The organism is Marinobacter piscis (assembly GCF_007671655.1).
Classification (GTDB): domain Bacteria; phylum Pseudomonadota; class Gammaproteobacteria; order Pseudomonadales; family Oleiphilaceae; genus Marinobacter; species Marinobacter piscensis.
Map to the genome: position 1 here is coordinate 173,015 of NZ_VCGX01000004.1, position 109,728 is coordinate 282,742.

Sequence of the window (109,728 nt, forward strand, 5' to 3'; positions counted from 1 at the left end):
AGCTCAGGTTTCAAAACGGTAATCCAGTTTATGAGATTCGCAAAACCCCGAAAAAGCGTCAACCTGATCCTCCGGTACCAGCACTCGTGCAGTAACACGCGCGCCATAGTCGATGGACTCCAGCTCGGCCGCATTGAGCTCACACCAGTGACGCAGTGGCTGTTCATCCGCAAAGCCCATGGACACATCAACCGCGGTGAGTGGCTTGTGATGAACCCTGCCGACCTCTGACAGCACACTCTCAGCAGCGCCGGCATACGCTCTTACCAGCCCGCCGGCACCCAGCTTAATGCCCCCAAAATAGCGGATGACCATCACCAGTACGTCACCCATGTCCTTGTGCTGAATCACATTGAGAATCGGCTTTCCGGCCGTTCCCGAGGGCTCACCGTCATCGTTCATTGCAGCTTCAGCGGCTGAGCCGGGGCGCCCGATCTGATACGCCCAGCAAATGTGCCGGGCATCCGGATGGTCCTGGTGCGCCTTTTCCAGCCAGGTTTTTACTTCATCCCGGTCATTTACAGGCGCAACCCGGGCAATAAACCGGCTCTTTTTGATTTCAGTTTCGCGCTCCAGGAAGCTTGCCGGTATCGGATAATCTTTTTTCATGATCGAATTTGTCATCTCCTCAGTTAACAGCAAAAACCGGCAACTGCACCACAAGCTCCAGGCCGCCCTGTTCTCGATTGCTCGCAGTTATACGCCCGTCGTGGGCCAGAACTATGTCTTTTGCAATTGCCAGGCCCAGCCCCCAGCCGCTACTTCCTCTGGATTCATCCGCCTGAAAAAACGGCTCAAAAAGATGCTCCAGGCTATCTTCTTTAACACCTGGCCCCTCATCGGCAACCGTCAGGTTCAGCCAGCCTGAAGACAGTGTCAGAGAAATACGAACCGCTTTCCCCGGTGGTGTATGATCCAGCGCATTCAACACAACATTCTCCATGGCCCGATGCAGCAGGCCTGCATCTCCCAGCACAGATACACCGGTTGTTTCAGGTGCTGAATGCAGCCTGCAGTCTACCCCTCTGTGTCTGGCATCAGACGCCCCATCCTGCAAAACCTGATTCAGCACCTCCAAAGGCCGGAGCGGCTCGCGGGCAATATCACCACCCTGTCCCGTAACCCGGTAGAGCGTCAGTATTTGCGCGGTCATGGCCTCAAGTCTTTCATTCTGGCGCAGGATACTCGCCATCAAATCAGCGTCCGCACCGTCGTCACTGGCCAGTTCAATGGCAATACGCTGGCGCGCCAGCGGCGTTCGTAAATCATGGGAGATATCCCGTAACAGCTGCTTTTGCCGGTCCAGCAGGGTGCAAAGCTGGTCCGTCATTGTATTAAACGCGGTTGCCAGGTGCCCTATCTCATCGCGCCGGGCGGCGATACGCTCATTTACCCGCAATTCTTTGTTACCCGCTGCAATAGCCTCTGCCGTTGCCTCCATATACCGCACAGGTCGCGATACAAAACGTGCAATCAACCAGCACGCGAGGGTGATCAGCACAAACGTTAATGCCATTTCCACAAGCCGGAAAACCCGGGGCTCCAGCCAGCCCTGTCCGTGCATTTTCGGCCAGGCAACCAGCCGGTATCCGTCGCTCAGTTCGATAATTGTGGGCTTTTGCCGATACCATCCGGAATTGAGCCGGGTGCGGATAGCCGCAGGCAGGCGGCTGTCGTCATCTGCATCTATCATGATCAGATGCAACCCCAGCTCATGGCCCTGCGTCTTCAAAAACCGATGGGCGGCGCTTCTGCCACGATCCTGTCGAATGGCCGTCACTTCAAAACCGAGACCGCGCAGCTCAAGCTGGCGTTCGATCGCTGCACGCTCTCGGTCCAGTAATAAAGCCGAGGCCAGCCCACTCAAAAGCATAGCGGCGGCCATGGCCAGCCAGATCAGTATAAAAATCCGCCAGAACAGCGGAATCATCAGCCGTCCCTTCATGCGGGCAACCTATAGCTGTAACCGAGGCCACGAACTGTCTCGATTCGTGGCGGGTCGTCGTTGCCCAGCTTTTTACGCAGATTACTGATGTGCATGTCCAGCGTCCGGTCGTAAGCTTCCAGGCGCCGCCCCAGTGCCCACTGCATCAGATCGGTTTTACGCACAACACTGCCCGCGCGGGCAAGCAGCACCTGTAAAATTTCATATTCCGTTGCCGTCAGGTCCAGCACCTTCTCATCCTGATACACCCGACGCTGCTCAGGCTCCAGGCGAAGGTCACCGTAGTTCTGGCCCGCATCCACATCCGTATGCTGCTCCCAGGCTATCCGGCGCAGTAAAGCCTGCAGCCGTGCAACCAGTTCCCGGGGGTTACAGGGCTTGGGAATATAATCATCCGCACCCACTTCAAAACCCACGATGCGATCGGTTTCATCGCCACGGGCTGTCAGCAGGATAACGGGCAGATGCGTACTGGCCCGTAACTGGCGAAGCACTTCCAGGCCGTTAATGTCAGGCAGCATGATATCCAGCACCACTATGTCGCAGTTCTGACCCAGTGCCAGAGCCAGACCATCTTCGCCGTTAGCTGCCTCACGCACCTGAAACCCCTGATTGCTGAGGTAACGGGCCAGCAGGACCCGCAGCTCTTCATCGTCCTCAATCAGTAATACCCGGTCTTGCATCCCCGCCTCCATAAGCCGATTCTGGGCTTTAACAAGTGCAAGTCTATCATGCTGCCATCACTGATATTTGCTAGCATGGCCGGGCTTTACAGAACCTTTACCAGCCATTGACGGCCTTTTACATTGCAGCAGGTATGATGGTCACATCGATTAAGGAGCCGCATCTGATGCAGGCTTAAACGCAAACGGACTTACCAGAGGTACTATTATGAAAACCCGAAAACCAGCCATTGTAACTGCCATGCTTGCTTCTGCCCTGTTAGTAGCCAGCCCTCTTACCCTGGCCCAGGGCCAGAACAACGAGGCCCGAAATCTCGACAGCCCCCGCCATCATATGCAAGGCCAGGGCCGGCACATGGAGGGCCAGCGGCAGCAAATGCGGGGACACGACCAGCACATGCAGGGCCGGCGCCAGCAAATGATGACAAAAGAGCAGCGAGCGCAACATCAGGCACAACGCCAGGCTCAGCACCAGCAGCAGTTGCTGGACCGCCAGGAGAGCCTGTTAAAGCGTCAGGAAGAGATCGCAGACCGTCTGAATCTGAACGACGAACAACGCAAGACCTGGAAGCAGATCCAGAAGGAGCAGGCCATGGAGCGCCAGAAGCGCATGATCGAAAGACAGTCTGAAATGCAGGAGCGCCGCATGCAGATGCAGAATTAAGTCTGCTGATGCGTTTGCCCTAACCATGTTCAAGGCACCTTCTGATGATTCACTGACCACGATCAGTGGCCCGGCTGACTGCCGGGTCACTGTGTGTCATTCAATCCAGGATATTTCCAGGGCCGACTGGCAACGGCTGGCCGGCCCGGATAACCCGTTTCTGCGCTATGAGTTTTTCCAGGCGCTGGAGCAGACAGGCTGCACGGCCCGGGAGACCGGTTGGCATCCCAGCCACCTGGTTCTCCACCAGCAGGATCGTATTACCGGAATCATTCCGGCTTTCCTGAAAAACCACTCCCGCGGCGAATATGTATTCGACTTTGCCTGGGCTCAGGCGTATGAACGCTACGGCCAGCCCTACTACCCCAAACTTGTAAGTGCCGTTCCTTTTACGCCTTCTCAGGGCCCGAGATTGCTGCTGGACGAACAACTGCGCAGAACTCTTGATGGGCCAGGCATCCAAGATCTTCTGGACCTGGTCATCAGGCAACTGGGCGCCCACTCCTGGCACCTGTTGTTTCCTGACGACCAGGACCAGCAGCTCCTGGAACATGAAAACCAGCTACACCGGCTGGGTTGCCAGTTCCACTGGCACAACCGGGGCTTCAACTGTTTCGATGATTTTCTGGGTGAACTTACCTCAAGGAAACGCAAATCCATTCGTAAGGAACGCCGGCAGGTAGCCGAACAGGGCATTACCTTCGCCCGGCTCCATGGGCATGAGATTCCGGACCATGTTCTTGCGGCGTTTTATGTGTTCTACCAGGCTACCTACCTGAAACACGGCCAACACCCTTACCTGAACCGGCGTTTCTTTGAGCAGTTACAGGCAACCATGCCGGAACACCTGCACTTGATCATGGCGGTAAAAGACGGGGAGATGATCGCTGGGGCATTGTTTCTGAGCAGTGACACGACTCTTTACGGTCGTTACTGGGGGTGCCTGGAGGAGTACAGCCACCTGCACTTTGAGACCTGTTACTACCAGGGCATTGAACTGGCGATCGAGCTGAACCTCCAGACTTTTGACGCAGGTGCACAGGGAGAGCACAAGCTGGTACGAGGCTTCGAGCCCGTGTTAACCCACTCCTGGCACGGAATCGACCATCCGGGATTCCATGACGCTATCGAAGCTTTCACATTTGAGGAGGCAGAACACGTCCGGCGCTATTACGCTGACGCCGTAAGCGTACTGCCCTTCCGGCAAGACAACGGAGCCGGGTAAGTTTTAGCCCGAGGCCCCGGCTCCGTATTAACCTATTCTAGCCTTCAATCCGGAAACCTATGTTCAGTGACACCTGATAGTGACCAACCTTGCCATCAACAATGTGTCCACGGGTTTCCGTTACTTCAAACCACTGCATGTTCTCAATACTTTTGGCTGACTCTGCGAGTGCGTTTTCTATAGCATTCTCGATACTCGTCTCAGAGGAACCTATGATCTCCACTTTTTTATAAACGTGATTATCAGACATTCGAAAGCTCCTGCACTTGATGACCTTCACCAAAAGCCTATAAGACAAATCCGGTTCCGGCAAATGACTCAGACAAGATAGCGCACCAGTGCTGCCGCGAGGATGCCGGCAGATATGGCAGGCAGAGGTTTCTTCAGAGCTAACATCACCACCGTCGTCACCGACAATGCCGCCAAAGCGCCTGCATCGCCAGCAAACGCCATAGGCACAACAATGGCGATAAGGACCGAACTGGCCATGGTATTGATAAAGCTTTCAACGCGCGGGCTTATCCGCACGAAGGACATGGCAAAGACGCCCCCGAGCCTGGTCACCAGAGTGACCAGCGTCATAATCACGATCAGTGCCAGAACACCGGCGGTCGTAGTCTCAATGGTCATGCCGCCTCCTCTTGTGCATCCGTCGGTTGTTTCTCAAGCCAGAAAAAGCCGACCACTCCACCAGCCAGGGCACCGGCAACCACATGGGTGTTGGCAGGCAACCACTTCCAGGCCGCAAGGGAAGCTGCTGCTGCCAGCCCCCAGGCAACCAGTACACGCAGGTTTTTCTTGCCGCCCAAAGCCATGGACAAAAGAAAACAGCCCAGCACCATATCCATCCCCAGACTCTTGGGGTTCTGAAAAAGACCACCAAAATAGACACCCAGCCAGGTACCTATAATCCACGCCAGCCAGAGCACCAGCCCACCGCCCAGAATGACCTCAAGATTATGCCTGCCACTCTGGTAATCCTGAGCCGCCACTGCCCAGTTAGCATCGGTAAGCAGGAGTATCAGCCCATAACGTTTTGCCGGAGAGACGTCTTTAAGCATGGGATAAAGAGAGGCGCCCATTAAAAGATGCCGGGAGTTAATGGCGAAAACCACAACCATTACCGGAATAACAGGTACCTCTGCGCCCCACATTTCAATCGCCGCAAACTGCGAAGCGCCGGCGAACATCAGGGTACTCATCAACAGGGTATCGAACGGGGCCAGACCTTTCTGCACAGCGGCAAGGCCAAAGGCTGCGCCGAATGCCACGACAAACAGAGAGATGGGGAGCATCCGCAGAAGTTCGGAACGAACCTTCGCGGGCTGGAATTGATAGGGATATGACGATTTTTTCATTTAGGCAAGCTAAGGAAGTTTCTCCGGCGCGCGTATCAGTAGTTTCCGCAATTCAGGCCAGGCTATGTGTCAGAGGTTCTGTCCGACTTATCCACCAGCCGAGCCCTGACACGAGGCGTACCAGCCCTGAAAATCGCAAGTGTTTATTCCCACCTGTTAAGATAGACGCTTTTCAGTTTCGCAACATAATGCCCGTTCAAGCCCAGGAAGAGATAACCCGATGACTGTATTCAGCCACCCCGAATTTGATGACCACGAACATCTGTCTTTTTTTTCTGATCCGGAAACCGGACTTAAGGCCATTGTTGCCATCCATAACTCCTCCCGCGGGCCGGCTCTTGGCGGTTGCCGGATGTTCCCCTATGCAGACGATGAGGCGGCGTTGCGCGATGTGTTGCGTCTGTCCCGGGGCATGACCTACAAATCCGCCCTCGCTAACCTGGACCTGGGCGGCGGCAAATCCGTGATTATCGGCGACCCGCACACGCAAAAAAGTGACGTTCTGCTGGAAGCCATGGGCAGACATGTGGAAGGGCTTGGCGGCCAGTACATTGCCGCGGAAGATTCCGGCACCAGTGTCGCCGATCTTAAAGTCATCGGCCGCCAGACCCGTCACGTTGCCGGCATAACCGAACATATTGCGTTCGACGGACAGCCAAGCAACGGCGACCCCTCGCCAACCACAGCCTATGGCGTGTTTGCGGGGCTGAAAGCGGCGGTAAAACATAAACTGGGCCGCGGGGACCTGACCGGGCTGAAGGTGGCTGTTCAGGGTGTCGGCAATGTGGGTTACCGACTCGCCCGGCACCTGAAAGAAGCCGGTGCAGAGCTGTGGGTTTATGATATTTATCGGGAAAATATGCAACGCGCAGTGGAAGAACTCGGCGCCCATCCAGCCTCAGCCGACGATATTCTGTTCTTGCCTGTCGACGTAATCGCGCCCTGCGCAATGGGCGCCGTGTTGAATGACACCAGCATTCCCCGGCTGCAGGCATCGGTCATTGCAGGCGCGGCCAATAACCTGCTGCAGCGTCCGGATCATGACCAGGCCCTGAAAGACCGGGGCATTCTGTATGCGCCGGACTTTGCGATTAACGCAGGTGGCATTATCGATGTATTCTACGAGAGCACCGGTGCGTCTCCGGAGGAGGTGCGCGCCCACGTGGAAGGTATTGGTGAAACTCTGACAGAGATTTTCACCCGCTCAGACAACACTGGCACACCCACGGGTGCGGTTGCCAACCTGCTTGCTGAAGAACGTTTCCGGAAGCACGATGAGGCCTCTGCACAGGCATACTGATTCTGCGGCCTTGCCCCATGATTGGCGGCGGGGAAAGGAGCTCGTTTAACGTGTCAATTCCACCGACCGAAAGCTGGAGTCTCCTGCAGGGGAGTCTGGTTTTTTTGGTGTGTGCAGCCATCATCGCAATTGCCGGAACCCGTATCACCCGGGTAGTCGATCAGCTGGCAGACCGCACCGGCATTGGCGAAGCGGCCGCGGGTGCTTTGCTGCTAGGCGCATCCACCTCCATGGGTGGTTCGGTTCTCTCAGTAACCGCGGCGTGGCATGGCAATGTGGAACTGGCTGTCAGTAACGCACTGGGGGGCATTGCCGTACAGACGTTTTTCCTGGCGGTTGCTGACATGGTTTACCGTCGCTCCAATCTGGAGCATGCCGCCGCGTCGGTTCCAAACATGATGCACAATGGGCTGCTCATCTGCCTGCTGGCTCTGATCCTCTTCGCACCCTACCTGCCAGACGTCACGGTTGGCGGAATACATCCGATCACGCCGGTTTTACTTGCTGTTTATTTTTACGGTATTTATCTGGTGCGCCAGGCCTCACAATCGCCCATGTGGCGCCCCTCCGTAACCCGGGAAACCCGTGAAGACACACCCGATGACGTGACGGAAATGCCGCCCCTGTCCCGCCTGTGGGTTGAGTTTCTGATACTGATGGCCATTCTGGGCATCGCCGGCTGGTCACTTGAGCCGGCAGCCACCGCAATCGCTGGCCAGACAAATCTGACACAGACGGTCGTCGGCGTGCTACTCACATCTGTCAGCACCTCAATTCCGGAACTGGTAACGTCCATTGCCGCTGTTCGCCGCGGAGCCCTCACTCTTGCGGTGGGTGGGATCATTGGCGGTAACGCCTTTGATACTTTGTTTACGGCGGCTTCAGATATTGCTTACAGGGAGGGGTCGATTTACCACGCCATGCCCGAGGACTCAAAGTTCTGGGTAGTACTTACATTGCTGATGTCAGGGATACTGATGATGGGGCTGATTCGCCGGGAGCGCGAGGGCATCGGGAAGATTGGCATGGAGAGTACAGTCATTATGGCGCTGTACGTTTTCGGGGTTGTGATGCTGCTCAGCGGCATCCAGGCCTCAGGTTAGCCAACCCCGGTTTGCGGCTGACTATAGCTGATCGAGTGAAGCCTTCAGAGTCCCTCCAATGCTCGCGTTCAACTTAAGGTCTGCCAGGCCCTCTGCCCGTGTCCGCCCCAGATTAAGGGTGGCGATCGGCTTCTCCAGGTCTTTGGCATAGCGACAGAAGCGGAACCCCGAGTACACCATCAGCGACGAGCCAATCACCAGCAGGCCATCGCTCTCTTTCAGTGCGTCCCGCGCTGACAGCACTCGTTGCCTGGGTACATAATCCCCGAAAAAGACCACGTCCGGTTTCAGGATACCGTCACACCGGGGGCAGTCTGCCAGGCGAAACCCGGAGAAATCCACCTCCAGATCCGCATCGCCATCCGGTGCGGTTCTGGCTCTGTAGTGCCCGAACCCGGGGTTCAGATCCGCGCAACGTTCATGCATGGCGTCCCGGGTGCAGCGGTACTCACAGCTCATGCACCGCACTTCATCCGCACGACCATGTAAGTCGCTGACCGCCTGTGTGCCGGCCTTCTGGTGCAGGCGATCGACATTCTGGGTGACCACCAGGCTGGCGTGGTTACGCTGTTCAAGGTCGGCGATGTGGTAATGGGCGGGGTTGGGTGTGGCATTGCGCATCACGGGCCAGCCTATCAGGCTTCGCCCCCAGTAGCGCTGACGGATGTGCCGGTTTTCCATAAAATCCTGGTGCTGAACCGGCTGTTTTCGTTTCCAGGCCCCCTCACCGTCACGGTAATCCGGAATGCCCGAGTCTGTACTGACACCTGCCCCGGTCAGAATCATCAGCCGTGGATGACGCTGAATAAAGTCAGCCAGCAGCTTTCCTGCCTGTTCCGGCTCATGCGAAACTGCAGGCTCGCGCAATTCCGGGAGACGCTGGTGCGCACTGAACGGTCGTGTACGGTGGGTGGTAACGGACATAAAACCTCCGACAGGCTCAGCCTGGCTTGCGGGCTACATAAACGGTATTGAACGACTCTCTGTTCTGGAACGGATTGTAGAAGCTTACGACATGGCAGACCACGTCGGTGAATACTTCCTTCAGTACGTCCATAAAGACGGGATCTTCGCCTTCATTGGACCACATAGCAAAGATACCACGGGGTTTAAGCTGTCTGGCCATGAGCGTGATATTGTCAGTGGTGTAAAAGCTGGCGCTCGAATCATTCAGCAGTGCCCGGGGCGAGTGATCAATGTCCAGCAAAATGGCATCAAACTGTTTGCCTGGGGCTTCGGGGTCAAAGCCGCCGCTCTCGGGGTCGGCAACGGCCAGGTCAAAGAAGCTGCCATGAACATAGCGGCTGCGGGCATCTGCGTTGAGGTCTTTTCCCAGGGGCACGTTCTCTTGCTGGTGCCAGCGGATCACCGGTTCCAGGTATTCGACGACCAGCAATTCCCCTACCCGTTCATGTCTGAGCGCAGCCACAGCGGTGTAGCCAAGGCCCAGGCCACCCACCACGACGCTCAGGTTGTCGCCTTCGGTTGCAGCCAGTCCGAGATCGGAGAGGGCCACTTCGGCGTCTACAAACATGCTGGACATGAGAAACTCTTCGCCGAGTTTCACTTCGTATATGTCCCGGTCGCCCAGTGCGGGAATGCGCCGGCGGCGGAGTGTGATTTCCCCGATTTCGGACGGTTGGCTATCAATTTGCTCGAATAGTCGTGCCACTCTGGTGCCTCGGTTTTTTTATGACTAGGTGTGTCCCGATCTTGTGCATTAACTTGGTAGCATGGTGCAGTCGCAGTTGGGTAACCTCTCCCCAAACACGCTCCTTGCGGCACATCCATGTGACGCTTGGGCTCCGCCATCCCTGGCTCCGCACAGTTTGGGGAGAGGTTACCCAACTGCTCGCCCGCTTACTCCCCTGTATTCGTGCTTCGCACATCTTTGGGCGTGATATCCATCAGTTCCTTAATTTATTTCTCAGCACCTTCAGTCGCTTTTAAACAGTTGCTCAGGATATCCCGCATTTTCTCCGCACCAAGCGTGTTCATCAGTTCAATATTCCGCTGCGGAATGCCATCCACATCCGGATGATTATCAATCGCGGTCTCCAGGCTGGCCTCACGCAACACATGAAGCATAGGGAACGGAGAGCGGTTGGTGTAGTTCTCCGCATCATCCGGCTTGGTGTCCGCAAACTGGTAGTTTGGATGGAAGCTGGCAATCTGATAAACACCTTCCATATCCAGATAAGCCAACAACCCATCTGCCGCGTCCAGAAACTCATTATAAGCCGCAAAATCCTGCAGTGCGTCGGGATGAATCAACAACGTCGTTTCCACATCCGGTTCGTCATCCAACCGCCGGAGCTCCGCTTGCAGCGCCTGGAGGAGTGATTCTTCGTTATCCGCTTCGGTTACCACAAAACGAACACGGCCCCGCACCAGTTCCCGTTTTGCGAAGGGGCAGAGGTTGTACCCAACAACGACATCTTCGACCCATTTCCGGGTTGTCTGAACTACTGTTCCTTCATTCACTCGCAAAACCCCTCGTTTTAAAGATCCAAACTCAGAAGTTCGAATCGGTCAGTCGGGCGGGACTGGCCAGCCCCGAAGTATGGCAAGACTTTAAAAGTAGCCTTGGCTTCGAAGATAATCATCATAGCTACCGCTAAAGTCAGTAATACCGTCAGGCGTCAACTCAATAACCCGGGTCGCCAATGAAGACACAAACTCCCGGTCATGGCTGACAAAAATCAGCGTCCCCGGGTAATTCTCAAGCGCCAGGTTCAGCGCCTCGATGGACTCCATATCCAGATGGTTCGTGGGCTCATCCATCAGCATCACATTCGGCTTTTGCAGAATCAGCTTGCCGAATAGCATGCGCCCCTGCTCACCACCGGAAATAACCCGCACCGATTTGCCGATGTCGTCGCCGGAGAACAGCATACGCCCGAGCGTGCCCCGCACCAACTGTTCCCCGCCTGTGGTCCACTGTGCCATCCAGTCGGTCAGGGTATCGTCTGAGGCAAAATCCGCCGTATGGTCCTGGGCGTAGTAGCCAACCTCTGCGCTGTCTGTCCACTTTATTTCGCCGCTGTCGGGCTGGTACGCACCGGCCAGGCACTGCAACAATGTGGTTTTGCCAATACCGTTGGGGCCAATGATCGCAACCCGCTCGCCGGCTTCAATTTGCAGGCTCAGTTCATTAAACAAAGTGTTGCCATCAAAGCCTTTGGTCAGGTCGCGAAGGGTGACGGCCTGGCGGTGCAGTTTCTTGCCTTGCTCAAACCGTATGAACGGGCTTACGCGACTGGAGGGTTTTACTTCTTCCAGCTGTATTTTATCAATCTGACGGGCACGGGAGGTGGCCTGTTTTGCTTTTGATGCGTTCGCGGAGAAACGGCTGACGAACTGCTGCAGCTCTGCAATCTGGGCCTTTTTCTTGGCGTTGTCGGCCTGCATACGCTCGCGGGCCTGGGTGGCTGCTGTCATGTATTCATCGTAATTGCCCGGGAACAGCTTCAGCTCGCCGTAATCCAGATCCGCCATGTGGGTACACACGCTGTTCAGAAAATGCCGGTCGTGGGAAATAATAATCATGGTGCTGCTACGTGCCACCAGGATGTTTTCCAGCCAACGGATAGTGTTTATATCCAGGTGGTTGGTGGGCTCGTCCAGCAACAACACATCCGGGTCTGAAAACAAGGCCTGTGCGAGTAAGACGCGGAGCTTCCAGCCGGGAGCCAGGTTGCTCATGGGGCCGTCATGCTGTTCCAGGGGAATATCCAGCCCCAGAAGCAACTCGCCTGCACGGGATTCCGCGGTATAACCGTCCATTTCGGCAAACTGGACTTCCAGATCGGCCACGGCCATGCCGTCTTCTTCACTCATCTCGGCCTGGGAGTAGATGCGGTCACGCTCGTTCTTAACGTGCCACAGTTCTTCATGACCCATAATCACCGTATCCATCACCGAGCAGTCTTCATAAGCAAACTGATCCTGTCTCAGTTTACCCAGGCGCACATTGGGCTCGAGCATGACCTGCCCTGCTGAGGGCTCCAGATCGCCGCCGAGAATTTTCATCAGGGTGGATTTGCCGGAACCGTTGGCGCCGATCAGCCCGTAACGATGGCCGTTGCCGAATTTTGCGGATACGTTTTCAAACAGGGGCTTAGCCCCGAACTGCATGGTAATGTTGGCGGTAGAAATCAAGAAACAAACCTATAGATGTGAGGGCCGGCGCTGAGCCGGCTGAAGAAAGCCGGCATTGTACAGGTTTGCCGCGGCAATCGTGAGGACGAACAAACACGGATAATAGGGGTTGCCACAGGCGTCAGGTACGGGCAGCATTCCCCTCCGGGTACCCATTCATTCTATGTAAGGAAGAGGATCATGACACAGGCAACCGCACGTCACATTCTGGTAGACAGCGAAGCAAAGTGTGAAGAGCTGAAGAGCGCTATTGAAGGCGGTCAGGATTTCGCAGAGGTCGCGAAGCAACATTCGTCTTGCCCCTCTGGCCGTAACGGCGGCGACCTGGGTTCGTTTGGCCCGGGGCAGATGGTTCCGGAATTCGACAAGGTCGTGTTCAGTGGCGAGGTTAATAAGGTTCTCGGTCCGGTGAAAACCCAGTTTGGTTATCACCTGCTGGAAGTGACCAGCCGCGACTAAGGCTGTTACACAGCGGCCTGCTGGCTGGTTCCTGACCACTCGGGAACCAGCCTTCAACCGTGCCCTGTGCTACGCCGGCTTTACTCTTCTGGTGAAAGGAATCGCGACATCTGCTTGCCAATGGATTCAACCGGGTCGGTAATTGCCTGCTGAATACTCTGGGTAACCGATTGCGAGAACGCAGACCCCGGCCCACTTTCCAGAAAATCCATATACAACCCCATTTCCTGGTCGCTGATTTTCTCATAGGTGTACAGATAGCTGTTATACACCTGCTGCTCAACCACGCCGCGAATCTGGCCCCGCTGACTTTCGATTTTCTGCCTGAGTGTATCGTAATTTTCCGAATCACTGCTGAACGCCGCCATGGCCGTTGCCAGGCCCAGTTGCACAGCAATGCTGGTATCCACAGCGCTCTCTGTGGCGCGGGCTGCACGATCAAACCTCTGGAACATCCGCGCGCGCTCTGAGCCTTTGTACTGTTTGTTCAGTTCCGGTGCCCGGGACTGAACCTCCTTCCAGACTGCCGGGTCCGAAGCCGCAATTTCAGCAGCGGAAATCTTCTGTGCCACAGGCGTCTGATACCAGCTCTCTACCGCCTCAAGCTGTTTATCTGAAAGATCCTCATCCAGCTTGTTTACAACCTGCTGCTCTATCCTGGCTGCACTGAAACTGTTATTCACGACAAACCCGATGGTGTCTGCAACCATGGGAGGTATTTGCTGCCTGCGCGTCAGCCCTTCGCGGATACCCTCGCTCATCATGTCGGGGTAACGTTTAACAATATCGTCTATGGGTGATGCACTCAGCGCCTGCTGAGCACTGGACGCAGCCACAACCGGGCCAGCGAATAACAGCCCGACGACTAAAACAGGTTTAACTAGGGTGCCAAGCTTCATTTTACTATCATCCTGTGTGGTGGATGCAGCGTTTATGACACGCCAGCCCACCCCTGAGCAAGTAATCCATGGGGTCCGGAGATGACAGTTTGGTAGGGAAATTCTGGAAACCGGCGCGCCAGAGCAACAGCAAGCGCAAGATCCGGCGTAACCGATGGCGTTCCCGCATGAAGTGGTACGGGCTGCCGGTCCTGGGCGTGGTCATCGGAACCTGGGCCACACTGCGTTTCAGCCTGCTTGCGCCGGACCCGCCGGTTAATCCGGACGATTTGTGCGATATCTTCCGGGAACATACCGCCTGGTATGACTACGCCTATGCCTCTCAGGAGCGCTGGGGAACACCCATTGCCACCCAGATGGCGTTTGTTTATTACGAGTCTTCGTTCCGGAGCCATGCCCGGCCACCGCGAACGCAACTGTGGGGGGTTATCCCCTGGTCACGCCCCACGACAGCGTACGGCTACGCGCAGGCTCTGGACCCTGCCTGGCGGGAGTATCTGGAAGCCAACGGTGATGGTTTATTTACCGTTCGCACGGATATGGAGTATGCACTGGATTTTGTTGGCTGGTATAACCATCTCACTCACCGTCAACTTGGTATTCCTTACCATAGCCCACGCCGGCTCTACCTGGCGTATCACGAAGGCCGTGCCGGCTATGCGCGCAAAACGTTTGCCCGCAAGCCGGCGGTGACAGCTTTGGCGGTACGTGTCCGGAACCGGGCCTTCCGTTACGACAACCAGCTCAAAACCTGTGAACAGGAATTTCAGTGCTGGCGCTGGTATCAGTTCTGGCCGGTGTGCCGCTGAACGCTGGCGAGGCGGCGTTCAGCTGGCCGGATTAAATTCGATGATGGGTGCCTGACTGCGCAGCCGCTCTACCAGAAACTCCATCACAATACGCACTCTTGCCATTTGCTGTGTGTCCTGGCTTACATGCAGCCACAGGTCAACACTTTCACCCTCAAGCGGGTCTGACAGCCGGCGCAGCTCTTTTGTGCCCTCTCCCAGAAAACACGGCAATACTGCAAGGCCGGCCCCGGAGCAAGCCAGTGCATGCATTGCATGCAAACTGTTACAGCGGATGTACGAAGTAATATTCTTCAGCTGCTTACGATACCAGCGCCCGGTTGCCAGGTGGCTGAATGTGTCGTCCGGTATAATCCAGAGGCAGTCCTCCGGATGGTTTTCGATGTCCATATTACGGTTACGCCGGCAGTACCCGGCTGAGCCATACACTGCCGATTCAATGGCGGCGATGCGCTCCCCTTCCAGCGTGGCCTGAGGCTTATTCTCCGGACGCAACGTGAGGTCTGCCTCCCGGTGCGAAAGGTTGGTAACGTCATTGTCGGTGAGCACCTCCAGTTCGATATCAGGAAACTCCCGCACCAGTTCAGCCAGAATCGGCCCCAGCAGCTCGCTCATCATTGTGTCTTCTACCGCCAGGCGCACTTTACCCACTGGCGCTGAGTCCTGCCCAACCAGCCTGCGCTCAAGGTCTTCCATCTCTCCCGACAGTTTCTCTGCATTACGGAAGGCGGTCTCCCCTACCGGAGTCAGTTGCAACCCGTCCCGGTTACGCTCAAAAAACTGTACCCCCAGAGTCTCTTCCATCTGGTCCAGCCGTCGTAAAACCGTGGTTTGATGCACCCCCAGTATTTCCCCGGCTTTTGCGAGGGTTCCACCTATTGCCAAAGCGTGTATATATCGAAGATAATCCCAGTCCATAGCCACTGCACATTTGCAACATGAGTACGGATTTTAACGTATTCACACTGCAAAAAAATACCCTTATAGTTAATGTAAATTTCGATAGATCCAAACAGTCACTCACAAATAGCAACTCACCAGAAAAGGAGGAAGTCGCTATGGCTCAAAAGCATATCGCAACCGTTCATCCGCTACCGTCCAGTGTCCTCCACAATGGTGGGGAAATGAGAAGCCAGCATACGCGTGCCGCCGCAAAGATGGCAGTACAGTTCCTGAGCCGCAAGCTGCGCTCATTTAATCGCAAGACTGTAGCAGTTACAGAAATGGCCCAGGTTCAGGGCGGCCACTGATACTCCTCAGGGCTATGTAAAGAGCTGCGCAATAAAGTGCAGCTCCCGCTACCGGCTCACCCCCCACCATTCAAAGCAGTTCCTGCTAAAACGCTGAATGACAGCCCGTGTGCAATCAGACAAGCTGAGTTAAACTGACCCTCTGTTGCCGAACAAGTCTATTTTGTTCAATGCTATGAGGAGTCGCGATGAAATCTGTTGCCACGCTTATTCTGGCCTGCCTGTTCCTACTGACGGGCTGTCAGTCGTTAACCGATACCAAGACAGCGAGCAGCCCGGGCAGCCAGACTCTGCCTGCAAGCACAGACGCATCTGACCGCAACTCTGTTCTCCTAAGCGCCCGGCATTGCCTGAGCGAATACCTCAGCGATCAGGGTAAGACGCACTACGGCCCCTGCCTCAAAATAATCAGTATTGATGGTAACGCACCCCGGGTCAGGGATGATGGCTTTATCGAAATACCCGCGGCAACATCCACCACCCTCAAAACCAGCTGTGTCTATCGCCATGCGGATGGCTCACCCATTCCGGCAACAATGGAAACCACGGATTTTCAGATCACTCCGGGCACCTTTACCAAACCGGGGCAGCGTTGGTATCTGCATGCGCACAAGCAGGCAAGACAGGTTGTCGGTTGTGAACCTACACTGTCACGGTCAAAAAGCCCAACTCGGGCAACGGACTGAAATGCCTGCAACGGACGCCATTAAACGTATAAGGGCCTACCGCTCATGACAACCGACGTCAGCATCGTCTGGCTTGGCGCACTGGCAAGTCTTTTAGCGGGCCTTGCAACCGGCATCGGCGCCCTGGCCGTCTTTTTCATCAGAGATCTGTCAGACCGGCTGCAGGATTGTATGCTGGCAGGTGCTGCAGGCGTGATGCTGGCAGCCTCGTTCTTTTCTCTACTGCTTCCGGGGCTGGAGTACGGCGAGACTCTTCTGGGCGCAACCTGGGCCGCTGCACTATTAGTGATCTTTGGCGTCCTCTCGGGTGCCGGCGCTCTGTACTATATCCACCAGAGGCTGCCCCATGAGCACTTCAACCTGGGTCCGGAAGGCCCGGATGCCTCCCATATTCGTCGTATATGGCTTTTTATTATTGCCATTACCCTGCACAACTTCCCCGAAGGCATGGCGGTAGGCGTGGGCTTTGCCGGAGGGGACGTGCGTAACGGTTTTGTTCTGGCCATGGGGATTGGCATTCAGAATATACCCGAAGGCCTTGCCGTTGCCCTCTCACTGATTGCAATTCAATACTCCCGCGCCAAGGCCTTTGCAATCGCTTTGCTTACCGGCCTGGCTGAACCCATTGGCGGTGTGTTCGGGGCTGCCCTGGTTTGGCTGGCGGAGCCGGTTATGCCCTGGACCCTGGGCTTTGCGGCTGGTGCCATGTTGTTTATTATCAGTAATGAAATTATCCCCGAAACCCACCGGAGCCGTGACAAAACCATGGCAACCTTCGCACTGCTGGTGGGCTTTGTGGTGATGATGTTCCTGGATGCCACCCTTGGCTGACCTTTCCGCCAGGGCGTCTACAAATGCCTGAGATATTGCAGTCCCGAAAGCTGATCCATCTGCCCCCGGATCCAGAACGCCCGATCCCGGACATACGGTGATGGCGCTGCTGCATTCAATACTTTCGGATTAGGCAATACGGCTGCAAGCCGGGCCGAGTGTTCAGCAGACAGCTGCCGCGCAGAAGCGCCAAAATAAGCTCGGCTTGCCGCCTCGACACCATAAATCCCCGGGCCGAACTCCGCGATATTCAAATAAACCTCCAGAATGCGGCGCTTTGACCAAAGCCCGTCGAGCGCCAGCGCCAATCCGGCCTCCAGAGTTTTACGAAGAAAACTGCGCCCGTTCCAGAGAAACAGGTTTTTGGCGGTTTGTTGGGTAATAGTGCTTGCGCCTCTCAGCCCTTCCCCCGCCTGATATTCAATTAATGCCTGGCGGATGGCTGCAAAATCAACGCCCCAGTGATCCGGAAATCGCTGATCTTCACTGGCCACCACTGCCAGCGGCATCCAGGGGGAGATGTCTTCGTAATCAACCCATTGCTGATGCACTTCTGTTTGAGGGTTGGCCATGCGATAGCCAAGGATAAATGCCGAAGTGGGAGGATTTACATACCGGAAAAGCAACAGCAAAGACGCAATGAACAGCACCACGGCCAAAAACGCCCAGACCATCCACCGGACAATGCGTCTTGCGATCGATTTACGAGCCATAAGTGCTTTACTTCAGTCCGGGCTGGCTGGTCGCAGCATCGCCTGTGCGCACCACAGACGTCCCGATTACCCGGAGACTGTGCCTGCGGCAGACAACGTGAAGAGGCGTTTTGCCGGCTTCATCACCATCGACGGCGACCGTTTTAGGTCGGGATGTGAGGATGTCGCAACGCTCACCCTTCAAATGTACCAGCGTGCTGGTGCGTTTGGGTGAATTTCCAGTGAGCTGAACAAGAAAAAAGGTAAAAAGTAACTGGAGCAGAGGGCGCGGTTTCACGGCGATCACATGCAGTAGCCCATCATTCGCTGTCGCCTGGGGTATTTCATTTCCGCCACCAAAAAACGCGCCGTTAGAGACGGCAACCGATAACCAACGACCACTCACAAACGCCTGGTCACAGCGTATTTTTGCGCGGAACCCACGTCTGGCATTTACCCGGCGCAGCGCCTGCACGCCGTAACTAAACCGCCCGAGCAGCTTCTTGGCAGCCCCACTGGATTCTTTGGCGGGAAGGGCCCCCAGGCCAATGTGAGCAACGTTCAGGAACATCCCCTCACCAAATTCAGCCACATCAACGTCCTGAGCAACGTTATCCCGAATCAGCTCACACAGAGCGGATGGGTCTTCGGGCAATGCCAGGTTGCGGGCAAAATCGTTGGCAGTACCGGACGGCAAAACCGCCAGTGTGGCATTACGCTCAAGGCATATGCCGGCTCCGGTATTCACCGAACCGTCCCCGCCGGCGACCATCACAATATCACCCGGAGCGACGCGATGCTTCCAGCTCTGATCCAGAAGATCGCATCGCTCAGGCTCCGTAATACCGGCTTCAGCCAGGTACTTTAGCCATTGCTCCCCGTTCTTCTGCCCATTACCGGCGTAAGGATTGGCAACCAACCAATAAGCCATAGGTTTCTATGTGGCTCCCGGACTTATGAGGTAAGGATTGATTGCAGTTTAAGGGTCAGCTCCACAGCCTCGCTACCCAAAGGTGTAAGGTAGCCGCCATCATCCCGGGTTATCAGGCCTTTGGCGAAAAGACGTTCTGCCGCCTGAACTGTCTCCTTTGGCGCATCGCCCTGGTGCACTTTGATTCCCGCCTGGCCCGATGAAGATTCAAACTGGGACAGAAGATTGAGTTCTGCAATATGTTCTGAAGAAATTGTCATGGTGCGCCCTTATATGGTCCTGATGATCAAATGCTTTCGGATTCCTTTCGCTGTTCAAGGCTCAGGCCTTTTTCGGTTTCATTCCATTGCTCGGAAAATGCTTCATAGGCCTCAGAGAAGCTTTTTTTCGCCCGCTCCCAGGCAGATGCGGAACTGGCCTTCAGCTCGTTGTACCATTTCTGCACCCGCTCACGCTGCTCCTGTAACGATGCCAGACTTTCTTGTGAGCGCTCTCGCGCGGTTTCACTCATATCATCCCAGTTTTCTGCAAGCTCTCTCTCAAGCTCTTCTATGCGCTCATCAAGTGCGGACAGAGTCCGGTTAATCGCATCTTCGGCCTGGCGTTTCTGGTCTGCCCCATAGTCCTGCAGTGTCTCGCCAAGCTCACGGGTTTCCTCTTTAAGCTCTTCCACATCGGAATCCTGTGATTCGGCATACACTGGTCCGGCAAGCGCACAGGAGGCTGCAAAGACCAGAGTTCCAATAACGTTTCTAAAAACCATACCGTGCTCCGGGGTTGTCATTTGAGGATAGCAGCAACATAACCATAACAGGATCCCGGCCGGAACCTTACCTTATAAAACTGTAATTTATTTGTGCATCCACGGTGCCTGTGCCACTTTAATAATGAAACCAAACAAGGAGGAGTAACCATGCTTTACTGGGCTGTCATCTGTCTCATTATCGCTATTATTGCCGGGATCCTTGGTTTTGGCGGGGTTGCAGGCACAGCAGCAGGCATTGCCAAAGTGTTGTTCTTTATCTTTCTGGTGCTGCTGGTCATCTCCCTTATCGCCAATGCGGTTCGCGGGAAAGGGCCTAAGATCTGACGTGTTTGTGGCCCGGGTGTACTACAGAGCCCGGGCCTCTCTCTGCCCGCAACAGTAATTCAGTACACACCTCATTTTGCTCGACAAAGTCATGGAATCACTGCGCTCCCTGCTATAACATCTCTCCGCACGGTTATTGATTGCGCCCTCCACGAGCAGCTCTAATGGTACATCTCCGCCACATAGCATTCCCCATCCTTACAGCGTTAATCTGGCACTGCACACCGGTTTCTGCCGACAGCATCAAGCGCATTGAGCACCCGGACGGTCGGGTTGAATTTACCAACGTAAGCAGTAACAACCCCGGAAGAGCGTCCACTAAAAACGAAACGGTTTTCCGGTATAAAGACGATAACGGCATTGTCGCCTACAGTGAAACACGGCCTTCAGTCACAGACTTCGACGTTATCAGCTTCCACTGCTATGCCTGCGATCCGGATTCAACCGTTAACTGGCGCACGACGCCTCTGTTTTCCGACCGTTACGAGACAGAAATCAAAGCAGCCGCCCATGAGCATGACGTAGACCCGGCCCTGGTGCGCGCGGTGATCCACGCGGAGTCTGCCTATAATGAAAAAGCACTGTCCCCGGTAGGGGCACAAGGGTTAATGCAGTTGATGCCGGAAACAGCTCTGGAGGTTGGCGTTCAGAACGCCATGGTCGCGGCGGACAACATTCGGGGAGGGGTTACGTATCTGGCAAAAATGCTGGAGCGCTTCGAAGGTGATACCCGGCTCGCAACCGCAGCCTACAACGCAGGTCCCGGTACCGTAAGCCGCTACAAAGGCGTTCCGCCGTATGCGGAAACCAGAGCCTACGTGGAACGGGTAAACATTCTTCGCGAGCGTTACGCCAGTAACTGACCGCTCCCCCGCAACCGCGTAGAGCGCTGCAGGGGAGTGGGTCATACAGTTACTTTATTCAGAGGCGGCAATCAGACTGGCGTTACCACCCGCCGCGGTTGTATCCACACACAGGTGGCGCTCAACCACAAAGCGCTGATCCAGCGCATGTTCGGTAATCAGGGGCAGAAGCGCTCCATCACGTTTTGCCAGAGCCAATCGGTACTCCCGCAAAACGGACTGCTCAGCACAGCTCACAACCCCATGAAAACCGCGGGCATCAGCCAGCGCATCCGCCTCCAGGTGTCCGTTTGTTCCGGCTATTGGCAGCCCGGCGCGGGCAGCCTGGTTCACGGTATCCTGAACATCCGGGGCGATAACCACTGCCTTGTTACCCTGCGATAACGCCATAGCCGCCTGGGCCAGTGCGGTTTCCTTGTCCGGCCCAAGGCATAACACAACACCCCGTGCATGATTCGACAGGCAGTTAAGCTCTCCAGTGGGCCCTGGCAGCTCCTCAGAACCGGCGTCCAGAGGCTCAGGCACCTGCGAAAATACAGACTCCATGGCTTTCACCCTGGCCTCCGGAGCCGGGGACTCCAGCTTGCTCAGGCTCCCGATCAGCTTCTCCAGTCTGGTTCCGTCAATCGCCTTACCTTCGGTTGGCGCAGTGCGGGTAACCGTCTCACCTTTCAGGAAACGACGCACATATTGCGGGCCGCCTGCCTTTGGCCCGGTTCCGGACAGCCCTTCACCGCCAAACGGCTGGGAGCCGACAATGGCTCCGATCTGATTACGGTTAACGTAAGTGTTGCCGACTTTGATGCGACTGGAAATGCGCTCAATGCGGTGATCAACCCGGCTGTGGATACCAAACGTCAGGCCATAGCCTTTGGCGTTAACTGAATCAACAACCTTGTCGATATCACTGGCTTCAAATGTCGCCACATGCAGCACCGGCCCGAAGATTTCTTCGTCCATTTCCTCAATACCGCTGACCTTCAGTACCGCAGGCGAGACATACAGTCCTTTATCCGGCACGGGAACCTTTTTAAGCAGGCGGCCTTCACGCTCAAATTTGTCGCAATGGTCGACAATCTTCTTGCGGGCGGCCTCGTCAATCACCGGGCCGACGTCTGTGGAAAGCGCCCAGGGATCGCCAATACCCAACTCTTCCATAGCCCCGTAGAGCATTTCCAGCAGGTTATCGGCGATGTCCTTCTGCACGTATAGCATGCGCAGTGCGGAACAACGCTGCCCCGCGCTCTGGAAGGACGAGGCCAGCACATCGCGAACCACCTGCTCCGGCAACGCTGTTGAATCCACAATCATGGCGTTCAGCCCCCCGGTTTCTGCTACCAGTGGTGCATCGGGTGCGAGATTTTCCGCCATTACTTTATTGATTCGCTGGGCGGTTGCCGTCGAACCGGTAAAGCAAACGCCGGCGATACGGGAGTCTGAGGTAAGGGCAGAACCTACTTTGGCCCCGGTCCCGGGCAGCAGTTGAATCGCATCCCTGGGGACTCCGGCTTCGTGCATCAGCTCAACTGCACGCACCGCAATCAGCGACGACTGCTCTGCCGGCTTAGCCACAACCACGTTACCCGCGGCCAGGTTTGCGGCTATCTGTCCGGTAAAAATGGCCAGCGGAAAGTTCCAGGGAGAAATACAGCAAATAACACCACGGGCCTCGCCATTGTCCTGGTTGCGCAAGCCTTCACTGGCATAAAACTGGGTAAAGTCTACCGCCTCCCGAATCTCGCCAACGGTATCCAGCAAAGATTTGCCCGCTTCCCGGGCTGTCAGTGCAAAGAGCTCGTCGGCGTTTTCTTCCAGAAGATCCCCTATCCTGCGCACACAGGCGGCACGATCTTCAGCCGACATAGTGGACCAACTGGAGAACCCTTCTTGTGCGGCCGTAATGGCAGCATCCACATCCGCTTCATTCGCCTGGGTTACCTCGCCCACCACATCGTCAGGGTTAGCCGGGTTTATAACTTTCACAACCTCGGTACCGGCGGTCTCCGCTGCAATCAACGGGCCGCCTTTCCAGTAGTGGTCGATATACGCTCCACGCCCTTCATCAATGCGCGCTACCGTAACCGGGTCGGTAATATCCCAGCCTTTCGAATTACGGCGCCCGGCACCGAAAAGGTTCTCTGGCCGCACAATTACCTGGCTGGAAACCTTCTCACCCAGCTCCTGAACCAGTTCAATCGGGTCCCTGGCAATTTCTTCAGGGGTAATGCTGGTATCCACTATCTGGTTCACAAACGAACTGTTGGCCCCATTCTCAAGCAAACGGCGTACAAGGTACGCGAGCAGATCACTGTGCTTGCCCACGGGGGCATAGATTCTGCAGGGCACGCCACTCTCTTTGAGGACCTGGTCATGCAAGGACTCCCCCATTCCATGCAGACGCTGAAACTCGTAGGTTTTCAGTCCGGCAGCCTTGGTCATTTCAAGAATGGCCGAGACAGAGTGCGCATTATGAGTCGCGAACTGGGGATAAATACGATCACTCATCCCCACCAGCTTCTTCGCACAGGAAAGAAACGCGACGTCACTGCAGGCCTTGCGGGTGAATACAGGGAAGTCGGTCAGCCCCATAACCTGGGCACGTTTGATCTCGGCATCCCAGTAAGCGCCTTTTACCAGGCGGACCATAATGTGACGATCAAGCTTTTCAGAAAGAGCGTACAGCCAGTCGAGCGTGTGTGCGGCGCGCCGGCCAAAGGCCTGTACAACAACGCCGAACCCATCCCAGCCGGCCAGTGCCGGGTCTGTCATTATGGCTTCGATCACATCCAGGGAGAGGTCAAGCCGATCCTGCTCCTCTGCGTCTATATTAAACCCCATGTTCGCGGCTGCAGCTTTTTTAGCCAGCTCCAGAGCCCGGGGCAGCAACTCGGTCATTACCCGCTCTTTCTGACCGTATTCGTAGCGCGCCAGCAGTGCGGAGAGTTTGACGGAAATACCTGGGTTTGTGCGCACATCTCCCTTGCAGTTCTGAGCAATACTATCGATCGCATTGGAGTAGGATTCATAGTAGCGACGAGCGTCCGCATCCGTTCGGGCGGCTTCACCAAGCATGTCGTAGGAGTAGGTGTAGCCTTTTGCCATGTAGGATCTGGCTTCCTTCTGGGCTTCTTCAATATCACGCCCCAGAACAAACTGGCGCCCCATTTCTTTCATGGCCTGACCCGCAACTGTACGAACCACCGGCTCACCCATGCGTTTGACGAGCTTGCGCAAGGTATCACCGACCGTTTGACGCTCAGAGTCTTTCAGTAAGTTGCTGGTCATCAGCAGGGCGATGGTTGTGGAGTTGATAAACGACGAGGATGCTTTGCCTACGTGCGCACTCCAGTTACCCGAGGTAATCTTGTCTTCAATCAGCGCATGGATTGTGGTGTTATCCGGCACGCGTAGTAGCGCCTCTGCCAGACACATGAGCGCAACGCCCTCTTTGGTTGTGAGGCCGTATTCCGCCAGAAACTTCTCCATGATCGTGGGCTTGGCATTGGAACGAACGCTTTGCACCAGTTCAGCAGCCCGGGCCGAAATTGCGTCGCGATCTTCCCGGGACAATTGAGCATCAGCAATCATCTCGTGAATCACTTTGTGCTCATCTACAAGATAATAATCGCGGATCGCCTGCCGGCTCTGATCAAGCTGGGGAGTCACTGACTGCTGTGAACTCATAATTGTACCCTCTCAGTTATATGTCTTTCCCGCATTCTACCGTTAACAGCAAAGACTATTTCACCATAAGATCGAAATAGACAAGCTTTCCGACTTTATTGACGAACTTCATCGCGCTATTTTCCTGCCGTGCTGTATAATTAAGGACAAAACACCTTATGCACCAGAAAAGGCCGTGCCGGAGTCTCTGCTGTACCTGATAGTAGCTACCTACAGCATAGCGCCCATGTCCGGAGTTTGCCCAGATGTGGCGGTTTTACGTTAACCAGAGGATTGAGAGTACCATGAGTGAACTGGACCGCATCGACCACTCCATTATCCGGGAGTTGCAGAAAAACGCGCGAATCACGATCACTGACCTTGCGTCCCGCGTTGGCCTGTCCAAAACACCCTGTCAGGTGCGTATGCGCCGGCTTGAGGAGCAGGGGTTTATCAGTGGCTATACGGTGTTGGTCAACCAGACAAAGCTGGGTCAGAACCACATTGCCTTCGCCCAGGTCACGCTGAGCGATACCAGCAGTGAGGCCTTACAGGCGTTCAACGAAGCGGTTAAACAGATTTCAGCTATTGAGCAATGCCACATGATTGCGGCGAACTTTGATTACCTGATGAAAGTTCGTACGCGCAACATGGCAGAATATCGGCAGGTACTGGGGGAGCAGATTTCCGCCCTGCCCCATGTATTACAAACCAGTACCTTTGTGGTTATGGAAAACGTTAAAGATACTGGTTTATAGGAAGGTGCAGTCGCTTCAGACCCGGCTCAGAAACTTCCGTTCCTCAACGTTGATCCGGATGCGGTCACCTGTGGAAATATGCTCCGGAACCTGAACAACCAGCCCGGTGGCCATGCGTGCAGGCTTGGTGCGCGCAGTGGCGGACCCACCCTTCACTGATGGGTCGGTGTCCTCAATGTCCAGTTCGACTGTAGGCGGCAGCGCCAGCGCAACCGGGGATTCGTCAACCAGGATAACCATAACACCCTGAGTATCTTCGCTGATAAACAGTAACTCATCGGCAATGGCTTCACGGTTCAGGCTGTACTGGGAAAAGTCTTCACTGTCCATGAACACATATTCCTCACCATCCGAGTAGGAAAATGTCGCCGGGCGGCGCACCAGGTCGGCCAGGTTCAGTACATCTGTGTCCTTGAACGTTTCATCAATCTTATGTCCGGTGACAACGTCGTACATGCGCATGCGGTACAGACTGCCACCGGCACGGCCCTGCGGGACCGAACGTTCGATATCCTTCACAAAATACACACTTCCCTGGTATTCAACAGCAGAGTTCTTCTTGATTTCACTGGCTCTAGGCATCTAGTAACGCTCCAAAACAATACCAAAACGCATCCACGCCGGGCGCTTCCCGGGCGCGGATATTTCAGGAGCGCCCTGCAAGGCGGCGCTCAACCCATGAATGATACAATCTGGCAAGGGCTGGCCGGATCAGGGGTAAGGATATCAGCCAGGCCAGTGGCTTCAGCACCAGTACCCGGGACATCAGCAGTATGTAGGCATCCATCTCACTATGAATTTCGCCCCGAGCATCCTTAACGTGCAATTCCCGGAGTGCTTTATCCGGGGCCACGCCCTGCCGGCGCAACTCCTCGTCCCTGCCAGTGATATCCAGCCACTCCACAGACTCGCCGGTTTTCCCGGCCAGTTTCTCGTACCAGCGACGGTCCCGGATACATACCGGGCAGGATCCATCATAATAAACAATCAGTTTTCCGGCCGTCATACTCATATCAGCCCTCCTGTAAACAGAAAGCCACAGGAGTACTGTACCACAGAGCGCGACTCTCAGCCGGCAGGCTCTGCCCGCTCTGCTACGGGTTCAGTTCCATCCCCGGATTCACTCCGGGCAACAATGGCGGTTCCTACCAGATCCCCGGTCACATTAAGCCCGGTTGCACCCATGCCAACCAGCGCATCAATGGACACCAGTAAAGCGACGGTTTCTATCGGTAACCCCACCTGGGCAAAAACCGTAGCGATCATGACGATGCCTGCACCTGGAACGCCTGCGGTACCAATCGACGTGAGTGTGCCCAGAAGCACAATTTCTGCCATGGTCACCAGATCCAGAGGTATGCCAACCACATTGGCTGCAAACACAGCCGAAATTGCAATACGAATCGCGGCACCATCCATGTTGATGGTGGCTCCCAGAGGCAGACTAAAACCGTATACACGCTTGGGCACACCCATGCGCCGGGCCGCATCCAGGGTCAGCGGCAGGGTGCCGGAACTGCTCTGGGTTGCAAAGGCGGTTGCCATCGGCGTGCGCGCCTCACGGAAAAACGCCCGTAACGGAACGCCGAAAAATCGCATCAATCCACAATAGACGACCAGGTGCACCGCCAGTGCAATGTATAACACCAGTACCATATCGCCCAGTGACAGGATGGTCGCCATACCTTGCTCACCCGCTGTCTTGGCCACAATAGCGAAGACCCCCACTGGCACGTACTGCAGGACGCCAGCCATCACTTTCAGGGTAACCTCGTTCAGGGCCTCGACTACCTTGTAAAGGCTCTCACCCAGCTCTGCGTGATCCTCAGACTCACGCAGCTTCAGCAAGGCGATACCAAAGACAATTGCTATAAAAATAATGCCCAGCAGGTTCAGCTCGGTGAAAGCTGTAAAGATATTCTCCGGCACAATACTCAGCAGCACACTCATAAAGCCCGGATTGTCCGGCACCTTTACTTCGGCGTTCTCATCCAGTGCCATTCCACTGCCTGGTTCGAGCAGACTCGCTACCACCAACCCGACAACAATGGCCAGAGCGGAGGTGATAACGTAATAGCCAAACAGCTTACGCCCGACCCGCCCCATGCTGCCGATGTTTGCCTGATTGATACCGACCATCAGGGTAAAGAGCACAATGGGCACGATAAGAAATCTGAGCAGACGCAGAAGCAAGTCACCGAAAGGGGCCAGCCAGTCGGCCGCTGTCTGGCCGCCAATCATGCCGACGGCAATCCCCAGTACCAGCGCAATGCTGACGCGCAAAATCAGCGAGGCGTTCAGATAGCTATGAAAAAGCGCCCTCATCAGACCGCCTCCAGTAAAATAAGTGTGCACAGTCGCATGGTTAGAGTTCCTGATTCTGAATGGCGGTGATTGTGGTGGATATTGCCGGGGAGGTAAACCGCTGGTCTGGTCCTGAGATTAAAGAAATTACTCAGGTTCGCTGCTGTTTTGCAATCGTGCGTGCGGTCCGTTCCAGCGTCAGAGCAATGCGCTCAAACATACCCTTTACGGTGACAGTCTGTAAGCTCGGCTCCCCCGCGGCATGAATTGCGGCCAGAAGCTCCGCACTTACCTCTCTGAACCGGGAATTCATATCGCCGCGTGAGCTCAGTAAATACGTATCGGCAAGCACTTGCTGCCACTGGGCCAGTATGCGGTCTACCTCGGCATTGCGATGGTTTTTGATGCGACGCCGCAGTCGGATAGACATATGGCCTATGTTGAGGCCGGTAAAGCCAAGGTCCGTCATATGCCGGTGGCCTGTATCCGAGCTCTGGTCATAGTTTGCAAGCCGTAACAAACGCTCTCCCATGCGCCCGTTGAACCAGTTCTCGGGCCGGTGCTGGTAATCAATGCTGACAAGGTCGCGGGCCGTTGCTCTCAGTAAGCGACGCTGCATGAACTCGCCGTCCAGGGGGGTAATCAGCTTGAATACCCAATAAAGGATACTGATACCCACAAACAGCCCCAGCGCATTTCCGGTCGCCAACCCCATATTGAACGTCATGTGATTACCCGGCTGAACAATCAGCGTAAACGGGATACAAAAGCCCAGGCCGTAGGGCAAAGTCGACCGGTCTGAAAGCGCCAACAGCCCCAGGAAATAAGGGCCGGCCAGAACCAGCACCAGAAGCTCAAAGTCGCCACTGCTGCGGGACAGAAGCCCTAACCCGAAAAACAGCGCGACCGGAACAGCCACAATCACGCCAACCAGCAATCGACGCAGAATACGTGTCAGTACTGCCAGGGAGAAACGGGCAAACATCACCGAATACACCACGGGCATAATCATCATCATGATGGCGGCTGTGCTGCCAGTACTTAGCCAGATGGCTCCGCCGATCATGAACACAACCGCGGTTCGAAAACCATTGACCGCTCCGACCAATGGATCACGATAGGTTTTCAGTCTGGAGGCTCGCAGCAGTGTCTGATCACGGTTCTCCAGCGCATTGTAAGCCCGTAGTACCATAACCAGATCTGCCACCAGCTCCACCGCCGTCTGGGTGAGGCGGATCACAATCGCCGACTCCCCCACATAAGCGGCTTTATGCTCAAGCAGTGCGCGCCTCAGTGCCTGGGCCTGACGATAGGATTGTTCGTAACTGTCAGCTTCAGCAATGCGGATAAAGTGCGCCCGCATATCCGCAATTAACTGACTGAGCGCCGGTGAAACAAGGTGCGGATGGTTTCTCGGGAAGCGCCCCATTATCTGGGTAACCGCCAGCAGCGACATTACCTTGTTGCAGAGCAGATGAGCTGCCCGGCTTCGCCCGGCTCCTTCCGGCCCTTCGTAGGCCACGGCACTGGAGTCATCATTCAGCACAACCAGAATCTCCAGAATCTGGTCCGCATGCTGGTGGCGCTGCTCATGGGTACTGTCCGGATCCAGCTCCAGTGACAGATACTCCATTGTTTTGTTAATCACATCACGAGAGTGCCTGCGCAGACTCGCTTTTACCGTTACCGGCCACAGTAGCCGACTGACCAGCATGGCACAGAGCGCACCTACGGTTATTTCGCTGATGCGGGATTGCGCAATGTCGAACACTGCACGACTGTCCACCATGGTAGCCTCTGCCATAACCAGAAGCACAACCAGGGCAGCTGTCATGCCCGACATTGCAAAGGCGTAGATAAAATTGGCGTTATGCACCAGAGAAGAAGCTGCTGAGTTAAGGCCAATCCAGAGTGTCAGACAGGCCAGTGCCAGCACAGGATAGGGCATAAACAGAGCGAGTATCAGAATACCTACGGCGCCACCCGCAACTGATCCCAGGATCTGGCACAGGGCTTTTTCAATCACCAGCCCGCTTTCGGGGCGAATCTGTAAAAAAACGGCGGAGACCAGCGCCCAGTATGGCCGATCAAGTTGCAGGTACATGGAGGCAAACAAGGCCAACGCCATGGACACTACCCCTTTCAGGGCAAATATCACCGCGGACCTGTTCGGCATCAAAAGCTGAGCCAGCAGCGGATGGAGCTTCATAAACGCAACTCCGCTAATCGGATTCCGGCTCTGTTTCCAGGTATATGGAAACTGTCATTCCCGCGCTGATATTGACATCTTCAGGAACCGGATCGAGCGCAATATCAACCGGAATACGCTGGGCAAGGCGGACCCAGTTAAAAGCCTGCTGTACCTCTGGAAGCATCTGGCTGTCACTGCGGGTATTCGGGTCGGCAATGCCGCGAGCAATACTGACAACCTCTCCGGTCAGCTTTTCACCTCCGGAGAGCAGGGTAACCCGGGCTTTCTGGCCTACCCGCACTTTTTGTAGCTTGGTTTCTTCAAAGTACCCGGTCACATAAAAGGAATCGCTTTTGATTAACGATACAATCGGAGTTCCCCGGGAGGCGTAGTTACCTTGTCGCAGGGTAAGGTTACTGACAATGCCGCTTTTCGGTGCCAGCACCCTGGTGCGCTCCAGGTCGATTCTGGCGGTCTCAAGTTTCGCTCGTGCGAGCCGGTAACTGGCCCTGGCCGAATCGGCCTGAATGCGGAAAGCTTCCAGACTTTCCTCGCTGATAGACTGACGCTCAGCCATGCGTTGCCGGCGCTCATACTGGTGCCGGGCAAGGTCCCACTCAGCCTGTGCCTGGGCAACACGGGCCTCCTGCTCCGCCAGCTCTGCCTTGTAGCGGGTGTCATCAATCGTGAACAACGGGTCGCCAGCACTGACCGTCTGGTTATTTATAACACTGAGCTGTGTCACCCAGCCGGACACATCCGGTGCAATCGTAATCACATCCGCGCGAACCCGGCCGTCCCGTGTCCAGGGCGAGTACAAATAGCGATCCCATACCCAGGTGCCCGCAAGCACCGCAGCCGCCACAATCACTAAGGTCAGTCCAATACGCAGCATTTTTCCCATAAAAGCCCTTTAGTCCCCGAACAGATAAACAATGGCAGCCAGATAGCAGACAAACACAGCCACATCGAACCAGGCCTCTCTCCAGATGTAACGGCGCAGATTGAGGTGATGCATAATCAGTCGCGTTGCTGCCGTAAGGATGAAAGCCAAGGGCACCAGCACCACAAAGGGGCTGAACAACATTCCACCAATACTCATCTCGTGAAGCATGTCATCCTTATTATCATGGTTTTACGCCAATTAATCATTGCTGCGAAAGTGTTTGATCATAGGTGCCGCTTGAATATTTAGCCAATCTGCATGTGCTAGAGTGGTCATTGTGTTTACGTAGCGAGTTTAAAAAAACATGTCGCCCGGAATTGTATTTGCAGCCTTCGCCACCGTCTTGATCGCAACGGCCGTGTTCTACCTGTTCTTCTACCGCACCTGGCGGCGTACGCGCGAGCTAAAACACCCCTTTCCGAAGATCTGGAGAAAGCACCTCCAGTCAACCGTCCCCCTGTATAGCCGACTGCCGGTGCAGCTCCAGCAAACGCTGGAAGGACAGGTTCAGCTGTTCGTCTCCGAGAAGAACTTCTACGGATGTGATGGGTTTAAGGTGACTGATCGTGTTCGGATCGCCATAGCAGGACACGCTTGCCTGCTGATTCTCAAGAGATCGTACACGGATTTCGACGACATTCGCAGTATTCTTGTGTACCCGGATGTCTACCGGGTGCAGGCATCGGAGCGGGATGGCATGGTTGTTGGTGTCAGCGATCAGGTTCGCGCAGGTGAAGCGTCAACTTTGGGGCAGGTGGTACTGGCCTGGTCAGAATGTGAAAGCGGGGCAATAAACCCCAAGAGCACGCACAACGTGATCCTCCACGAGTTTGCCCATCAACTTGATTACCTGGACGGAACCGCAGACGGCGCACCGCCACTGAGCGGAGAACAAGCCAAAGAGTGGCAGCAGACCATGACCATTGCCTACGATGACCTTCGGCATTCTTTGAGGCACCACCGCAAAAGCTGGCTCGACCCTTACGGTGCCACAAAGCCTGCTGAGTTCTTTGCGGTGCTAACGGAAACCTTTTACCAGCAACCACTGCACCTGAAAGAACAACAGCCGGCGGTGTATGATTTGCTTAGCGACTTCTACAGAATAGACCCTGGTGAATTAGCCCGGAGCTAACTCACCAAACATGCCTTTTAAGACGTAAGGCCCAGGCTCTGCGAATCCTTCTCTATGCTGCGATCCAGCAGCTCAAGGTACCCGGCTTTGGCTTTCAGCTTGGTCTGGGCGTGTGCTTTCAGGCTCAGCTTACGGAAACCTTGAGCCAACTCATTCGCACGACTCAGAAGTTGCTCTGGTGCAACCACTTCATCCAGGTAACCAGCTGTCACAGCGCCTTCGGGATTATAAATCTCAGCATTGATGACCGAGCGATAGAAATGCGCAGGTGCCAGCCGGTGCCGCGCGATTTCTATGCCCGCATGGTGCATGGTCATTCCGATAGCCACTTCATTAAGGCCCAACTTGAAGCTACCCTCAACACCTACCCGGTAATCCACAGACAGCATAATAAACGCACCTTTGGCAATCGCGTGACCACTGCATGCGCCAATGACCGGGAATGGAAAGGCTGCCAGGCGACGGGCAAATGTTGAGCCTGTGGCCACCAGGGCTGCGGCTTCCTTTATGCCTTTTTGCATCTCTTTAAGATCGTAACCGCCAGAAAAAATTCCCGGCTGACCTGTCAGAATAACGACGGCCTTGTCCTGCTCAGCCTGGTCAAGCGCCTTGTTCAGCGCCTCAAACACTTCGTGGCTAAGAGCGTTTGCTTTACCGTTATTAATCTCAATGGTCGCGACACCATCGTTCAGCGTGTAGTTTACTAAATCGGTCACCGGCGTTTCCTCTTGATGGAGATAAATCTGATTTCGTTGAACTTTGCCAGCTTATGCCCTCCGCCACAAATTATTCTTCCGGGCAGCCTGAGTTGATGAGCTCCTGCCGCAACGCTCAGAAAAAGAAATACCGAATCATTTGCACCACGATCAACGCTGCCATCAGCGGGAAAATAAACCGTGTGAGATTGCCATAATTACGCGCCTCGCCTTTCGGTGCGTATTTTTCCACCAGAGGCAGAACAACAACCAGAGCCAGGAATAACACAGCGAGAACAATCAGTAATGTTTTCATCCGGCAACTCCTTGAGTACAGGCGTCAGGCACATCCGACACCCTCCCGAAAACTTATCCCGGGAATCTGTGGATAACTTTGTGAAAAGGCGCGGGACAAGCCAACCCAGGCCAGTTAAGTCAGGGGTTGGACAAACATGGCCGCTAACTGACCAGTTCAGTTACTGATCAGATGTCCTTTGTTGCATCGCCAGGCGGTATGGTCGCTCCAGTGCTGCGCGCACATCGCCAATGGAGAATACTCTTGCGAATTCTGCGAAACGCTGACCCTCAAACCACAGATGTATCACCGGTAAAGAAAAAACTCCGCGCGCTGCGCACACAGACACTGATGCCTGGCAGTCGACATACGCCATGACCAGCTCGGGAAACTCGGCTCGTACCAGTTGCTCCAGCTGTGGCTTAACAGCCTGACAGACACCGCAACTCTCACCACCATATAGCACAAGAGCTGCGGGGCTGGTGCTGATCAGCTCTGTAAGCGCCTCTTCGCTGTTAACAACCCTCATGGCTCACCTCACAGCACTTTATATTGAACAACAATGCCAGCTAGAAGCTGGACAGCTCCGCCTGCAGATCTTTTTTCAGTTCGTCCGCTTCGGTTATCCACAAGGTTTGATCCGCGCCGGGAAACACCCCTACCTGCAACCCGTCCTTCGACAGGCCTGGCACCCACTTTCTGAAGAAGTCCGGCAGCGAGAGGCTTTTCGGGGTCAGGTCGTCTGAACCCTTGGCGTACTCAACGGCAAACTCCGAGCTGGGCCAGACTGGCAAGTGTGCCAATCCGTCGTCGTCCGACACAATTGAGAGAAAGCGGTTCTCTGAATTGATCAGTATCCAGACCTCCCGATCTTCCAGCACCTGGCTCAAAAAATAGTCATACCTTTCTTCGCCACTCATTTCGAGTACGCTGGTTAACTGCTCATTACTCATAATCGGAGTCTCTGTTTATTAAATTGAGCCAATAAAGAGCCGCTTAACGCGGCGTAGGCGGGCGCAAGGTGCGCCTATGGTATTGATGACAACTCACGCAGGTACTGAAATCAAGCCCCTGATGATATTCATCTTCCTCGACGAGCGTTGCGTGGCAGAGCATACAATGATCTATTGGCATGGCGCTGACAAAGTTATCGCCGGCACGAACGTGCCCGTTATGACAATCCAGACATCCATCCGGACGAATGTGCCAGGGAAAATCACGGCGACCCACGATGTCCAGATACGCTGTAGAATGTGCGCGGCGCTCACCGAGCACTTTTTCATGGCAGTCCCGGCAACCAGAATTCAACACTGTCTGACTGCTATTGATGCCACCATGACATTCGGCGCATTCAAGATTGGCATGACCTGGAGAAAGTGGTGCCGGGTTCGCTGTAGGCTGCCACTTACCAATCATCAACAGAAGCGCCCCGAAAAACAGGGCCAGCAACACAGTACAAAGCAGAATACGTCTGGTCGACATTATCAGACACGCCAGATAGTCAGTATTGATAAATAAACACTACATGCATCAATGTTGCAGTAAGTAATACGAGTGTGACAGCAAGGTGCCCAGAGCGCAGCCACATTAGCCGTCGACGCACAATTAACAGGGCCCCGCTCAAAGCAGCCAGCAGCATCAACCCGATCAGACCAGCGCTAAAACCCGAACCGCTTGCCAGGCCGCCCAAAGAGTGCAATGGCAATAACAACAGTGCCGTGCTCCCCAGGCAAACGTGCCACCAGTAACGTCGACGATCGCCGCGGATTGCCAGAGTCATCAGAACAACGACGGTCAGCAGATAGCCACTGATTTCCCGGGTACTGCTATCAGTCATCAGGCGATAGGCCGTGAAATCTGTGGCCAGCACGCTGTCAGGGACCGACCAGGCCGGCAGTAATCCGAGTAATGCAACAACCAGCAGAATTACCGCCACCGTTGACCAACGCGCCGCGCGATTCCACCAGGAACTGTTGCCACAAAGAGTGGTGATGTCATCAAGGCAGCTGCCGCAATAGTATCCCGCCCGGGTTGCCTGACAGACCATTGCCGGGTTGCTACCGTACTCGGCAATGGCGGCATGGATGGCTGAAAGGCGCACACTGGCGCAATGACAGACCAACGGATCAGGTTGACGACGCGGCGGCAGCCACACGAAGCGCTGCAGGCTACCCCATTCCCACCGGGATAGTTCAATACGACCTTGCCAGAGCTCCGTGAGTCGCCTCGCCTGGACATAAGGTAGCAATGCCTGAAAGGCCACAATAGACCGGTGTTGCCGGGTCACCGACACAACGCGACCCGCGTAGCGATAATGATGGCTGTGCAAGGCACCGGACTCGATCGATTGATGCGATGCTGCTACCACCAGCCGGAAACCATCATCCAGTCGACATTCCCGGTACTGCCCCTCAGGAGGCGAAGGAAGCGGCTCATTACGGATCGCGGCCACCGCCAGATCGGCCATATGCAGCACTTGAGCTATATTGCCCCGCATAACTGGCCAGGGTGGTTGCGCACAGTCGCCCACAGCGAAAACGCGCGCGTCGCTCAAACTGCGCATGCTTGAGTCCACCAGGACTCCCTGATCAACCCTCAGTCCCGCATCGCGCGCCAGAGTCGTATCAGGCAGGCTGCCACAGGCCAGCACCACTCGCCCCGCCGCCAGTTGCCGCCCATCCGCCAGCTCCGCACCAGTAACATCATGGCGGCCAAGCAGGCGTTTCGGGATGGCCTCCTCCAGTATCCGGATACCCAGTTTTTCGAGGCGCCCGGCAACCCTTTTGCCCAACTTCGGGTCCACATAACGCCGCAACAAACGGCTACGCACGATCAGAGTAACGACAGCGCGCTTTGCCATCAGAGTGGCAAGCTCAACAGCGATCAGCCCGCCGCCTACGATCAACAATTCGGTGTTGGGCACCAGGCTATTGAGCAGGTTATCAAGCTGGCGGCGAGTGTAGAGAGTCTGCACGCCGCCAAGCCAACTGCCGGGCAGTTCGGGGCGTATGGGCAAGGCACCCGGTGCCATAAACAGCTGAGAGTATTTGTGGACCTGGCCGCTGTCGTCTAAGACTCGACACCGTCTGCGATCAACATGAACCACTTTGCGTCCGGACAACAGACGAATACGGGGAGCCAGAGGTACGGCGAGCGAGGCATGAACGCCCGCCTGGGCGCGAGCATTCTGGAACTGAGTGAGTAACTGTGGGCGGGCTTCGGTTGCCCAGGGGCTTTCAGTGTCACCGTCAAGCACCAGCACGTTGCCGTAACGTGCAAGCTGGCGCGCAATACGCATGCCCGCAGGCCCGGCTCCGATTATGATTGGCATTGCCACAAGGGAGCTATCTGATAGTGGCATAGGCAAGGCCGGTCGTTTTCCAGCGCGTTAATTTCCCGCGCAGCGTTTTTTATAATCAGACGGCGTCATCCCGAAACGACCTTTAAACGCAGTCGAAAAATAGCTGGGACTACCAAAACCGTATCTGTAAACCACTTCGGTGAGATTTAAACGCCCTTTATTGGCTTTAATATAGTTGGCACACATTTCAAGGCGCTGAGTTTTCACATACTCGGACAGTGTGATCGTTTTACAGGCAAAGGCGCGGTGAAGACTTCGCACGGAGGTGCCAATAGCACTGGCAACCATCGTTGCATTCAGACCGGGCTCCCCGATGTTATTTTTCACAAACTCACTTGCTGACCTGAACACTTTATCGTAAGGATCACCATTGCGAATCCCTCTCAAAATGGACGGCTTGATGAGTGTTGCCAGCGAATCCAGAATTGCAGCGCCCTCTTCTGGCCCGAGGTTTTCATGCAGCGACGCTTCCAGAATCAGGTTAGTGGCGAAGCGTGCAATGTGCGACTCTGCAGGAATCTTGACACCCAGCTCAACCTTGCTGAGGTTCAGTATCCGCTCAATGATATGTCGCGGCAAAATAAGTGAAATCTGCTGCGAAAGATCCTGGTAGGAAAACCTGAAAGGCAGAGTGGAGTCCACAAGGACAATATCTCCCGGAGTCAGAGACGAGCGGTTACCTACCTGCTCTACCAACGAGCACCCCACGATCTGAAACACACAGAAAAAATCCGGCACACCGCTTTTCTGTATCTCTTTAGGGGTTCGATAAAGGTCGGCGCCCTGGATATTAACCCGGGACATATCAAGGGCCCCACCCACTTTCTCGACGGAACCGGAAAACCTGCCTGCCTTTGGGCTCGCCAGAAAGGGACCGCATATATCGTTGATATTGTGGATCCATTTATCGAAATCGTCTGTTCTGTCGGTGCATGACGACACGCCCATAACCTCTTACTTTTTTGTGGTTATCCATTTTAAATCTGGCTACAAAGCAATCAAAAGTCAAGAATCCTTTCAAGTGTAACCCCGGTACTGGCGCAGGAACGAAACCTTCTGGCACCAGCGAGAAAGCATGGCGCAGGAGGAGTTGATTAATATAGAAGTGATAGCGAGTGGCCCTCGATTCCCTGGCGGCAAGCAATATCCCGTAGTCAGCGTGGCAGCTACTCCAAACAAACAACAATAAAGGCCAAACAATGCATCAGAGCAAGCATGTACGACACGCCCTTTTATGCGCTTTTACAACCGCGATCGCGATACCTTCAGCTTCAGCAGTAGAACTGTCGAGCGGTACGGATTACCAGCTGAATGCAGACCTGGAGTTAGCGGCCGGCCTTTTCACCAGCGACAAAAGTTACCTCTACGACACGGATCAGGACGGCGCTCAATGGCAGGAAGGGTATATCAAGTATGGCCTGTCAGGACATTACTCCATGGCTAACGACACCTCCGTGTATGGGGGTGTAAATGCTATTTCCTCAGGTACATGGGGTGATGGTGACGCGGGTGGCTTCAGTACTGGAGATGAAAGCAACACAGATCTGGAAGATGCCTGGATTGGATTTAAGTCGGGCAGCTTGTTGCCATTTCTGGGGCAGGATGGTCTGGATATTTCCGTTGGCAGCCAGAACTTCGCCATTGGCGATGGGTTTCTGATCAACGGAGATGCTCTGAACCTGGGAGAAGGGCTGAATGGGGGAGGTCTCGATTTTAGTCGCGGCGGAGCATACTGGCTCGCGGCACGCAAAGCCTTTAATAAAACCGCTCTGGTACAGATTGGCGGCGACGAGGGGTTACGCTCAGATCTGTTCTGGATTGAGTCAGACAATAATGCTCAGGCAGACACAGAGCTAACGGGCATTAACCTGGAGTATGCAGCGCCTGGCGGAACCTTCGGACTGATGCACCTGAAAGGGCTGGACGTGAATGACCGTTATGCGCAGGCGCTTGGTCTGACAGCAAGAGACGGCCAGGACACCACCAGCCTCCGGTATCAGGGTAATGCCGGCGTAGAGCCTCTTTTTCTTTCTGCAGAGTTTGTAACCCAGGATCAGGGAGACGCCAGTCGTGAGGACGCTGACGCCTGGTACGCCGAAGCCGGATGGAGCTTTGATCAGCAGCTGTGGTCCCCCAGTGTCAATATTCGCTATTCCACGTTCGATAAAGATTTTGACCCCCTGTTTTTTGGCTTTAACCGCGGTTACGGCACCTGGTTTCAGGGTGAAGTTGCCGCCAACTATGCTGGCCCATTCAATAGCGACACAGATGTTCTTCACGTTGGCGTAAAGGCCTATCCGGCCCCTGCTGTCGCGGTTGGCGCCCTGTTTTTCGATTTCAGTGATACCGCCCGGGGAAGCGGCTCCCTGGACAGCCAGGAACTCGATCTCTACGCCGAATGGGGTGTTAATGACCACCTCTTCCTTAGTCCCCTGGTTGGCTTCTTCAAACCAGAAAAACGAGCAGCCGATGGCGGCAGCCAGTTCCGGGACAACGACCTGAACATCTACGCGCAGATCATAGCCGTTATTTCCTTTTAATAATCGCGACTGACCAGGCCGTGTACCTGGTGCTACCTATAACCGGAGACCAGAAAATGCAGATTTACCGGAATACCGTAAACGGATCACTTGCAGAGCCCGTCAGCAGTCACGAAGCTTACAATCCTGCCACCGAGCAACTCCTGGGAATGGCGCCGGAGAGTGACGAACAGGAGGTAGACCGTGCCGTGGAAGCAGCAGCTATTGCGCAAAAATCCTGGGCAGAACGCAGTGATCAGCAGCGGCGCGATAGCATTCATGAGGTTGCCCGGATTCTGGAAGAAAATGCCGGATATCTGTCGGAACTTATTACCCGGGAACAGGGCAAGCCCCTGTCCGGCCCCGGCTCGATATTTGAGATGCAGGCCTGTGTCGGGTGGACGCAGGTTCCGGCCAGCCTGGAGCTAGAGCCAGAGGTAGTGTACGAGGACGATGAGCGCAAAGACACGCTGCATCGCGTTCCACTGGGGGTTGTCGCAGCAATTGCACCGTGGAACTGGCCTCTGATGATTGCCATATGGCAGATCATACCGGCCATAAGAATGGGGAACACCGTTGTCCTGAAGCCTTCCGAATACACTCCCATTGCCACTCTGGAGATGGTGAGACTGATTAACCAGGCTCTTCCGGCCGGCGTTCTCAACACCGTCACCGGGGATGGTCGCATCGGCAGCAAGCTGACCCATCACCCGGACATCAGCAAAATCATGTTCACCGGTAGCGAAACCACGGGGCGCCGTATTATTGAGGCGTCTGCCAGCAGTCTGTCACCCATCACTCTGGAGCTTGGCGGTAACGATGCCGCCATCGTTATGCCCGGCACCAATATCAAAAACATTGCCACCGACTTGTTCTGGGGGGCATTCCTGAACATGGGGCAGACCTGTGCCTGCATCAAGCGTCTCTATGTGCACGAAGATGACTACGAAACCGTTATGACCGAGCTCAGCGCAATCGCCAGCGAGATGAAAGTGGGCGATGGCATGGACAAGTCTGTAACGATCGGCCCCCTCCAGAACAAAATGCAGTTTGAAAAAGTCCGGGAGCTCGTCTCTGACGCAAAAACCAGTGGTTGCGACATTCGTGAGTTTGGTGAACCGCCTGAGAAAGGCTACTTCATGCCCGTTACCTTGGTTGGTGACATCAGGGATGGCCAGAGACTGGTTGACGAGGAGCAGTTTGGCCCCGCTCTGCCGATCATCCGTTATCGCGATCCGGAGGATGCCATCGAGTCTGCAAACAGACTTGAAGCAGGCCTTGGCGCATCCCTTTGGGCAGATAATCCTGCCGAAGTGGCTGAGCTGGCCATGCAACTCGAGGCTGGAACTGTCTGGATCAACCAGCATGGCGCAATTCACCCGATGGTGCCCTTCGGTGGCAACAAAGCATCCGGCTACGGCGTGGAGTTTGGCCTTGAGGGGCTCAAGGCTGTCACTCAGAGCCGGGTGATCAGCATAAAGAAATAATAATGACGCACCCCCAATACCAGAAAAACAAACATTGAGGATTGTAATGATGCATTTACCCAAAAAACTGGCTTGCTGCCTTGTGGTAGCGTCCAGCCTTATTGCTGCAAGTGCAAACGCGCGCCTGCCGGATGAGTCCGTGGGCCACACTCAGTTGCCAATGCCCGATGACCACAGAAGCTACATAGTGGACTTTGAATTTAATAACATGGTGGCCACCCGGATTGTTGTAGTCGATCCTGACAAACAAGAGTACCTCGGAATGCTGCCTACGGGCCACGCAGCTCCCGCCGCACTCTCCCGGGACCGGGAAACAATCTACACCGCAGATTTCTTCTACACGCGCTATGTTCGTGGCGAGCGCACCGACGTCCTCACCGCGTGGGACAGCCAGACACTCGCCCCGAAATGGGAACTCGAGCTTTCAAGCCGGCGAGCATTCACACTTACAGAGCGTTTCTCTATTGCGACCAGTACCGATGACAAGTTTGTTTACATATACAACTTCACTCCATCTACCACTGTAACCGTTGTTGATACCACTACTCAGGAAATGGTTAACGAAATATCCATCAATGGGTGTGTCCTTAACTACCCCGTAGGTGAACGGCGATTTGCGTCTCTCTGCGGCGATGGCGCCCTTCAGATGATCACGCTGAACGATGACGGCGAGGAAGTAGAGCGCACCAAAACCAAGTTCTTTGATCCGGATGTGGTCAAGCTGGTCGAGAGGGCTACCGTTGTCGGGGAAACCTATTATTTTGTAACAACCCTGGGCGAAGTTGTGCCTCTGGACCTTTCCGGAGACAAGCCGGAGCTGCTGCCTCGCTGGTCGCTGGTTACGCGGGAAGAGATGGCCGATGGCTGGGCTCCGGGTGGCTGGCAGCTCATTGCAGCAGCGCCTGGCCTGAATCGCCTGTACGTTCTGATGCATCCGGACCACAAGGCCTATAACTGGGAAGACCCAAGCCAGATTATCTGGGAATTTGATCTGGAAACCGGCGAAAAGCTGGGCATGCTGGAATCCCCCAACCTTGTCTGGAGCCTGAGCGCAACTTCCGACGACAAGCCCCTTCTGCTTGGCGCTAACATTGAGGGTGGCCTGGAGATATTCGATCTCTCGACCGGTGAGCACAAAGGCACCATGGACAGTGTAACCAAAACACCAACACTCATTCTGAACCACTAAGGGGCAGCATGATGATAGACCCTATTATCAGTACATCGGCGGCGCTGGCACTGAGTGTTATTTTCGCCAGTGCTGCCAGCCACAAACTCAGGCACCCACACTGGTTCCGACGCCAGGTTCATGAGTATGAATTAATTCCGGGGCGGCTGGTGCCCGCCGCCGCTCGTGCCCTTCCGGCCACAGAGCTGCTGATTGCCGCCGGCCTGCTCTGGAGTACCAGCAGACCATACGCCGGCGTTATGGCCCTGCTACTCGTCAGTCTCTACGGTGTGGCCATTGCCATTAACCTTGCCCGGGGCCGGAAAGACATTGATTGTGGCTGTTCCGGACCCGCAATGCGCCAGCCGTTACAACCCGCACTGCTTGCGCGCAACCTGGCGCTGGCCATCGTTGCACTGGGCGCGCTCTTACCCCTGGTTGACCGACCTCTGGGCCTGCATGACAGCTTTATCATGATTGCTGCGGGAACCGTTCTGGTTCTGCTTTACACAGCCACAGACCTTTGGATCTCTAACAGACCGTTACTGCTTAAACTCTCGGGAGAACAATAAAATGCAAGCACTCATTGTCTCAAACATTTTGCTTTGGCTACTCTTAATCGCCACCTCTCTGGTACTTCTGGGCCTCATCCGGCAAATCGGCGTTTTGCATTCACGGATTGCCCCTGCCGGAGCATTGATGCTCGACAAGGGTGTTGAGGTTGGCAAGCCTGCCCCACAGGTGACAGCCGCAGACCGGTTCGGGCGTCCGGTGAATATCGGCTATGCCGGTGAACGTTCAACCTTGCTGTTTTTTCTTTCGCCGACCTGTCCGATCTGCAAATCACTGCTGCCGGCCATCAAATCCATGAATCGCTCCGCAAACAATCTCGATGTTATTTATGTGAGCGATGGCGAGGCGCTTGAGCATGACAAACTCATTTCTGAGGCTGGACTGGAAAAGTCCACTTATGTCGTCAGTCCTGATGTTGGCATGACCTACCAGATTGGCAAGCTGCCTTACGCGGTTCTGATTGGTCAGGATGGCACCCTAAAAGCCAAGGGCCTTGTCAACTCCAGGGAGCACCTGGACAGCCTGTTTGAAACCGAGCTGCTCGGATCATCAACCCTTCAGGATTACATCAAGGTTCAGACTGAATCCCCCGGTGTTCATACGCCATCCTGATTAAGGAGAATAAAAAATGAAGTTTCTTGATCGCTTTTTTGAACGCTCATCGCGCCATGTTGCCAATACAACGGGGCGACGCCAGTTCATTGCAAAGTTCGGCTCCTTTTTAGCAGTCGGAGTTGCGGCACCGGCTCTTCTTCCCATAGACAGAACCGGGAAGGCCCTGGCTGCGGATGCGCCATCAGCTGGCGACCCGGGGGATCCCACCAGTTGTGATTACTGGCGCTACTGTTCTGTCGACGGCTTTTTGTGCAGCTGTTGTGGCGGCTCGGCGACCACCTGCCCACCGGGAACTGAAGTGTCAACGGTCACCTGGGTCGGCACCTGCCGCAACCCGGCAGACGGCATTGATTACATCATTTCCTACAACGACTGTTGCGGCAAGCACAGCTGTTCACAGTGTGCCTGTACGCGCAATGACAGTGAAGAACCCATGTACCGGCCTTTCAACAACAATGATATTAACTGGTGCCTTGGTACCAGCAGCAGCGTTTACAACTGCACAGTCTCTGTTATCCGAGGTGTGGCGTCTTCAGGAGCTTGATAATGCGCTCGATGTTCTGTGCTATGGCTATAACGTTAATTGTTGCCTCCCCTTTGGGGGAGGCTCGGGTTATTCCAGACCCTAACCAAAAACCGGCTCCCGGCAATGAAACGCCGCAAACCCCTTTGTATCAGGCCAATTATTCACCTGCGGTGAATTACCAGCTGCAATGTCTCGGTTGTCACCTGACAAATGGCGAAGGCGCGCCTCGTAGCGATGTGCCGATGATGAAGGGTTTCGTAGGCCACTTCCTGAAGGTAGAAGGCGGCCGGGAGTTTCTCATCAGAGTTCCGGGCGCTTCCCAGTCTGCGCTCAGTGACGCCCAGCTGGCTGAGCTGCTTAACTGGATGCTGAAGGACGACGGAATTGCGGGTGGTAGCGCTCCCGCGAACTTCAAGCCTTATACGGGCAAGGAGGTCGAAACCTATCGGGGCAGGATGATAAAAGACCTGACCGGATTCAGGCTCAACCTCATTGAACAGATAAAAGAACTTAACATAGACATACCTGCGGATGTGATTCCCTAACCGGGATCACGCCCGCTATTCTGACCCTACCCAAACCCCGCACTTTACGTTAAGGTCAACGTATTCTGATATTGGAGCCATGATGCCGCCCGGGCAGGGTTGCACGAAGCGTTCTATACTCAGGCAAAAAGCCAACAAAAAGAACACGGCTCTATCAATAAAGAAGCCCTCACAAGGGGCATTCTGTTCCTCAAGCCACCACCCAGGACGAGGATTATGACAACAACAAAATCCAAAACGGTTTATACCCCGGGTTTTACCGATGGTACCGAATTCCGCATTCCCACCTTCAAACTCCTGAAGCAGGACGGCTCCCTCTACAAAGGCGGGAAAGCCCCGGATATCGATAAAGAAAAAGCCTTACGCATCTACCACGCCATGGTCACCACCCGCGTACTGGACGAGCGTATGCTCGCCGCGCAGCGCCAGGGCCGTCTCAGCTTCTACATGCAATGCACCGGAGAAGAAGCCGCCATTATTGGCAGCACTGCCGCCCTGGACGATGCCGACATGATCATGGCCCAGTACCGGGAACAGGGATCTCTGGCGTATCGCGGCTTCACCATTGATGAATTTATGAACCAGCTGTTCGGCAACGAAAAAGACTATGGCAAAGGCCGCCAGATGCCGGTTCACTATGGCTCAAGTAAGCTTAACTACATGACCATATCGTCGCCCCTGGCCACCCAGATTCCCCAGGCGACCGGCTATGCCTACGGCCAGAAAATGGCGGGGGATGGCCACTGTACCACCGTCTATTTTGGCGAAGGCGCTGCGTCAGAGGGTGATTTTCACGCCGGGCTGAATATGGCCGCGGTGCACCGCGTGCCCGCCATTTTCTTTTGCCGAAACAATGGCTATGCCATCTCCACCCCTGCAGTTGAGCAGTATGCGGCGGATGGCATTGCGCCCCGCGGGGTCGGCTACAAAATGGACACCATTCGCGTAGACGGCAACGATATTCTGGCGGTTTACCAGGCCACCGAAGCTGCCCGTAAACTGGCGGTGGAAGAAAACCGCCCGGTTCTGATCGAAGCCATGACTTATCGCCTGGCAGCACATTCTTCATCCGATGACCCGTCTGGATACCGCAGCAAAGATGAAGAGGCGGTGTGGCGCGAGAAGGACCCGATCCTGCGCATGTATAACTGGCTCGCTGCCAAAAAATGGTGGAGCGCGAGCGAGGAGAAAAAATTACAGGAGCGTCTGCGCCGCGAAGTTCTCGATACCATGAAACGGGCCCAGAAGCTCCCGCCGCCGCCCCTGGAAACTCTGGTAACCGATGTGTACGACGAGGTGCCGCCACTGTTGCAAGCACAGTTTGAAAAACTCAAGGCACACATCCGCAAGTATCCGGATGAGTACCCCAAGTCTGCGGCTCACGTTCAGGGAGGGGCATAACATGGCCAAAATGAATATGTTGCAGGCCATCAACGAAGCCCTTGATATGGCCATGGCAGCCAACGACAAGGTTCTGTGCTTTGGTGAGGATGTGGGTGTTTTTGGTGGCGTTTTCCGGGCCACAAGCAACCTGCAGCATAAGTACGGTGAAGATCGCTGTTTCAACACGCCGCTGGTTGAACAGGGCATCATCGGCTTTGCCAACGGTCTGGCGGCTCAGGGCTCGGTTCCGGTGGCCGAAATCCAGTTCGCGGATTACATATTCCCGGCCTTTGACCAGATTGTGAACGAGGCCGCCAAGTTCCGCTATCGCTCAGGCAATCTGTTCAATGTCGGCAACCTGACCATTCGTGCGCCCTATGGCGGAGGTATCGCCGGCGGCCTGTACCACTCGCAGTCGCCGGAAGCCTATTTTGCCCATACTCCCGGACTAAAAATTGTTGTGCCGCGCAACCCGCACCAGGCAAAAGGCCTGCTGCTGGCCTCAATCAACGACCCCAACCCGACGCTGTTCTTTGAACCCAAGCGTTTGTATCGCGCCTCGACAGGCGAGGTGCCAGAGGGTGAGTACCAGCTGCCCATAGGCGAAGCTGAGGTTCTCAAAGAAGGCACGGATGTAACCGTGCTGGGCTGGGGGGCACAGATGGAAGTGATCGACAAGGCCGTTGAGATGGCGGAAAAGGAAGGTTTCTCCTGCGAAGTTATTGATTTGCGAACCATTCTGCCCTGGGATGTGGAAACCATTGCCGAGTCCGTGCTTAAAACCGGCCGCCTGGTGATTACCCACGAAGCCCCCCTGACCGGCGGCTTTGCCGGGGAGATAGCGGCCACCATTCAGGAACGCTGCTTTCTCTATCTGGAATCACCGATTGCACGGGTAACCGGGATGGATACGCCCTTCCCTCTGGTGCTTGAGAAAGAGCACTTTCCGAATCATCTGAAGGTCTTTGAGGCCATTCGGGAAAGCGTCGAATTCTGAGCGGATATCCGGACAGGAGAACAACAATGAGCGATTTTATACTGCCCGATATCGGCGAAGGTATCGTGGAATGTGAACTGGTCAAATGGCTGGTGAGTGAAGGCGACCTGGTTGAAGAAGATCAGCCAGTGGCCGAAGTGATGACCGACAAGGCTCTGGTGGAAATTCCCGCTCCCTACAAAGGCCGGGTAACCCACCTGTACTGGAAAGAAGGCGATATCGCGAAAGTGCATGCGCCATTGTTTGAACTGGTTGATGAGAGCGGAGAGGCTACCGCCAAAGCTAGCGAAGAAAGCAAAAGCGATGAGCCGGAGGCAGCGCCGGAAAAATCTCAGACCAGCGCCAGCACCGCGCGCCATCCCGAGCCTGCAAAAGCGCCGGACGCCGCACCTGCCGAACGGCAGGACGGACACAGAACGCCTGCAAGCCCGGCCGTGCGCCGGCTGGTTCGGGAGAATAACCTGGCACTGGCGGATATTGAAGGTTCCGGCAAGGATGGCCGCGTGCTTAAAGCCGACGTACTGTCCCACCTTGAACAGGCTGGGTCAGGTAGCCCAGCCAGATCGGAGGGCAGTCCGAAGCGCCCCACAGCCCAAAGCCAGGACGTTCGCGTAGAACCCATTAAAGGCATGCAGGCGGTGATGGCCAAGCGCATGGTGGCATCAGCCTCCACCATTCCCCATTTCAACTTCAGCGAAGACATTGATGTCACCGAACTTCTGAGCCTGCGCCAGCAGCTGAAATCAGAAGCCGAAACCCGCGGGTCCCGCCTCACCCTCATGCCCTTCATTATGAAGGCCGTCGCACTGGCGGTGCGGGAATACCCCATACTCAACAGCCAGGTGAATGAGGACGTGACCGAAATCCACTACCAGCCAGGTTGTAACGTGGGGATGGCAGTGGACAGCAAAATCGGGCTGCTGGTGCCGAACGTGAAAAATGTGGAGCAACTGTCGTTGCTGGAGATTGCAGACGAGGTCACCCGTCTTACGGAGGCCGCCAGAGAAGGCCGGGTAAGCCAGGCTGACCTTCAGGGCGGCACCATCACCATTTCCAACATAGGCGTTCTGGGCGGCACCTATGCCTCGCCCATCATCAACGCCCCGGAAGTCGCCATTGTGGCATTGGGACGCACCCAGAAGCTGCCACGCTTCGATGCTGACGGGCAGGTAGTGGAGCGTTCAATCATGACCATCAGTTGGGCGGGCGATCATCGCATTATTGACGGCGGCACAATCGCCCGCTTCAACCACCTGTGGAAGGGCTATCTGGAGACACCACAATCCATGCTGCTGCACATGAGCTGACCGGTATGGCATCACTGAGCCCATCATTGCAGACACAGCAACAGGCGCAGATTCAGCAGTTCTACATCCCGGAAGAACAGTCGGTGTACCTGCTAAGCCACGACGATGCCGGGAAACTCAAAGACTGGGTGGAGCTGTGCACGACACAGCTCAGGCAGATGGGCTACGCCGACATAGAGATGATTGGTAAGGGTGCCTTCGGATTTGTGTTCTCCGGCCGGCTGCCACTTGAAGGTGCAAGAGACCTTGAGCATGTGTTCAAGTTCACCCGCATCACCCTGGCCCAGCATCTGCACGACCGGCTGGAGGATGAAGCCTACATGCTGGAGCAGGTTAAACACCCCCGGGTGCCCGGTCTGATTGCCTTTCATCGTGCGGGGAGCCAGCCAATTCTGGTCATGGAACGGGCCCCCGGTTTCAATCTGGAAGAGGTCTCATTAAGGGAAGGACGCCTGAGTCCGCGCCTGGTTATTCGCATTGCCGATCAACTGGCCGACATTCTGCGCAACCTGCGCCGTGAATCCGACAGTGAGCAACGCCCCATTGTTCACGGCGACATCAAGCCCTCCAACCTGGTGTTTGATGCCGAAACCGAAAACATCGCGCTGATCGACTGGGGCTCCTCGGTATTTGCGCAACTGGATGCCAACCAGCAGTTTCTCAGCCCCAGCGTCATGGAGCTGATGTCTGACAATCTGCAGCAAACCAATGCCCGCCTTGGCGATGTGTACTTTATTGGTGAAGAGCAACTCCGTGGTGGCCTGTCATCCCCACGGTTTGACGAGCAAGGCGCAGCCGCCACCCTTTATGCGCTTGCCTCCGGACAGTCCTGCCGTTTTGGCCACCTGGCGATACCCGCCACCTCCCTCGGCTTGCCCATGGAGTTTGCCCGTATGCTGGATGGCATGCTGGATCCCGACCCCGCGCTACGCATGCGCGCCGGTGACTACTACCTTAAGGAGATGCCGCGCATGGGGCGCACAGTCATGATCGACTTGCCTGAACCGCCACCCACGCAGCTGGTACCCATCTGGACACGGCTGTCGGACCGGGAGATAGATACGGTTGTATACAGCTCCCGAAAGTCCTTTTTACGTCAGGAAGGTGCCGATGAGTCTCTGAACGACGTCAACGATGTACAGCTGGATCGCTACTACAAGAACTTCATGCAGGGCATGGGCGAAACCGAAAAAGCCTTTCTGGCCGCCGTCAGCCGGCTGGGCCGTTACCCGGTGGAAGGTGGGCTGGCCGTACGCTGGGAACCAGACGGCGTGTATGTAGACACCTCCCTGAACCTGCATGACGCCGATCTGCGCACCGCCTTCGTTACCGCGGTAAACAACATGGTAAACCTGGCCCAGGCCATCTACCGCCAGGGCATTTTCAAAAGCTGCCTGTTCAACGCCCGGGATACACTGCACATTGAGCGGGACAGGCCAGACCAGCCTTTTGTAGCACCGCCCAAGATGCGCCTGCCTTACCAGGTCAGCCAGGCCCCTGAAATAGAGGACCGTTCGCGGGTGCACTCCTATTTTGAAGACGGCCCCGACCCGGAAGAGTTTCTGGTGCTGCCGCAAACCATCATACAATCCCTCGAAGCACTCAACAGCATCCACCATACTGGCATGATCATCTTCGAGGCCCTGCCCCTTCACCTGAAAATCCACAGCCAGTACCGACTGCTGGATCCTGACAAAGAAGACGAATTCCGCCAGCGGCTGGACGAAATTCTGGCCGCCCTCGACCAGATTACCGGCCTGGGGGTATCCGGATTTATGAAAATGCCCTACAAAGACGCTCGTTTTTTCCCCTATATCGAACGGACGCCCGAGCGGTACTATCCCAGGAACCCACGGCTGGAGACCTGAAAATCAGGCGTGCCTGCTTAACCGCTTCGCAAACACAGAGGATTAGTTTAGGATGCGCCGCCATGTCCTCCAATTACCTGTATACAGACTTATCCGCCTATTACGACCTGATGTGCGCAGATATTGATTACCCTGCGCAAAGCTACGGCGCTCTCAGGCTGCACCAGCTTTTTGGTAACGGAGGCAATAACCACCTGGACCTGGCCTGTGGAACCGGGCCCCACATACGCCACCTGATTAATTTCGGTTACCAAAGCCGTGGTCTTGATATAAATCCACCGATGCTGGAACAGGCGAAAACCCGGTGCCCGGAAGCGCATTTCTTCCTGGGGGACATGTGCAATTTCCAGGTGGATGAACCTCTGGATCTGATCACCTGTTTCCTGTACTCGATCCATTACAGCGCGGGTACAGAAAAACTGAAACAGTGCATAGAAAGCGCACACCGCGCCTTGAAGCCAGGCGGTGTGTTCTGCTTCAACTCCGTCGATAAAGACAAAATTGATAACACGCTGTTTGAGCGGCACACAGTGACCCGCGGGGATAGCCTGTTCACCTTCAGCTCTGCCTGGTATTACAGGGGCGAAGGAGAAAAACAGGCCCTCAAACTCAGCATTACAAAAACCACCGACGGCGTTACCCGATCCTGGGACGACGAACACCCTATGGTAGCGATAAATTTTGAAGAGCTGACCGGCCTCCTGCAGCCGTATTTTGACGTGCATATTCTCGAACACGACTACGAGAAGATCGTGCCCTGGGACAGGGCATCGGGGAATGCACTGTTTGTTTGTGTGAAAACATAGCCTGGTTACCGGGTTTTGAAGCCGGCGGCATCACCGAGGTATTCGAAGCGTAATGAATAAACCACCACATCAAACCGGCACACACAACGTATCCGCCTGCCTGGCTTTTCTCGGCGTTGCCTTTTCATTCAGCGTTGTGATGATTGGCACGACCATGCCAACGCCGCTCTACCCGATCTATCAGGAGGCGCTTGGCTTTTCCCAGTTGATGATCACTATCATCTTCGCAGCATACGCTTTCGGGGTCATCGCTGCGCTGGTTGTCACCGGGCGGTGGTCTGATCAGCTAGGTCGCCGGCCGTTACTGCTTGGCGGTTTAGTGTGCGCGATTATCAGTGATCTCATGTTCTGGCAAACCGAGGGGCTGGCCATGATTCTTGCAGGCCGTGTGCTTTCCGGCCTCTCCGCCGGCATTTTCACGGGCACCGCAACCGTGGCTGTGCTGGAACTGGCACCGCCACACTGGCGTGAGCGGGCCACGTTTATTGCCACTGCCGCGAACATGGGTGGGCTAGGCCTTGGGCCTATGCTTGCGGGTGCCCTCTCGCAATATCTGCCCTCGCCACTGGTGCTAACCTATTTGATACACATTGCGCTTGCCACGCTGGCAATCATCTGTGTCTGGTGGGCACCAGAAACCGTAAAAAAGCCAACGCATCCGAAACTGTCATTTCAGCGCCTGAATGTCCCCCCTGGCGTACGTGGTGTGTTTGTACCCGCCGCCATTGCAGGTTTCGCAGGGTTTGCGGTGTGTGGTTTTTTTACCTCGATTGCGCCAGCGATGATGGGCAATGTACTGGGTTATGATAACCGGCTGCTGATCGGCGTCGTCGCAGGCAGTATTTTTATTGCCTCAACGCTTGGCCAGCTTTTGCAGGACAAACTGCCACTGCAGCTGCGCTTACCCATCGGGTGCGCAACGCTTGTTGCAGGTGTTACACCGGTCGCACTCGGTATCCATATGCAGTCGCTCACTCTGTTCATGGCGGGCGCTGTTATCGCAGGCATGGGTCAGGGCATCGCCTTTCGCGCTGGCATGGGCGCTATTGCTGCGGCCAGCCCGCCAGCAGAGCGCGCGGCGGTTACCTCTACGTTTTTTATTGTGGCCTACATCGCCATTTCAGTACCGGTGATAGGCATCGGCCTCATGGCCAGCGTGCTTAGCCTTAAAACGACCGGCGTGATCTTCTCTGTCTTCGTCGGCCTTATGGCCGCACTGGCACTATTGATGCTGCTCAGGCGTGGCCGCCATACAAACTGATAAAAGATACACACCCGCCTTGTTCGTTATCTAGCAGGCGGCGTCCATACCGGGACATCCTCGGGCCTTGGCTCTTCCCAGTTCCGGTGCATGGTGCTGCTAAGGGCCTCTTCAAGCTTCATGAACAGCTCGCCGTACCTGGGGCTGAAGGTAATGCCCTGTTCTATTTCCTTCCACGCCTCAAATAATTCCTCCTCGTGAGCCTGCTCGTTCTCAACAAATGCCCAGGTCATCTGTTTCGCCCGCATAGGGTGCACTCCGACAGCCGTGAGCGCATGGCCACCCAGCTCCAGAGCAGAGTGGTAGGTCTCACTCATTACATCGTCAGCCCCGGCTTCCCGAAGCTGATAGCCATGGCCACGATCGAAGGCACGCGCCAGCACCCAGACATTCGGGAAGAAATGCTTTACATGTTTTACCATCTTTACCGCACGGTCCCGGTCATCAATCGCCACAACCAGCAAGCGCGCCTGCTTAATACCGGCTTTTTCCAGCAAATCGGGCCGGCTTGCATCCCCGAAGAAGCTCTTTATATGGATCTGACGAACATTTTCGATCTGCTCAAGCTCGTGGTCGAGCACCACAATGGGCACATTGTTAGCCCGCAGTAAACGACAAACAATCTGCCCGAACCGCCCTACCCCGGCAACAATGACCGGTGCCTGCTCATCGATGGCATCTGCTTCCTGCTCATCATTACCGGGGCCCCGATACCGTGGAAGCACTACCCGGTCGTATACAATAAACAGCACAGGCGTGAGAAACATCGACAGCGCAACAACCAATGAGAGAATCTGGGAGATCTCCACAGGAATCACATGGTTCTGCACACTGTAGGTGAGCAACACAAATCCGAACTCACCCGCTTGCGCCAGCCCCAATGTAAACAGCCAGCCATCGCTTCTGCGAACACTGAAAACTTGTGCAATAACAAGCAGAACCAGTGCTTTGACAGCAATGACAGCCACACCCAGAGAGACAACCGTACCCCACTCGTCTGCCAGTACCTGAAAGTTTATTCCTGCCCCTACGGTGATAAAAAACAAGCCAAGCAACAGGCCCTTGAATGGTTCGATGTTGGCTTCAAGCTCGTGGCGAAATTCACTGTTGGCCAGTACCACGCCGGCCAGGAACGCGCCCAGTGCCGGGGAAAGATTCACCACACTCATGAGCGCTGCAATGCCGATGACCAGCATCAACGCCGTGGCCGTAAAAACCTCCCGCAACCCGGACTTCACCACATAACGGAATAACGGCCGGCTCAGGTAAAAACCACCCACAATAACCGCTGCCATCGCGCCTACAACAACCAGGGCGTGCGCCCAGCCCGGCAGTCCTGAGACCAAATTTAGGCCAGACTCGAGATCAGATGAAGAGCCGGCGCTATCTTTCAGACCAGGTAACGCCAAGAGCGGAATCAGGGCCAGCATGGGTATAACTGCAATGTCCTGAAACAATAATACGGAAAACGCATTGCGCCCACCCGCCGTCTTTGACAAGCCTTTTTCATCGAGGGTTTGCAGCACAATAGCGGTGGAAGACAGCGCGAAAATAAGCCCGACCGTCAGCGCAGTCTGCCACTGCAACCCAAGCACCCAGGCTACCCCCATACCGGCAGCTGCAGTCAGAATTACCTGCAGCCCGCCCATCCCCAAAAGACGCACTTTCATAGCCCAAAGCGCCTTCGGATCTATCTCCATCCCAATCAGGAACAGCATCATAACAACACCGAACTCGGCGAAATGCTGAATAGTGTTGGTTTCCTGCCCGACAAGCCCCAAAACCGGACCAATCACCACCCCTGCAACCAGGTAGCCCAGCACTGAGCCGAGACCATAACGCTTGGCCAATGGCACTGCGATCACAGCAGCCAACAAGTAGATAAAAGCCTGGATGAAGTAAGAGGTCATTGGATAGTTACCCGAATTGTGTTGATGAAAAATTCAATTGAGCGAACAATACGGCTGCCAACGTGGATAATAACGGAAATATTCCCGAACACGGCTACAAGGTTACTGGATTTTAAAAGCCAGCGCTGATAAGTTTCCGCTTCGATCTATCTCCCGATACACATACCTTCAAGGATTGAAGATATGCCCCAGGCAAACGGATTGCAGTTCACCGCGTGCGTCGGTGAACTTCCCGAAGATGTTTTATCGGTTGTCAGCTTTGCACTGACCGAAGGCCTTTCGGAGCTCTTTCATGGCCGCCTGAACCTGGCCAGCACCGACCCGGGTATTCAGGCATCCGACGTACTGGAACAACCGGTAGAGCTGGTGGTCTGGCAAGACGGCCTGCCGCTACGTCGCTTTACCGGTGTGGTGAACGAGTTTGCCCGGGGCGACACCGGCCATCGCCGCACCTATTACGAGCTGATCATCCAGCCACCCCTGTGGCGCCTGGGGCTGATGCACAACAGCCGCATTTTCCAGAGGCAAACCACAGAGACTATTGTGCGAACCCTGCTGGAAGAGCGGGGCATTGTGGATTCCGTGTTTGCTCTCAAACGCCCGCCCCAGGAACGGGAGTACTGTGTACAGCACCGGGAAAGCGACCTGGCCTTTATAGAACGCCTGGCCGCAGAAGAAGGCTGGCACTACCGTTACCAGCACGGCAGCGTGGACGGCAAAGAACAGCCCGGTTTGATGATTGCCGACCACCACGGCGACGCACCCAGGCTGGAGCCTGTTGAGTACAACGGCAAAGCCGGCGGCAGCACCCAGCAACCTGCCGTATTCCGTTTCCGCTACGAAGAACGGGTTCGTGCTGCCTCGGTAGCCACCAAAGACTACACCTTCAAAAACCCGGCCTATGCGTTGATGCAAGAAAGCGCGGCCTCCGCTGATAACCAGCGGCAGGACTACCAGCACTTCGACTACCCGGGCCGGTTTAAAGCCGACGCCAGCGGCCAGCCCTTTACCGAAGCGAAGCTGGATGCCCTCAGGAATGATGCCAGCACCGCCACCGGCGAAAGCAATCGCCCGGATTTCACCTGCGGCGCCAAAGTGGAACTCACCCACCACGACAGCGCACGATTGAACCGCGACTGGCTGTTAACCGCCGTCACCCACGTGGGCGAGCAACCCCAGGCACTGGCGGAAGAAGGCGGCACCCGCCCGACCACCTACCACAACCTGTTCAGTGCCGTTCCCGCCAACAAAACCTGGCGGCCCTTGTGCAAACACCGCCCCCTGATGGACGGCCCACAAATCGCCATAGTCACCGGCCCCGAGGGCGAAGAAATCCACTGCGATGAATACGGCCGCGTAAAGGCACGTTTCCCCTGGGATCGCTACTCTGAGAACAACGAACACAGCAGCGCCTGGCTGCGCGTAAGCCAGGGCTGGGCCGGCGGACAGTATGGGTTTATGGCCCTGCCCAGAATCGGCAACGAAGTGATTGTGTCCTTCCTCGATGGCGACCCGGATCAACCCATCATCACGGGCAGAACACACCACGCCACCAATACACCGCCCTACCCGCTGCCCGAGCATAAAACCCGCACCACCCTGAAAACCCAAATCCACAAGGGCGAAGGCAGCAACGAACTACGGTTTGAAGACGAAGCCGATAAAGAACAGATCTACGTTCACGCGCAAAAAGACCTGGATCTGCTCACCGAAAATAACCGAACCGAAGTCATCAAAAACGACAGCCACCTGTCCGTGGAAAACGACCGCTTCATCCAGGTGAAAGCCAACGACCACTCAACCGTAGACGGCGAACACCGGGAAAAGATCGGTGGCGACTACAGTCTGACGGTTAAGGGCAGCCACCACAGCAAACTCGGCAAAGCCCAGCTTGTGGAGGCGGGAAATGAGATTCATCACAAAGCGGGTATGAAGATTGTGATTGAAGCAGGTGCCGAGATAACGCTCAAAGCCGGTGGCAGTTTTGTGAAGGTGGACCCCAGTGGCGTGACGATTTCCGGGCCGCTGGTGAGGATGAATTCCGGGGGTGGGCCGGGGAGTGGGAGCTCGATCTCTGCACAAGCACCGCAAACACCGATCATAGTTTCCACCGGTGAAACCGCTACCGGCAATGCCGATGCGCTGGCAATAGCCGAAACCCGGCCAGCAGCCACACCTCAGCCCAGCCCGATCTTTAAACTACGTGAAGCTGCTCGGACTGATGCTTTGTTAAGCAAACAATGTGGCAAACAACCTGATGGGCGGTGCGACTTCAGCCCGTGCCCTTGTGAGGCTGGGTAATGATAGCGAAGCTGACGGGAACCCCAGAGCGCACTGAGCGGAACGTCTACGTACTGATAGATGGCGCTCAAATGGACGCACTAAAGTTAATATACAGCCACGACGACAGTCCAGAATTCGACCAACTCTATCGGGGCATGCCTCACCAATCAGCTCTGGAAGTGAGCCCCTGCATTGTTAAGCCTTCTGACACGAGCCGATTGTGGGCGGCAGAGCCTGTTTGGCGTTCGGCGGGGCTTGTGGTCGAAAGCAATGCAGATATGCAGACCCTTGCAGATCACTTCAGAAGCCTGATCAGCGTACGGTTGCCCGACCAAACATTTGCTTATCTCCGATTCTATTCCCCCACCCGGGTCCACGGCCTGCTCTCTGCTTTTAATCCGAACGAGCGTGCTCAGTTCAGCGGCCCTGTGCTCAAATGGCGTTACTTTGACGCCACAACAGGCTGGAAATCAACGGCGATCCATAGCTCAGAACAGGCACAGGATTATGAAGCCAGAGAGGAAGGTTGGTTTCAGCTGACCGGAGAGCATATTGAAACGATCAGCGCCCACAAAGAGGCAAATTTTATCTGTGCTCTTGTTAATACTTGCGGACTGCCACTCACCCCGGAGAACGAGAGCCTGATGCGCACTTTGGTTGAGCGAGGGCGACACTTTGGTTTTCGCACAGAGGCAGAGCTTGCCAGCTATGCCGAAATCGCAGCCTATCACCCAAAAGCAATTGACCAGCCCGGCGCAATGGCGATTTTGTCTGATCAAAAAAGTCCAGCTTATGAGCGGCTGGCAGCACTGGATAACTTTATGGCACAAGGAGGTGCCTGATGCCGACTAACTACGAAGTCATATCCGGAGATACGTTAGGTGCTATTGCCGAACGACACGACGCAACTGTCACACGTCTGCTTCGCCTCAATCCCGCTATAGAAAATCCTGACCAAATTTATCCAGGACAAATCCTTGCTGTACCTGCCGCCAATGAGGTTATCACTTCCTCAACAGAACCTGACGACGTTATTTGCAAGGCATCCTGTGAAGATGAAATTGTAGAGATTGTTCACGAAACCGGCAGCAACGAAATCATCTTCCTGACACAGGCAGAAGCTGAGGAACTGGCCAGAGAAGAAAATACGATTTGTGGCCCCATCGAGGCGTTCTATAAAGATCTCGAAAACTTGTCTGGCGGAGAACCTGACTCAGAAGACCGGCCGAAAGAAGCAGAAGGAAGTCTGAAATCTGAAGTTCAGGAACGTAAACAGGCTCTGGTCGACGACCTGGTGGCCAAAGGCGCCATATCAAACGACATGCAATCTATCCCCAGATTAACGGAGATCAAACGGCTATCCGGCAAAAAGCACCGTAGCTACGTGCGTTCCGATAAAATGAAGAATCACCCGAGGCGGTACAGCATTGCATCCCGGGATAAAGCACGCAGCAAAGGCTGGCTAACGTCGGACGGTATCAATGGTAAAAAACTGGCTGAGGCGATAGAGAGCGAATTCAAGGTCCAGGTAAAGCTCGATCTGGGAAGCCCAGATCCTGAAGGCGCGATGATGCAGGTGCTTAATCAGTTTTACGATGAGGCCGAATGGTCGGTGTGGGGTAAAAGCCAAAAGCAAAAAGTTGCTGAGACAGGTTTTGATGCCTCTGCGGAGGCGCTGTTTATGCGTTTTGCAGCAGGGGCGAGTGGGTTTGCCGAATTTAATCCTAAAAATGGAAAGGTTCACGTCCAGGCAAAGGCTGAGGCTCAGTACACTCTGGCAGAAGGGAAGTTAACCGTTGAGCAGTCATTTCCCACAAGCAACAAGAGTGCAATTCGCATCTACTACCGGGTTGGTGGCTGGGATGGCGAACGCAAATATGCATCCCTCGGCCACTTCCAGGCAAACCTGGGCATTACAGCTTCAGGTTTTGCCGGGGCATCTGCGGTAATCGCTGCGAACGTTCACGTGGATAGTAGCGAAGGCCTTCCAAAATTAAATGGTATAGCTGCACGCAAAAAAGGGCAAAGTGCCAATTTTGAAGGTGGTGCTTTCGCTGGAGTTCGCGCCGGTTGCGAAGTGACCGGAGAGCTGCGCTGGAAAGATGTCCTGGCACCTGCGAAAGAATGGGACACGTTATGCAAGATTGGGAAGAAGGTGGAAGTTGCGGCAGGAGCAGCTGCGGAGTTTGAAGTTCGACTAATATTCAGTGATCAGACAGGCAAGTTTTATTTTAATTGTCATGCAGGTCTAGTTCTGGGAGTTGGCCCATCAGGTGGTTTTTTACTGGAAGTAGAGACCAACAAAATCATCAAAATGTTGCACTTTGTGTATAACGCTCTGCTGGATGTGGACTTCAGGTACCTGGAGCTGTTTGATAGGGATTCGGAAACCTTTGTATGGTACCAGCGTCTTAGTTTATTTGCCTTGAGCAAAGGCATCTCAAGTATTGCCGCTGCTCAGGAGTTTGCAAGCAGCTCAATAGACACACTCATCGGTTACGTCGACAGGTTCTTTGTTGGCCGCCAGCGCGAGCAACAAGGGACGGAGCTGGCTCAGAACGTAATTGAGGATCTTAAGCTGCAAGAAAACGCTGTACTCCTGCATTCACCGCCTGAAGTTAAAGGCACAGTGCTAGATAACATTCTCTATGATTGGTGGCTAACACCAGATATATGGAGCAGTAACGATATAAAAGTACAAGCCGTAAACCAGATACTCCAAACATTTCAGAGTTGGCGTGACTTTGAGGAAACTGTTCTTCGCATGAACCCTCATGGCACCTCAAGGCCTGAGGAGTTTCAGGAAAACCTTGACCGTTTGTTCGAGTTTATTGGTAAACGCAAAGCTGATCAGCGGCTGTTTATACACCAATTACAAGGCGTGGTTGCGATATCCGGCCGTCCTGTGAAACTTGACCCCTTTAAAGCCTGCAAGACCTGTGGAATCGCTTAACCGGAGTGTATTGATGTTAAAAGTTGTCCGAATCCGTGCCGTGTGGTTGTTTACAGTACCAGCGCTGACTGCAGGATGCGGTGGACTGTTAAACGGTAAGGTTGAGTCTGAGGCTGCGCAGAAAATAGCAACACAAGCCATTGAAAATCAGGTATTTGTCAAAGGCGGTAAATTTATACTTGGAGATGTGGGCCGCCCAAATGGTTCACCGTATGTGACGCTCACGGCCTTCAGCCGCCCAGCCGTTGAAGTCAGTATCGATAGTTATTCCATTTCTCGTTACGAGACTACATGGGAGGAAATGAGCGTCTACTATGAAGCGCTTGACCGCACCCATCTGTATGCAGACGACTTCATCTTTAAGAAGTATATAAAAGCAACGGACGATCCTTTATCACCCAATTACTATCGCAAGCCCGCTCGAGCCCCCAATTACGGAGAGGCGGAAGGCTATTGCGCCTGGTTGGCGGAGCAAACCGGGCTGCCGTTTGCACTCCCTACTGAAGCACAGTGGGAATATGCGGCCCGTAGTCGCGGAAAGAATGTTCCCTACGCGACTGACTCTGGCACTATTGAAAAAGATCCATATCTGCGTCGACCAAAGGAATATGTAGACCCATCAATCCCGCCGTCAGGTAATACCCTGATGCACTCATCGGTTAAGTTCGAGCGTCGCTCAGTAGGCAGTTATCCCCCCAACTCCATCGGCCTCTACGACATGACTGGGAACGTGGCCGAGTGGACGCGAGACTGGTTCCAGGAAGACTTCTACGAACACGCACCTGAAAATAACCCTAGTGGCCCAGCAAAGCCAAGCAATCAGGATAAACCCGAAAAAACCGTTAGAGACTGGGCAGGCCGTGGAGATCACATGGGCGGAGGCGGAACCGTATTTGCCAGAGCAGGCGCGCATATCGAAAGTTCGGGCAACGGCTTCCGCTGCGTTGTTAACAGCCCTGAACCGGTGAACTAACTTTGGTTATACGGAAGTTTGGTCGTTTCCGGAAAGCTATCTGCTTTTCGGCTCTAGTAATAGTCGCCTCAGGGTGCAATAGCTATGTTCTAGCTAGCGAAGGAATACCGACAGGATGGACGTAGTAAGGAGATACTGGAGTAGATCAAAGAAGCGCAAGCAAAATCTGAGGAATTGCTGGTCGACACTCCGATCCTTCACTACCCCCCCAATTTAGGGATAGAGCAAAAACTACACCAACCCTCATCTAAAACAAGTTTTCAAGGAGGAAAACATGCACACTTCAAACCTTAACCACTCCAGCCAAAAGAACCGCCTGATAACCCTGGTTCTGGCAATGTTCCTCGGAATCTTCGGTGTCGACCGCTTCTACCTCGGCAAGTGGAAATCCGGTATCGCCAAGGGCCTTACCATTGGAGGCCTTGGCTTCTGGTGGTTCATCGATGGCGTGTTGGTTTTGACTGACGCATTCCTGCACTCTCTCGGAAAAGACACCGGCTTTGTCAAAGATGCGCGCGGCCAGGATCTGCGTCTTGGGCTCTCAATGTATCGCTTCAAAAACGGCCGTATTCAGCGCGACTGGTTCTCCAACTGAATTATGGATTTATAACCGGGACCAGCAATAAAGCATAATCTCGATATCTTTTATTGCTGTTGGGTATAGGGCTTATTTATTCAGCTGTGGGAGGAGATGTTCTGTTCGCGCTAGACTGGTGAGTATGAACAGTCGAATGGCGCGGGTGATCCTTTGAAAAAGCTACTCCTGATTTGTGCAATGGCCGCGCTGATGGCAGTGATCATCAGTACTGTAGCCCAACCGGTTCCCATTGAGCATAAGCTGATTAACATTCATGCCGATGATGTGCTCGATGATTTTCCTGGCATAAAGCAGGAGCCTGTTGAGATCCAGGCGATACTGCTGGATATGTCCGATGATCCCCTTCTGCTGCTGAAGGCTCAGGCTGCATTCGTGCGTTATCCCGACATGGCCCGGTCCCTGTTTCCGCTTTATGCGTCCAGGCCGGAGTTTCGGGATGTTCTGAGGCGCTATGGTGAGGACATTCTGCCTCCCATCCAGCATTTTGTTCGCCAACCCATCAGTACCATTGAATGGATGAACAAGGCATCCCGTCAGTATCAGGCGGCCAAACGCCTCTTTACTGACACGCCGGAAGAGTCAGGCAGTGAAACTTCACCCTCGGATAAACGCGAAAAACTGTCACCTGAAGAACGCGGCTGGTACGCGGTCAACTTTATTCAGAGCGAAGGCCATGACTTTCTGGGCCAGTTCATTGTAGATGAACAAGGTGCTACGCAATGGATAGCGACCGAGCGGGTACTGGAAGGCGTGAACCAGTTCTTCGCCAGTGGCATTCGTAACCTGGAAACCCGTTACCGCTCCGGCGAGACCATCGGCGCAGGGGATGTGGGCTGGGCGTCGGTGGATGTGCTGATATTTGCGAGTGCTGCAAAGGTGCTCCGTGCTGGGCGTACCGCAGCAGTTGCCACCAAAGGAGCCAGCCGGGGCACTCGCTCGGCGGCTCTGGCCGCACGGGTTACACGCAGTGGGAAAATGGTTCTGCGCAGCGCCCGCTATGCGAAATGGCCGCTGGTAGTTGGAGCCGGCTACCTGGTGATCACACACCCGAGTATCATCAACGATGTGTTTGCAGGTGTCGCGGATGTTCTGGGTTACGCCCCGATTCTGGTGCAGTTCGTGGGCTGGCTGCTGTTGTTGATCCCTGCATTTTATATTGGGAGCTGGTTATTGTGGCTGCTGGCGCCCGTACTGCTGATGCTACTGCGCGCCATGAGCCATGGGATCGCTGTTGTGAGTGGTCGTAACCGCCTCCTCTTTCATCGTCACTAAAACGGCGTTAACTCCACCCCACTTCATCAAACCGTGTATCTGCCTGAAAACGTCCGAACAATTCCATATCACGTTCGTTTTTGTTGAGCCGCAGAACCAGCGTTGCCTGACAGCTTTCGGCTTTTGGCTGGCGAGAGACGCTGTGGTTCTTTATTTTTACCCCTTGCTCCTCAAGCATGCTGGTTATCTCTGCCAGCAGGTCAAAGCTGCCCGTCCATTTCAGCTCCAGTGACGCATACCGGTCGCCTCTGAAGGGCAGTCGGTGCAACACGTAAAGCGCAATCAGCACCAGAGACGTCACCGCAATCGCAATCACATACTCACCAAGCCCGACCGTTACCCCAATGGCAGCAACCGACCAGATAGAGGCAGCCGTGGTCAAGCCCCGAACGAAATCCTGGCTCTTAACAATCGTGCCAGCGCCCAGAAAACCAATCCCGGTAATAACACCCGCAGCCGCCCGCGCCGGGTCCAGGCGGATAACAGAGTCTGCATCAACACTGAATTCGGATGACAGCTTCTGGAAGGCCACAATCACGGCTGCAGAGCCGAGACAAACCAAGATATTGGTTCTCAGGCCAGCTTCCCGACCCCGCGACTGGCGTTCCATGCCAACCAGGCCGCCTAGGATCATGGCAACCAGCAGGCGCAGCAAAAAAACTCCATCCTGGGCAATCATTTCTAAAAAATGACCCACTAATCTCCCCCTAAAGCCATTCCCGGCGACTGACGTTTCGTGACTCAGGTATAATGCCCCATCCATCAACAGAACGGCAATCAAACGTCTGCCAACAGACCGCCAAATCGCAACAGCGTGGACTCATGAAACTTCCGTATTATCTTGGCTGCCCCCAGTGGCAACACCCTGCATGGAACCGTGGGCTTCCAAATGGCAGAACTCCTCTGGAGCGCTACAGCCAGGTGTTTAACTGTGTTGAAGGCAACACAACCTTTTACGCCACGCCCAGCCGGGAGCAATGCCAGCAGTGGCGTCTGCAGGTACCAGACCATTTTCGCTTCCTGCTCAAGTTCCCCCGGGCTATTACCCATGACCGGCTATTATCCGGGGTCGATGGGGCGACACGGGATTTCCTGAATGTTATTGAGCCGTTAGAAGATGTACTGGGCCCCTTCCTGTTACAGCTCCCCGCCGCATTCGGGCCTGAGCACCTGACCAACCTGTGGCAATTCATTGATGCCCTGCCAGCACCTCTCACTTGCACTGTTGAAGTGCGCAATGCTGCGTTCTTCAGTAAAGGCGATGCAGAAAGAGCTCTGAACCGGGGGCTTCGGGAACGTGGTGTCGCCCGGGTGTGCATGGATACACGGGCCCTATTTGCGGCGGCGCCGGAGGATACAATCACCACTGAAGCCCAGCGTAAAAAACCCAGGGTGCCTGTACACCTGCTCCCGGGTGATGCACCTCCGGTTATCCGGTACATTGGTCATCCCGATCTGCAAGTCAACCGGCATTACCTGGCGCCTTGGGTCGAACGGGTTGGTTCGTGGATCGAACAGGGACAACCACCGTATTTTTTCCTGCACATGCCCGATATTGGCGATGCTCTGAGCCTCACAGAAATCTGGACTGATCTTTTGAGCCACCGTGTAAGTGGCGCAGAAGCGCTGCAGTTTAACGAAGAGCAGCCCCAGATAGGTCTGTTTTGAAAGCAGCTGTGACAAATCACCTTGCAACGATTATCATTCGCCACCTATCTATGCACACTGAACTTTTACGCCTCCCTTTGTGACCGGAGTTTTTAAATGGCTATTTCCCGCAGGGATTTTTTGAACGGCGTAGCGCTTACCATCGCCGCCGGAATGACCCCCTTGAGCTTACTTCGTGCCGATCCCCAGGCACAAAATCAATACCCGCCCTTGCGCACGGGTATGAGGGGCAACCACCCCGGATCATTTGAAGCCGCTCACAAAATGTCCCGTGAAGGCCACAGGTTTGCATTGGGTGGCCTCAAGGTGACAGAACACTACGATATGGTTGTGGTGGGTGCTGGCATCAGCGGCCTTGCCGCCGCCTGGTTTTACCGGCAGCAAAACCCGGATGCAAAAATCCTGATTCTGGACAATCACGATGATTTCGGCGGGCACGCCAAACGTAATGAGTTTAACGTGAATGGCAACACCGTTCTCACATACGGCGGCAGTGAGTCATTCCAGTCACCGGACTCTCTGTTTAGCGACCAGGTGAACAAGTTGCTTGAAGGCCTGGGGGTGGACATATCACGCTTTAAACAATACTTCGATCGTGATTACTATTACCAACAAGGAATGAGTCGAGGGGCTTTCTTCGATGCAGATCACTTTGGTGTTAACAAAGTGGTGGGAGGCAGCCCTGAAATGGGTGTGGCCGATGAGCTTCGCCCGGATCTGCTGAACTCCCGCTCATTGGAAGAGTATATTCGTGATTTCCCGCTGCCACCGGACGACATTGACGCTCTGGTGACGCTCCATATCAATCCTCCCGCTTATCTGTCAGACATGTCGGTAGATGAAAAGGTGGAGTATTTAAGCACCATCAGCTACCAGGATTTCCTCAAAGATATCGCAGGATTGAGTGACAGCGCCTTGTTGTACTTCCGCGCGACCAGCACGGAGTTCTTTGGTTACGGGATAGATTCAATTGCAGCCATAGATGCGCATGAGTACGGCTACCCCGGATTGAGTGCCATGGGGCTACCGGAGCCCGGGGAAGCCGTAAAGGCAGAAATCAACGATCCCTATATCTACCATTTCCCGGATGGCAATGCCTCGGTCGCACGCTTGCTGGTAAGAGACATGATTCCTGGCGTCGCATCAGGTAACACGATGGAAGACATCGTGATGGCAAAGTTTGACTACAGCAAACTCGACAACCCTTCAAATAACATCCGGCTACGCCTGAATAGTACGGTTGTCAGAGTAGACAACCCCAATGGCCCCGTTGATGTTGGCTACCTGCATGATGGCAAACTGCACCGTGTCCAGGGCCGTCAAAGCATTCTTGCCTGTTACAACATGATGATACCTTCCATGGTGCCTTCTTTGCCGGCAACGCAGAAAGAAGCTCTGCACCAAAACGTCAAAGCACCGCTCGTTTATAGCAAAGTGCTGCTGAAGAACTGGCATGCATTCAAGAAGCTTGGCGTTCACACTCTGTATTCGCCCACAGCACCGTACAGTTTGGTAAAGCTGGATTACCCGGTAAACATGGGTGGCTACACCCACGCTTCCGGACCTGATGAGCCGATTGTTGTTCACATGGTACAAGTACCAACTGCTGCCAATACTGGCCTCGATGTACGTCAGCAAATGCGGATGGGCAGAGCCGAACTTCTGGGACGTTCATTCGCCGAAATGGAGCAGGAAATCCGTAGTCAGTTAAGTGCAATTCTTGGTATCTCCGACACAGAGCTGGAACCACTTATTGAAGCCATTACGGTTAATCGCTGGTCTCATGGCTACAGCTATGAAGAAACCAGCCTGTTTGACACAGAAGCATCAGCGGAACGCACTATTAATCAGGCACGCAAGCGACATGGTCAAATTGCCATCGCCAACTCCGACGCGGCATGGAGTCCATATATGCACGCCGCAATCGACGAAGCATGGCGCGCCGTAAATGAACTGACCGGCCAGGAGGGGTAAGCCGTGATTAAAACAAATGCTCTGGTACTGACAACCTGCCTGTTCGCAAGCTCAGCAATTGCGGCCGACGCAGAGCTGATACAGCAAGGGGAATATCTTGCCAAGGCAAGCGACTGTGTCGCCTGCCATACAGCCCCGGGCGGCAAAGCGTTTGCCGGCGGCCTGGCGATGCCAACGCCTGTAGGGGACATTTACACAACAAACATTACGCCGGACCCGGAAACGGGCATTGGTAATTACAGCCTGGAACAATTCGCTGCTGCTGTGCGTCAGGGAGAGTCTCCCGATGGCCCGCTGTACCCTGCTATGCCTTTTACAAGCTATACGAAGCTGACCGATCCGGATATCGAAGCGTTATACGCGTACTTCATGGACGCTGTTGATCCGGTGAACCAGGAAAATAAAGAGTCTGACATCCCGTGGCCACTGAGCATGCGCTGGCCTTTGAACATCTGGAAAAGCCTGTTTCTGGAAGAAGGTGTCTATGAAGCCGACGCATCACAAACCGAGCAGTGGAACCGCGGTGCCTACCTGGTTCAGGGCCCCGGGCATTGTAGCTCTTGCCACACTCCCCGAGGCCTGGCCTTTCAGGAGAAAGGTCTGAGTGAAAAGGACGAGGACTTCCTGGCGGGCGCCCAGCTTGACGGCTGGTGGGCCACCAGCCTTCATGGTGACTGGCAGACGGGCATTGGTGCTCTCTCCGCCGACGAGATAGCGACGCTGCTCAAAACCGGCATGGGCGGGCAGGTCAGCGTATCCGGTTCTATGGGTGAAGTGGTCCGCCACAGCACACAACATCTCACAGATGAAGACCTGCTGGCTATTGGTGTCTACCTGAAAAGCTTATCGCCATCACCGGATAGTATTGCGACCAACGTTGATGAGCCCACGCTCAACGGCGCTGAGTTATATAATGAGTACTGTTCAACGTGTCACACGAGCAACGGTTCGGGCTACCCGGATGTCACACCAACGCTTGCCGGGAACCCTACGGTAAATGCAACAGACCCGAGTTCTGTCATCCGGGTTGTTCTTGATGGTGTGGAAAGCCCGGTGAGCGGCCCCGGCCACACTCAGCGATTGATGCCCGGATACGCCTGGCAACTGAGCAATGAACAAGTTGCGAACTTATTGACGTTCATGCGCAGTCGCTGGGGCAATGACGCCGGGCCCGTCTCTGCTACCGAGGTTGAGGCGCACCGATAACATAGCCGGGGCCGCCAACTGGCGTGCCCCGATAACCAAACTGAGAGATCAATTATGACACTTCACCTGGAACTCGCCCCTTTAATCAGCCTGGGAGCCGGCGTTGCTATTCTGGCCTTCCCCCGTTTGCTCAACTTCATTGTTGCGGGATACCTGATCGCTCTTGGCGTTTTAGGATTATTGGGGCACTCGCTATAAGTCATCGCTTTTTCTTATAAGCCAAGTGCTTACGCAAACTGTAGGAAATATCTCACACGCCTTCGGGACAATCTCCCATATACCCGGATTCTCTATTCGCTAGAATAAGCAGTGTCAGGGATGACAAGCCATCAAGGAATGTTGGCTCAGGGATGAAGCGCTCAGGATGAGCCACAGCCTGAAGGATCGGGCGGGGGTCAGCCACGGTTGCAAGAGTCACACGGATGTTGGCTCTTGCCCCGTGCACTGCTTTTCTAATACTTGCCTGATTCCGAACACCTTACTTCTGGTGCCTTGCGCTCTGACTCATAACCATAACGACGTATTTGAGCCTCAGGAGTCATGTATACATGAAGCGCACACCTTTCTTTGCAACTCTCGTTCTGTTATTCAGCCTGGTAAGCGGTTTTGCCTATGCAGAACAGCCCGCTATAAATATCAATAGTGCCGACGCAGCTACCCTGTCCAGCCTTGATGGTATAGGGGCGAGCAAAGCCGAAGCCATCATCACCTATCGCGAAGAGAATGGCCCCTTCAAAGCACCGGAAGACCTTTCCAATGTTAAAGGCATTGGCGCCCGTACGATTGAAAAAAATGCGGACCGTCTTGCGGTAAAATAACGCACACAAGCGTTATCCGTTTTCCGGGCGGCGGCTTTCAGTCGCCGCTTCCAGCTCTCATGGTCTCTACACTCGTTTTGTTTTCACTATGGCGGCCCTGTGGCATGCCTATACATGCTCTGTTAACCTCAGGACTCTCTCAAACTGACCTTCTTGGTTACTGAATGATTCGAGGCGCCCTGCTCATTGCCCTGGCAGCCCTGCTCTGGGCAACCACCGGAATCGTTGCCAAATTCCTGTTTACCGGGACTGAGCTGCAAGCCATCACGCTGGCCTTTCTCAGACTGGCCATTGCGCTGCCGTTTTTCTGGATACTGATGCGCCGAGAGCAGCAGCAGGTTCAGAAACTCAGCGCCACTCCGAACCCACCTGACAGCTCCCTTCGACAGCTGAGCCTCAAATCACTGGCCCCTCTGGCAGCACTCGGGTTGTTCCAGGCCGTTTACCAGGGCAGTTACCTCATAGCTGTCGACCTGACGGGCGCGGGCATCGCAACTCTGATCGCGCTCTGCCTGCCTCCGGTAATGGTCGCGCTTCTGGCTGCCCCTTTGTTGGGCGAGAAACCGGGTCTGCTAACCGTTATTGCACTGATCGCTGCAATTGCCGGTACCGCCATGCTGGTTATCAGTGACATGGACACAAGTGGCAGGCTGCGTCTTGCGGGCATTCTCATGGCACTCCTGGCGGCTTCTGTGTACACGGGTTTTACCCTGACAAGTCGGTACAGTTCGGCAGGCACCCCTGTATTCACCACCGCCTTCATTTGCTTCTTTACCGCAGCCCTCATCCTGCTTCCGGTTGTATTGCTGAGCGGGGGCTTTGACGGTATTGGCAAACTTGAGGTGCGGCACTGGGCAATGATTGCTGTTATCGGCATTGTACCTACCTGCATTGGCTATCTGAGTTTCTTTGCAGGCATGAAGACCACGCCAGCTACGCTTTCCAGTATTATTGTCACACTGGAGCCGTTATTTGTTGCGTTGCTGGCGTGGCTTTTATTAGAGGAGACGCTGGGGCCTGTTGGAATTACAGGCGCGATAATTCTGACCACGGCGGTTGTTGTAGCGTCGCGTTATGGTGAGCGTTCGGGGTGAAATATAACCCATAGATCTCAGACCAGATTATAAAGAAACACGACCGCGATGCCTGCCGGCGTTACGAACTTCAGTACAACCATGAATGCCTTGTACGCACCACCCTGCAAACCAATATCTTCTGCAAGTCCTTCACGGCGGATGGCCCAGCCTGCAAACAGGGCGATTGCCAGTCCACCCAGGGGCATCATCAGGTTGGAAACAAGAAAATCGAGCAGATCAAACACCGTTTTTTCTTCAAACATGCTGATAAAGCCCAGCGGGTGAATATCGCTCCACAGGTTGAAGGACAACACGGTGCCTATACCGATAAGCCAGACAGCAACACCACCCCCCACGGCGCTTTTAACCCGGCTTGCACCCTTGTGCTCCTCAAGCCATTCAACAACCGGCTCAAGCATGGAAATCCCTGACGTTATGGCGGCCACCAGCAACAGCGCAAAGAAGATAGCCCCAAACACTACGCCGCCGCCCATTTGCCCAAAGGCCAGTGGCAGAGTCACAAAGATCAGCCCTGGCCCCGCACCGGCTTCAAGGCCGTTGGCGAATACCAGTGGAAATATCGCCAGACCGGCAAGCAAAGCCACACTGGTATCCAGCACGGCAATGGTCATGGCCGTTCGTGCGATATTGATGTTTTTAGGCAGGTAGGAACCATAAGCCATCAAAACGCCTATGCCGATACTGAGAGTAAAGGCTGCGTGCCCCAGAGCGGTTAAAACGCCTTCGGTGGTCAGGCGGCTGAAATCGGGTGAAAACATGAAGCTGACCGCGCGGTCAAAGCTGCCGCTGTTCATGGCGTAGAACACCATCACAATGAGCAGAACGAATAACAGGGGCATCAGCATGTTAACGGCTTTTTCAAGGCCGGAGCGGATACCCTTGCCAACAATAAAGACAACAATGCCCATGAAGACTGTGTGCCAGAACAGCAATTCCCACGGATTCGCCAGCAGGTTATTGAACTGCCCGCCTATGGCTTCAGCATCCGCACCAACGAACATACCGACCGCAGCTTTACCTATGTAAACCAGCGCCCAACCACCGATAACGGCGTAAAAAGAGAGAACCAGAAACGAGGCCAATACACCGTTCCAGCCGATGATGCGCCAGCCTTTGGATGTTCCCTCGGTCCGGGTCAGGGTGCGCATACTTGCAACCGGGCTTTGCCCGCCCCGGCGACCAATCATGATTTCTGCAATCAGAACCGGTACCCCGATAAGGAATATGCAGGCAAGATAAACCAGTACAAAGGCACCACCGCCATTTTCACCGGTGATGTAGGGAAACTTCCAGATATTGCCAAGCCCGACGGCAGAGCCTGCAGCCGCCAGAATGAACGCCATTTTTGAGGTCCAGAGATTACTGGCCTGTTGGTGGGGATGTACTGCCTCGCTCATTGCGTTCTCCGAATAGTTGTTTTTGTCGGATGATGAAATATTAAAGCCCCCTGTATAAGGGGCTTTAATCAGGGTTTATCAGGGGGTTGGTAGGTGCCTACAGAACGCTGTTGATAGCCTGAGCCACACCCGGTAACACTTGCGCATTCAGCCCGGCCACGTTCACCCGGCTGCTCTCCAGCATGTAGATGCCATGCTCTTCACGCAGCTGACGAACCTGGTCCGGTGTTATTCCCAGAAACGAGAACATGCCCCGTTGCCGCGCAATAAAGCCAAAATCACCGGCGGGTGCCAGGGCATCCGCAAAAGCATGACGCAAACCAAGAATGCGCTCACACATGCTGCCAAGTTCGTGTTGCCAGCCCGCGCGCAAGGCGTCGTCATCCAGAATGGTTTCCACAATAGCGGCTCCGTGCGCCGGAGGCATGGAGTAGTGTGAACGCACCACACTCAGCAACTGGCTGGTTGCCGCCGTATTGATGGCCCGGGTTTCCGAGATCAGCATCAGCGCACCCGTCCGTTCCCGGTAGAGACCAAAGTTCTTGGAGCAGGACGCGGCAACAACCATTTCCGGTACCTGGCTGGCGAGGTAACGCAAGCCGGCAGCATCCGGGTCAAGCCCCTCACCCAGACCCTGGTACGCCATATCCACGAAAGGCAGCAAACCTTTGCGTTGAATCAATTGCGTAACGGCCTGCCACTGATCTGCAGTCAGATCAGCGCCGGAGGGGTTGTGACAGCACCCATGAAGCAGGACAACATCGCCGGCCCTGGCGGATTCCAGGGACTCGAGCATGGCCGGGAAATCAACCGTCAAGGTTTCGCGGTCAAGATAGGCATACTCACGAATGTTCAGGCCCGCACCGCCCAGCAACGGCATATGATTCGCCCAGGTGGGTGTGCTTACCCAAACCGTGGTATCCGGCTGACACAAGTGAAAAAACTCTGCCGCCATACGCAGAGCGCCGCAACCACCCGGTGTCTGGATAACCGAGGTGCGGCCATCACGAATCAGGCTGTTGTTGTCGCCCAGTATCAACCGCGCCATGGCTTCGTTAAAACCGGCAGATCCGGCCGGGCCGACATAGCTTTTGGTGGTTTCACCTTCAAGCAACCGCCGCTCGGCCTCGTGTACTGAGGCCATAATGGGTGTGTTGCCCGCGTCATCTTTATAAACACCAATGCCGAGGTCGACTTTGCCGGGCCGGCTATCGTCACGATACATCTGCATAAGCTGCAGAATGGGATCCTGGGGTAACTGTTCCAGCCCCTCAAACATGATCTGCCTCCTTTTCTTCTGCCTGTGCGGTTCTGATCAGTGTCGGGCGCCCTGTATCCAGAGCTTTGGTCAGCTGCGACTGTTTTTCCTGAACGGCTTCTGCAGCCTGTTCACGTACCGGCCCATAGCCCCGTATCTCACCAGCCAGCTCTGCCAACTGCAGGAAGGTGTCGTAATTGCTGGCATCCAGTTCGTGGACAATGCGCTCCACCAGCTTTTGATAATCCTGCAGCTGGGCCCGGTCCATCCTGCGGTCGGGGGAATAGCTGAATGGGTCAATGGCAGTGCCACGCAGCACACGGAACTTCGCCAGCACTTTGAATACACGGAACATCCAGGGACCAAACTGGCGCTTTTTCGGCCGACCCTGGGCATCGGTGCCGCGATTCATAAGGGGCGGCGCCAGATGGAAGTGAACCTTGAAGTCCCCCTCAAAGGTGTTATTCACTTCTTTCATGAAGTCTGTTTCGGCAAACAGGCGAGCCACTTCGTACTCATCCTTGTAGGCCATAAACCGGTATAACTGCTTTGCAACCGCATGGGTCAGCAAATAGTTGCTCTCACCTAACCGTTCCTCAGCCTTCCGCACCTGTTCTACCTGTGCGGTGTATTTGTTTGCCCAGCGGCGGCTCTGATAGTTCACAAGGTGCTGATGGCGACTCGCAATCAGCGAGTCCAGGCCAGGCTCAGCTTTCACTTCCACAGGTTTTGCTTCACCCGTATCCAGAAGATCCGTCAGAACCTTCACATCCACTGCTGCAATACGTCCCCAGCCAAAGGCTTCCTTGTTGCGCTCAACCGCTACACCATTGAGTTCAATGGCCCTGATTAACGCTTCCTGCGACAGAGGCAAAAGCCCACGCTGCCAGGCAAACCCCAGCATCATCACGTTGGAAAACACTGTGTCGCCCATCAGTTTTTCAGCTATGCCGTTGGCATCCAGCCGCGCGAAATTATTTTCCCCTACAGCATCGCGAATCAGATCCAGGCGTTTGTCGGCCTGCATGTCTGCGTCACGGAAGAGCACATAATCGCCGGTGGGAAGCTCCGCCTCATTGGCAACCACACGGGTGTGATCCGGCCTCAGAACGCTCAACGCTTTCTGGGACGATGCCACCACCAGGTCACAGGCAACGACGGCATCAGCCTGGCCACTGCTGATACGAACCTGGTGCAACTTGTCTGGCGAGGGTGCCATACGCACAAAGCTGAGCACGGTACCGCCCTTCTGGGCAAAACCGGTGAAGTCCAGCACTGAGGTGCCACGGGACTCCAGGTGGGCCGCCATGGTAATCAGCTGCCCCACGGTTACAACGCCTGTGCCACCAACACCACCAACCAGAACATCATAGGAACCCGTCAGTTCCGGCAGCACCGGGTCCGGGATATCCTTCAGCCTGGAGGTCAGCACAGAGCCTGTATCCATACCGCGGGACTTGCGCAGCTGGCCACCCTCAATGGTCACAAAACTTGGGCAGAAGCCATTGACGCAGGAGAAATCCTTGTTGCAGGAGGACTGGTCAATTTTGCGCTTGCGACCCAACTCTGTTTCCCGAGGGACCACAGAAAGACAGTTCGACTGCACAGAACAGTCACCACACCCTTCGCACACGTGATGGTTGATAAACGCCCGCTTTGCCGGATCCGGGTACTGATTTCGCTTGCGCCGGCGACGCTTCTCGGCCGCGCAGGTCTGGTCGTAAATAAGCACTGTGCAGCCGGGAATGTCACGCAGTTCCCGCTGTACCTTGTCCAGTTCCGTACGGTCGTGAAAAGTAACGTCTTCCGGAAACTCTTTCTTGTGACCGTCGTACTTCTCCGGCTCGTCACTGAGTACGACAACCCGGCGCACACCTTCGGCCGCTACCTGCTGTGCGATCATCGGCACTGTGATCTGACCATCCACAGGCTGACCACCGGTCATAGCAACCGCATCATTGAACAGGATTTTGTAGGTAATATTGATGCCTGCGGCAATGGCCTGACGAATGGCCATGGACCCGGAATGGAAGTAGGTGCCCTCGCCCAGGTTCTGGAACACATGGGGATTTCCGGTGTAACGACTCTTGCCAATCCAGTTGACGCCTTCGCCGCCCATCTGGATCAGCGACTCTGTGTTACGCCCCATCCAGGACGCCATGAAATGACAACCGATGCCTGCCAGCGCTTTACTGCCTTCAGGCACATGCGTCGATGTGTTATGCGGACAACCGGAGCAGAAATACGGCAGGCGCTTCACACCGCCCGGGTCTTCCGCGTTGCTCATGTTGTTGATGGCTGCCAGCTGTTCGCTGAAATCCTCGCCAAAAAAACGACCCAGCCGGGCCGCCAGAAACCCGGCAACCAGTTTGGGGCTCAACTCACCCACATAGGGGATCAGAGGCTGACCCACTTCGTCCTGCTTGCCGGTAATAAGAACCTCACCCGGGCGATCCGGCTCCGACATGGCCTCCTTGATCTGGCTCTCGATAATGCCCCGCTTCTCCTCAATAACCAGCACTTCTTCCTTGCTGTGAACAAAACTGAGAATGCCCCGGCGCTCAATGGGCCACACCAGGCCCACTTTGTAGATGTCCAGGCCCAGATCCCGGGCACGATCTTCGTCAATACCCAGCAGTTCCAGTGCTTCCAGCAAATCCAGGTGGCCTTTGCCGGTGGTCACAATGCCAAAGCGCGCTTTATCGTTGTCGTACAGACAACGGTCAATCGGGTTGGCCCGGGCAAACGCCTGCACTGCAGCCAGCTTGTGTTCAATGCGGGTTTCCAGCTGGGGGCCCGGCAAGTCCGGCCAGCGATAGTGCAGACCGGTTTCCGGCGGGGTAAAGTCATCGGGCGTGACGAACTCCGGGAGCGGTGGCAGTTCCACCGAGGCTGCACTTTCGACCGTTTCCGAGACAGCCTTGAAACCCACCCAGCAGCCGCTGTAACGGGACAGCTCAATTCCCCAAAGTCCGTAGTCCAGATACTCGGCAATGTTAGCCGGATTGATGGTAGGCATGAAAAAGCTCATGAATGCCACATCTGACTGGTGCGGCATAGAAGACGACACACACCCATGGTCGTCACCGGCAACCACAAGCACACCCCCATGGGGAGAGCTGCCATAGGTGGTGCCATGTTTCAGGGCATCACCGGCGCGGTCAACGCCCGGCCCCTTGCCGTACCAGATGCCGAATACGCCATCCACCTGCCGGTCTTCGTCTGTTTCAACCTGCTGGGTGCCCAGCATGATGGTTGCTGCAAGGTCTTCGTTGATTGCAGGAATAAAATCAATGCTGTTTTCATCCAGCAGTGTCTTGCTCCGCCACAGCTCCAGATCGTAACCGCCGAGCGGTGAACCTCGATACCCGCTTACCATGCCTGCGGTCTTGAGCCCCAGCTTGCGATCCAGCGCCGCCTGCATCAGAGGAATCCGAACCAGGGCCTGGGACCCTGTAAGGAACACCCGGCCGGATTCGCGCAGGTAACGATCTTCAAGCTTGTAGTCGTCCAACTGTACCTTGTCGGTCCGGGGATTATCGGTGGACATGACGGTACTCCTTTTTTGTCGATTTTATGACAAAAGTCTAGAAGGAATTTTACAAAAGGTGCTTTCTTATTGAACGGGAGTTGGATTAAATTGCGAAAGAGTCTTTGATAAACAACAATGGATGCCAAATTTCCTTTGACAAAAATCAGGTGTTACCAAATGAAACACGTTGAGCTCGACAAACTGGATCAACGTATCCTTGAGGTACTGCAACGGGATGGAAGGATCAGTAACCAGCAACTGGCCGCACAGGTGAGCCTGTCACCCGCAGCCTGCTGGCGCCGGGTAAGAGCCCTTGAGGAGTCTGGCGTCATAACGGGCTACAGCGCACACCTGGCACCGGAGCGTATTGGCCTGGGGCTGTGCGTACTGGTAAACCTGTCACTGCAAAGGCATACCATAGACAGTACGGCGGAGATCGAACGGCAGGTGAGCAGCTATCCGGAAGTGCTTCAGTGTTTCGCGGTTACCGGAAATGCCGATTTCGTGTTGCGGGTCATAGTCCCGGATATGGTCAGTTATGATCGTTTCCTGAACGAAAAGATCTTTACTTTGCAGGGCATCGCGCAGGTTAACTCCAACTTCGCTCTGCGTGAAATCAAGAATACCCAGACGATTCCGGTGGGAGAGGCTGTGACTTGAGGTCGAAGTGGTGACTGACCGGTGCCACCCGGAATGGCGACACCGGACAAACAGTGCTGTTAACCGTCCTTACGCTGTTTCTCAAGCATGTTCGGCTGCAGTATCTCAATCCAGTAGCCATCCGGGTCCTTGATAAAAGCTAACCCTTTCATCTTGCCATCGTCCGGCTTTTTGACGAACTCAACACCCAGGCTCTCAAAACGTTCAGCGGCAGCGTACACATCCGGCACTGCAACACCAATATGGCCGAATCCCTGTGGCTCATCGTTGCCGTTGTGGTACGAAAAATCCTTATCGTCTTCAGTGCCCCAGTTATGGGTCAACTCCAGCATGGCTTCACGCCCGAATGTAAACGTGGTTCGATGGCTGTCGTCCACAGGCACACTGCTGGCCTGGCGATCATCCAGGTAACCCAGAAAATAGAGCGTAAACTTCATTTCCGGAAAGTCCAGCTTGCGCACCAGCCGCATCCCCATCACCCGGGTATAAAAATCCATGGAGCGCTCCGGATCTTTGATTCGCAGCATGGTCTGGTTGAATACATAGCCTTCTGTTTCCGGAACTGCCGCATTATGCAGGCCCGGGGCTTGCTCGAAATGTTTGGGCATGGAATTTCCCTTTAATTACGAAGTTCAGACCATATACATGCGCCTGATTCCCGGAAATTTCAAGGTGGAGCCATTCATCTCCGTGAAGCGCTGTTCCCTGATCCCGCTAAACGACTGTCGCTACCGATGCGTCCATGATGGTTTATGGCCACTAGTGTCCTGTAAACTGCCCGTCAAACACTAACGGGCAGCTCATGACGGATCATACAGACACCAATTACCAGCAAAGAACCTCTGCACGCCGGCTGATATTATTCAGCCTGCTTTTCCTGCTCCTGACGGCAGCTGGCCTTTACGCTGTGTACGACCGGTTTGCAGGGCGCAGTATCAGTTTTGACGCGCGGCTGCTGGCCCCGGACACGCTGGCAGCCATCGCCGGTTTATTACTCGTATATTTCAGCGCTGACGGCTTACGTCTGCACTTCACTCTGCGGGCGCTCGGACACCGCTTATCTTTTGCGCGCCTGTTTCGCCTGGTTTTTATTAACCTCTTTTTCTCTAATGTAACGCCCATGGCCACGGGGGGCGGTTTTGCGCAAATCTGGTTTCTTCACCGTCACGGTGTTCCGGTAGGTACAGCCACGGCAGCCACGACCATCAGAACCGTACTGGCTGTGCTGTTCATATTCACCCTTACTCCGGTTTTCCTGCTGACACTGGATGCCTTTGATGGCAAAACCATTACGGGCGATCTTGGCTTTTTACTGGCCATTTTCATTGTGCTGTATCTGATCTTTTTTATTATCCTGCTGTTTCGGACCCGCTGGCTTTTAGGGCCACTCAGTGCTTTACTCAGTACTCTGAATCGCTGGCATCTTATAAGCAATGAGCGCCACAAGCGCTGGCACTTCCGGATGCTGCGCGAGATGCTGCACTTTTCCGGCAGCTTCCGGGATTACCTGCAGGGCAACCCGGTGTTTGTAGCGCTTTCCGTCGTATTCACCGCTGTGTTTCTTCTCAGCCTGTTCAGTTTCCCGGCTTTGCTGATTCATAGCCTGGGGTACGATGTGGATTATCTGGTCTCTGTGGGCTTACTGGTGGTAACAACGTTTATTATGTATTTCTCGCCAACGCCCGGCGCTTCCGGTATTTCAGAGGGTGTCTTTGGCAGCTTCTTCAGCGGCATCCTTTCAGGGAACCACCTGATTCTGGTGATTGTAAGCTGGCGACTGGTCACTATTTACCTGGGCATGATCATAGGTCTGATTGTGCTGCAACGGGAACTGTTCAAAAAGCGCAGGATACCGGGATGATTCTTCGCAACCCACTGACACTGCTATTCTACCTCTGCCTGCTGACCGTCATTCTTCTCGTGGGTTACAAAACCTATCTGAACTTCTTTAAAGAAGACTTCGCCGGGGTACACACCGAACAGGTGGAACAGATCCAGCAAAGCATTTCCGCCGACGACCCGGTAAGCTTTGCCGTCGTTGGTAATATCAACAACTCCGTCGGCATTTTTGAAGAACGCATTATTCCTGAACTGAACGCCTCCGGTATCGACTTTCTGGTGTCAGCCGGCAACGCGGTCAGTGGTGGCGGCGAGGATAAATACCGGGCTCTATACGGCAGCCTCAGCCACCTGAACATTCCGTACCTGCTTACCTTCGGCGACAATGAGTATGCCGATTTTGGCAGTTTTCGTTTTTACGACCACTTCGGGCCACATTTCTACAGTATTCAGGCAGGCAACAGCCGACTGATTTTTCTCGACAGTACCGGAAAAACCCCCTGGCGATGGCAAATCCGGTGGCTGAGTGACCTGCTTAGCCAGGATTCCTCGGAAGCCAGAATTCTGTTTATCGGCCATCCGCCGCTAAAACCCAAAGAAGAGGCCCTGTTCGATCAGCCCGACGACTTCCTTGCCCCGCCCGAGTTCCGTAGCGCGCTTCTGGATACCATCAGCAGACACAACATTGACCTTGTTTTTTCTGCCAATCTGTCCCTCTACTCAGAGGCACAGCGAGGGAACACCCTCTTTATTACCACAGGCGGCGCGGGCGGACTTGTGCTGAATAATGACACCAGTTTCTACCATTACGTAGAGGTGAATGTCAGCCCGGATGGTGGCGTCAGCCATAGCCTCAGACCTCTCAATGTGGGCCAGCACCCGGTTCTGAAGCGCCTGGAAAGCCTCTGGCTTTTTGTGTACTCGCTGTTTTATTCCGGCTACCTGAACTTCATTCTTATTGTTGCCGTATTCGCCGCCATCACGATCAAACTTTACTCCATTATTTTTGTCGGCAAAGACTACTATCCGGACTATGATCTGGACCCGACTCCGTGGCTGGAAAAGCCCTTGCGGGTTGCCATGTTCAGTAATAACTACTTACCGTTCATTGGCGGCGTCCCTATTTCCATTGCACGGCTCCGTCGTGGTCTGGAAGCTCTGGGGGACAAACTGCTGGTTGTGGCGCCCAGCTACAAAGACCAGCCAGAAGCAGAAAAACAGGTCGTCCGGGTACCGTCACTGCTGACCATGGGCGAGAAGCGGGAGTTCCGGCTGGCCAATATTTTTCTGCGCCAGATCCGCAAACAGGTGCGCGCTTTTCAGCCGGACATTATCCACCTGCACCACCCGTTCTGGCTGGGCTCCCTGGGCCTGTTCCTGGCCCGCCGGCTCAAGGTTCCGGCTATCTATACCTACCACACCCGACTGGAGCATTATGCGCACTTTGTACCTCTGCCGGGGCTGATTTTCCGTAACCTTATTTCCCACGCTCTGATCAGACGCTTTGCCAACAAGTGCGATGGCGTTATCGTGCCGACCGACTCCACCGAGGAGTACCTGCGGATGATTGGTGTAAAAACCCCCACCTTTGTGCAGCCGACAGGAATTGAGTACACACGTTTTCAAGCAGTGACGGAGGAAGAAACAGAACAACTGCGACACTCACTGAACCTTGGTGACAAAACTGTTTTCATCAGCGTCTCGCGACTGTCGAACGAAAAAAACATCGACTTCATGATTGAGGCCATAAGTTCGTTGCAAAAAACAACATCCCGGCCGTTTCACTTCCTGATGATTGGCGAGGGTCATCAGAAAGACCGCCTGCAACGCAAGATCAGAAAACTGGGCCTTGAAGCTGGCATGACCCTTGTCGGAGCGATTGCCCCGGAGGAGATGGCTGTGTGGTATCGATTGGGAGATGCGTTCCTGTTCGCCTCGAAATCTGAAACCCAGGGCATGGTCATACTGGAAGCCATGGCTGCCGGCCTCCCCGTGGTTGCCGTGCGCTCCAGCGGCATTGACGATGTTGTCCGCCAGGGGTTTAATGGTTTTAAGACCCCGGAAAGGCTGGACCAGTGGTGTGCTCAGGTAAAGCGCCTGCTGGAAGATGATGACCTCAGACACACGCTTTCCGGGCAGGCTCAGGCTTTCGCCCGGGACTTTTCAGTGGAACAGTTTGCCAGAAACGTCCGTGATATTTACGCATCTGTACTGGCACTTAACGACAAGAAGCTAAAATAATGGAGAGAAGCGTGAGCGGCATTCCTGTAGGAATCAGCAGCTGTCTGCTGGGCAAAGAAGTTCGCCATGACGGTGGCCACAAGCACTCCCGGTACTGCACTCAGGTGTTATCAAAACACTTTGATTTCTACCCTGTGTGTCCGGAACTGGAAGCCGGCCTTGGGGTTCCGCGCCCAGCCATTCATCTGCGGGAATATGCGGACGGCATGCGCCTGAAAGAAGTCAGAGGGTCTGCCGACCATACCGACGCCATGCAGCATTTCACAGACAGGGTTTTACCTGAGCTGGCACACCTGCGTGGTTACATTCTTATGGCCAAGTCTCCAAGCTGCGGTATGGAGCGTATAAAGGTCCATAACCCCGATGGCCAGGTAGTGCGGCGTGACGGCCGGGGGCTATTTGCTGAGGCCCTGATGCGCACATACCCTCTGCTTCCGGTTGAAGAGGAAGGCCGGCTGAACGATGACGAACTCCGGGAAAACTTCATTGAACGCGTCTTTGCCTACGACGACTGGATGCAGAATGTTGCCGGAGAAAACCTTACAGCTAAAGCATTAATCGAGTTCCACACCCGCCACAAATTCCAGCTTCTGGCCCATTCCGAGAAAATATACCGACAACTGGGCCCCATGCTGGGCGACCTGAAAGCAGATGCACTCGCTGCCATTGCTGATCGTTACATCTCCGCATTCATGGAGGCTATGACTCAAAAGGTAAGCCGTGGCTCCCACATCAACGTAATGCAGCATCTGATGGGTTACCTGCGGGACGCCATCGGAAACGAAGACCGCAAGGTTCTGATGGAACAAATTGAGGCTTACGGACGCGGCGAGGTTCCGCTGGTTGTCCCCATGACGCTATTGAGAATGGCACAGCGCAGAGAGCCCGTGGATTACCTGACACTGCAACATTACCTGAGCCCCTACCCGGACGGGCTGGGGCTCAGAAACAAGGTCTGAGTCGCCGGTTCAGAACCCGTAAAGCAGGGAAAGAGCTGCTTCGGTATCTGTAGAGTCTGCGTCTGCCGGCGCATCCGATACATGTTTCACACGATAGGCAGCTTTCATGGAAAGGTTGCCTACAATATTAGCTCTGATGGCCGTCTCTGATTGACTGATGACATTATTCTCATCCAGGCCGATTTCTGTACTCAGTTTCTGGCTAAACAAAGCGTTTTCAGAAAGCGCGTAATTGAATTGAGCGGCCAGCCGGGCAATGGCTTCCTTCTCAACGTCATCGCCCTCGTCATTCAGCTCTTCCAGCTTGTTGTAGCGGTAACCAGCACCCGCCGACAAGTCAAGAAATGAGCGCTCACTCCGCTGCCAGACCCGGTTACCGTAACCGGTGGTCGCTGTAGACTCGAAATCATACCCGGAAAAGCGATCCTTTTCGTAAGCGCCGCGCAGGAACCAGTACTGGTTTTCAGTAAACTTGTAGTTGGTTTCAACAGCCGCTTTGTACTTTTCCGCTGTGGTCTGGTCTTCCCCGTTGTCATTTTCCGATTCGGAGTAATTGGAGCTGAAGTCCGCCAGATTGCGCCAGCTTTCTACTTCATGGACCAATCCCAGGCGTCCGTTAATATTGGTCTCTTCAGTATTCCCCGATGTCATAAGAACACCGAGCTCCGCCTCGCCTTCCCAGTCTTTCGCATCCTGGCCATAAGCCATAGGCGCAACTGCAATGGCAATCACAGCAACGGACTTCTTAAAACGCATGAAAACTCCTTAATCGTTGATTCAGGCTTTTTGACGCTCACCCCGAAGACTTTGTTCAGCCTGGCGCTCACGTTCTGATTTTTTACGTGCTTTGCGTTCAGCGATCACCCGGGCGGCTTCACCACCCACGTGGGTCTCGCCACGGGCCTCGGCCAGACGGATCTGGCGCTCACGCTCTGCAAAGCGTGCCTTCTGCTCTGCAGTTAACGTATGAATGCACTGGTGGCAGCTCACACCCTGCTGATAGTCCGGGTGCTGCTTATCGGTTTCGGTAATCGGGCGCCGACAGGCATGACACTGATCGTAGCCGCCACGCTCAAGATGATGATTGACCGTAACCCGGTCATCAAATACAAAACATTCACCTTTCCAGAGACTCTGCTCTTCCGGCACGTCTTCAAGGTATTTCAAAATACCGCCTTTCAGGTGGTACACCTCGTCAAAGCCCTGCTCTTTCAGGAAGGCTGTGGATTTTTCACAACGAATACCGCCGGTGCAGAACATGGCCACTTTTTTATGTTTCGCCGGGTCGAGATTCTGTTTTACATACTCGGGAAACTCACGAAAGGTATCTGTGGCAGGGTTGACTGCATGCTTAAAGGTTCCAATTTCCACCTCGTACTGGTTACGGGTATCAACAAGAAGAACCTCCGGGTCTGAAATCAGATCATTCCACTGGGCGGGCTCAACATAGGTGCCGACAATGCGTTTGGGATCAACGCCATCCACACCCATGGTGACAATCTCTTTTTTGAGCTTCACTTTGGTGCGCTTGAATGGCTGAATATCCACAAACGACTCTTTGTAATCAATACCGTTAAACCGTTCATCCCGCGCAAGCCAGGCCTGCACGGCATCGATTCCGCTTCGGCTGCCGGCTATGGTGCCATTGATTCCTTCTTGTGCCAGCAAAAGCGTGCCGTGCACGTCGTTGGCAAGCATCAGGTCCAGCAACGGCTGACGAAGGTTTTTGTAGTCATTCAGAACTGCGAACTTATAAAGGGCGCAGACAACAATGTGGTTGCTCATGTGGTAAGTCTCCTGCGGGCCGGACCGTAAATCCGGAGCATGGGTTGGTTTGTATAATCTGGAAGGCATAAGCCAGAGAGGGCGCGATTCTAACCCACTCTGGCCCACGTTCAAGTCAGGGCTCACCGAGGCGTGCAAGCTCCCGTTCTACAACAGCAGAGAGCTGACCCCAGCCCGGGCGGGTAAGGCGTATATTATCCACCAGCACGGTGGGTGTACTGGTGACCTGCAGCTGCATGGCAACGCGACGGCTTTGTTCAATCACCTCCCGGTGCAGATCGGTTGTCATACAGCGGCGCAAGCGCCGCTCCTGCAGCCCAAGATCGCGGGCGTAACGTGTAAAGGTGGCTACCGGATCATTAGAGCCACTCCACTCACTCTGGGAATCAAACAGGCGATCGTGCATTTGCCAGTAAGCTCCCTGATCCCCTGCGCACCGCGCAGCCTGAGCCGCTGGGAACGCATTCTCATGCTGCTGCAGAGGTAAATCAAAATAGACAAAGCGCACCTGCCCGGTTTCCACATACTCCTGTTTCAGCCGCTTGCTTGCCTGTGAGAACAGGCCACAGGCAGGACACTGATAGTCTGCGAACTCACGCACAACAACCGGCGCATCTGCAGAACCTACAGAAACACCGAACCGGTCCAGCTGTGATGGAAAGGCGTCTGCACCCGACGCTGCGACAGGCAGGTTATCCGATGTCGGGTCAGGGGCAGCAGTCAGAAAAAAAGCACCCAGCACAACCGCTGCCACCACCAGCACAGCGACTCCGACAACCAAAGGCTTCCGTGAGCGGTTTTTCCGGGGCGGTGGTGCTCCCGCTTGCTTACGGCGTTTTGCTTCACCCATTCTTGACTCCTTGTTGTTTTGCAGTGGTAACCCGATCGTTGTTGGCAGACAAACATTCCCACCCGGGTTCAGGCAGGCTAAGATCCTATATATCCTAAAAAAGTTCCAATATAAATTAAGGAGCACTCATGTCTCTGCCTGCGTTTTGCAAGAACTCCCTAAGCCTGCCCCTGATTTCAGCCCCCATGTTTCTGATTTCCGGCCCCGAAATGGCGCTGGCGTGTTGCCGGGAAGGTATCGTTGGCAGCTTTCCCGCCCTTAACCAGCGCACCAGCGAAGGTTTTGAAGAATGGCTGATCCAGATGAACGACGGCCTTGCCAAACTCAGGGAAGAGCGCCCGGATGCCAACATTGCCCCCTACGCCGTCAACCTGATCGTACACCGCTCCAATCCACGCTGGCAGGCCGACCTGGAACTCTGCGTGAAGCACCAGGTACCCATTATTATCACGTCACTGGGCGCTGCAAGTCAGGTAGTGGAAGCCGTTCACAGCTATGGTGGCCAGGTTTTCCACGATGTCACCAACCAGAAGCATGCACGCAAAGCCGCTGAGGCAGGTGTGGACGGTATTATTGCTGTTGCCGCCGGTGCTGGCGGGCATGCCGGTACCGTCAATCCGTTTGTACTGGTTCACGAAATCCGTGAAGTATTTGATGGCCTTATTCTGCTGGCCGGCGGACTTTCTCACGGCGAAGACCTGCTGGCCGCCGAGGCCCTTGGCGCCGACCTGGCGTACATGGGTACACGCTTTATCAACACCACAGAGTCCCGGGCAGACGATGCTTATCGCAACATGATTATTGAATCAGCCTCTGCTGACATTATTTATACCCCGGCTGTTTCCGGCATTCCGGCCAGTTTTATGCGACAAAGCCTGGAAGCAGCGGGTTTTGCCATGGATAAACTGAATGAGGCCGGAGAGATCAACTACGGTGAGAAGCTCAAGCCTGTGGAAAACGAAGCCAAAGCATGGAAGACGGTGTGGTCTGCGGGCCAGGGAGTGAGCCAGATAAACGATGTGGTCAGCGTTGAAGAGCTGGTATCGCGACTGAAGAAAGAATATCAGGCCGCGCGTACACGGGTTTGTAACTAAGGCGTGACAGCAAGCACCCGCTGGGGCCCGGAACAGTAGTGTATTCAGGCGTTATCGCTTTTGCGCCTGCCAGCACTTTCTCCGGGCCTGCGCTTTCTGCGCCTGACATCGGGCGATGCATCAAAACCGGGAGTGTTGTGTACATAAGCGCTTCGCCGGAGTAGCACATAATGGCTTTCCAGTTGTTCTGCTACGCCTTTGCGAAGCAACTCATCAAGAACGTCGCACGAGGGCACTGCAGGGTGCACCGCCTCAACCAGTTGGTAAAATCCGGGCTCGCTCTGCGCTCGCATCGCTAACATGGCAGGGTGGCCGTTCTCATCCAGAAAATCCGCAGCTCTAACCCAATATCTGGCGACCTCGTAAGCCGCCGGTGACAATATAATCCCGACAGACTCAGCAAGGTCCCAGCCAGATGCGCTGCCAGCCTGACTGCTCATGCTCATAATGCCCTCCCTGGAGCAAAGCAAGCCCGCAGAGTGGTAATTACCACTCCCCCGTTAACTGCTGTAACTGCCGGTTCAGGCGGTCCACCTCGCGGCGCATATCCTGCACTTCATCCAGCAGATCCAGAGACATCGCCAGGCCCGGAAGATTCATTTTCAGATCCCGCTGTAATCGCCGGGCTTTATGTAATCGTGCCAGTGCAGACACATCAAACAACCACTGACGGGCTTCGGCACTGGGCTCCACAGGTGTAATAATGCCGTGACTGACCAGTTTGATCACAAACTCCGCATGGCACTCACCCCGCTCGCACACTTCATGAAGGGTGAAGGTGCTGCCATTGGTGTCCATCACTTCAACAGTCAGAGTATGATTGCTGTTACTCATCCTTTAACTCCTCCCCGTCACAGATGCAGCTTACTGCGTGGGTTGAATGCTTTCTCAGCCTCGGCCAGCTGTTCGTATAGCTTTTCAGCTTCTGCAGAATGCTGCTCCGGTATGGTTATCTGCAGGATAACAAGCTGATCTCCCGGGTGCTTGCCGGGTAAGCCCTTGCCTTTAAGACGAAGCTTGCGGCCCGAAGAGCTTCCCTTGGGTACTTTCACATTCACTTTTGAGCCGACCGTTGGCACAGTCACTGTAGCACCCAGCGCCGCTTCCCATGGCGTAATCGGAACGGTTACGACAACATCCCGCCCCTCAACGCTGAACAACGGATGCGGCGCAAGCTCAACTTCAATCAACAGATCTCCCGGGGCGCCTCCTCCTATGCCGGGGGAGCCCTGCCCTTTGAGCCGCAAGTGCTGACCTTCACGCATACCGGCGGGAATTTTCACATTCAGTGTTTTCTGGCGTGCAACAACACGACCGTGTTCGTCGGCCTCATGGACGGTAAACGAAACCTGTTTTTCGCACCCATTGAACACTTCTTCCAAAAACAGAGCGAGCCGCGCGTGAACATCTTCGCCACGCATCCGCACGTTCTGCCGGAAACCACCAGCGTCGCCACCAAAACCGCCGGAAAACCCACCGGCACCCCGCCTGCCGCCGAATATTTCTTCAAAAAAATCACTGAACTGGCGCGCATCTGCATCGGTATAACCGCCACCACCAAAGCCGGATGCGCTCTGCCAACCGGGGGGCGGCTGGAAAGAGCCATCGGGCTGGGCACCGTATTTACGCAGCTGGTCATACTCAGCGCGCTTTTCGGGATCTTTCAGTACTTCGTATGCCTCGCCCAGATCTTTGAACTTCTCGTCAGCGTCCTCCTCTTTGCTGACATCCGGATGATACTTCCGGGCCAGCTTCCGGTAGGATTTTTTAATCTCCTCTGGGGAGGCAGACTCGCTCACACCAAGAACGGCGTAATAGTCCTTGAAATCCATTGCACTCCTCGCGTCTGGTCAAAAATCAGTCTCTGCTTATATATAATCGGCACAAACCCCTGAAATACAAGCTCAGACCCGTATTTTTATTGGCTTAACAGCGCTGAGATTCTGAAAACTCTCTGGCTGTGATAGGGTTTGTGGGTTCAATCCTCTCTTCGTTATGTTTATCAGGAGAATTTCATGATCTGGACAGTATACCTCTCGGGCGAAATCCATACGGACTGGCGTGAGCAGATTCAATCCGGTGCAGAAGCGGCCGGACTACCGGTAGAATTTACCGCGCCTGTTACCAATCACGATGCCAGTGATGCCGCGGGCGACATGCTCGGCAAACCGGAGGTGGGATTCTGGCGCGATCACCAGTCATCCAAGGTAAACGGTATTCGCACCAAAACACTGCTTGAACAGTGCGACCTGGCGATCATTCGCTTTGGTGACAAATTCAAGCAGTGGAACGCAGCGTTCGATGCCGGGTTCTGTGCTGCCATGGGTACGCCCTATGTGACACTGCACGGTGAAGACATCATCCACCCGCTGAAAGAAGTTGACGCATCCGCCATGGCGTGGGCACAAACCCCGGAGCAGGTAGTCGAGATACTGAAGTACGTAACAACGGCGCAGTAATACTCCAAAGCACCTGCACCCACTCCGTTATATCAAGGAAGGCACTGGCGATATTGGCTATATTGGTAGGTCAACATAGTTCGATGGTAAAGGAGACTATATGACAGACCACATGCCGGATGATTTGTCGGCCGAAGGCCGGGATTTAAGGGCCTATACCGATGAGCTGCGCCCGCAACACCCGGTTGTGCGAAATAATAAGGGCGAATGGATTTTACTCCGGCACGCCGATGTCGTCGCTGCCGCCACAGACCACGAACGCTTTTCAAGCCGTGTGTCCCGCTACCTTCAGGTTCCTAACGGGTTGGATGGGGAAGAGCACACGCTCTTTCGTAACCTGATTGAAAAGTATCTGACCCGGGAAGCTCTGGAGCCGTTCGTCCCCGTGTTCAGGCGCGTTGCCCGTGAACTGGTGGCTGAGCTGCCCGAAGGCGAGGTGGTTGATGCGGTGAACGACATAGGCGCTGTCTTTGCAGTACGCGCCCAGTGTGCGTGGTTGGGGTGGCCTGCGGAACTGGAACCGCGCCTGCTGGCGTGGATGAAGGATAACCACATGGCCACCCGCTCCGGCGACCAGAAACAAACGGCCGAGGTGGCAGAGCAGTTCGATGAGATTATCCGTTCGGTTGTCCGGCCTCGCCGCGAAGCAGGCGACAGCGCGCCGGACGATGTAACCACACAACTGTGCCGCGATACAGTTAACGGACGGGAACTCACAGAAGCAGAGCTGGTTTCCATTCTTCGAAACTGGACCGGTGGTGACCTGGGCTCCATTGCCCTGTGTGTTGGGGTGCTCATTGCCCACCTGGCTCAACACCCCGAGCTTTCAGAGCGGATGCGAGCAGGCTCAGATGCGGAAACTGAAGCCATCATCAACGAAATTCTGCGCCTGGATAACCCGTTTGTTTCTAACCGGCGCATCACGACCTGCCCTGTTCGTATCGGTGGCCGTGATATTCCCGGTAATGCGAGAGTCAAGCTGAACTGGACATCCGCCAACCGCGACGAATCCGTGTTCAATAACGACCGGTTCGATCCCGAAGGCAATGCAGAGGCGAACCTTCTCTATGGTGCCGGAAAGCACGTCTGCCCTGGCCGGTTGCTGGCCACCTGGCAGCTGCGTATTGCCATGCAGACCCTCCTCTCCTCAGTGCACACCATTGAGCTGGCACCGGGGCAGCCACCTGAGCGGGAAGTAGCACCGGTAGGCGGATATCATCGTGTACCGGTTCTGCTATCCTGGAGCCACATTATCGCTTAGGTAACAGATAGTTCAGCCTCACCAGTCCAGGTTCGAAGGTGATTGCTGAAAATACAGGAGGTCACTCATATGAAGCGTATTACACTCTCCAGTCCAGGCGGCCTGGATCAGTTACATATGGATGAGGCGCCACACCCAGGCGAACCAGGACCTGGCCAGGTCCGGGTGCGTATACATGCCAGTTCACTCAACTTTCATGACTATGGCGTGGTAACTGGTGCAATCCCTACAGAAGACAACCGCATCCCCATGGCGGACGGCGCCGGTGTTGTCGAAGCCATCGGTGACGGCGTTACCGAGTTCAGAGTGGGTGACTCTGTCGTATCCACCTTCTTTCCCGAATGGCTGGATGGTCCTGCCCGTATCGATAACTTCAGCACGACGCCTGGCGATGGGCAGGATGGTTATGCCTGTGAACAGGTCATTCGCCCCACAAGCTGGTTTACTCTCGCGCCCAAGGGCTACAGTCACGCAGAGGCGGCAACACTCACGACAGCAGGCCTGACCGCATGGCGGGCACTGGTTGTCGATGGTAACCTGAAAGCCGGTGACACAGTCCTGACTCTGGGCACGGGCGGGGTCTCTGTTTTTGCCCTGCAGTTTGCCAGAATGATGGGCGCGCAGGTTATTTCCACCTCGTCCTCGGATAAAAAGCTGGAGCGACTCAAAGAGCTGGGTGCCAGCCATACCATCAATTATCAGAGCACACCGGCGTGGGGCGAGAAGGTTCGGGAGCTGACCGATGGCAAAGGCGTCGATCACGTCATTGAAGTGGGTGGTCCTGGTACCCTGCCGCAATCCATAGATGCCGTTCGCATTGGCGGTCATATTGCTCTGATCGGAGTTCTTACCGGCCGGGCGGGCGATATACCGACTGCAAAGCTCATGGCAAAGCAGGCCCGCCTGCAGGGCCTGATTGTTGGTAGCAGAACCCACCAGCAAGAGATGATCCGGGCAATCGAAACCAGTGACATGCGCCCGGTTCTCGATCGGTCTTTTGCTCTGGAACAGATTGCTGATGCGTTCAGGTATGAGGAATCAGGCGAGCATTTCGGCAAAATCTGCCTGGAATACTAAACAGACCCTGCTGCCGAAGAGCACCCAAAACGCCGCAACTGCATCTCTTGCAGGCGGCTGAGGGTGCGCCGGAATGGAAACGCCAGTGCGCCCGTGCTGTAGAGTTCATACATTGGCACAGCGGCATCCAGATAGAGCGGAATCCCGCGGTCATAACATTCATCAACCAACGCGATAAACCGGCGTACGCCATCATCCTGGTGGGTTAAGGCCGGCAATTTGCGATCCCCGGCTGCGACCTGGGTTACACCGTCTTCAGTTCCCCGGGCTATGGCGGCCTGTGGCCTGCCACCGGCCAGTTGTGGCACGTCGCTCAGAAAGACGTGGGAGAAGCGGTCGCACAGTTCGATGAAGTCCTGGGACGCCAGCTTTTGTTCGCACAGGTCGTCGTAACGACACCACAACGCATGCTGGCTGCGCCCTATTACCGGAATATCACGGTGCCCCAGCCGCACCGAGTCGGTCCTTACCTGTTCATCACTATCGAGCAACTCTGCAAACGCCGCCTGTAAAGCCTGCGGCTGGTTTACCCAATAGCGCTGCTGGCGCTCACCCGGATGCAACCGGTGATCCTGGCCACCATCAACACTCACCACCTCCATATGCTGATTGAGTGCTGCTATGGCTGGTAACAGCCGCTCACGGTTAAACCCGTCCTTGTACAACTCATCAGGCGGCTGATTCGATGTCGCCACCAACACCAGGCCGTTGGCGAACAGCTGCTGGAACAAACCGCCCAGCAATACGGCATCACCGATATCACTGACAAACAGTTCATCCAGGCACAGCACCCGGGCTTCAGCTGCCAGCTCCTGCGCGAGCACCGCCAAAGGCTCTTCCTGCCCGGTCAGTTGAAACAGGCGCCGATGCACCCAGCGCAGGAAGTGATGAAAGTGCTGTCTCCGTGCCGGGATACTCAACGCCTGATGGAAACGGTTCATCAGCCAGGTTTTCCCCCGGCCCACCGGTCCCCAGAGGTACACCCCCTGAACTCCCGGCTCGCCCGCCAGCAACTGCTCGTAGCATCGCTGTAAAGCCGTTGCTGCCCGGAGCTGCGCCGGGTCGTTCTTAAAACCAGATGCCAAGGCCTGCTGATACGCTGCGTAAGGAGAAAGCACCGGATCTTTACTGCAGACGGCTTCAGTCACTCAGGTGCTGGGCCAGGAACATCAGCGTACGCCCGTGCGCAATAGCTGCAGCGCGCTGTTGATACGCTGGCCGGCCCCAACAGTTAAACCCATGGTCCACGCCTTCATACTCATAAAACTGAGCGTGCTCGTTCCCTTCAAACGCCTTGCGGACCTGGGCCACAGCACTTGCGGGTATCATCTGATCGTTGCCGGCGTAATGAAACAGCATCGGTTGTTTTATCTGCTCTGCCAGCTCCAGATGGTCCTGAATGCCGCCACCATAGTAGCTTACGGCAGCATCGGGACGCCCAAGGGCTGCTGCCCGATAAGCCAGTTGCCCGCCCATACAAAAGCCAAGCACACCAACCTTATCGGACACTTCTGACATATCGCGCAAATGATCAACTGCAGCGGCGACATCTTCACCGGATTGAGCAAAATCCATGTTGTTCAAAAGCTCGAAAGCCTTCGCCGTATCGGACTCGCTGTAATCAAGATCGACCCGGGTTTGCTGGCGCCAGAATATATCCGGCGCCAGAACGACATAACCGTCCAGCGCGTACTGCTCAGCCACGGCACGAATGTGTCCGTTCACCCCCCAGATTTCCTGTATCAGCACCAGGCCTGGCCCATGGCCGGCCGGTGGCAAAGCCAGATAACCTGAAAACGTGTCCTCACCTGAAGAGGATATGCTGACCCAGCTTGCTGTACTCATAGTGCTCCCTGTTCTGAAAGAATCTTTTGTGTGTCGGTAATGACTGGCTTCCGGAGGTTTCAGACCGGATAACGGGATATCACCGCCAGATCATGACGGCCGGGAATATCCTCCCTGCGCACAGCCATTACCCGGGCGCCAGTACGAAATGCCCTTCCGGCAATTTCATCAACAATGCCATAGCTGGCTGCGTCTTCCTCGGCGCCGAAGGTTATCTCCCCGCTCTCATCATCTACATAACCTTCAACCACACTATCAATGTCAATCAACAACTGGTCAATCCCGCCGAAGGTCGCCAGCCGTGCTGCATCCGAGATATCTGTGGTGGTCCGGTTTTGCCCTGTCCGGTCATCGAACAGACGGTGAAAGTCTTTGATCTTGTCCGCATAATGGGCATCCAGCACGGGTCTGGCAGCACTGGCCAGTTCTGCATCACTCAAGTGCTCTGGATTACCCGCAATGGTGTCGGGCAATGCCGGAATCGAACTCAGCGAACGGAACAGGGTTTCCAAAGGCTTGGCCGAGGCGAGTATGAGCGGCCGGTCCGAGCGCATAAGAACAGGGCGCAGTACCGCGTTGATCTTGCGTACATAGCGCGACAAGTAAGGAGTATGGCCCTGAGCACTCGGGCGATTCCCCGTGCCGGAGTAATCCTTGGTTGTGGCTTCCCCAACCACATCGACCAGATTTTCAGGCATGTCCGGTACTTTGATTTCTCGTGCCGGCATATCGGCTGAAACTTCGATCAGCCTCACAGCATTTTCAGACAGCGCCAGAATATGCGCAACATGGGGGAACGTAACCGCGCGCAGCAGCGGTTTGAGGTGAAAGCGATCCGACACCTCAACAATTTCACTCAGCTGGTTTGCCAGACGATAGGTACGGATGGATTCCGGCGTTGCAAATATGGCCAGGCTATTTGCCTGGTGGCTCCAGAAGTCGACATCTGCCTGCAGGTTCTCAAACTGCTCCTGTAACAAGGCAATACGGCGTTTATCAAAGCCCCTGGATTCGAGTTGACTGACGGCTTTTTTGGCCAGATTGCCGAGATTAATCCGGCTCTGCTCAATTTCGCGACTCAGTGGGGTGGTTGGTAAATAAATGGAAACACATGCATCAGCGCGAGCCTGATTCAGCTCACCAATTTCTGCGGCACTTGGCATATCTATGTAATACATAAAAAACCTCCTGCAAGTTCAACCGGCCGGACAGACGTACTCGCCTACTCCAGAGCGAACAATCCAGTCGGAGCTTTACCGGGCGGTTAATCCGCCATCAACTACAAATTCAGAGCCTGTGGAGTAGCTTGATTCATCTGATGCCAGATAAAGCACAAGATTTGAGACTTCTTCAGACTTGGCCACACGCCCTATCGGAATATGTTTTGCAAACTCATCCACCGCAGACTTGGTATCACCCTGGCTGATCATGGGCGTTTCAATAACCCCCGGATGCACGGAGTTCACGCGAATACCATCGGCAGCACACTCCAGGGCGGCGGCTTTGGTCATCCCGCGCACAGCAAATTTGGAATCTGTGTAGCCAATTGCGCCGCCAACCAGGCCATTGATGGATGAAATATTGACAATGGAGCCGCCTCCCGCCTTTTTCATGGATGGGATGACCAGTTTCATTCCCAGAAATACAGAGACCTGATTGATCTCCAGAATGCGGCGATAATCGTCCAGCGATGTTTCAGCAAGGGTTTTGGACATGGTAATGCCGGCATTGTTGACCAGAACATCCACAGGTCCGAACCGGTCTTCCGTGGCGCGGACTACCCTTACCCAATCGGCTTCACGGGTGACATCCTGCTGCACAAACAAAGCGTTGCTGCCCAGCTCGGATGCAAGGGCCTGCCCTTTTTCTTCATTCAGATCGGTTAAAACAACCTGTGCGCCCTGGGCAATAAAAATACGTGCGTGTGATGCACCCATGCCCTGCGCAGCGCCGGTTATAATGGCAACCTTACCTTCCAGTCGGGCCATATTAATCCCTGTCCTTCAATAACTTATTGACTCTTACACTATAGCAGGTGCAACCCGGTCGTGCGTCGGTATTATCCATGATCACCCTTTGATCACGGCCAACGGCTGCAATTCCACCTGCACCTCTACAAGGTCCGTCTGGTTTTGCATGACTTCATCAATGTCTTTGTACGACCCGGGCGCTTCATCCAGATCCCGCTGGTTGCGGATGGCATGCAGTATTCCCTGACGCTTCAAAGCGCCGACCTCTTCCTTCAAGTCCAGCCGCTTACGCGCCTGGGAGCGGCTCATGATTCTTCCGGCGCCATGAGAGCAGGATTCAAACGATTGTGCCTCACCCTTGCCCTTCACCAGAAAAGACCGGGTTCCCTGTGACCCCGGGATCATGCCCCATTCGCCGCTGCGGGCCCGCGTTGCCCCTTTGCGGTGAACGATAACGGTTTCTCCGAAATGCTTTTCTTCGGCGGCAAAGTTGTGTGGCTTGTTAATAAAATCCGCAAACCCGACGTCAGGCACCACCTCGGTAAACGCTGCCTTTACCCGCTCCATCATCAGCGTTCTGTTAGCTAAAGCAAACTCGAGGCAATAGTTCATCTCATCCTGGTACAGGTTGAAGTACTCGGACGATTCCGGGAGGTAGGCTAACCCCTCCGGAGCTTCATTGCCGGCGTCTTTGTTCAGCTGTTTTGCCAGATCGTCATAATGATTGGCGACAGTAAAACCGAGATTGCGGGAGCCGGAATGAATCATGATCCAGATGTAGCCATCCGACCCTTTTTGTATCTCGATAAAATGGTTGCCACTCCCCAGCGTGCCCACCTGATACAAAGCACGTTCGTATTCCTGGCTGACAATGGGCAACTCACCCTTTATCCCGGGCATCCACGCCTCGTCCTGAGGCTCATCATGGTGACTGAACCCTACCGGCACTGTCTCCCGGACTATTTTCATGATGGCTTTCAGGTCGTTGGTATCGATCTCTTCAAGGGTGGTTCGCAACGAACACATACCGCAACCGATATCGACACCAACCGCATTGGGTACGATGGCACCCTTAGTGGCCAGGACAGCGCCGATCGGCATGCCATACCCCTGATGAGTATCCGGCATGATGGCTATGTGCCTGAAGGCGAAGGGCAGATTCGCAAGGTTGCGCGCCTGCTCCAGGGCTCCTGCTTCCATTTGCTCCTCTGCCAGCCACAGCTTTATCGGCAGCGCTTCTGTCTCAATCACTGCCTTTGCGCTGGTATGCATATTCATTCCCTTATTCGTTACGAACCGCTGAAACTTCTATTTCAATCAACCAGCCGGGGTTAGCCAGTGCCGCTACTTCAACCGCGGAGCGTACCGGCAGATTAGGCTGCTCTTCTGTACCAAAGAATTTGGTGTATCCATTCATAAACCCGGAAAAGTCCACTTTGCCGTCCTCCGCGACAAGGAACACCTGCATGCGGTATACATCGCCCATGGTGAGATCCAGGGATTCCAGGGTTTTCTCTATCGCCTGCAGGGCAGATGTTGCCTGCTCCTCCATGGTGCCATACGCGGCCTGAGTATCGGGTTCGGCATCGTCGTTAATAACCACCGGAACCTGCCCGCTCAGATGCACCACCGATTTGTTGGCCGGCACTTCAACCGCCAGCGAGATCGGAAAGTCCGAATCCGGCAGCGCATGACGAATCAGCTCCTGGTCGCCGGACCGGGTCTCAGCATTGGCAGCTGCTGCAGCGCCACCTAGAACAGTGGCAATCACTATTTGCGAAACACGTTTGCGCATTTGTTACTCCTTACTGGCTCGACTCGACATACTCACTTTAGAACACAGCGGGTCTGTCCGCTACAACCCACAAGATAGCAACCTACATTAGTTGACATAGTCATCTATTTTTATTTGAAAAACAACCAGTTAGCAGAAACCCACACAAGTTAGAAGTGTGTTATTCACTTAGACAGATCGGCCCCAAAGCCTCTCAGAATTTGATAGGATGCTTACATCTTGTGGCGAGATACAACATGAATTGTCGAGGTCGCCCTGAAGATTTAAATACAACCCCGACAAGATTAGAGGATGAAAGGATTATGAAACTTAGATGTTTGGCCTGACTGCGGGCTATCAGTTCAACCAGTACTTTGGAGCCGAAGCCGGTTACGCACACTTTCTGAAGTTTGGCGATACAGCTGACGGTAAGCTCAAAGGTGCAAACCTGCTGGCAGTTGGTCGTCTTCCGATAACCCAGACTGTGGGTGTCTACGGTAAAGCCGGTGCCTTTGTCTCACACTTCAAGGTAACCTCTGAAGGTGACAAGAAGTCTTATGATGACATCAGCCCCATGTTTGGTGTTGGCGCAGACTTCCGTATGACTGAGCAGTTAACTGCCTTTGCAGAGTACAAGCGCTACCATATCAGCGACATCAAAAAGAGGCACTTCAGCAGCGATATTTCCAAGAGTGGACCTGAGCTTGATACCGCCCAGGTAGGACTGAAGTTCCAGTTCTAATTCTGACTGAAACCGAAACGGCGCGACATTTATTTGTCGCGCCGTTTTTTTTATGTCTGTGATTATTATCACTTTACGCTCAGCCCGACACTTTTATAGCCTGCCGCTGGAAAAGCGATGGTTCAGGGCTCATCATACCAGGAGATGTTTACTGCTCTGCTTCGTTTAAGGAAGGAGTCACCGTGGAATTTACCTTTCTGGGCACCTCGGCCGGTACGCCAACACGTGCACGTAATGTAACCGCACTGGCGCTTTCACCCTCGGGCCACAAATCCTGGTACCTGGTGGACTGTGGTGAAGCCACTCAACACCAACTGCTCAGAGTGCACCATTCTGTTATGCAGCTACGGGCGATATTTATCACCCATATCCACGGCGACCACACTTTTGGTCTTCCGGGGCTTCTTGCCAGTGCGTCCATGCTGGGCCGGACAGAGTCTCTGGATATTGTCGCGCCCGTTCAGACCCAGCGTTTTATCACCACAGCACTCGACAACAGCGACTCCAGCCTCAGCTACCCCCTGAACTTTATCGACTCTGAAGCAGCGGACTTCTCCTGGAAGGACACGCACCTGGAAGTTAAGAGCGTGGCCCTGTCCCACCGGGTCCCCTGTCGTGCCTATGTATTTACAGAACAAAACCTGGAACGGCAATTGTTGCAGGACAAACTGAAAAAAGACGGCATTGAGCCAGGCCCCAGCTGGGGTGAACTGCAAAAAGGCCATGAGGTAACGCTTGAGGATGGCCGTATACTAAGCAGCGATGAATACACACAGGTGCCCAGAGTGGCGCGCCGGCTGATCGTCGCTGGCGATAACGACGACCCGGAATTACTGGCCAGTGCCTGCAAGCACAGCCATGTGCTTGTTCACGAAGCCACCTACACGCAGGACGTCGCCGACCGCGTCGGCCCCTGGCCACAGCACAGTTCGGCTGAACAGGTAGCCCGGTTTGCCCAACAGGTACAGATGCCTCACCTGATACTGACGCACTTCAGTTCCCGCTATCAACTGGGGGCCTCTGACACACCAAACATCAGCCAGCTGGCCGACGAAGCACGGCAGCATTACCATGGCCAGTTATTTCTGGCCCGGGATTTCGACCGTTACCGGCTGGAAAAGGATCTGTCACTGACGTGTCTGAACTCCGACAGCAACAGCCCCCATAAAACCTCATCCGTTACGCCCGGAGGCGACCATGACTGACACCAACGACCTGAAACACCTGAACCGCTGCGTAGAGCTTGCCGCCACCGCGGTGGACACTGGCAACCCGCCGTTCGGTTCTGTGCTGGTTGATGCGAACGGTAGTGTGCGTTACGAATCCCACAACCTGACGGCCGGCGGTGACAACACGCAACACCCGGAATTTGCGATTGCCCGCTGGGCTGCGGCCAACATGTCCCCCGAAGAACAGGCGGCTGCAACCGTCTACACCTCTGGCGAACACTGCCCCATGTGTGCTGCGGCCCACGGATGGGTCGGGCTTGGTCGGATTGTGTATGCCAGCTCCTCGGAGCAACTGGTACAGTGGCTTGAAGAAATGCAGGCCGAGCCCTCGCCGGTGGCAACCCTGCCGATCGAAACCGTGGTCCCGGGTCAGCAGACAGACGGCCCGTTCCCGGAACTGGCAGAAACCATTCGTGATCTGCACAGAAAATTCCGGTCAGCCTGATTAACGGCGTTTATGCTTAATAGGCTTTGCGATAGTTGCCCTGATAATCAAAAATCCGCTCCTGCACCTGCCAGTAGTGCTTTTGTTTACGGGCAATCACAAAATCCGGTGCCGGCAACAGGGCCTGTATCCCGAGCACGTCTTCAATACGCATGAACGTTTTCGGGGCCTGGCCATTCGCCAGGCGACGCCCGAACAGCCTGTTGAAAACATGGCGCTGTGCCGGTCTGCGGAAATCAAACGACTCATTGAGCTCTTCCCCGTCTTCACCATGGTAGGTGATCCTCAGCCTGCTCTCCTGGCGGCTCAGGGTGGTACCGGCACACCGGATCACCATGGCATCTTTCAGTTTCAAGGCATCCCGTAACTGATCATCCGGATCGATAATAGCCCCGTTACACTGAAGGCAGTTACGCGCTGCAATGTCATTTTCACCACCGCAATGGGGGCATTCCTTGAAACGGAAACGGTAATCGCACTGCTCACGGCGCTCGCGCTGTTCGGCCGGGCTCTCCTCTTCCTCTACTCCCAGCAACCCCTGACACCGGCGGCCGTAGTGTTCAATAACGCGCCCTTCGCTGTCTGTTTTGCCCCAGAAAATATTGGCAAAACCACACCCCGGGCAGAACACCTGTACCGGCTCGCTGTCGGGGTTTGGCTTCGGCTCTCCTACCTCCGGGTGATACAGATTCACGCTGTTACCTGCGTAATCAATCACCAGACAGTCCTGCTTACCCTGGTCCAGGCGCAGCCCCCGCCCCACAATCTGCTGATACAAGCTGACCGACTGGGTCGGACGTAGAATGGCAATAAAATCCACATGGGGCGCATCAAAGCCTGTCGTAAGCACAGAAATATTCACCAGATACTTTAACTGTCGCTGCTTGAAGCGCTGAATCAGTAACTCCCTCACTTTCAGATCCGTAGCGCCGGTAATCAGAGCCGTCTGATGCTCCGGCAGATAGCCGGTGATCTCCCGCGCATGATCCACTGTTGCCGCAAAGATCATCACCCCCATGCGCTGGGCCGCCAGCTCCACCACCTGCTCAATAATGGCCCGCGTTACCCGCTTATGCTTGCTCAGCAACTGGTTAACGTCTTTCTCGGCATATTCTCCAAAACGATCCTGATCCAGAGTGGAGAAATCGTACTGCGCCACCGCTGCATTAACCAGCTCAGGTCTGGTGAGATAACCCCGGTTGATCATGTAGCTGAGCGGCAGTTCAAATATACAATGCACAAAGGGCTTGTTCTCTTCGCTGCGAACAAAACCCCGGTAGTGGTAGCGATAAATCCAGCCCATGGCCAGACGGTAGGGTGTGGCGGTTAACCCGAGCACCTTGAGAGAATCATTCTGTTGCTGAAGCCGTTCGATAATTCTTTGGTACTGACTGGTTTCATCACCACTGACCCGATGACACTCATCAATGATGACCAGTGAATACTCATCCCGGAACCGATCCAGATTCGCCGATACCGACTGTACGCTGGCGAAGGTTACCTGATGCCGGTTTTCCTTACGCTTCAGCCCGGCGGAGAAGATGCCACCTGTTAACCCATAGCTCTGGTATTTGGCATGATTCTGCTCAACCAGCTCTTTTACGTGGGTCAACACCAGAATCTTGCGCCGGGCAAGGCGTGCCAGTTCAGCTATAACCAGACTTTTGCCCGCCCCGGTTGGCAACACAATCACGGCCGACTCATCCGACTTGCGAAAATGGTTTAACGTGGCATCGACGGCGTCCTGTTGATAGGGCCGCAGTTTGAAGGGAGCATTCATGTAGCTTTGCCGTTCCGGGTATCCGCTATGTATATAATAGTTTGATTAAGATACAGTTTCATAGTTAAAGCGAACTCCACCAATCCAGGGAATTTAATATGTCGAATTCAGCGGAAGGTAAGAAAGTCCCTCAGGTTACGTTTCCCATACGTCGTGACAACGAGTGGCAATCCGTAACCAGCAATGAGCTGTTTGCTGATCAAACCGTTGTTTTGTTCGCCCTGCCGGGCGCATTTACACCCACCTGTTCAAGCACGCATTTGCCGCGATACAACGAGCTGGCGCCGGTATTCAAGGAACAGGGTGTTGATCGGGTAATCTGCTTATCGGTAAACGACCCTTTCGTTATGCAGGCATGGGCCGAAGACCAGCACGCGGAAAACATTGAGTTTATCCCCGACGGCAACGGCGATTTCACCCGTGACATCGGCATGCTGGTCAGCAAGAACGACCTGGGCTTTGGCGACCGCAGCTGGCGTTACTCCATGCTGGTCAAAAACGGTGTTATCGAGAAAATGTTCGTTGAGCCGGACAAGCCTGGCGACCCGTTTGAAGTATCCGATGCAGATACAATGCTGCATTACATCAAGCCGGATGTAACCCTGCCCGCACGGGTCAGCCTGTTCACCAAACCCGGGTGCCCGCATTGTACCCGCGCCAAGGCGCTGTTGCAGGAAAACGGCTACAAGTATGAAGAGATCAAACTGGGCTCGGCCGGCTTGTCATACAGCACCTTGCAAGCGGTAACAGGCAAAGGCACAACCCCGCAGATCTTTATCGACGGTCAGCTGATTGGTGGTGCCGACGAACTCGAAGCCCTGATGGCCGAGCGGTAACCGTGCAGCCTGGTCAAACTGAATGAATCAGGAAACGTCATTCAGTTTGACGGGTTAACCACCCATTCCGGATCTTCAAACTCTCCAAGGGGCCGGATCTCACAAAAAGGCGCAGCACTGCGAATAATCTCCGCCACATCGGGATTGTGTTGCGCCTCCATTGCATCCCGGCTGGCTTTGCTGTCCCAGTGAGCGATGGCAATCAGCGTTTTGGGGTCACCTATCTTACGGTGCAGTTCCGTGCCCCGCGCACCCGGCGCTTGCTGAATCAGCTCGCTGGCTCGCACCCAGGCATCCGCGTAGTCCTCAGCGGTATAGCCGTCTTTGATATGCACTTCAAACATATACTTCATACATACCTCCACTAGCGTGTTTCCACAGGTCACTCTGGGACCAGCATAAACAATGGCGCGCTCAGCCAGCAATGCTTGTCTTGACGGCCGATCAGCACTGTTAAACCAACACACTGACCACACCCGCACTGCTGACCACCAGAAGCACTACCCCCAGCATCCGGAAAAACACCGGCGTTTCCGCTTTCAGAATATGTTTGTGAAAGCGCAGCCCGATCACATGACCCACGGCGGCACAGGGCAGCAACCACAGGTGATGGATTAGCTGCAAATCCAGCCCCACCCAGATAAACGCCGCCAGCTTGATAAAAACAAGAATAAACCAGAGACCCAGCAGCGTGTCCCGTAGCTTCTCCCGTGCCACATGCTGTGCCGCAACCGCAATAATCAACGGCGCTCCAATCAGCGAAGTGCCGGTAATGTACCCCCCAAGCATCAGCAGAATAACATCCACGGTTTTGCTTTTACTGCGAAACGGCCGGTTAATGATGTACGACACCGAGTAAATCGCAACAATTACAAAAATAATCGCACTCAGCACATTGGGCGGCAACGTGAACAACCCAAACACACCAATCAGTTTGGGAATGATCATAATGCGCAGCATTCGCCACAGGTAAGGCCAGTCAACCGTCCCTTCCGGCGCATTTGCGGCCACATCCGGGCCAAAGCCGGTCAGTTTCTGGCGATTCGTGCCACCTTTGCTGTTTCGATTATTCATCCAGATGGTGAGGGATGAGAACACCAACAGATGTATCGCAATTATAGGCAGAAATATAAGCGGATTGTCTTTGACGAGCAACAAAAACGGCAGCGAAAGTACCGCTCCGCCAAAGCCCAGACCTGAGCGCACAAAGCCGCTCCAGATAAAAATGAGCGCAATCAGGCCCAGTTGGATCAAGGAAAGATCTGACATAACACCCTGAACAGAAAAGCAGCCATCAGCCGTCTCAAGCCGTACCGGCGGCTCAGATCGGAGGTCATGCCACTTTACTTAGCTAATGGAATAAAGCGGATATGGTACCGCTTCCGGCGGGTGTGGTCAGGTCGCGTTTTTGAACCCGCCGACGAGGTAGTTGAAAAACAGGCCATAAACAATTGCCAGGGGGATGGCGACCACCAGCGTTGCCGCCATCAGTTCCGGCCAGAAGAAAACATCGCCACGGATCAGCTCCGTTGGCACACCGGCACTGAGGGTACGGGCGGCGGACCGGGTAATGAAGGTTGCCGCGTAGATGTAATTACCCAGGGACAAAGAGAAAGCAAAAACAGCGCAGGCCCCCACGCCGGGCCAGACCTGCGGCAAGAGCACGCGATAAAAGGTTGTGAACTGGCCACAGCCGTCGAGCATGGCTGCTTCATCCAGGCTCCTGGGTACTGACCGGAAAAAGCCCAGCAATAACCAGGTACAAAAAGGCACGGTAATGGTGGGCAATACGATCACCAGTGACCAGATTGTGTTTGCGATACCCAGCCACACCACGATCTGATACATGGGTATGAACAGCAGGCTTGGCGGAATCAGGTAAACCAGAAAAATGGCCATTCCCGATCGCTCACCCCAGCTGCCTGTCAGCCGGGCTAGTGAAAACGCCGCTGGAATGGACAAAACCATCGTTATCAGTACAACGAAAATTCCGACAATGGCTGAATTCTGCAAGAAAAGCCCGAAGTTGGACTCGGTAAACAGAAAAACCACGTGTTCCAGCGTGGGTGGCTCATTGTAGAAAAACGGCACGGTTCCTACGGAGTACATATCGCTGTTGCGCTTGAACACGGTTATCAGCGCCCAGAGTAACGGCACAATGGAAAACAGGGTCAGAAAACCGATACCGCAATAAAATCCGATTTTGCGCAACACGGCCTATGCCTCCTGTGACCGGTAGGCTGCACGCAACGCCAGCACCGACGCCACCAGTAAAAAAGGAAACAGGAACAGCGTAATCGCCGCGCCCTGCGCCAGACTGCCCCCCTGAATCCCTTTAAGGTAGGCCCAGTAAGGCAACACCTGAGTGGAGTGGCCGGGACCACCCCGGGTGAGCAACTGCACCAGTGACATTTCGCCAATCACCAGCAGCCCGGTAAAAAGGATGGCGACAATCAGCATGGGTTTGAGCGCCGGCAGTGTAATCCGGAACAGGATCCGGAAAACGCCGGCGCCGTCTACCCGGGCCTGCTCAAAGCGCTCCTCGGGAATCGACATGCGCGCCGCCAGCACGATGATCGTAGCCAGTGGCAACATACGCCAGGTATCCGTCACAATCACAGAAGCCAGACCAAGCCACTCATTGCCAAGAAAATACATATGTTTGAACGGGCCCCAGACGCCCCCCGGCCCCAACAGATTCAGTTTTACCAGAACCCAGTCGACCGGACTGAAGGTGGAATCGAGAAACCACATCCAGACAATGGCAGTCAGCGATACCGGCAGTGCCCAGGGCAAAATGAAAATCATCTGGAACAAACGCTTGCCCCGGAACGCGTGCACCAGCAGTTCGCTGGCCAGCGTTGCCAGCACCAACACCAGCCCGAGGGTGCCCGCTGTTACGATCAGGCTGTTGCGCAGTGCCAGCTTAAAGGCATCGGTCTGGATAACTGCTTTGAAGTTGTCGAGACCGACAAAGGTATCCAGTGACGGGTCACCTATGGTTGCGTCACTCATACTCAGAGCAATCGCCAACAAAAACGGAAAACCAACAAAGGCAATCACATAAAGCACCGCCGGGCCAAGCATCAGCCACGCCAGCACTTTGGGCTGGTCCAGCCAGGCGCCTATGCGCCTTAGGCGTCCACGGGGCGGCCCAACTCCGGAACGCTGCTGCGTACTCATGCCGGCACCTCAGCCTGCACCTGGCGCTTGCCGCTGGCACGATCAAACAGGCAGACATCCTTGCGCTGACCCACCATGCGGCACTCCTGACCCGAGACAAGCCCCGGGTGCGCGCTCGCTGGCAGACGGGCAATTACATGCAGTTGCTGGCCATTACTGGTAACAGCCCGGGCCTGGCCGTGGGCCAGCCATTCAGACCCCAGGTATTCAATGTGTTCGATGGTGACCGCCAGATCAATCAGCAGGTCCGGTACATCTTCCTCCGGATCCACCAGCATGTGTTCAGGGCGCAGGCCCGCCACCATTGTCTCGTCCAGAGGTATAAGGTTCATCGGCGGGTTGCCGATAAATCCGGCCACAAACAAGTCGGCAGGGTCGTTATACAATTCCTGGGGCGTGCCCACCTGATGCAGCCGCCCTTCATTAATCACCGCAACACGATCGGCCAGACCCATGGCTTCAACCTGATCATGGGTTACATACAGTGTGGTTATGCGTGTCTGATCGTGCAGCTCCCGCAATTCCGCCCGGGCCCGGCTGCGTATTTGTGCGTCCAGTGCCGATAAGGGTTCATCAAAAACGAACAGCTCCGGATCACGCACCAGAGCCCGCGCCAGTGCGACCCGCTGTTGTTGTCCGCCCGACAAGCGACTGGGCCGGCGGTCGAGCAGATTTTCCACTCCCAGCATACTGGTTGCTTTTTGCAGGCGCGCCTCGTGTTCTTGTTTCGGCACCTTCCGGGACACCAGAGGGAAAAGAATGTTGTCGCGCACTGTCATGTGTGGGTACAGCGCAAACGACTGGAACACCATAGCGACGTTACGGTGCTGGGGCGGCACATTTACCACCGACTGGCCATCGACAATAATATCGCCTGACGTCGGTGGTTCCAGGCCCGCCACCAGGCGCATGAGCGTACTCTTGCCTGATCCGGACGGGCCCAGAATGGCCATGAACTCTCCGCTCTCAAGCTGCAAATCCACATGGTCCACGGCTTTTATCGAGCCATAATGCTTTTCCAGCGCGCGCAGAGTCAGCACCGTCATGAGCTTTCCTCAGTTAGTTATCACCACTGCCGATAAACCCACGGTCACGCCACTTACTGAATATGTTTTCGACCTGTTCCGTGGCATCTTCTAACGCCTGTTCCGGCGACTTTGTTCCATTGGCAGCATCGGCCATCATGGTTGAAATAACATGGGTCTGGTACACCTCGCCCACGGCCGGATTCGCATAGCCCGGATACCCCGGCCACACGGTCCAGTCTTCGGCAGTTTTCATGAACGCCATCTTGTCAGCAGGCTCCGAACCCCACGGATCCTTATCCAGCCAGCCGCCGTCTTCATAGAGATGCGGCACCTGCTTCGAAAACGCCGGAAAGTTGTACAGTTTGGAGTTGTAGGTGGCATGGCTGTAGTTACGTTCCAGATCCAGCATGAAGTTTTTGGCCGACTGAATCTCATCCGGGTCCGTGACGTACTTGGGCATTACGTGGGTAAACCAGATGTGCGCCGGCATATGCACTTCACCCCCAGGGCCTTTCAGGCCGGGCCGGAAGCTGGTGTGCTCGGTGACAGGTTTGCCAATGTCCTGGGCACTGCGGAAAAACGAGATGGAGTTCTGGATATAGGAGGCCGTACCAGCAATATAAGCCTGGTTATTGGATGCCGGGTTCCAGGCAAAGACCTCGGGCGTCAGTGCATTATCAAACAGCTCCTTGATGTACTTCACCGCCGCAAGGGTTTCCGGCGAATCAATGGTTACATTGCCGTTTTCGTCCTGCAGAGTGCCGCCGAACGACCAGATCAGCGCACGGGCAAAGAACTCAGAGTCCAGCTCCGGCGACAAACCCACAGCGACAGGCGTGCCCGTATCCTGAAGGATTTTGGCGCCCCCCTTGAGCAAGTCATCGTAGGTTTGCGGGCCGTCTGCATACCCGGCATCCGACCAGAGATCCGAGCGATAGACACCCGGATCCACAACCCAGCCATGGCAGAACCCATACCATTGATCTTTGGCAGGCAGATAGCTGGTGTAACGGCAGGTGTCCGCCTGCTCCCCAAACTCTTCCTGAGCGGCGGCGTTGATATCATCCAGCGGCTGCAGGCCTTCAATGAACGAAGACGGTGCGGCGTTCATTTCGACCAGGGTTGGCCCCTGACCCGCTGCAATCGAGGCTGACAGAGTGGACGGTATATCGCCGAGGCTGATGTGGTTAACCGTTACCTCGACGTTGTGTTTATCGCCCCATTTCCGGGCGTATTCATCGAACCATTCATCGTAACTGGGAACAAAATGGCTCCATTGCGTGATGCTGATGGCTGTGCCATCGGGATACTGCTCCGGAAACGAGAGGTCTCCGTAACTGGTGGGAAACGTTTGTGGTGAAGGCTTGGATTCATCCTGGGCGCTGGCAGTCCCGGCAGTACCGATGGCCAAGGCAGCGAAAGCGCCAGTCATGAATTTTGCTACGCTTATACAGCGTAGCGACTCAACGTGTGACATGGCGAATTACCCCGCTTAACGGAAGGTGCGCCCCTTAAATGTAGATCTTTGTCACACATTGTCAAATAATGTAACTGTCAGCCGGGTTTGCGCGCCAGCAAGGTCGCAAACTGCAACTGCGCACCATTGTGCATAGTGCCCACATCCTCATTGTACTTAACCTGTTCCCAGTCTTCGTAAGCCGTCGGCAACTGCCCTGTTTCCAGCGTAAAAGGAAAAGGAACCGGGCATGGATGGGCCTGGGTATCCATGGCACAGACAATCAGGTTATAACCGCCAGGCTGTGTATGTGCCTGCATATCGGCAATCACAGCATCCACGCGGGCCGGGTCCAAAAACATCAGGGTTACAGTGCAGGCAATCAGACCATAATCCGCAGCAAGTCCGGCGTTATTGAGGTCGTACACCTGGGCCTCAAGATTGGTTATGCCCTCTTCGCGAACAATCTGCTGCAGCATATTAATGGCACCAGGGTTGTTGTCCACGGCGGTTACATCAAAGCCCAGCTGGCTCAGATACAACGCATTACGGCCATTGGAGCAGCCCATATCCAGGGCTTTGCATGGCTCAATGATTTTGCACGCCTCTACCACTTCACTGTGGGCGGGGTTCAGGCCGTACTTGCTGTTCAGATCTGTTGTCATAGTGTTCACTCTGCAAATAAATTGAGGCATCCATGATACTTGTTTATATGCAAAGTTACATGTAAAAATTAACTCACTTAAACCTTGGTCACTGTACGTTTTCCGTATCGCCAAACTGCTCAGCAAACAGGGCGCTCGACAGATAACGTTCGGCAGAATCCGGCAGGATGACCACAATGTTTTTGCCCTGATACTCAGGCTGCTGGCCAACCCGGATTGCCGCAACAACCGCAGCGCCGTCCGTGTCGTTCCAGATTTCCGGGCCGGTAGTATCTTCGTGGATCTGTGGGTTAGCCGGGTTACGACCTTCAATCCTGGCCCAGATAGTAGCGCGGTTTATTGTCTTTGCATCAGAACCCGTTGGATAACCTGACCCCAGATGCGATCTTTAGCATCGCTGGCATGCTGGTCAGCCCGGCTCTGGGCTTCTGCCTGACCGGCACTTGATACAAAGGCCGTAAACTGTTTGGTCACGGCCTTATGATAACTCCTGAAAGCAGCCTCACAGCCTGCCTGGGCGCCCGCGGCAATGTCTGAAGGTGGTGCGGATGTGATATGGCTGAAGCGGTCGGATTCACTGACCATACAATCCTGATAGGCCCTGTATTTCTCGTTCAGGTTGGTACTGAGGGTTTTCTTTTCATCGGAGGTCAGGCTCGGCGCAGGCGAAAGAACCGCACAGCCGGCCAGCGACCCGCACAATGCCACCATAATGGTAGCGCCGCGCCAACGGGCAGCATTAAAGAAAATCATATTATTACCCTTGAGCGATTGCTGTAGATAAAGGAATGAGTAACTATGGCCTCATTTGAGCCAGGAAGCACGTTGAGGCGCAGGGCTTTGTTCATGATGCAGCGACAGATGCAGGAGAGGCCAGACCGAGTTCCTGTAACGCTGTCTCCGCCTCAGCTGCCCGCGCCTCGAAGGAGTGCAAAGCAGCCAGGGCTTTTTCATCAAGACGCCCCCTGGACTCAAAGTACTTCAGTCGCGGGTAGCGCCCTGCCAGTGCGACACCCCAATTAAGCGCAGGGTCCCACCATGAGTTTATTTCGCGACCCTTGCCGGTACGATGCTGCGCCAGCACATCATCGAGAGCCCCGTTCAACAACTTCAGGTCGAAGTCGGCGCCAGGTACCGAGTCATCGGACCCAGCACTATAGGCATCAACGCCCGTTCGCGAGGGCCCGGTACGCGTATCGCGATAGCGTGCGAGCGTCATCATATCGCTCGCAAGCACCGGCTCATTGACAGGCAGACGGATGGCTTCAGGATCCCCCATCAGCTGGCCCCAGGACATACGAATGAAAGTGTGCTGATCTTCCATTCCAGGATGGGTACACCGAAGCCCGATGGCATAAGCTTCCAGGGGCTCCTTCAGAAACTGAAACCCGGTGTAGCGAGCCCAGCGGACCACGAGAAACTCATGCGCAGCGGCGCCCGGCAGATGGAAATTAACCTCTTGCAGGTAGTCCAGCACGATCTGAACCTGTTCGTCCGACAGTTCAAGATCCTCGTGCAGAGGGTACATACCTTCAAACGTGTTGCGCATCGGCCTGGGTCGCGCGGCAATGTAAGCATCCAGCTCAGCCTGGGTGCGTGGGCGCTTTTCTTTCAGCGTCATGAAACTGCTTCCTTTTTCTCGCGTACGGTCAGATCAGCTGGTTGCGGTCAAAGAAGTCGGTGTCCTCAAAGTAGCCACCGCGACCCTCAAGAATAATATCGTAGCGGTTGACCACCTCAATCCGTTCCAGCCACTTCAGGCTGCGGAACCCGGTCGACGTTTCCAGACGCAGCCGCACCGGAGCGCCATTCTTGGCCGGAATCTCGCCTTCGTCGTTGAGCTCAAAGGCAATCAGCGTCTGGGGCATTCTCGCCTCAATCATCGGAGTGGACTCGTAGTAGGTTCCCCCCTCGTACAAGGCGTCATCGCGGCCCATGTTCTGGAAGCTGGTGTAAACGACATCAGTTGCGCCCGGCAATGGCCTGACCAGATCCAGAAGGTCTGAAACAGTAATGCCGCGCCACCGCCCAATCGAGGTGAAGCCCTGAACACAGTGGTGCAACGTCGTCTGAAAGTGGCCAGCGGCAAGCTCCCGAAGCTCCGCAACCGTCAGCGTCATCGGGCGCTCAACGTAGCCACCGATCTCGAGCACATAGTCATCCTCGTAGCAGTTGGCCATAAGGGCCAGGTATTCTTCCGTTTCTGGTGGCCGCCCGCTGCCACGGAAGTTGTAGGTGGTGTTAGCAAGACCCACATCCTTACCCGTGATATTCGAGCGATCGTAGTGCATGCGCGCGGGCAGCTTATACAGCAGGTTCGACCATGGCCGCACAATTCTGTTGTGCAACCTCTCAACGGCTCGGCCGTCCGCCAACGTCCACCGCGTAGCGACCACGTGCAGGGTGACCACAAGGGCGAGGCCGATGGTGAAAATGACGCCGCCCAAAACCGGATCGTTGGAGTGCCCCAAAACCATCTTTGATGTCTCGTGCAGATAGCCGTGAAGAAAGACCAGCACCACGTGTATAGCGAAGAACACCAGGTACCCAATGAGGCATAGAAAGTGAGCGCTACGGATCACCTGACGGCCACCGAGCATACGCGTAATGCGTGAAAAGTGGTTAGCAATGGCCGGAGACTGAAATGCACCCGTGAGGATAACCAAAGGCGTCAGTACCAGCACCACGAAACCGTAAGACAGTTGCTGCAAGGCGTTAAACACCATGCCATCGACGGGTTGAGGCATGGTGAAAGCAAGGTAGGCCAGCATATCCTGACCCGCCTGAGAAAACGTGTCCCAACTGGTGGGCACGCAGCGCCGCCACTGACCGGTAAAAAGCAGTAGCACGCAGTAAATTATCCAGCAGCTGACAAAACCAGTAACAGCCATGAAATGCCAGTAACGCCCGAGACCCAGCAGACGGTTCCCGGGGAGCGAAATGCGGGGAGAGTAGTCGCTGTCCTCGCCACCCACCGTGTAGTACTTATGCTTCGGTTCATCCTGAACCGTAAACTGAGCCCAGGATGTGCCGGGTACGGTGTGCTGCGAGCGATAGAGCTTGGGGTAGGTACCCAGAATCTCGAGACCCGAGCGAACAAGGAACGAAATGAAGATAATATTGAGGAAGTGCTCCACACGAAGCCACCACGGAAATCCGAGATCCATTGCGAAACCCTTGTCAGTCCATGAAGTTTTGATTGTCGGGAGCGGCAACGATCATTCCGTAGCGCAGTGCCCAAAACAGTACGATGTAGCCTATTGAGGCAAAAAGCGTCAGATTCCAGATTGCGGCGGAAACAACACTGGCCCCATTCCAGACATACGGCGCATTGCCCAGAAGGCCGCCAATGTAGATCAGAAGGGAAGACAGCGCGATCACCAACCCCCAGCTCCAGATACGGGCAGAGGTAATCAAACCAACGGCAACAAACACGGCCGCAGCTCCGGCGACACCCCACAGAACCGGAGTCGCGAAGGGAAACGGCTCGTGATGCGATAACACAACAGCCGCCGACGCAGCACCAATAACGGCCACCATTGCAAGGAGAAGCAGACGGGTGGTCCGCGGGAGATTGATACGAATGTAGCGCAAAAACGGAGCGCGATTTGTGCCCGGCCTGACATGCTCAAGGACTGGCTGAGTCGCGTTTTTAGTGCCACGAAAGTCCACACCAGCACGCAGTGCCGGAGAGTTTTCGTCTTCCATTGCTATGTAATGCCTCCATCAAAGATGATTAATCGCCGGCCGGTGTTCCGTACCGCAGCTAACGCTACACATGAAGGGCGCGTTAAACAAACTGCCCTACCCTGTTAGTGCTCTGCCCGCCTGTCCAAATGCTAATGAACTGTTATTTGACGATGGTTTGAGCCTCGAGGAGGGTGTCCTTGTTGTAGTTGCAGGGTCTGGAGCGAGGCCGGGCTTTGGGCATCTGATGGTTTCTTGTATGTTTGCTTAACTCTATCAAACCGAGGGGTGATTTCGGGGTTTTCTACAGCCTCAATGCCGCAGCACATCGGCGACCTTGGAGTGGCGACGAAGTTGCCACGGAAAGGGTATCCGGCGACCATCGGTCGCGTACTGCTGCGACTTGTTAGATTTCATCAAACCATCCAGGCTTGATTTTCACCTCTTCTTGAAGCGTGGATTCAACCAATAACCGCAGCACCACTCATTCACAGTGCCCCGGAATATTCACCCCAGAACACTTCTGCCGGTGTCCGGTAGCCCAGCCGTTTTCTGGGCCGGTTATTCAATTGCTC

Annotated in this window: 110 protein-coding genes and 1 pseudogene; 50 read left to right on the plus strand and 61 right to left on the minus strand. The window is 54.9% G+C overall.

The annotated features are described in order from the left end of the window. Window positions 1-3: 3 nt before the first annotated feature. From FFI95_RS13930 to FFI95_RS13940, 3 genes are read right to left on the minus strand one after another with little or no spacing between them, the layout of a single operon-like run. Window positions 4-609: a YigZ family protein gene (locus FFI95_RS13930; protein ID WP_144823718.1), complete on the minus strand. Its 606-nt coding sequence runs from the start codon at window positions 607-609 to the stop codon at window positions 4-6. A 19-nt stretch (window positions 610-628) separates the two neighbouring features. Beyond that, window positions 629-1,930: a sensor histidine kinase gene (locus FFI95_RS13935; RefSeq protein WP_246069522.1), complete on the minus strand. Its 1,302-nt coding sequence runs from the start codon at window positions 1,928-1,930 to the stop codon at window positions 629-631. A gap of 11 nt (window positions 1,931-1,941) precedes the next feature. Then, the gene (locus FFI95_RS13940) at window positions 1,942-2,628 is read right to left on the minus strand and encodes a response regulator transcription factor (protein WP_144823516.1); all 687 of its coding nucleotides are present in this window, start codon (window positions 2,626-2,628) and stop codon (window positions 1,942-1,944) included. A gap of 208 nt (window positions 2,629-2,836) precedes the next feature. Here FFI95_RS13940 and FFI95_RS13945 point away from each other — a divergent pair, with 208 nt between their 5' ends. Next, on the plus strand, window positions 2,837-3,292 hold the full coding sequence (locus FFI95_RS13945) for a hypothetical protein (protein WP_144823518.1): 456 nt from the start codon (window positions 2,837-2,839) through the stop codon (window positions 3,290-3,292). A gap of 25 nt (window positions 3,293-3,317) precedes the next feature. Beyond that, window positions 3,318-4,517, plus strand: coding sequence for a GNAT family N-acetyltransferase (locus tag FFI95_RS13950; RefSeq protein ID WP_144823520.1), 1,200 nt, complete (start codon window positions 3,318-3,320; stop codon window positions 4,515-4,517). Between the two features lie 37 nt (window positions 4,518-4,554). On the opposite strand, the gene FFI95_RS13955 is transcribed toward FFI95_RS13950, so the two are convergent. From FFI95_RS13955 to FFI95_RS13965, 3 genes are all read right to left on the minus strand, one after another. Further along, entirely contained in the window at window positions 4,555-4,767 is a 213-nt protein-coding gene (locus tag FFI95_RS13955; protein ID WP_144823521.1) for a dodecin, read from the minus strand. Between the two features lie 68 nt (window positions 4,768-4,835). Further along, window positions 4,836-5,147, minus strand: a complete 312-nt coding sequence (locus FFI95_RS13960; protein WP_144823523.1) for an AzlD family protein — start codon at window positions 5,145-5,147, stop codon at window positions 4,836-4,838. Further along, window positions 5,144-5,875 (minus strand): AzlC family ABC transporter permease, encoded by a 732-nt coding sequence (locus FFI95_RS13965; protein WP_144823524.1) that lies wholly within the window; start codon window positions 5,873-5,875, stop codon window positions 5,144-5,146. The genes FFI95_RS13960 and FFI95_RS13965 overlap by 4 nt, the downstream gene beginning before the upstream one ends. 220 nt (window positions 5,876-6,095) lie before the next feature. Here FFI95_RS13965 and FFI95_RS13970 point away from each other — a divergent pair, with 220 nt between their 5' ends. After that, entirely contained in the window at window positions 6,096-7,175 is a 1,080-nt protein-coding gene (locus FFI95_RS13970) for a Leu/Phe/Val dehydrogenase (protein WP_144823526.1), read from the plus strand. A 50-nt stretch (window positions 7,176-7,225) separates the two neighbouring features. After that, window positions 7,226-8,278, plus strand: coding sequence for a sodium:calcium antiporter (locus FFI95_RS13975; protein WP_246069523.1), 1,053 nt, complete (start codon window positions 7,226-7,228; stop codon window positions 8,276-8,278). A gap of 21 nt (window positions 8,279-8,299) precedes the next feature. Here the strand turns inward: FFI95_RS13975 and FFI95_RS13980 are convergent, their stop codons facing one another. From FFI95_RS13980 to FFI95_RS13995, 4 genes are all read right to left on the minus strand, one after another. Then, window positions 8,300-9,202 (minus strand): NAD-dependent protein deacetylase, encoded by a 903-nt coding sequence (locus FFI95_RS13980; RefSeq protein ID WP_144823528.1) that lies wholly within the window; start codon window positions 9,200-9,202, stop codon window positions 8,300-8,302. A gap of 16 nt (window positions 9,203-9,218) precedes the next feature. Further along, window positions 9,219-9,950 (minus strand): polyamine aminopropyltransferase, encoded by a 732-nt coding sequence (locus FFI95_RS13985; protein WP_144823530.1) that lies wholly within the window; start codon window positions 9,948-9,950, stop codon window positions 9,219-9,221. A 248-nt stretch (window positions 9,951-10,198) separates the two neighbouring features. Continuing rightward, window positions 10,199-10,762 carry a DUF1415 domain-containing protein gene (locus FFI95_RS13990; protein WP_144823532.1) on the minus strand — a complete coding sequence of 188 codons (564 nt, stop codon included), beginning with the start codon at window positions 10,760-10,762 and terminating at the stop codon, window positions 10,199-10,201. Window positions 10,763-10,852: 90 nt separating this feature from the next. Next, the gene (locus FFI95_RS13995) at window positions 10,853-12,439 is read right to left on the minus strand and encodes an ABC-F family ATPase (RefSeq protein WP_144823534.1); all 1,587 of its coding nucleotides are present in this window, start codon (window positions 12,437-12,439) and stop codon (window positions 10,853-10,855) included. Window positions 12,440-12,619: 180 nt separating this feature from the next. Here FFI95_RS13995 and FFI95_RS14000 point away from each other — a divergent pair, with 180 nt between their 5' ends. Continuing rightward, complete coding sequence (locus tag FFI95_RS14000; RefSeq protein WP_144823536.1) at window positions 12,620-12,898, plus strand: peptidylprolyl isomerase; 279 nt, start codon at window positions 12,620-12,622, stop codon at window positions 12,896-12,898. 80 nt (window positions 12,899-12,978) lie between these two features. Here the strand turns inward: FFI95_RS14000 and FFI95_RS14005 are convergent, their stop codons facing one another. Further along, window positions 12,979-13,797 (minus strand): DUF2059 domain-containing protein, encoded by an 819-nt coding sequence (locus FFI95_RS14005; RefSeq protein WP_144823538.1) that lies wholly within the window; start codon window positions 13,795-13,797, stop codon window positions 12,979-12,981. Window positions 13,798-13,886: 89 nt separating this feature from the next. Here FFI95_RS14005 and FFI95_RS14010 point away from each other — a divergent pair, with 89 nt between their 5' ends. Further along, window positions 13,887-14,606, plus strand: a complete 720-nt coding sequence (locus FFI95_RS14010; RefSeq protein WP_484177366.1) for a transglycosylase SLT domain-containing protein — start codon at window positions 13,887-13,889, stop codon at window positions 14,604-14,606. Window positions 14,607-14,624: 18 nt separating this feature from the next. On the opposite strand, the gene FFI95_RS14015 is transcribed toward FFI95_RS14010, so the two are convergent. Next, on the minus strand, window positions 14,625-15,524 hold the full coding sequence (locus tag FFI95_RS14015) for a LysR family transcriptional regulator (RefSeq protein ID WP_144823539.1): 900 nt from the start codon (window positions 15,522-15,524) through the stop codon (window positions 14,625-14,627). A 140-nt stretch (window positions 15,525-15,664) separates the two neighbouring features. Between FFI95_RS14015 and FFI95_RS14020 the strand changes: the two genes are divergently transcribed. The 3 genes from FFI95_RS14020 to FFI95_RS14030 all read left to right on the plus strand — a co-directional run bounded on the left by FFI95_RS14020 (window position 15,665) and on the right by FFI95_RS14030 (window position 17,373). Next, the gene (locus FFI95_RS14020) at window positions 15,665-15,856 is read left to right on the plus strand and encodes a hypothetical protein (RefSeq protein ID WP_144823541.1); all 192 of its coding nucleotides are present in this window, start codon (window positions 15,665-15,667) and stop codon (window positions 15,854-15,856) included. Window positions 15,857-16,044: 188 nt separating this feature from the next. After that, window positions 16,045-16,542, plus strand: coding sequence for a hypothetical protein (locus FFI95_RS14025; RefSeq protein WP_144823543.1), 498 nt, complete (start codon window positions 16,045-16,047; stop codon window positions 16,540-16,542). Window positions 16,543-16,587: 45 nt separating this feature from the next. Continuing rightward, on the plus strand, window positions 16,588-17,373 hold the full coding sequence (locus FFI95_RS14030; RefSeq protein WP_144823544.1) for a ZIP family metal transporter: 786 nt from the start codon (window positions 16,588-16,590) through the stop codon (window positions 17,371-17,373). A 17-nt stretch (window positions 17,374-17,390) separates the two neighbouring features. Here FFI95_RS14030 and mtgA read toward each other — a convergent pair whose 3' ends face one another. The 4 genes from mtgA to FFI95_RS14050 are packed head-to-tail and all read right to left on the minus strand — an operon-like array spanning window position 17,391 to window position 19,759. After that, window positions 17,391-18,086 carry a monofunctional biosynthetic peptidoglycan transglycosylase gene (mtgA, locus tag FFI95_RS14035; RefSeq protein WP_144823546.1) on the minus strand — a complete coding sequence of 232 codons (696 nt, stop codon included), beginning with the start codon at window positions 18,084-18,086 and terminating at the stop codon, window positions 17,391-17,393. Between the two features lie 7 nt (window positions 18,087-18,093). After that, window positions 18,094-18,996 carry a diacylglycerol/lipid kinase family protein gene (locus tag FFI95_RS14040; protein ID WP_144823548.1) on the minus strand — a complete coding sequence of 301 codons (903 nt, stop codon included), beginning with the start codon at window positions 18,994-18,996 and terminating at the stop codon, window positions 18,094-18,096. 23 nt (window positions 18,997-19,019) lie between these two features. Further along, a complete protein-coding gene (locus tag FFI95_RS14045) occupies window positions 19,020-19,256 on the minus strand; it encodes a TIGR02647 family protein (RefSeq protein WP_144823549.1) in 237 nt (78 codons plus the stop codon). A gap of 26 nt (window positions 19,257-19,282) precedes the next feature. After that, complete coding sequence (locus FFI95_RS14050; protein WP_144823551.1) at window positions 19,283-19,759, minus strand: hypothetical protein; 477 nt, start codon at window positions 19,757-19,759, stop codon at window positions 19,283-19,285. Between the two features lie 150 nt (window positions 19,760-19,909). Between FFI95_RS14050 and FFI95_RS14055 the strand changes: the two genes are divergently transcribed. Together FFI95_RS14055 and FFI95_RS14060 are read left to right on the plus strand one after the other, a co-directional pair. Further along, the gene (locus FFI95_RS14055) at window positions 19,910-20,086 is read left to right on the plus strand and encodes a DUF1328 domain-containing protein (RefSeq protein WP_144823553.1); all 177 of its coding nucleotides are present in this window, start codon (window positions 19,910-19,912) and stop codon (window positions 20,084-20,086) included. A 164-nt stretch (window positions 20,087-20,250) separates the two neighbouring features. After that, window positions 20,251-20,949, plus strand: a complete 699-nt coding sequence (locus tag FFI95_RS14060; RefSeq protein ID WP_144823554.1) for a lytic transglycosylase domain-containing protein — start codon at window positions 20,251-20,253, stop codon at window positions 20,947-20,949. Window positions 20,950-21,003: 54 nt separating this feature from the next. On the opposite strand, the gene putA is transcribed toward FFI95_RS14060, so the two are convergent. Further along, window positions 21,004-24,633 carry a bifunctional proline dehydrogenase/L-glutamate gamma-semialdehyde dehydrogenase PutA gene (putA, locus tag FFI95_RS14065; protein WP_144823556.1) on the minus strand — a complete coding sequence of 1,210 codons (3,630 nt, stop codon included), beginning with the start codon at window positions 24,631-24,633 and terminating at the stop codon, window positions 21,004-21,006. 284 nt (window positions 24,634-24,917) lie between these two features. Between putA and FFI95_RS14070 the strand changes: the two genes are divergently transcribed. Continuing rightward, window positions 24,918-25,370: a winged helix-turn-helix transcriptional regulator gene (locus FFI95_RS14070; RefSeq protein WP_144823558.1), complete on the plus strand. Its 453-nt coding sequence runs from the start codon at window positions 24,918-24,920 to the stop codon at window positions 25,368-25,370. 15 nt (window positions 25,371-25,385) lie between these two features. Here FFI95_RS14070 and efpL read toward each other — a convergent pair whose 3' ends face one another. The 6 genes from efpL to FFI95_RS14100 form a co-directional block, all read right to left on the minus strand. Beyond that, complete coding sequence (efpL, locus tag FFI95_RS14075; protein ID WP_144823560.1) at window positions 25,386-25,952, minus strand: elongation factor P-like protein EfpL; 567 nt, start codon at window positions 25,950-25,952, stop codon at window positions 25,386-25,388. Window positions 25,953-26,016: 64 nt separating this feature from the next. Next, complete coding sequence (locus tag FFI95_RS14080; RefSeq protein ID WP_144823562.1) at window positions 26,017-26,382, minus strand: thiol-disulfide oxidoreductase DCC family protein; 366 nt, start codon at window positions 26,380-26,382, stop codon at window positions 26,017-26,019. A 56-nt stretch (window positions 26,383-26,438) separates the two neighbouring features. Continuing rightward, complete coding sequence (locus tag FFI95_RS14085; protein ID WP_144823564.1) at window positions 26,439-27,695, minus strand: dicarboxylate/amino acid:cation symporter; 1,257 nt, start codon at window positions 27,693-27,695, stop codon at window positions 26,439-26,441. Between the two features lie 130 nt (window positions 27,696-27,825). Next, complete coding sequence (locus FFI95_RS14090) at window positions 27,826-29,883, minus strand: FUSC family protein (RefSeq protein ID WP_144823565.1); 2,058 nt, start codon at window positions 29,881-29,883, stop codon at window positions 27,826-27,828. Window positions 29,884-29,896: 13 nt separating this feature from the next. Further along, window positions 29,897-30,769, minus strand: coding sequence for an efflux RND transporter periplasmic adaptor subunit (locus tag FFI95_RS14095; RefSeq protein WP_144823567.1), 873 nt, complete (start codon window positions 30,767-30,769; stop codon window positions 29,897-29,899). A 9-nt stretch (window positions 30,770-30,778) separates the two neighbouring features. Beyond that, on the minus strand, window positions 30,779-30,979 hold the full coding sequence (locus tag FFI95_RS14100; protein WP_144823569.1) for a DUF1656 domain-containing protein: 201 nt from the start codon (window positions 30,977-30,979) through the stop codon (window positions 30,779-30,781). 136 nt (window positions 30,980-31,115) lie between these two features. Between FFI95_RS14100 and FFI95_RS14105 the strand changes: the two genes are divergently transcribed. Next, complete coding sequence (locus FFI95_RS14105; protein ID WP_144823571.1) at window positions 31,116-31,943, plus strand: M90 family metallopeptidase; 828 nt, start codon at window positions 31,116-31,118, stop codon at window positions 31,941-31,943. A 17-nt stretch (window positions 31,944-31,960) separates the two neighbouring features. On the opposite strand, the gene FFI95_RS14110 is transcribed toward FFI95_RS14105, so the two are convergent. The 7 genes from FFI95_RS14110 to feaR all read right to left on the minus strand — a co-directional run bounded on the left by FFI95_RS14110 (window position 31,961) and on the right by feaR (window position 37,236). Then, window positions 31,961-32,659: a crotonase/enoyl-CoA hydratase family protein gene (locus tag FFI95_RS14110; protein WP_144823573.1), complete on the minus strand. Its 699-nt coding sequence runs from the start codon at window positions 32,657-32,659 to the stop codon at window positions 31,961-31,963. Between the two features lie 115 nt (window positions 32,660-32,774). Further along, window positions 32,775-32,954 (minus strand): hypothetical protein, encoded by a 180-nt coding sequence (locus tag FFI95_RS14115; RefSeq protein WP_144823574.1) that lies wholly within the window; start codon window positions 32,952-32,954, stop codon window positions 32,775-32,777. A gap of 160 nt (window positions 32,955-33,114) precedes the next feature. Next, the gene (locus FFI95_RS14120; RefSeq protein WP_144823576.1) at window positions 33,115-33,462 is read right to left on the minus strand and encodes a thioredoxin family protein; all 348 of its coding nucleotides are present in this window, start codon (window positions 33,460-33,462) and stop codon (window positions 33,115-33,117) included. 40 nt (window positions 33,463-33,502) lie between these two features. Beyond that, on the minus strand, window positions 33,503-33,886 hold the full coding sequence (locus tag FFI95_RS14125) for a DUF2750 domain-containing protein (protein ID WP_144823578.1): 384 nt from the start codon (window positions 33,884-33,886) through the stop codon (window positions 33,503-33,505). Between the two features lie 43 nt (window positions 33,887-33,929). After that, complete coding sequence (locus tag FFI95_RS15605; protein ID WP_144823579.1) at window positions 33,930-34,415, minus strand: cytochrome c3 family protein; 486 nt, start codon at window positions 34,413-34,415, stop codon at window positions 33,930-33,932. 19 nt (window positions 34,416-34,434) lie between these two features. After that, window positions 34,435-36,294 (minus strand): FAD-dependent oxidoreductase, encoded by a 1,860-nt coding sequence (locus FFI95_RS14135; protein ID WP_144823581.1) that lies wholly within the window; start codon window positions 36,292-36,294, stop codon window positions 34,435-34,437. A 27-nt stretch (window positions 36,295-36,321) separates the two neighbouring features. Beyond that, on the minus strand, window positions 36,322-37,236 hold the full coding sequence (feaR, locus tag FFI95_RS14140; protein WP_186312026.1) for a transcriptional regulator FeaR: 915 nt from the start codon (window positions 37,234-37,236) through the stop codon (window positions 36,322-36,324). 257 nt (window positions 37,237-37,493) lie between these two features. On the opposite strand from feaR, the gene FFI95_RS14145 reads away from it, so the two are divergent. The 13 genes from FFI95_RS14145 (at window position 37,494) to FFI95_RS14205 (ending at window position 51,349) form a co-directional block, all read left to right on the plus strand. Beyond that, a complete protein-coding gene (locus tag FFI95_RS14145) occupies window positions 37,494-38,834 on the plus strand; it encodes an alginate export family protein (protein WP_144823584.1) in 1,341 nt (446 codons plus the stop codon). A gap of 56 nt (window positions 38,835-38,890) precedes the next feature. Continuing rightward, window positions 38,891-40,300: an aldehyde dehydrogenase family protein gene (locus FFI95_RS14150; RefSeq protein WP_144823585.1), complete on the plus strand. Its 1,410-nt coding sequence runs from the start codon at window positions 38,891-38,893 to the stop codon at window positions 40,298-40,300. 49 nt (window positions 40,301-40,349) lie between these two features. Next, the gene (locus FFI95_RS14155; RefSeq protein WP_144823723.1) at window positions 40,350-41,489 is read left to right on the plus strand and encodes an amine dehydrogenase large subunit; all 1,140 of its coding nucleotides are present in this window, start codon (window positions 40,350-40,352) and stop codon (window positions 41,487-41,489) included. Between the two features lie 8 nt (window positions 41,490-41,497). Beyond that, complete coding sequence (locus tag FFI95_RS14160; protein WP_144823587.1) at window positions 41,498-42,040, plus strand: MauE/DoxX family redox-associated membrane protein; 543 nt, start codon at window positions 41,498-41,500, stop codon at window positions 42,038-42,040. 1 nt (window position 42,041) lies between these two features. Beyond that, window positions 42,042-42,653, plus strand: a complete 612-nt coding sequence (gene mauD / locus FFI95_RS14165) for a methylamine dehydrogenase accessory protein MauD (RefSeq protein WP_144823589.1) — start codon at window positions 42,042-42,044, stop codon at window positions 42,651-42,653. A 16-nt stretch (window positions 42,654-42,669) separates the two neighbouring features. Beyond that, window positions 42,670-43,200, plus strand: coding sequence for a methylamine dehydrogenase light chain (locus FFI95_RS14170; protein WP_144823591.1), 531 nt, complete (start codon window positions 42,670-42,672; stop codon window positions 43,198-43,200). A gap of 2 nt (window positions 43,201-43,202) precedes the next feature. Further along, window positions 43,203-43,727, plus strand: a complete 525-nt coding sequence (locus FFI95_RS14175) for a cytochrome C (protein ID WP_144823592.1) — start codon at window positions 43,203-43,205, stop codon at window positions 43,725-43,727. 216 nt (window positions 43,728-43,943) lie between these two features. Next, on the plus strand, window positions 43,944-45,128 hold the full coding sequence (locus FFI95_RS14180; RefSeq protein WP_144823594.1) for a thiamine pyrophosphate-dependent dehydrogenase E1 component subunit alpha: 1,185 nt from the start codon (window positions 43,944-43,946) through the stop codon (window positions 45,126-45,128). A 1-nt stretch (window position 45,129) separates the two neighbouring features. Beyond that, window positions 45,130-46,107: an alpha-ketoacid dehydrogenase subunit beta gene (locus tag FFI95_RS14185; protein WP_144823595.1), complete on the plus strand. Its 978-nt coding sequence runs from the start codon at window positions 45,130-45,132 to the stop codon at window positions 46,105-46,107. A gap of 26 nt (window positions 46,108-46,133) precedes the next feature. Next, window positions 46,134-47,414: a 2-oxo acid dehydrogenase subunit E2 gene (locus FFI95_RS14190; RefSeq protein ID WP_144823597.1), complete on the plus strand. Its 1,281-nt coding sequence runs from the start codon at window positions 46,134-46,136 to the stop codon at window positions 47,412-47,414. A gap of 5 nt (window positions 47,415-47,419) precedes the next feature. Beyond that, window positions 47,420-49,282, plus strand: a complete 1,863-nt coding sequence (locus FFI95_RS14195) for a protein kinase domain-containing protein (protein WP_144823599.1) — start codon at window positions 47,420-47,422, stop codon at window positions 49,280-49,282. A 62-nt stretch (window positions 49,283-49,344) separates the two neighbouring features. Beyond that, window positions 49,345-50,088, plus strand: a complete 744-nt coding sequence (locus tag FFI95_RS14200; protein ID WP_144823601.1) for a class I SAM-dependent DNA methyltransferase — start codon at window positions 49,345-49,347, stop codon at window positions 50,086-50,088. A 52-nt stretch (window positions 50,089-50,140) separates the two neighbouring features. After that, window positions 50,141-51,349, plus strand: coding sequence for an MFS transporter (locus FFI95_RS14205; protein WP_144823602.1), 1,209 nt, complete (start codon window positions 50,141-50,143; stop codon window positions 51,347-51,349). Window positions 51,350-51,375: 26 nt separating this feature from the next. Here the strand turns inward: FFI95_RS14205 and FFI95_RS14210 are convergent, their stop codons facing one another. Next, complete coding sequence (locus FFI95_RS14210) at window positions 51,376-53,259, minus strand: monovalent cation:proton antiporter-2 (CPA2) family protein (RefSeq protein ID WP_144823604.1); 1,884 nt, start codon at window positions 53,257-53,259, stop codon at window positions 51,376-51,378. A gap of 183 nt (window positions 53,260-53,442) precedes the next feature. Here FFI95_RS14210 and FFI95_RS14215 point away from each other — a divergent pair, with 183 nt between their 5' ends. The 6 genes from FFI95_RS14215 (at window position 53,443) to FFI95_RS14240 (ending at window position 61,338) form a co-directional block, all read left to right on the plus strand. Then, the gene (locus FFI95_RS14215; RefSeq protein WP_144823606.1) at window positions 53,443-55,560 is read left to right on the plus strand and encodes a type VI secretion system Vgr family protein; all 2,118 of its coding nucleotides are present in this window, start codon (window positions 53,443-53,445) and stop codon (window positions 55,558-55,560) included. Continuing rightward, window positions 55,560-56,384 carry a DUF4123 domain-containing protein gene (locus FFI95_RS14220; RefSeq protein ID WP_144823607.1) on the plus strand — a complete coding sequence of 275 codons (825 nt, stop codon included), beginning with the start codon at window positions 55,560-55,562 and terminating at the stop codon, window positions 56,382-56,384. Before FFI95_RS14215 ends, FFI95_RS14220 begins: the two co-directional genes overlap by 1 nt. Beyond that, on the plus strand, window positions 56,384-58,495 hold the full coding sequence (locus FFI95_RS14225; protein WP_144823609.1) for a LysM peptidoglycan-binding domain-containing protein: 2,112 nt from the start codon (window positions 56,384-56,386) through the stop codon (window positions 58,493-58,495). Before FFI95_RS14220 ends, FFI95_RS14225 begins: the two co-directional genes overlap by 1 nt. A 13-nt stretch (window positions 58,496-58,508) precedes the next feature. Further along, complete coding sequence (locus FFI95_RS14230) at window positions 58,509-59,468, plus strand: formylglycine-generating enzyme family protein (RefSeq protein WP_144823611.1); 960 nt, start codon at window positions 58,509-58,511, stop codon at window positions 59,466-59,468. A 274-nt stretch (window positions 59,469-59,742) separates the two neighbouring features. Continuing rightward, complete coding sequence (locus FFI95_RS14235) at window positions 59,743-60,063, plus strand: TM2 domain-containing protein (RefSeq protein ID WP_144823612.1); 321 nt, start codon at window positions 59,743-59,745, stop codon at window positions 60,061-60,063. A gap of 153 nt (window positions 60,064-60,216) precedes the next feature. Continuing rightward, the gene (locus FFI95_RS14240) at window positions 60,217-61,338 is read left to right on the plus strand and encodes a hypothetical protein (protein WP_144823614.1); all 1,122 of its coding nucleotides are present in this window, start codon (window positions 60,217-60,219) and stop codon (window positions 61,336-61,338) included. 7 nt (window positions 61,339-61,345) lie between these two features. Here FFI95_RS14240 and FFI95_RS14245 read toward each other — a convergent pair whose 3' ends face one another. Then, window positions 61,346-62,035 (minus strand): MgtC/SapB family protein, encoded by a 690-nt coding sequence (locus tag FFI95_RS14245; protein WP_178975131.1) that lies wholly within the window; start codon window positions 62,033-62,035, stop codon window positions 61,346-61,348. Window positions 62,036-62,160: 125 nt separating this feature from the next. On the opposite strand from FFI95_RS14245, the gene FFI95_RS14250 reads away from it, so the two are divergent. From FFI95_RS14250 to FFI95_RS14275, 6 genes are all read left to right on the plus strand, one after another. Further along, on the plus strand, window positions 62,161-63,006 hold the full coding sequence (locus FFI95_RS14250) for a DUF72 domain-containing protein (protein WP_144823617.1): 846 nt from the start codon (window positions 62,161-62,163) through the stop codon (window positions 63,004-63,006). A gap of 96 nt (window positions 63,007-63,102) precedes the next feature. Beyond that, window positions 63,103-64,980 (plus strand): NAD(P)-binding protein, encoded by a 1,878-nt coding sequence (locus tag FFI95_RS14255; RefSeq protein WP_144823619.1) that lies wholly within the window; start codon window positions 63,103-63,105, stop codon window positions 64,978-64,980. Window positions 64,981-64,983: 3 nt separating this feature from the next. After that, window positions 64,984-66,186: a cytochrome c gene (locus FFI95_RS14260; protein ID WP_218975820.1), complete on the plus strand. Its 1,203-nt coding sequence runs from the start codon at window positions 64,984-64,986 to the stop codon at window positions 66,184-66,186. A 54-nt stretch (window positions 66,187-66,240) separates the two neighbouring features. Beyond that, a complete protein-coding gene (locus FFI95_RS14265; protein ID WP_144823620.1) occupies window positions 66,241-66,384 on the plus strand; it encodes a DUF3096 domain-containing protein in 144 nt (47 codons plus the stop codon). A gap of 350 nt (window positions 66,385-66,734) precedes the next feature. Next, on the plus strand, window positions 66,735-67,004 hold the full coding sequence (locus tag FFI95_RS14270) for a ComEA family DNA-binding protein (protein WP_144823622.1): 270 nt from the start codon (window positions 66,735-66,737) through the stop codon (window positions 67,002-67,004). A 164-nt stretch (window positions 67,005-67,168) separates the two neighbouring features. Beyond that, entirely contained in the window at window positions 67,169-68,098 is a 930-nt protein-coding gene (locus tag FFI95_RS14275; protein ID WP_144823624.1) for a DMT family transporter, read from the plus strand. A gap of 17 nt (window positions 68,099-68,115) precedes the next feature. Here the strand turns inward: FFI95_RS14275 and FFI95_RS14280 are convergent, their stop codons facing one another. The 3 genes from FFI95_RS14280 to FFI95_RS14290 form a co-directional block, all read right to left on the minus strand. Continuing rightward, window positions 68,116-69,498 carry a sodium-dependent transporter gene (locus tag FFI95_RS14280; RefSeq protein ID WP_144823626.1) on the minus strand — a complete coding sequence of 461 codons (1,383 nt, stop codon included), beginning with the start codon at window positions 69,496-69,498 and terminating at the stop codon, window positions 68,116-68,118. Between the two features lie 97 nt (window positions 69,499-69,595). Further along, window positions 69,596-70,777 carry an amino acid aminotransferase gene (locus FFI95_RS14285; protein WP_144823627.1) on the minus strand — a complete coding sequence of 394 codons (1,182 nt, stop codon included), beginning with the start codon at window positions 70,775-70,777 and terminating at the stop codon, window positions 69,596-69,598. Further along, complete coding sequence (locus FFI95_RS14290) at window positions 70,770-74,306, minus strand: indolepyruvate ferredoxin oxidoreductase family protein (protein ID WP_144823629.1); 3,537 nt, start codon at window positions 74,304-74,306, stop codon at window positions 70,770-70,772. Before FFI95_RS14290 ends, FFI95_RS14285 begins: the two co-directional genes overlap by 8 nt. Before the next feature lie 159 nt (window positions 74,307-74,465). Here FFI95_RS14290 and FFI95_RS14295 point away from each other — a divergent pair, with 159 nt between their 5' ends. Further along, window positions 74,466-74,948 carry an Lrp/AsnC family transcriptional regulator gene (locus FFI95_RS14295; protein ID WP_144823631.1) on the plus strand — a complete coding sequence of 161 codons (483 nt, stop codon included), beginning with the start codon at window positions 74,466-74,468 and terminating at the stop codon, window positions 74,946-74,948. 59 nt (window positions 74,949-75,007) lie between these two features. Here the strand turns inward: FFI95_RS14295 and gloA are convergent, their stop codons facing one another. Then, the gene (gene gloA / locus FFI95_RS14300; RefSeq protein WP_144823633.1) at window positions 75,008-75,556 is read right to left on the minus strand and encodes a lactoylglutathione lyase; all 549 of its coding nucleotides are present in this window, start codon (window positions 75,554-75,556) and stop codon (window positions 75,008-75,010) included. Between the two features lie 194 nt (window positions 75,557-75,750). On the opposite strand from gloA, the gene FFI95_RS14305 reads away from it, so the two are divergent. Genes FFI95_RS14305 through FFI95_RS14315 form a run of 3 tightly spaced genes read left to right on the plus strand, consistent with a single transcriptional unit; the run spans window position 75,751 to window position 79,987 of the window. Then, complete coding sequence (locus FFI95_RS14305) at window positions 75,751-76,809, plus strand: lysylphosphatidylglycerol synthase transmembrane domain-containing protein (RefSeq protein ID WP_144823635.1); 1,059 nt, start codon at window positions 75,751-75,753, stop codon at window positions 76,807-76,809. Beyond that, complete coding sequence (locus FFI95_RS14310; protein WP_144823636.1) at window positions 76,806-79,028, plus strand: glycosyltransferase; 2,223 nt, start codon at window positions 76,806-76,808, stop codon at window positions 79,026-79,028. The genes FFI95_RS14305 and FFI95_RS14310 overlap by 4 nt, the downstream gene beginning before the upstream one ends. Before the next feature lie 11 nt (window positions 79,029-79,039). Continuing rightward, window positions 79,040-79,987, plus strand: a complete 948-nt coding sequence (locus FFI95_RS14315) for a YbgA family protein (RefSeq protein ID WP_144823638.1) — start codon at window positions 79,040-79,042, stop codon at window positions 79,985-79,987. Between the two features lie 9 nt (window positions 79,988-79,996). Here FFI95_RS14315 and FFI95_RS14320 read toward each other — a convergent pair whose 3' ends face one another. From FFI95_RS14320 to FFI95_RS14330, 3 genes are all read right to left on the minus strand, one after another. Further along, window positions 79,997-80,743 (minus strand): DUF481 domain-containing protein, encoded by a 747-nt coding sequence (locus tag FFI95_RS14320; RefSeq protein WP_144823640.1) that lies wholly within the window; start codon window positions 80,741-80,743, stop codon window positions 79,997-79,999. A 21-nt stretch (window positions 80,744-80,764) separates the two neighbouring features. Beyond that, entirely contained in the window at window positions 80,765-81,772 is a 1,008-nt protein-coding gene (gene trhO, locus FFI95_RS14325; RefSeq protein ID WP_144823641.1) for an oxygen-dependent tRNA uridine(34) hydroxylase TrhO, read from the minus strand. A gap of 115 nt (window positions 81,773-81,887) precedes the next feature. After that, window positions 81,888-82,622: a DsbA family protein gene (locus FFI95_RS14330; RefSeq protein WP_144823643.1), complete on the minus strand. Its 735-nt coding sequence runs from the start codon at window positions 82,620-82,622 to the stop codon at window positions 81,888-81,890. A 128-nt stretch (window positions 82,623-82,750) separates the two neighbouring features. Here FFI95_RS14330 and FFI95_RS14335 point away from each other — a divergent pair, with 128 nt between their 5' ends. Further along, the gene (locus tag FFI95_RS14335) at window positions 82,751-83,716 is read left to right on the plus strand and encodes an NAD(P)H-dependent flavin oxidoreductase (protein ID WP_144823645.1); all 966 of its coding nucleotides are present in this window, start codon (window positions 82,751-82,753) and stop codon (window positions 83,714-83,716) included. A 44-nt stretch (window positions 83,717-83,760) separates the two neighbouring features. On the opposite strand, the gene FFI95_RS14340 is transcribed toward FFI95_RS14335, so the two are convergent. From FFI95_RS14340 to FFI95_RS14350, 3 genes are read right to left on the minus strand one after another with little or no spacing between them, the layout of a single operon-like run. After that, a complete protein-coding gene (locus FFI95_RS14340; RefSeq protein WP_144823646.1) occupies window positions 83,761-84,162 on the minus strand; it encodes a DUF6502 family protein in 402 nt (133 codons plus the stop codon). Window positions 84,163-84,202: 40 nt separating this feature from the next. After that, window positions 84,203-84,550: a chaperone modulator CbpM gene (locus tag FFI95_RS14345; RefSeq protein WP_144823648.1), complete on the minus strand. Its 348-nt coding sequence runs from the start codon at window positions 84,548-84,550 to the stop codon at window positions 84,203-84,205. A 17-nt stretch (window positions 84,551-84,567) separates the two neighbouring features. Continuing rightward, window positions 84,568-85,548, minus strand: coding sequence for a DnaJ C-terminal domain-containing protein (locus FFI95_RS14350; protein ID WP_144823650.1), 981 nt, complete (start codon window positions 85,546-85,548; stop codon window positions 84,568-84,570). Between the two features lie 183 nt (window positions 85,549-85,731). Between FFI95_RS14350 and FFI95_RS14355 the strand changes: the two genes are divergently transcribed. The 3 genes from FFI95_RS14355 to FFI95_RS14365 all read left to right on the plus strand — a co-directional run bounded on the left by FFI95_RS14355 (window position 85,732) and on the right by FFI95_RS14365 (window position 88,513). Continuing rightward, window positions 85,732-86,175 carry a YtoQ family protein gene (locus FFI95_RS14355; RefSeq protein WP_144823652.1) on the plus strand — a complete coding sequence of 148 codons (444 nt, stop codon included), beginning with the start codon at window positions 85,732-85,734 and terminating at the stop codon, window positions 86,173-86,175. Between the two features lie 100 nt (window positions 86,176-86,275). Next, complete coding sequence (locus FFI95_RS14360) at window positions 86,276-87,436, plus strand: cytochrome P450 (protein WP_144823653.1); 1,161 nt, start codon at window positions 86,276-86,278, stop codon at window positions 87,434-87,436. 69 nt (window positions 87,437-87,505) lie between these two features. Further along, window positions 87,506-88,513, plus strand: a complete 1,008-nt coding sequence (locus FFI95_RS14365; protein WP_144823655.1) for a zinc-dependent alcohol dehydrogenase family protein — start codon at window positions 87,506-87,508, stop codon at window positions 88,511-88,513. Here the strand turns inward: FFI95_RS14365 and zapE are convergent. The 6 genes from zapE to FFI95_RS14395 form a co-directional block, all read right to left on the minus strand. After that, entirely contained in the window at window positions 88,510-89,661 is a 1,152-nt protein-coding gene (gene zapE, locus FFI95_RS14370; RefSeq protein WP_246069525.1) for a cell division protein ZapE, read from the minus strand. The two genes, FFI95_RS14365 and zapE, sit on opposite strands and share 4 nt — an antisense overlap. Continuing rightward, window positions 89,654-90,358: a dienelactone hydrolase family protein gene (locus tag FFI95_RS14375; protein WP_144823657.1), complete on the minus strand. Its 705-nt coding sequence runs from the start codon at window positions 90,356-90,358 to the stop codon at window positions 89,654-89,656. The genes zapE and FFI95_RS14375 overlap by 8 nt, the downstream gene beginning before the upstream one ends. 59 nt (window positions 90,359-90,417) lie before the next feature. Next, on the minus strand, window positions 90,418-91,536 hold the full coding sequence (locus FFI95_RS14380; RefSeq protein WP_144823658.1) for a baeRF11 domain-containing protein: 1,119 nt from the start codon (window positions 91,534-91,536) through the stop codon (window positions 90,418-90,420). Window positions 91,537-91,611: 75 nt separating this feature from the next. After that, on the minus strand, window positions 91,612-92,346 hold the full coding sequence (locus FFI95_RS14385; protein ID WP_144823660.1) for a glucose 1-dehydrogenase: 735 nt from the start codon (window positions 92,344-92,346) through the stop codon (window positions 91,612-91,614). A gap of 81 nt (window positions 92,347-92,427) precedes the next feature. Beyond that, entirely contained in the window at window positions 92,428-93,600 is a 1,173-nt protein-coding gene (locus FFI95_RS14390; protein ID WP_144823662.1) for an RtcB family protein, read from the minus strand. 10 nt (window positions 93,601-93,610) lie between these two features. After that, on the minus strand, window positions 93,611-94,123 hold the full coding sequence (locus FFI95_RS14395; RefSeq protein WP_144823664.1) for a RidA family protein: 513 nt from the start codon (window positions 94,121-94,123) through the stop codon (window positions 93,611-93,613). Window positions 94,124-94,436: 313 nt separating this feature from the next. Here FFI95_RS14395 and FFI95_RS14400 point away from each other — a divergent pair, with 313 nt between their 5' ends. The 3 genes from FFI95_RS14400 to FFI95_RS14410 all read left to right on the plus strand — a co-directional run bounded on the left by FFI95_RS14400 (window position 94,437) and on the right by FFI95_RS14410 (window position 96,518). Beyond that, window positions 94,437-94,844: an outer membrane beta-barrel protein gene (locus FFI95_RS14400; protein ID WP_144823665.1), complete on the plus strand. Its 408-nt coding sequence runs from the start codon at window positions 94,437-94,439 to the stop codon at window positions 94,842-94,844. 182 nt (window positions 94,845-95,026) lie between these two features. Beyond that, window positions 95,027-96,049 carry a ribonuclease Z gene (locus tag FFI95_RS14405; RefSeq protein WP_144823667.1) on the plus strand — a complete coding sequence of 341 codons (1,023 nt, stop codon included), beginning with the start codon at window positions 95,027-95,029 and terminating at the stop codon, window positions 96,047-96,049. Further along, window positions 96,042-96,518, plus strand: a complete 477-nt coding sequence (locus FFI95_RS14410; RefSeq protein WP_144823669.1) for a nucleoside deaminase — start codon at window positions 96,042-96,044, stop codon at window positions 96,516-96,518. Before FFI95_RS14405 ends, FFI95_RS14410 begins: the two co-directional genes overlap by 8 nt. Window positions 96,519-96,534: 16 nt before the next feature. On the opposite strand, the gene radD is transcribed toward FFI95_RS14410, so the two are convergent. Then, window positions 96,535-98,298 (minus strand): DNA repair helicase RadD, encoded by a 1,764-nt coding sequence (gene radD / locus FFI95_RS14415; protein WP_144823670.1) that lies wholly within the window; start codon window positions 98,296-98,298, stop codon window positions 96,535-96,537. A 98-nt stretch (window positions 98,299-98,396) separates the two neighbouring features. Between radD and FFI95_RS14420 the strand changes: the two genes are divergently transcribed. Continuing rightward, window positions 98,397-99,134 (plus strand): glutathione peroxidase, encoded by a 738-nt coding sequence (locus FFI95_RS14420; protein ID WP_144823672.1) that lies wholly within the window; start codon window positions 98,397-98,399, stop codon window positions 99,132-99,134. 41 nt (window positions 99,135-99,175) lie between these two features. Here FFI95_RS14420 and FFI95_RS14425 read toward each other — a convergent pair whose 3' ends face one another. The 12 genes and pseudogenes from FFI95_RS14425 to FFI95_RS14480 all read right to left on the minus strand — a co-directional run bounded on the left by FFI95_RS14425 (window position 99,176) and on the right by FFI95_RS14480 (window position 109,174). Next, window positions 99,176-99,487, minus strand: a complete 312-nt coding sequence (locus FFI95_RS14425) for an antibiotic biosynthesis monooxygenase family protein (RefSeq protein ID WP_144823674.1) — start codon at window positions 99,485-99,487, stop codon at window positions 99,176-99,178. Between the two features lie 100 nt (window positions 99,488-99,587). Further along, window positions 99,588-100,403 (minus strand): sulfite exporter TauE/SafE family protein, encoded by an 816-nt coding sequence (locus tag FFI95_RS14430; RefSeq protein WP_144823675.1) that lies wholly within the window; start codon window positions 100,401-100,403, stop codon window positions 99,588-99,590. 126 nt (window positions 100,404-100,529) lie between these two features. Next, on the minus strand, window positions 100,530-101,348 hold the full coding sequence (locus FFI95_RS14435) for a carbohydrate ABC transporter permease (RefSeq protein WP_144823677.1): 819 nt from the start codon (window positions 101,346-101,348) through the stop codon (window positions 100,530-100,532). Between the two features lie 3 nt (window positions 101,349-101,351). Then, a complete protein-coding gene (locus FFI95_RS14440; RefSeq protein ID WP_144823679.1) occupies window positions 101,352-102,317 on the minus strand; it encodes a carbohydrate ABC transporter permease in 966 nt (321 codons plus the stop codon). After that, window positions 102,314-103,363, minus strand: coding sequence for an ABC transporter ATP-binding protein (locus FFI95_RS14445; protein ID WP_144823680.1), 1,050 nt, complete (start codon window positions 103,361-103,363; stop codon window positions 102,314-102,316). Before FFI95_RS14445 ends, FFI95_RS14440 begins: the two co-directional genes overlap by 4 nt. 13 nt (window positions 103,364-103,376) lie before the next feature. Beyond that, the gene (locus FFI95_RS14450; RefSeq protein ID WP_186312028.1) at window positions 103,377-104,777 is read right to left on the minus strand and encodes an ABC transporter substrate-binding protein; all 1,401 of its coding nucleotides are present in this window, start codon (window positions 104,775-104,777) and stop codon (window positions 103,377-103,379) included. Between the two features lie 122 nt (window positions 104,778-104,899). After that, the gene (tehB, locus tag FFI95_RS14455; protein ID WP_144823684.1) at window positions 104,900-105,466 is read right to left on the minus strand and encodes a tellurite resistance methyltransferase TehB; all 567 of its coding nucleotides are present in this window, start codon (window positions 105,464-105,466) and stop codon (window positions 104,900-104,902) included. 88 nt (window positions 105,467-105,554) lie between these two features. Continuing rightward, window positions 105,555-105,767: pseudogene (locus FFI95_RS15510) on the minus strand (hypothetical protein); the annotation flags it as partial. A gap of 35 nt (window positions 105,768-105,802) precedes the next feature. Then, window positions 105,803-106,219 carry a hypothetical protein gene (locus tag FFI95_RS14465; protein WP_144823686.1) on the minus strand — a complete coding sequence of 139 codons (417 nt, stop codon included), beginning with the start codon at window positions 106,217-106,219 and terminating at the stop codon, window positions 105,803-105,805. 91 nt (window positions 106,220-106,310) lie between these two features. After that, on the minus strand, window positions 106,311-107,087 hold the full coding sequence (locus FFI95_RS14470) for a hypothetical protein (protein ID WP_222120408.1): 777 nt from the start codon (window positions 107,085-107,087) through the stop codon (window positions 106,311-106,313). Between the two features lie 28 nt (window positions 107,088-107,115). Beyond that, the gene (locus tag FFI95_RS14475) at window positions 107,116-108,633 is read right to left on the minus strand and encodes a molybdopterin-dependent oxidoreductase (protein WP_144823687.1); all 1,518 of its coding nucleotides are present in this window, start codon (window positions 108,631-108,633) and stop codon (window positions 107,116-107,118) included. A 13-nt stretch (window positions 108,634-108,646) separates the two neighbouring features. Then, complete coding sequence (locus FFI95_RS14480; protein WP_144823689.1) at window positions 108,647-109,174, minus strand: hypothetical protein; 528 nt, start codon at window positions 109,172-109,174, stop codon at window positions 108,647-108,649. Window positions 109,175-109,728 lie beyond the last annotated feature (554 nt).

Coding starts and splice junctions, on each gene's coding strand:
- FFI95_RS13930 (WP_144823718.1), bottom strand. CDS start 609: ATGAAAAAAGATTATCCGATACCGGCAAGCTTCCTGGAGCGCGAAACT.
- FFI95_RS13935 (WP_246069522.1), bottom strand. CDS start 1,930: ATGATTCCGCTGTTCTGGCGGATTTTTATACTGATCTGGCTGGCCATG.
- FFI95_RS13940 (WP_144823516.1), bottom strand. CDS start 2,628: ATGCAAGACCGGGTATTACTGATTGAGGACGATGAAGAGCTGCGGGTC.
- FFI95_RS13945 (WP_144823518.1), top strand. CDS start 2,837: ATGAAAACCCGAAAACCAGCCATTGTAACTGCCATGCTTGCTTCTGCC.
- FFI95_RS13950 (WP_144823520.1), top strand. CDS start 3,318: ATGTTCAAGGCACCTTCTGATGATTCACTGACCACGATCAGTGGCCCG.
- FFI95_RS13955 (WP_144823521.1), bottom strand. CDS start 4,767: ATGTCTGATAATCACGTTTATAAAAAAGTGGAGATCATAGGTTCCTCT.
- FFI95_RS13960 (WP_144823523.1), bottom strand. CDS start 5,147: ATGACCATTGAGACTACGACCGCCGGTGTTCTGGCACTGATCGTGATT.
- FFI95_RS13965 (WP_144823524.1), bottom strand. CDS start 5,875: ATGAAAAAATCGTCATATCCCTATCAATTCCAGCCCGCGAAGGTTCGT.
- FFI95_RS13970 (WP_144823526.1), top strand. CDS start 6,096: ATGACTGTATTCAGCCACCCCGAATTTGATGACCACGAACATCTGTCT.
- FFI95_RS13980 (WP_144823528.1), bottom strand. CDS start 9,202: ATGTCCGTTACCACCCACCGTACACGACCGTTCAGTGCGCACCAGCGT.
- FFI95_RS14000 (WP_144823536.1), top strand. CDS start 12,620: ATGACACAGGCAACCGCACGTCACATTCTGGTAGACAGCGAAGCAAAG.
- FFI95_RS14005 (WP_144823538.1), bottom strand. CDS start 13,797: ATGAAGCTTGGCACCCTAGTTAAACCTGTTTTAGTCGTCGGGCTGTTA.
- FFI95_RS14015 (WP_144823539.1), bottom strand. CDS start 15,524: ATGGACTGGGATTATCTTCGATATATACACGCTTTGGCAATAGGTGGA.
- FFI95_RS14020 (WP_144823541.1), top strand. CDS start 15,665: ATGGCTCAAAAGCATATCGCAACCGTTCATCCGCTACCGTCCAGTGTC.
- FFI95_RS14025 (WP_144823543.1), top strand. CDS start 16,045: ATGAAATCTGTTGCCACGCTTATTCTGGCCTGCCTGTTCCTACTGACG.
- FFI95_RS14030 (WP_144823544.1), top strand. CDS start 16,588: ATGACAACCGACGTCAGCATCGTCTGGCTTGGCGCACTGGCAAGTCTT.
- mtgA (WP_144823546.1), bottom strand. CDS start 18,086: ATGGCTCGTAAATCGATCGCAAGACGCATTGTCCGGTGGATGGTCTGG.
- FFI95_RS14040 (WP_144823548.1), bottom strand. CDS start 18,996: ATGGCTTATTGGTTGGTTGCCAATCCTTACGCCGGTAATGGGCAGAAG.
- FFI95_RS14045 (WP_144823549.1), bottom strand. CDS start 19,256: ATGACAATTTCTTCAGAACATATTGCAGAACTCAATCTTCTGTCCCAG.
- FFI95_RS14050 (WP_144823551.1), bottom strand. CDS start 19,759: ATGGTTTTTAGAAACGTTATTGGAACTCTGGTCTTTGCAGCCTCCTGT.
- FFI95_RS14055 (WP_144823553.1), top strand. CDS start 19,910: ATGCTTTACTGGGCTGTCATCTGTCTCATTATCGCTATTATTGCCGGG.
- FFI95_RS14060 (WP_144823554.1), top strand. CDS start 20,251: ATGGTACATCTCCGCCACATAGCATTCCCCATCCTTACAGCGTTAATC.
- putA (WP_144823556.1), bottom strand. CDS start 24,633: ATGAGTTCACAGCAGTCAGTGACTCCCCAGCTTGATCAGAGCCGGCAG.
- FFI95_RS14070 (WP_144823558.1), top strand. CDS start 24,918: ATGAGTGAACTGGACCGCATCGACCACTCCATTATCCGGGAGTTGCAG.
- efpL (WP_144823560.1), bottom strand. CDS start 25,952: ATGCCTAGAGCCAGTGAAATCAAGAAGAACTCTGCTGTTGAATACCAG.
- FFI95_RS14080 (WP_144823562.1), bottom strand. CDS start 26,382: ATGAGTATGACGGCCGGAAAACTGATTGTTTATTATGATGGATCCTGC.
- FFI95_RS14085 (WP_144823564.1), bottom strand. CDS start 27,695: ATGAGGGCGCTTTTTCATAGCTATCTGAACGCCTCGCTGATTTTGCGC.
- FFI95_RS14090 (WP_144823565.1), bottom strand. CDS start 29,883: ATGAAGCTCCATCCGCTGCTGGCTCAGCTTTTGATGCCGAACAGGTCC.
- FFI95_RS14095 (WP_144823567.1), bottom strand. CDS start 30,769: ATGGGAAAAATGCTGCGTATTGGACTGACCTTAGTGATTGTGGCGGCT.
- FFI95_RS14100 (WP_144823569.1), bottom strand. CDS start 30,979: ATGCTTCACGAGATGAGTATTGGTGGAATGTTGTTCAGCCCCTTTGTG.
- FFI95_RS14105 (WP_144823571.1), top strand. CDS start 31,116: ATGTCGCCCGGAATTGTATTTGCAGCCTTCGCCACCGTCTTGATCGCA.
- FFI95_RS14115 (WP_144823574.1), bottom strand. CDS start 32,954: ATGAAAACATTACTGATTGTTCTCGCTGTGTTATTCCTGGCTCTGGTT.
- FFI95_RS14120 (WP_144823576.1), bottom strand. CDS start 33,462: ATGAGGGTTGTTAACAGCGAAGAGGCGCTTACAGAGCTGATCAGCACC.
- FFI95_RS14125 (WP_144823578.1), bottom strand. CDS start 33,886: ATGAGTAATGAGCAGTTAACCAGCGTACTCGAAATGAGTGGCGAAGAA.
- FFI95_RS15605 (WP_144823579.1), bottom strand. CDS start 34,415: ATGTCGACCAGACGTATTCTGCTTTGTACTGTGTTGCTGGCCCTGTTT.
- FFI95_RS14135 (WP_144823581.1), bottom strand. CDS start 36,294: ATGCCACTATCAGATAGCTCCCTTGTGGCAATGCCAATCATAATCGGA.
- FFI95_RS14145 (WP_144823584.1), top strand. CDS start 37,494: ATGCATCAGAGCAAGCATGTACGACACGCCCTTTTATGCGCTTTTACA.
- FFI95_RS14150 (WP_144823585.1), top strand. CDS start 38,891: ATGCAGATTTACCGGAATACCGTAAACGGATCACTTGCAGAGCCCGTC.
- FFI95_RS14155 (WP_144823723.1), top strand. CDS start 40,350: ATGCATTTACCCAAAAAACTGGCTTGCTGCCTTGTGGTAGCGTCCAGC.
- FFI95_RS14160 (WP_144823587.1), top strand. CDS start 41,498: ATGATGATAGACCCTATTATCAGTACATCGGCGGCGCTGGCACTGAGT.
- mauD (WP_144823589.1), top strand. CDS start 42,042: ATGCAAGCACTCATTGTCTCAAACATTTTGCTTTGGCTACTCTTAATC.
- FFI95_RS14170 (WP_144823591.1), top strand. CDS start 42,670: ATGAAGTTTCTTGATCGCTTTTTTGAACGCTCATCGCGCCATGTTGCC.
- FFI95_RS14175 (WP_144823592.1), top strand. CDS start 43,203: ATGCGCTCGATGTTCTGTGCTATGGCTATAACGTTAATTGTTGCCTCC.
- FFI95_RS14180 (WP_144823594.1), top strand. CDS start 43,944: ATGACAACAACAAAATCCAAAACGGTTTATACCCCGGGTTTTACCGAT.
- FFI95_RS14185 (WP_144823595.1), top strand. CDS start 45,130: ATGGCCAAAATGAATATGTTGCAGGCCATCAACGAAGCCCTTGATATG.
- FFI95_RS14190 (WP_144823597.1), top strand. CDS start 46,134: ATGAGCGATTTTATACTGCCCGATATCGGCGAAGGTATCGTGGAATGT.
- FFI95_RS14195 (WP_144823599.1), top strand. CDS start 47,420: ATGGCATCACTGAGCCCATCATTGCAGACACAGCAACAGGCGCAGATT.
- FFI95_RS14200 (WP_144823601.1), top strand. CDS start 49,345: ATGTCCTCCAATTACCTGTATACAGACTTATCCGCCTATTACGACCTG.
- FFI95_RS14205 (WP_144823602.1), top strand. CDS start 50,141: ATGAATAAACCACCACATCAAACCGGCACACACAACGTATCCGCCTGC.
- FFI95_RS14210 (WP_144823604.1), bottom strand. CDS start 53,259: ATGACCTCTTACTTCATCCAGGCTTTTATCTACTTGTTGGCTGCTGTG.
- FFI95_RS14215 (WP_144823606.1), top strand. CDS start 53,443: ATGCCCCAGGCAAACGGATTGCAGTTCACCGCGTGCGTCGGTGAACTT.
- FFI95_RS14220 (WP_144823607.1), top strand. CDS start 55,560: ATGATAGCGAAGCTGACGGGAACCCCAGAGCGCACTGAGCGGAACGTC.
- FFI95_RS14225 (WP_144823609.1), top strand. CDS start 56,384: ATGCCGACTAACTACGAAGTCATATCCGGAGATACGTTAGGTGCTATT.
- FFI95_RS14230 (WP_144823611.1), top strand. CDS start 58,509: ATGTTAAAAGTTGTCCGAATCCGTGCCGTGTGGTTGTTTACAGTACCA.
- FFI95_RS14235 (WP_144823612.1), top strand. CDS start 59,743: ATGCACACTTCAAACCTTAACCACTCCAGCCAAAAGAACCGCCTGATA.
- FFI95_RS14250 (WP_144823617.1), top strand. CDS start 62,161: ATGAAACTTCCGTATTATCTTGGCTGCCCCCAGTGGCAACACCCTGCA.
- FFI95_RS14255 (WP_144823619.1), top strand. CDS start 63,103: ATGGCTATTTCCCGCAGGGATTTTTTGAACGGCGTAGCGCTTACCATC.
- FFI95_RS14265 (WP_144823620.1), top strand. CDS start 66,241: ATGACACTTCACCTGGAACTCGCCCCTTTAATCAGCCTGGGAGCCGGC.
- FFI95_RS14270 (WP_144823622.1), top strand. CDS start 66,735: ATGAAGCGCACACCTTTCTTTGCAACTCTCGTTCTGTTATTCAGCCTG.
- FFI95_RS14275 (WP_144823624.1), top strand. CDS start 67,169: ATGATTCGAGGCGCCCTGCTCATTGCCCTGGCAGCCCTGCTCTGGGCA.
- FFI95_RS14280 (WP_144823626.1), bottom strand. CDS start 69,498: ATGAGCGAGGCAGTACATCCCCACCAACAGGCCAGTAATCTCTGGACC.
- FFI95_RS14285 (WP_144823627.1), bottom strand. CDS start 70,777: ATGTTTGAGGGGCTGGAACAGTTACCCCAGGATCCCATTCTGCAGCTT.
- FFI95_RS14290 (WP_144823629.1), bottom strand. CDS start 74,306: ATGTCCACCGATAATCCCCGGACCGACAAGGTACAGTTGGACGACTAC.
- FFI95_RS14295 (WP_144823631.1), top strand. CDS start 74,466: ATGAAACACGTTGAGCTCGACAAACTGGATCAACGTATCCTTGAGGTA.
- gloA (WP_144823633.1), bottom strand. CDS start 75,556: ATGCCCAAACATTTCGAGCAAGCCCCGGGCCTGCATAATGCGGCAGTT.
- FFI95_RS14305 (WP_144823635.1), top strand. CDS start 75,751: ATGACGGATCATACAGACACCAATTACCAGCAAAGAACCTCTGCACGC.
- FFI95_RS14310 (WP_144823636.1), top strand. CDS start 76,806: ATGATTCTTCGCAACCCACTGACACTGCTATTCTACCTCTGCCTGCTG.
- FFI95_RS14320 (WP_144823640.1), bottom strand. CDS start 80,743: ATGCGTTTTAAGAAGTCCGTTGCTGTGATTGCCATTGCAGTTGCGCCT.
- trhO (WP_144823641.1), bottom strand. CDS start 81,772: ATGAGCAACCACATTGTTGTCTGCGCCCTTTATAAGTTCGCAGTTCTG.
- FFI95_RS14330 (WP_144823643.1), bottom strand. CDS start 82,622: ATGGGTGAAGCAAAACGCCGTAAGCAAGCGGGAGCACCACCGCCCCGG.
- FFI95_RS14335 (WP_144823645.1), top strand. CDS start 82,751: ATGTCTCTGCCTGCGTTTTGCAAGAACTCCCTAAGCCTGCCCCTGATT.
- FFI95_RS14340 (WP_144823646.1), bottom strand. CDS start 84,162: ATGAGCATGAGCAGTCAGGCTGGCAGCGCATCTGGCTGGGACCTTGCT.
- FFI95_RS14345 (WP_144823648.1), bottom strand. CDS start 84,550: ATGAGTAACAGCAATCATACTCTGACTGTTGAAGTGATGGACACCAAT.
- FFI95_RS14350 (WP_144823650.1), bottom strand. CDS start 85,548: ATGGATTTCAAGGACTATTACGCCGTTCTTGGTGTGAGCGAGTCTGCC.
- FFI95_RS14355 (WP_144823652.1), top strand. CDS start 85,732: ATGATCTGGACAGTATACCTCTCGGGCGAAATCCATACGGACTGGCGT.
- FFI95_RS14360 (WP_144823653.1), top strand. CDS start 86,276: ATGACAGACCACATGCCGGATGATTTGTCGGCCGAAGGCCGGGATTTA.
- FFI95_RS14365 (WP_144823655.1), top strand. CDS start 87,506: ATGAAGCGTATTACACTCTCCAGTCCAGGCGGCCTGGATCAGTTACAT.
- FFI95_RS14375 (WP_144823657.1), bottom strand. CDS start 90,358: ATGAGTACAGCAAGCTGGGTCAGCATATCCTCTTCAGGTGAGGACACG.
- FFI95_RS14380 (WP_144823658.1), bottom strand. CDS start 91,536: ATGTATTACATAGATATGCCAAGTGCCGCAGAAATTGGTGAGCTGAAT.
- FFI95_RS14385 (WP_144823660.1), bottom strand. CDS start 92,346: ATGGCCCGACTGGAAGGTAAGGTTGCCATTATAACCGGCGCTGCGCAG.
- FFI95_RS14390 (WP_144823662.1), bottom strand. CDS start 93,600: ATGCATACCAGCGCAAAGGCAGTGATTGAGACAGAAGCGCTGCCGATA.
- FFI95_RS14395 (WP_144823664.1), bottom strand. CDS start 94,123: ATGCGCAAACGTGTTTCGCAAATAGTGATTGCCACTGTTCTAGGTGGC.
- FFI95_RS14400 (WP_144823665.1), top strand. CDS start 94,437: ATGTTTGGCCTGACTGCGGGCTATCAGTTCAACCAGTACTTTGGAGCC.
- FFI95_RS14410 (WP_144823669.1), top strand. CDS start 96,042: ATGACTGACACCAACGACCTGAAACACCTGAACCGCTGCGTAGAGCTT.
- radD (WP_144823670.1), bottom strand. CDS start 98,298: ATGAATGCTCCCTTCAAACTGCGGCCCTATCAACAGGACGCCGTCGAT.
- FFI95_RS14420 (WP_144823672.1), top strand. CDS start 98,397: ATGTCGAATTCAGCGGAAGGTAAGAAAGTCCCTCAGGTTACGTTTCCC.
- FFI95_RS14425 (WP_144823674.1), bottom strand. CDS start 99,487: ATGAAGTATATGTTTGAAGTGCATATCAAAGACGGCTATACCGCTGAG.
- FFI95_RS14430 (WP_144823675.1), bottom strand. CDS start 100,403: ATGTCAGATCTTTCCTTGATCCAACTGGGCCTGATTGCGCTCATTTTT.
- FFI95_RS14440 (WP_144823679.1), bottom strand. CDS start 102,317: ATGAGTACGCAGCAGCGTTCCGGAGTTGGGCCGCCCCGTGGACGCCTA.
- FFI95_RS14445 (WP_144823680.1), bottom strand. CDS start 103,363: ATGACGGTGCTGACTCTGCGCGCGCTGGAAAAGCATTATGGCTCGATA.
- FFI95_RS14450 (WP_186312028.1), bottom strand. CDS start 104,777: ATGACTGGCGCTTTCGCTGCCTTGGCCATCGGTACTGCCGGGACTGCC.
- tehB (WP_144823684.1), bottom strand. CDS start 105,466: ATGACAACAGATCTGAACAGCAAGTACGGCCTGAACCCCGCCCACAGT.
- FFI95_RS14465 (WP_144823686.1), bottom strand. CDS start 106,219: ATGATTTTCTTTAATGCTGCCCGTTGGCGCGGCGCTACCATTATGGTG.
- FFI95_RS14470 (WP_222120408.1), bottom strand. CDS start 107,087: ATGACGCTGAAAGAAAAGCGCCCACGCACCCAGGCTGAGCTGGATGCT.
- FFI95_RS14475 (WP_144823687.1), bottom strand. CDS start 108,633: ATGGATCTCGGATTTCCGTGGTGGCTTCGTGTGGAGCACTTCCTCAAT.
- FFI95_RS14480 (WP_144823689.1), bottom strand. CDS start 109,174: ATGGAAGACGAAAACTCTCCGGCACTGCGTGCTGGTGTGGACTTTCGT.